Origin of the sequence: Planomicrobium soli, from assembly GCF_003014655.1 — a bacterium.
Lineage (GTDB): Bacteria > Bacillota > Bacilli > Bacillales_A > Planococcaceae > Planococcus > Planococcus soli_B.
The window spans coordinates 1-112,699 of the sequence record NZ_PYAT01000005.1; the positions used below are offsets into that span (position 1 = coordinate 1).

Genomic DNA, 112,699 nt, shown 5'->3' on the forward strand with positions numbered 1-112,699 from the left:
AGGCCACACCCGTTCCCATCCCGAACACGGAAGTTAAGCTCTTTTGCGCCGATGGTAGTTGGGGGTCTCCCCCTGTGAGAGTAGGACGTCGCTGGGCTATTTTATATTTTTATCTACACCTTTTACCTTGCTTCCATAGCTCAGCAGGTAGAGTGCTTCCATGGTAAGGAAGAGGTCACCGGTTCGAGCCCGGTTGGAAGCTTTTGATTTCCTATAAGATTTCTTTTGAAACAGGCAGTGCATCACATTTTATAATGGCCCCTTGGTCAAGCGGTTAAGACACCGCCCTTTCACGGCGGTAACACGGGTTCGAATCCCGTAGGGGTCACCATTATTTTTTTCATTTATGTGGAGGATTAGCTCAGCTGGGAGAGCATCTGCCTTACAAGCAGAGGGTCGGCGGTTCGATCCCGTCATCCTCCACCATAAATTCTCGGTGGGGTAGCGAAGTGGCTAAACGCGGCGGACTGTAAATCCGCTCCTTCGGGTTCGGCAGTTCGAATCTGCCCCCCACCACCAGTTTTATATATATGGCATTGGGGTATAGCCAAGCGGTAAGGCAACGGGTTTTGATCCCGTCATGCCCTGGTTCGAATCCAGGTACCCCAGCCATTTTTATTGTGAGCCATTAGCTCAGTTGGTAGAGCATCTGACTTTTAATCAGAGGGTCGAAGGTTCGAATCCTTCATGGCTCATTTTTATCATCCTTGCGCCTGTTGAGCGCGGGGCCTTAGCTCAGCTGGGAGAGCGCGACGCTGGCAGCGTCGAGGTCAGGGGTTCGAGCCCCCTAGGCTCCATTGTTCCATGTGTATTTGTACTATCCATGTGTGAAAAGCCCGTATCCATTCATTTGGATGCGGGCTTTTTTTAGTTTCCAATGTACTCGGATTGCGGTCGGAAGATGACATTGTCTTGCTGCTGTTCAAGTGCATGAGCTGTCCAACCGACGATGCGGGCAATGCTGAAGGTCGGTGTAAAAAGTTCAGGCGGCATGTCGATAGAGCGCATGATGGCGGCTGCATAAAATTCGACGTTGGTGTAAAGCGCACGTCCGGGTTTATGAGCATTCAGCAAACGAATAATTTCCGCTTCGGCTGTGACTGCCAGGTCGAGCCATGAGTCTTTTCCTTGAAGTGCTAAGCATTTCTCGCGCAATAGTATCGATCGAGGATCTTCGGTTCGGTAAACGCGATGGCCAAACCCCATAATTTTTTCTCCTTTTTCCAATTTGCTTAGTATTACTGGTGTGACGTTTTCAGGTTCTCCGATTTCATTCAATAATTCAATTACACCAGAAGGGGCACCTCCGTGAAGCGGACCTTTCATTGTACCGAGAGCCGACGTAATAGCAGATGTTAAATCGGATTCGGTGGAAATGGTAACACGTGCCGCAAAAGTAGAGGCATTCATGCCATGTTCCATCGTCAGTTTCATGTATGTTTCCAATGCTTCCACTTGAGCCGGGGCTGGATCAAAGCCTTCAAGCATCCATAAATAGTTTGCGGTGTGCCCGAAGCTGCTTTGCGGACGGATAATTTCTGCGCTGATTTGAAGTCGGTATGCCATTGCGGTCAAAACGGGAAGTGCACCAGTAAGAGCTATAGCTTGTTCATTCGTTGGCAGCGCTGCAAAAGCGTAATGCGTATAAGCAGATACTAACGTGCGTATGCTATCCATAATTGGTGTACCTGGCGGCAAAAGCTTAGCCATATCAATGATGTGAGAAGGAAGTAGGCGGTATTGAATCAACTGCGCCGTCAATTTTTCAAGTTCCTCAGAAGAAGGAAATCTGCCATGCCATAGATAATAAGCAGTTTCTTCAAATGACTTTCCTTCGATCACTTCACCGACCAGTTTACCACGATAGCGCAACTCCCCTTTCTCTCCATCTACAGAAGAAATGCCTGTCTGAACAGCAACTACGTCTTTCAAACCTTTCTGAAACATATTAATTCCTCCTTTTTTATAAGAATACCTCTAGTCTTTAATAATAAAAATTAAAGATATATAATTAGAACAATTCAATTTATTAATTGAAAAGAGGGAGAGAATGGAGATTGCTTGGCTGAAGACATTTGTTGATGCAGCAGAGACATTGAATTTCCGCAAAACAGCTGAACGGCTATTGATGTCACAACCGAATGTTACTGTCCATATTAGGCTGTTAGAAGACAGTTTGAGCGTTTCTTTGTTCAAACGTGATAAGAACCGGGTTACGTTGACAGAGGCGGGGAAGCACTTTAAGGGAGATGCAGAAAGGATTCTGATTCAACTAGATGAAAGTGTTGAAAACCTCCTGGCATTTGCCCAAGGCTATCGAAAAAAATGGACGCTGGCAATTTCCCCATTGATGGCGGAAACCATTTTGCCGTATATCTTGAAGTCTTTTACTCGGGATCATCCTGACGTGGAACTCGTGATTCGCATAGAAGAATCGGAACAGATAGAAGAACTGGTAGAAGCAGGAGAAGTGTCTGCTGGGATTTCCGCATTGCCTTCAATGCGCCGAAACATTTTACATGAAAAGGCTTATGACGATCCAATCCTGTTTGTTTTGCCGAGGGACGCATACGACGATGAAACAGGGCCAGCGGTTTCTGTGGAAGCAGCATTGGAGGCATCTTACTTGTTCACGCATCACCATCCAGTTTTCTGGGAAGAACTTCTCGTGAAATTGCGTATCCGGGTTCCAGGGATACGGACGATGAAGGTAACGCAAGCATATATTGCAAAACGTTTTATCCAAGAGGGGCTTGGTGTTTCCTTTCTGCCGCGGTCAATGGTGCGGCGAGAATTAATCGAGGGGCGGCTGATGGAAGCACATTTCGACTTGTTTCCATTGCCGGTGGTTTCAACATATTTGTTGACAAAAGAGATGGGGGAATTGGAGCAAGAGTTTCTAAGGCGGATTCAAGCTGTATATTTTAGCTAAAAGGGGAGAAGGAATATGATATTGGAACAATCGAATGTGAGACTGAGATTAATGGAAAAAGAGGATTTTCAGTCGCTTTGGGATCTCTATACACCAGAAATATTTGAACATATGCTAACAAAAGTAGAAACGTTCGAGCAACTGGTGAATTGGCTTGAATCAGGTCTTGGCAAACCAGATGTTTTTTCTTTTGTAGTGGAGAGTATGGAAACATCGCAAGTGATCGGTACTACACGCATTTATGCAATTGACAAGAAAAATAAAAGTTGTGAAATTGGTTCTACTTTCTATGCAGAATCGGCACAGCGGACACATGTGAATACTGCGGTAAAACTGGCGTTATTAACGTATTGTTTTGAAGAGTTGAGTATGATTCGTGTCCAATTCAAAACGGATGCTGAGAATCTTCGTTCGCAACTGGCGTTAGAGCGAATCGGCGCCGTAAAAGAAGGGATTCTGCGCAATGAACGAATCTGTTCAACGGGTAAGCCAAGAGATGCAATGGTGTATTCGATTATTAATACGGAATGGAAGGGGGTTAAAAAGAAATTGATAGAAAAATTGCATAAATATGCGTAATTATATCGAGTTGAGCCAAAGACGATTTTGCTAGTACAATGAATTCATACTTGTAAGGGGGTACATAATAGTGAACAAATTAAATATATCAATCATCGGTGTCCCAATGGACCACGGACAAAATCGTCGCGGCGTCGACATGGGACCGAGCGCTATCCGTTATGCAGGAGTGGTAGAGCGAATTGAAAGCCTTGGCCATACAGTGACAGATGAAGGGGATATCTTAATCGGACCAGCAGATGGAACGGTTGAATATGCTACTAACATGCGTAATCTGAAAGCGATTACAGATGCTAGCACGGCACTTGGCGATAAAGTGCATGAAGTGGCAGAAGCAGGGAACTTCCCACTTGTTCTTGGAGGCGACCATAGTATTGCTATCGGAACGCTTTCCGGCATTTCCGAGCGCCATGAGAATTTAGGCGTGATCTGGTATGATGCGCATGCTGATATGAATACGAGCGATACGTCGCCATCTGGCAATATTCACGGTATGCCGCTTGCTGCAAGTTTTGGTCTTGGCCATGAGCAATTGACGCATATCCGCGGATATTCGCCTAAGGTAAAGCCAGAGAATATTGTCATCATCGGTGCGAGATCGGTTGACCCTGGCGAACGGCAATTGATTAAAGAACTTGGCATCCGAGTTTACAGCATGCATGAAATTGATAAAATGGGTATGAGTGCGGTGATTGAAGATACGCTCCGCTATTTGAAAGAAGAGCGGAAAACCGATGCAGTCCATCTGTCTTTAGACCTTGATGGCATCGACCCTATCTACACACCAGGTGTCGGGACACCGGTTCCAGGCGGCATTAGCTATCGCGAAAGCCATTTAGCAATGGAAATGCTGCATGATGCAGGCATAATTACTTCTGCGGAATTTGTCGAAGTAAATCCGATTTTAGATGAAAAAAACCGTACGGCAGATGTAGCTGTTGCACTTATGGGTTCATTATTCGGAGAAAAACTACTTTAAAACAGGCGAAAGCCTGTTTTTTTGTTTTATAGAATACATAGGTAACAGGAAAATGGATCTTCTATCTAGAAGTATTAACGCAATCAAGGAGGAGGATCCATGAAAATTAGAATCGATGATTTATCTGGTGAAGAAATAGCGGATTTGCTGGAAGAGCATTTGCAGGATATGGCCCAACACTCTCCGCCCGAAAGCATTCATGCGCTCGACTTGAGTAACTTACGAAAACCAGAAATTACATTTTGGAGCGCCTGGGAAGGGGATGGATTGGCCGGTTGCGGAGCACTTAAAGAATTGGATAGTGATCATGGAGAAATAAAGTCGATGCGTACAAGTCCATCCTACCGCCGGAAAGGCGTCGCAAAGTTTTTGCTTGAGCACATCATTGAGGAATCTGAACGTCGGGGATATAAGCGCCTAAGTCTGGAAACAGGATCCATGGAAGCATTTGAGCCGGCGCGAAAGCTTTATGCCAGTTTTGGTTTCCGCTATTGTGAACCTTTCTCGGATTATAGGGAAGACTCGAATAGCGTTTTTATGGATAAAAAGTTGTGATCATTGTTTTGTGTGTTTTATTCTACTGAATCGAGGATCGAGAGAGCTGGGCGATTTTATTTGTCCAGCTTTTAATTTGAGAAAAATTGTAAGATTTTAGATGGATTTAGCTATCTGATATTTGTTACGATAGAAGGAGAAATTTTTTTGAAACTTTTTATCGAGTAATCCGTATATAAATGACAGCCGCATACGGCGGAGGGAAATGAAATCATGGATGCGTTAGTAAATAAGAGAATAGCGAAAGTAATAAAAGGCGACCAAAACGCTTTTGCCGAAATTGTGGAGCTCTACCAGCACCAGCTTTATCAAATCTGTTATCGGATGCTTGGCAACAAGCACGAGGCAGAAGATATTGCACAGGAAGCATTTATGCGTGCTTATGTAAACATTCATACGTTCGACCAAAAGCGAAAGTTTTCGACGTGGCTTTACCGAATAGCCACAAATTTGTGCATCGACAGAATTCGTAAGAAAAAACCGGATTACTATCTGGATGCGGAAGTGCGCGGAGCGGAAGGTTTGGATATGTATTCGAAGATCGCAAATGACGATCAGCTTCCAGAAGAAGAATTAATGCAGATGGAAGTGCAAGAACGGGTGCAATACGAAATTAGCCGCTTGCCAGATAAGTACCGTGCCGCTATTGTATTAAAGTACATCGAAGAATTGCCGCTCGCGGAAATCAGCGAAATCTTGGATTTGCCATTGGGTACGGTGAAGACACGGATACACCGCGGAAGAGAAGCTCTTCGAAAGCAATTGAGCAATTTGTAGGAGGCGAACACGATGAAAGCGTGTCCGGAGAATATCGTCCATTTTATGAACGATTACTTAGATGGAGATATCAGTTCAACAGATGAGGCAACGCTGAAAGAGCATTTGAAAAGCTGCAGCGATTGCCAGAAACTTTACCACGAATTAAGCAAAACGATTGCATTTGTCCAAAGTGCATCACATATACATGCGCCTTCTGATTTTGTTCAAAAGACGATGGCGCGGCTTCCGAAAGAGAAAAAGCAAGCCAACATCCAAAGATGGTTCAGGCAACACCCGCTTTTAACGGCAGCGGCCTTGTTTTGCATCATGACCAGTGCCATGCTATTCTCGAATTTCAACAATGACCAGCAGTTTTCTTTTACAAAGCAGCCAAACTTAGTGGTTGAAGGGGAAACGGTCGTAGTGCCTGAAGGCAAGACGGTGACCGGCGATCTGACAATCCGGAATGGCGATTTGCGAGTAGAAGGTGAATTGCATGGTGATGTGACCATCGTCAATGGGCAGTATATGGCTTCAAGCGGTGTGATTACCGGTGAAATTGAAGAAATTGATAAAGCGTTTGAATGGCTCTGGTATACGATAAAAAGCGGCATAAAAGAAGCTGCTTCCATTTTCGACAATAATAGCGCCCAAGCTGAATAAAAAAACTCGCCCTTTTGAAAAGGGCGAGTTTTTTCAATAAAGGCAAGCTGATTTTATTATGCTATACTATTCTATATGCAGATGTAGAAAAGCGAGGGTTGCAGATGCCGTTTTTGGATAATATAACACAACAAACACCACTCGAACTGCTAGTGAATATAGTTGATATTTTATTAGTTTGGTTCGTTGTTTATAAATTGATCACTGTCATAAAAGGCACAAAAGCCGTTCAATTACTAAAAGGAATATTTGTTATCATCATAGTGCGTCTTGTGACCGTAGCGCTGAATTTGGAAACGCTCGGCTGGATTATGCAACAAGTGTTGGAGTGGGGGTTCCTGGCAATTATCATTATTTTCCAACCGGAACTTCGGAGGGCGCTTGAGCAGTTGGGGCGCGGCAAATTGTTTTCAACGAGTACACTGAACGAAGAATCCGAACGCAACCGACTGATTGATGCGATGTCCAAATCAGTTAGTTACATGGCGAAACGCCGAATTGGCGCACTCGTTTCAATTGAGCGCGAGACTGGGTTGAGTGAATATATTGAAACAGGCATTCCGATGAATTCAGACATTACGTCAGAGTTATTGATTAACTTATTCATCCCCAATACACCACTTCACGATGGAGCCGTCATCGTTCAAAAAAACCGCATTGCAGCCGCAGCATGTTATTTGCCGCTCTCAGAAAGCCCTTTTATTTCAAAAGATCTTGGGACGCGCCACCGAGCCGCTCTTGGCATTAGTGAGGTAACTGACGCTATCACCATTATCGTGTCGGAAGAAACTGGAGCCATCAGTTTGACGGCGAATGGAGACCTGCACCGGAACTTGTCGCTTGAAGACTTTGAAGTAAAATTGCGTAGAATTTGGTTTGGCGAGAACCAACAACTACCGGCAGCTTCTTCCTTATGGAAATGGAGGGGGAAAAACAATGGATAAATGGATGGACAACCCGTGGTTTTTACGAATTACTGCTCTGTTGTTAGCGTTTCTTTTGTTCTTTTCTGTAAAAGCGGATGACAACGCGGCTAATCCGGTTGAAACGACGACAATGACTGAAGAATTAGAAGGGGTTAAATTAGAGGTTTACTACGATAATACAAGCTTGATAGTCAGCGGAGTGCCAGAAACAGTCGATCTGACGATTACTGGGCCAGCAAGCATTGTACAAACCGCCCGCCAGATAAAGGATTTCACGCTCTTTGTTGATTTACGGCAATTGCCGATTGGGGAACATCAAGTGCCGATTCAAACAGAAAATCTTTCTGAACAGCTTCGGGTAAGAGTTGATCCAAGTGTGGTGAATGTCACGATTGAAGAGCGGGTTACCCAAGAATTTCAAATCGAACCAGAATTAAACGAGCGCTTGCTAAAAGAAGGATTTGTGTTAGATAGTATGGAAGTGAATCCGAAAACCGTAACAGTAACAGGGCCTAAAAGTGTCATTGACTCCATTAGTTTCGTAAAAGCTACCGTAACTGGTGAACAAGATTTAGACAAATCTTTTACAACAGAAGCTAATGTTCGTGTTTTAGCGAATGATTTAACAAAATTGGAAAATGTTACAATAGACCCTGGCATTGTGGGTGTAAATGTTAGTATAAAAGAGTACAGTAAAGAAGTGCCGGTAACTATTAAACAAAATGGGGAAACGCAAAAAGGGATGACGATTGATTCCTTGACTAGTTCTATCGAAACGGTGGAAATTTACGGACCGAAAACAGCAGTAGATCAAGTCGAAGAATATGTAATAGAAATTGAAGCGGGCGCAATCACCCCGACAAACACAGACCTGGAAGTTGAACTTAAGGCACCAGCCGGCACTACTGCCGTCAAGCCGGGCAATACAATCTTGAAAGCGGACGTCACAGTAGACGAGAACGCTGAATTGCCTGAGGGCATTGGAGATCTTAAAGTGGCGGACGAATCGAACCCTTAAAAGTGGATTTAGAAGAAGTACTATTCTATAGAATGAGATTGAAGGAGAGAAAAAAATGGGAAAATATTTTGGAACTGATGGTGTACGAGGCGTAGCAAACAGCGAATTGACACCAGAGCTAGCATTTAAATTAGGCCGCATTGGCGGTTACATTTTAACAAAACATTCAAAAGACAAACCAAAAGTGCTTATTGGGCGTGATACAAGGATTTCCGGTGAAATGCTTGAAGGTGCACTGCTTGCAGGCTTATTGAGTGTAGGAGCTGAAGTGATGCGTTTGGGCGTTATCAGTACCCCAGGTGTTGCTTATCTAACACGAGTTATGAGCGCAGAAGCCGGTGTAATGATTTCAGCTTCCCACAACCCAGTAGAAGATAATGGCATCAAATTTTTTGGTTCAGACGGCTTCAAGCTGTCCGATGACCAAGAAGCAGAAATTGAAGCATTGCTTGATAGCAATGAAGATGCTCTGCCTCGTCCTACTGGTGGAGACCTTGGCAGCGTTACCGATTACTTCGAAGGCGGACAAAAGTATATTCAATACCTGAAGCAAACCGTAGACGAGGAATTTGCAGGAATCCATGTAGCGCTTGATTGTGCCCACGGTGCAACTTCTTCACTTGCGACTCATGTGTTTGCCGATCTTGACGCCGACATTTCTTCAATGGGTGCATCACCGAATGGCTTGAACATCAACGACAAAGTCGGATCCACACATCCTGAAAAATTGGCGGAGATGGTCCTTGCGAAAAATGCGGATATCGGCCTTGCGTTTGACGGTGATGGAGACCGGTTGATTGCGGTAGATGAAAAGGGGCAGATTGTAGATGGCGATCAGATCATGTACATAATTGCGAAGCATTTGCACTCAGAAGGCCGTCTTCAAAAAGATACAGTCGTTTCGACAGTCATGAGCAATATGGGCTTTTATAAAGCATTAGAAGCGCATGGCATCGCCAGCAACAAGACGGCAGTTGGAGACCGGTATGTTGTTGAGGAAATGAAGAAAAATGAATTTAATTTAGGCGGAGAACAATCCGGCCATATCATTTTCTTGGATTATAATACGACAGGTGATGGGCTATTAACAGGATTGCAGCTGGTCAACATTATGAAAGTTACTGGCAAAAAATTATCAGAATTGGCAGCTGAAATGACTATTTTTCCACAAAAGTTAGTCAATATTCGCGTGACTGATAAGCATGCAGTGACAGACAATGAAAAAGTTGCAGGTGTGATTGAAAACGTAGAACGGGAAATGAATGGCAACGGCCGTGTGCTTGTCCGCCCTTCAGGAACTGAGCCATTGGTACGTGTCATGGTAGAAGCGGCTTCTTCGGAAGACTGTGAAAACTATGTCGAGCAAATTGCTAATGTTGTTCGCATGGAAATGGGAACTAATTAATATAAACAATCAGGTTGGAAGCTTTTGCTTCCAACCTTTTTCTATTGAAAGGTATATTGAACTAATGATTCATTGTTTTTTAAGATAATGTACCTAAATAATTATTTGATTCTATTGACGAAATTGTATTAAAAAGGTATGATGGCTTTACCTGTTTAAGGTCGCTAAAAAAGGGGGATAGGAATGCGTACGAGGAAGACAGTTGAAGCGCCAGTACTGGGGAAATCGGATGGACAAATCAGTCCCTAGTAGACGAGGAGGAGGAGTATCGAGATTTCGGCGGATACCTCCCGGCCGTGAAGCCCGGTCGTTATATTCACCTTTAAAACAGTTGAGCGATCAGCTGGACAACGAGATGGATGGGCTCGCTAAAAGTGTTTGCGCTTTGCAAACGCTCATTTGGATTGGACTTATAGAAAACGGAGGAATTGGAATATGTGTGGAATTGTCGGGTACATTGGAGAAAATGATTCAAAAGAGATCTTATTGAAAGGTCTTGAAAAATTAGAATACCGCGGGTATGACTCAGCGGGTATTGCTGTCCGCAATGGCAGCGGCATTACAGTTTTCAAAGAAAAAGGGCGCATTGCAGATTTGCGCGCAATCGTTGAAGAGGACGTGGTTGGAACAACTGGGATTGGCCATACACGTTGGGCAACGCACGGTAAACCAAACCGCGTAAACGCTCACCCTCACCAAAACGGAAACGAACGTTTTACATTGGTTCATAACGGCGTTATCGAAAACTACCACCACATTCAGCGCGATTATTTGGCAGATGTGCAAATGGAATCGGATACGGATACAGAAATCATCGTACAGTTGATTGGCAAATTTGTTGAAGAAGGTTTGACTACAGAAGAAGCATTCAGCAAAACTCTTGCTTTGCTGAAAGGTTCTTATGCAATTGCATTGCTTGATGCAGAAGAGGAAGAAACGATCTTTGTAGCAAAAAACAAAAGCCCGTTGCTGGTTGGACTAGGCGAAGGCTTTAACGTTGTAGCATCTGATGCTATGGCAATGTTGCAAGTAACAGACAAATTCCTTGAATTAATGGATAAGGAAATCGTCATTGTCCGCAAAGAAGGCGTTGAGATTTTGACGCTTGACGGCGAAAAAATCAGCCGTCAGCCATTCACAGCTGAAATCGATATGAGCGATATTGAAAAAGGCACTTACCCTCACTATATGTTAAAAGAAATTGACGAGCAGCCAGCAGTTGTCCGTAAAATCGTCCAAGCTTACCAAGATGAAAACGATAAATTGTTCATCCAGTCGGAAATTTTGGATGCTATGCAAGAAGCAGACCGCATCCATATTATCGCAGCCGGCACTAGCTACCATGCTGGTTTGATTGGCAAAGAGTACTTGGAAAAAATGGCTGGCATCCCAGTAGAAGTGCACGTTTCAAGCGAGTTTGGCTACAACATGCCGCTTCTATCCGAAAAACCGTTGTTCATCTTTATCTCGCAATCAGGCGAAACAGCGGACAGCCGCCAAGTATTGGTGAAAATCAAAGAACTAGGCCACACGTCTTTAACAATTACAAACGTAGCAGGTTCTACGCTTTCCCGTGAGGCGGACCATACGTTATTGCTTTATGCAGGACCTGAAATCGCAGTGGCTTCTACGAAAGCTTACACAGCACAATTGGCTGTATTGTCAATCTTGGCTGCTGTAACTGCAGAAGCGCGCGGCATCGACCTTGGCTTTAACCTTGTGCAAGAATTGGGTATTGTAGCAAACGCAATCCAGGCGCAAATTGATGCTAAAGAAGAGATGGAACAAATCGCTAGCGAGTTCCTTTCAACTACACGCAACTGCTTCTTTATCGGCCGCGTAATGGATTACTTCGTTGGTCTAGAAGGCGCATTGAAACTGAAAGAAATTTCGTATATTCAAGCAGAAGGATTTGCCGGAGGCGAGTTGAAGCACGGAACGATCGCTTTGATCGAAGAAGGTACACCTGTTATCGCACTTGCAACTCAAGAAGCGGTAAACTTGAACATTCGCGGTAACGTCAAAGAAGTGGCAGCACGTGGCGCAAATCCATGCATCATTTCCATGGAAGGCTTGCAAGAAGCTGGCGACAGCTTAGTGCTTCCAAAAGTCCATGAATTGCTTTCGCCGTTAGTAGCAGTTATCCCGTTGCAGTTGATCAGCTACTTTGCAGCGCTTCACCGCGATTGCGACGTTGACAAACCACGCAACTTGGCTAAATCGGTTACAGTTGAATAATCTTTAGTTAAATAAAAAAGAGTTAACGTGCATTTACGTTAACTCTTTTTTATTTCTTAATCGGAAAAAGATATACTTAAATAGGGAATAGTTAAGCTTTTATAAAAACAAGGCAATTAATCAGTTGATATGGTCTTTGGTGCATTGTCCAACAGTAAAAACGACAAGGGAGGAATTAGTATGGCAAATGTTGAAGAAAAAACGCTGACGCAAGAACAGCACGAAGAATTGATCAATACGTTGAAGGCCCGTTTTGAAAAAAACATACATCGTCATGAAGGGTTTGTATGGGACAAAATCCAAGCAAAGCTGGAAGATGCTGCCGACAAGCTATGGTCGCTGGGTGAAATGGAAAGAACAGGCGGAGAGCCGGATGTCGTGGATTATGATGCTAAGAAAGATGAATATGTTTTTTGTGATTGCTCCCCAGAAACCCCTAAAGGACGAAGAAGTGTTTGTTTCGACCGTGAAGCGCTAGAGTCCCGAAAAAAACACAAACCTGAAAATAGTGTTGTTGACATGGCTGCTGCTATGGGAATCGATCTATTGAGTGAAGAACAATATAGAGAACTGCAGAAACTTGAAGTTTTTGATAAGAAAACATCGAGCTGGATACAGACACCTGCTGATATAAGAGAACGCGGCGGGGCCCTTTTTTGCGATTATCGCTATGGGCATGTTTTCGTATATCATAACGGGGCAGATTCCTATTACGCTTCCAGAGGATTTCGTGGCTTACTAAGAGTCTAAAGTTTTGGATAGCTATTTCGTTGAATAGACTATTGAAGTAAAAGTTTATTCTTTTATCAAGAAAAACTGGCGTATGCATAAAATAAGATTGAGAAAAGTGGGTCCATTATGGACTCGCTTTTTTACTTATATAAAAGAGGTCTTTTCTCCAATAAATTATATATAAGTTTTAGATTTAAAAGAACTAATAACGGTAAAACGTTAGGTATAAAGACTATTGTTATGTATAATAGGTGGATAGGGATAATTTCGTGGTAAAAGCAACTTAGATTAAAAAAATCTGTTTGCTATAAGACGTGGAGGGATAAAATGACGGATAAGGAAGTTATGAACTATCTATCTTCTTTTACACCTGAGACATTGCTGATAGAAAAAAATAAAGGGTTTGCGATAAGAGATATAGATTTGAAACTTATTGAAGAATTAAGGATAAAAGGCCTGACAGAAGAAATTATTAAAATCATTCTTTATTACGTGCTGAAGCGGGCTTATGGCCTTCGGTTTGATGTAGTAAGAAACATGGCGGAAAAGTGCGTTCTGCGAAATATAAAAACTAGGCAAGAAGCTTTTTACTTAACGGTCGAGGAAGACTTTCTCTGGAGGAACAGAAAAGTAAAATTAAGCAGGTGCGGATGTTAAAAAATTTAATATAAAATAATTGAATGGAAAAAGGCTAGATGTAAAAGTCCAGCCTTTTTTCTGTTGTGCCTGACTTCTGTTTTATTCCAGTTCTTTCGGTATGTTTCAAGAAGAAAATGGGTAAGGGTATAGTAAAGCAGCTAAGCGGTTTGTTGGTTTCAAGAACGGCTAAGGAGATCTTTGTGCTATAGTTTGCATCTGCCCAATCGATGAATGTTTTTAAAAGGTTTTTGCCGATCTTGTTTTTCGAAAAGAAATTATACGTTATGGAATGCGCAGGTTTCTATGTTACTAAAAAATTCTTTTATAAACTAGCTGAAAGAGGGATGAGGCTGATGAATGTTACTTCTACGGTTATGATTTCAATGGCAAGGCGTTTTGAGGCGAGGCCAGAGCGGGTTTTTGAAGCATGGGTAAGGCCAGAGGGGATGAAGAAATGGCTGTTTACATCAGAAGCTACAAATAAACTGGTGAAAAACGATTTGCAAGTAGGCGGCATGTGGGAAATCGTCGACCATCGCGACGGAACGGACTACCGGGCAATTGGCGAGTACCAAGAAATCCGACAGCCGAACAAGTTGGTTTTTACATTTGAGCTGCCGCAGTTCAACAATGCAGTAGATATTGTCAGAGTCACAATTTCCGAGGTAAGGGAAGCGACCGAAATGCTGTTCACCCAAGAAATCGTTGTGCCTCATGAAGAGGGCTGGTCGGATGAAGATGCAAAAAAGAATTTAGCTGAATTCGGAACTCAAACTGAGGAAGGCTGGAGCCAGATGTTTGATAGGTTGAAGCAGTTGGTTGAAGGAACCGTTAATTAGATTAGATGGGGCTAACTCTTGTATAGGGTTAGCTTTTTTATTTTAGCTTTCATAAACAAATTTAAAAGAAGCTAAAATCTTTATGTAAATATTGGTAAACTAATAGTAAAGGTTTTGAAGATGAAAAGTTGATAATTCTACGGAACTCATATTAGGGAATTTGAAAGAAGATATCGAGCTTTTTGACGAAGCGGGTCTTAAGGTTTTTGATTATGTTTAAGTAACGAGGAGGAAATGCAGGTGGATACTGAACTTATATTTCGATTAGCAACAGAACATGATTTGGACCGAATTGTTGAAATGCTTGCGGATGATGAGTTAGGGAGTACGAGAGAGCGTTATGAGAAGCCATTGCCAGAAAGTTATTTGAAAGCTTTTAAGGCTATTGCTGCTGATGCCAATAATGAGCTTGTAGTAGCGTCTCTTGAAAAAGAAGTTGTCGGCGTTCAGCAAATTACGTTTACTCCTTATATTACACACCAGGGCGGATGGCGGGCGACAATTGAAGGCGTCAGAACTTCTTCATCAGAACGCGGAAAAGGAATCGGCACGGCGCTTATACAGTTTGCAATTCAGCGCGCCAAAGAACGGGGTTGTCACTTAGTGCAACTCACAACCGACAAAAAGCGAGAAGATGCGCTGCGTTTTTATGAACAGCTCGGATTTATTGCAACGCACGAAGGAATGAAAATGAAGCTTTGAATTAATGGGAAAAATAAAAGCGAGAGAGGAAGACCGATGGCTAATGAAGTAGAGTTGTATTGTGAATTCTTAACGATTTCAAGTTTTTTAAACGAAGAATTGGGAATCGTTCCTGTTCTATACGGATCTTTAGGGCTTACAAAGGTGGCACAAGTCGATTTTTCTCCGCAAGACATTGATATTCTGGTGCCTTTGGTTTTTCTGCAAGGAAAATGGGGGGGGTTGAAGCAAGCGATGAAGAAGCAGGGATATCTGCTGATCGATTTGGAAGAGCATGAGTTTCAGAAAGAAGACATTAAAATCGGTTTTGCATTTACTGAGGATTTGAAAAGGTTTGCGGAAGTCGATTATAAGAAACTGGAGGTATTTGAAGAGGCGGGGGCTAAGTACTGTCAGCTTTCTCTTGCAGATTATTTAAAGGTTTATAACCAGTCAGCGCAAGATGGCTATAGGAGAACAAAAAATGACCATAAAGACTTGAAGAAGCTCAAGATTTTGAACAAGCTGGTTGATTCCCTTTCACAAGAAAATCACTTTTGAATACAGCAAATCCGGTTTGCAGTGTGCTGATTCGAAAAGTTCAAGAAGAGGCAAACTATCATGTATTGTTTATTGCCTCTACTGCCAAAATCATTAACGGTAAGTGCAACGAACAGCTTCGGAAAAGAAAAAAACAAGCAGCTGCTCCTTCAGGGATAAATTGTTTATTTTTATAGCGTGAGTAAGGAGATGTAACCCATCTTTGGATCAAGGATCATATAGCCAATCAATGAATAACATTTTTAAGCTCCCCTCCAAACCGGTTATTTCTGCAAAGCTATTAATAGCCAATTAAAATTTACTGGGGAAACTACAAGATTTCACATTCGAGGTGAATAGAAATGGTAATCCAAGTTTGTTTGAATGGCGGCCGGACCAAACAAGAACATGCACGAGTACCAATCACACTTGATGAAATTATAAAAGATATCCACATATTAAAAAACTTAGGGGTAGAACACTTTCATATTCACTTAAGAGATGGGGATGGGAAAGAAACCTTCGAGAACAGATTGCTTGCTCCGCAGATGCAAGTGCTGCGGCAACAATTTCCCGACATCAAAATTGGATTGAGCACCAATTTATTCGATGGCATGACTCCCGAAATTCGGCTTCGCCAAATTAACGGATGGAGATTCAACCCGGATTATGTATCAGTAAATCTATCGGAACCTGGAAGCTTAACGCTATGGGAAGTATTGAAGAACAAAGCAATCAAGACTGAAGCTGGCATATGGACAATGGATGACGCAGAATTATTCACGAAGAATAAATTGGATGAATATTGCGAACGCGTATTGATAGAGGTGTTCTTTTGGAAGATAGAAGAAGCTGTTTATCAAGCTAGTCGAATTAGTGCTTTTTTAGCCAAGCATGCTCATGCTTTAGAACAAGTGCATCACGGGGAAGAAATCAATACATGGAGTATAGCCGATCATGCATTAAAGCAAAAGCATGGAACACGTATCGGGCTAGAAGATACGCTAGTTTCAAGGGACGCGAAACCGGCTGTTAGCAATGAACAGCTTTACAAAGAACTGATGAGGCTTTAGCAGAGGGAACGGTTTGGTGAGAGATACAAGCCTCGCTCAAAAAAGAAATGCTGATATGTTGAAGAAGAGGCCAGCTCTATTAAGCGTCAGGATACTTAGATTAGAGATGCGAAAAGCCTGCTAATTCAAAATTGAAGAAGCAGGCTTTTAGATGTATAGCAAGGGCCTCATTGGTAAAGGCTGTTCTTTTGGCTTAGAAGATAAGAGGAATTCGCTGCTGCAAACTCGAAAAGATAACAAGATACTTATAAAGAAGGTGAAGGCATGAAAGCACCCGAAGAAATTTTAGCAATCTGGAAGCGCTTTGATGATTTTCCAATGGAAACATTTACAAAAGCCTGGTTTTATTCGAAGGCGGAAGGAAAAAGGCAGCGCAGTATAGCATTGATGAAAGCTCATCGTGAACAATACGGAATTTCAGGGAATTGTTTTGATTTAGCGATTTGGTTGTTGGAGGAGTTTACCCAGGCTGGTATCAAAGCCTATCCAGTCGGCAGCCATTTGAATACCGAAGATGGCCATGTGGGGCTCGTAGCTGAAGATGCTTCTGGCAGACGTTATTTATGCGATTTAGGCGATCTGTGGCTGCAGCCAATCTTGATTGATGCCGATAATCCGGCGTTTACAAAAGAACGACAAACTGGGTTTTTTCCGGCGGCGGAAGTGGAAGTATTGCCGAAACCAGGGGGAGTGGAGATTGTGTATCACCGGCCAAATGGCAAGCAATCGAGGCAAAGCTATGAAACAGATCCAGTGCCATTGGATTTCTTCATGGAGGCGGCCGAATTTTCTCAAAACCATGTATATCCGAAGCCGCTGTTTGAAAAACGCATCCCATATAAGAATGAAATTGCCCATTGGGAATTTGATGATTGGAAAAGTTTCTTAAGCACCAGTGAAGGGCTGTTTCCGGAAGAACCGCTGTCGACAACTGAGGAATGGGCAGAGCGGATTTGCCAACGGACAGGGGCGGATAAAGAATTTTTGATTGAGACGTTGGAGATTTATAGGAAGATGGGTAAATCTAAAGAAAAGAGTGAAGAAGAATGACGACTAATTTGTATTTTGTCCGGCATGCCCATTCGGTTTACACGCCGGATGAACTGGCTCGTCCACTATCTGAAAAGGGTCTGCAAGACGCCTGTACGGTTGCGGAGTTGTTGAAGAAGGAATCGATCGACCTTGTTGTTTCAAGCCCTTACAAACGTGCAATTCAGACGGTAAAAGGCATTTCGGAAAATGGCATTGAACTGGCGGCTGATTTCCGTGAAAGGACGCTAAGCGAAAGGCCTGTCCCGGATTTTGCATCCGCCGTTGAAAAGGTCTGGCAGGACGAAAGGTTTGCCTGGGCAGGCGGAGAGTCGAATATCGACGCAAGAGCTCGGGGCGTAAAAAAAACGATGGAGCTTCTGCATACCCATGCCGGAAAAAACATAGTTATCGGAACGCATGGCAATATAATGGTCTTGATCATGAATCATTTTAATGCTGTCTACGATTTTCAATTTTGGCAGAGTCTCACCATGCCGGATATTTATAAACTAACTTTTACAGGAACAGAATTGATCGAAGTGGAGCGAATAGGCAGGTTCACCTAAGGGGAGTGAAGAGCATTGATCAAAGCAGTATTTTTTGATTTGGATGGAACGCTGCTCGACCGGGACACTTCTCTGTTAAGTTTTTTGAATACACAATACGAGCGGCTCGGGCAATGGCTCGGGCATATTCCGAAAGATCGGTATATCGCCAGGTTTATTGAGTTGGATAAGCGAGGCTATGTGTGGAAGGATAAAGTGTATGATCAGCTTATCGTGGAATTTGAGATTTGTGGCATTGGCCAGGAGGCGCTGCTGCAGGACTACCTTATGGAATTTAAGCACCATTGCGTACCGTTTTCAGGATTGCTTGCGACGCTTAACGAATTGAAAAAGCGCTCTATCCGTATGGGAATCGTTACGAACGGCAAAGGGCAGTTTCAAATGGATAACATCAAGGCATTGGATATCGAACCTTACTTTGATGCTATTTTAGTTTCTGAATGGGAAGGTATGAGGAAGCCTGACGCTAGGTTATTCCTTCGAGCCTTGGAATGCCTTCAAGCTGCCCCGGAAGAAAGTGTTTTTATCGGTGACCATCCAGAAAATGACGTAAGAGCAGCCAGGCATGTCGGAATGAAGGGAATTTGGAAAAGGGATAGGCAGTGGGATGAGGCAGAAGCTGATGGGGTGATTGACAATTTAATGGAGATTCTGGAGTGGATTGCAGCTAAAGAAAAACCTCTCCCATTCACTAGAAATTAAAGAAGCGCAAGTACATTGACAAATAAACAAATTTATCCAATAATTACATATCAGCATGCCGTCCCAATCGAGGGCTTAGGCAAGCAGTTAGACGTCTCAAAGGGGATTATTGATAAAATGGAGGATAAATTACTTTTTTTCTTTCTGGAAAACATGGCGCTGATTATCGCCTTGATGTATATGGCATTGCGGATTAAAGAGATGCTTTCACTAGAGACGAAAAATTCAATATTATCATTTACAGGCTATGCAGCTTTTATAAATTTTTTAACGGTTTCCGTCATGTACCATCCTTTTTTGCATGAAGGAATGCGGATTGATTTGCGGGAGGTCCCGCTATTTTTTATTTCCTATATAGGTGGATGGAAAGTAGGGGTTTTATCAAGTATCCTTCCAGCTGCTTACCGGATTTATTTGGGCGGGCCGACAGTAATGGAAGGGACAATCCAGTCCATTTTGCTTCCTGTTGTCATCGGTGCTTTGTTCCATGTTAAGAAGCCTTCTGATCCATTGCATGTTCTTGTAAACATAAAACGCTTGATGACAGGATTTGTTTTGTTTGAATTGATCAAAACGACAGCCTTTCTATTAAGTACGCCAATTACTCCGGTAATTGCCATCGTAATGTTCCTCTTTGCAATGATTGCGGTATTGTCGATGGCTTTGATGCTCAACGAAGAAAATAGCAAGTTGTTGTTAAGGAAAGAGCTGGAATTTCTCTCGAATCAAGACCCGATGACCCATTTGCCCAATATCCGGTTCTTTAAAAACAGAGTGAAAGATCTTTTGGAACAGAAAGTACCGGTATCGATCGTAATGTTCGATGTGGATTATTTCAAAACATACAATGATACACATGGACACCAAAAAGGGGATATGGTATTACGAACGTTGGGCCAGTTGTTGAAAGACGTCGCAGGAAAAAATGACGTTATTGCCAGATACGGCGGCGAAGAATTCATCATCTGTTATTCAGGGGTGTCCAGTATAGACAATGCCAAAGCTGCTGCTGATCATTTTCGGAAGAAAGTCCAAGATTACCAATTTGAGGGCGAAGAAAAGCAGCCGGAAGGAGATTTGACTATTTCGCTCGGCGTCAGTTTTTCTGATAACAACAAAACGTTGGAACAGATTATCGAAGAAGCAGACCAAGCGTTATACCAATCCAAAAAAGCAGGCAGAAACCGGGTAACGGTTTGGATCGGGGAAAAATAAAATGTTCATGGAAAACCGGCATTTTTTGCCGGTTTTTTATACTGAGGAGGCATAAGGGTGGAAGCGGAAAAAATTACAGTATGCGATGAGGATGGCGTTTCTTTAGGCGTCGCCACTCGGCAGGAAATCCATGAAAAAGGCCATTGGCACGAGACATTCCATTGTTGGTTTGTCAGCCGGAAGCAGGGAAAAGACACCATCCACCTTCAACTGCGAAGCCGAGACAAAAAAGACTTTCCCAATATGTTTGATATTACGGCTGCGGGTCATATTCTATCGGACGAAACGATGGAAGATGGTGTGCGGGAAATCGAAGAAGAATTGGGGATTGCCGTATCTTTTGAAGCGCTTATCCCACTTGGGGTCATTAAAGATCAGATTTTTAGAGATGATTTCATAGACAACGAACGGTGCCATGTGTTTTTGTATTTAACGGAAGGCAACATTGACGCAATGTATAGGTTGCAAAGGGAAGAAGTGGCTGGAATTGTGACAGCAGATTTTCAAGAATTCTACAAACTGTGTTCGGGATTAAAAAAGAGCATCACTGTGGAAGGATTTGTAGCGGATGAAAAGGGACGGAAAGCAGCAATCAGAAAAAGCATCGGCAATAAAGACCTTGTTCCACATAACCTTTCCTATTGGAAGCAAATCACCCAATTCATCCAGAAGGAATTAGCCCAGTAAAGACGCAGTAGAAAACTTAAGTGAAACAAAAAATCCCTTCGTCCTAAGACGAAGGGATTTTTTCTGCTTTGGTTATTTAGCGAAGAATGCGCCGTATTGGCGGCTGAAAGCGACTGCAAAGTCACCGCGTGTTACTTGTTCAGTTGGAGAAAATGCTGCTTCTACAGTAGGTTTCAAATCGTACTTTCCTTGGGTAACCGAGAATTTAGCATTTAAGATATTCAAATCCAGCGCAACTTGAACGTATCCTTTCAAATGCGAAGGGATATTCGCTTGGTCTTTAACAGCGACTCGTTGGTTGTTGTATTGAACCGTTACGTCGCCGTTGAAAGCTTCTGCTTGTTTTTGAAGTCCTAAGCTTTGAACAAGAGAGTAAGCAAGTTCAGCTTTGGTAACAGTTCCCTTAGGATCAAAAGATCCGTTTGCTTTAGGCAACATAACGCCTTTCGCAGCTTGAGCGTTGTCTCTGAAAGCAGCTCCTTTTGCAACAACTGCTTCTGCAAATGGGCGAACCGCTTCTGGAACATCCGTAAAGCTGGCAGTCTTAGGCAAAGATTGGCGAACTTCAGCCCCCATGACCAAATAATTCGCTAATTCTGCTCTTGTCAGTTTGGCGTCAGGCTTGAATGTGCCATTCGTATAAGAATCAAACAGTCTGTTTTCGATGCCCATTACAATGGCAGCTTCAGCAGGATGTCCTGCAATATCCGATAAGCCGGTAATTTGTCCGGTTTGCGTGAAGGCAATTGTCCCTTTTACGGTTTCCGGAAGCGCAAGTCCGATAGGATTTAAGGCATTGCCTTTAAGGCCGCGCACTTCTAATTTCCAATTTCCCGGAACTGGGCTGTTGACGATAACAGTCCGGTCATAAGTGGTAGGAAACAACAAGCTGACTCCCGAATTGAATTCGGTGCCATCTGGAGCAATAAGTACTAAGTTTACAGGGTTTCCTGTTTGTTCAAGCAGGCCAGCAGCGTTTGCTTTTGCAGCAACAATCGATGTTCCCGGGTTTACGGTAAAGTTGTGCTGATTGCTGGCAGACACCGTATAGTCTACTGCGAAATTTTCACGAGTTGTATCTGTAGTGACGTTCGCATTGAAGTTTTTTGTGCTATTTAACGTAGCACCGTATACGTTTCCATTGAATACAGCGTCCAGTGCCGCGTAGGCATTCACATAACCTGATCCAACTTCCCATGCTTCATAGCCTGGCATGTTTGTTGCTGTTTGTTGCAAAGTATTTTTCACTTCATCAGGAGAAAGTGTTGGATCTGCTTCTAAAAGTAAAGCTGTAATACCGGCCACATGCGGAGTAGCCATGGAAGTTCCACTCATAATTGTGTAATACGGAAGGTGCGCTAGTTCAAGCGTCGCCAAGTCCTGCTCAGCAGCTAGAGAAGTAACAGGTGAAATTGTGCGGGTAGAGACAATATCAACCCCAGGCGCTACTATTGTCGGGGCGTCTTCCCATGTCCATGTTTTCCCATCCATTTCAAAAGTTCCACCGACACCTTTTGTTCCTCTTGAAGAGAACCCTGCCAGTGTGCCGTCTTTTTCACCAGCACCTACAGAAATGACCCATGGAGCTTTTGAATATGGATTATGAGTATCTTCGCCAGGACCGGAATTTCCTGCTGCAAATAGGACAACAATTCCTCGGTCGTATGCTTTCTTACTTGCAATATTGATCGGGTGGTTTGGATCGAAATCGCCAGAAGAGCCCCACGAATTTGTAATGACACGGATATTGTATTCTCTTTGGTGGGTAACGGCATAGTCAAATCCGCCGATGCCATCCAAGATGAAAAGCGCACCTCCTGAACCATAGCCGATCAAATCAGCTCCTGGAGCAGCTCCAGCATACTTGCCACCGGAAAGAGCTCCTGTGCCGCCGACAGTGCCTGCAACATGTGTTCCATGGCCAGAGTTCGTATCTGTGTTGATGATATTCTCAGTATAGGAGATCGGAACAAGTCCCGTACCTTGCAGATTTGTCGTTCCTAAAACATTTTGGACCAGATTCTTGCCCAGTTCATGGTCTTTATGAGTGCCGTCTACACCACTATCATTGACTACAACACCGATTCCTTTGCCGGAGACAGGGAAGCCGCCATTTTGTTTTTGGAAGTCAGCGTCGGCTTGTGCTTTGTCGACTCCAGTAATGGCTGTAGCATCAGCATTGAAATAGCTTAGCTTTTCATTCAAATAAACGGATTGCACATCTTCGTGCTGAGCCAGCTGCTCTACTTGTTGCTTTGTAGCAACCGCCCCTACAATTGGAAGGCTTTGCATGGAGATTGCTGATTGAATTCCTAATTTTTTGATGAGGTCCAACTGCGAAGTTGTTGGTTTTTGATCGCCGCGAAAAGTCACAATAACTTGTGCTACAGCTTTATCCTCAAAAGCCGACCAAACTTTTTCCTCTACTACTGTCTTGCCGGTAGAGATCAGACTGTTGGCATGGGCAGTAGAAAATGCTGGTAAAATTAAAAAAATCATCATAATGCTCAATAATAGCTTTTTCATTCCTCATCCTCTTTTCATAATAGTTTGAAAACTTATGTTATTATTATTGCTTTTGTTGATAATTTTTCCTATTCTTCTTAGGGAGTATATTGAAAACAAAAAGAACTATAGTGATTACTACCAATGCAGTATTTTTAAGAAAAAAGTTTACCCCCTGGCAAGATGGGGGTAAACAGCAGGATTTATTCTAACAGTTTCACAGCTTGATAAGCGTTCACATAACCGGAACCGACTTCCCAAGTTGCATAGCCGTCCATTGGAGTGGCGCTTTGCTGCAACAATTTTTTGATCTCCGAAGATGAAAGAGTCGGTTTAGCTTCAAGCAACAAAGCAATGATGCCGGCAACATGAGGCGCAGCCATTGATGTTCCACTGAAAGTCGTGTAATACGGCAAATGGGCTGGTGATATGCTGGCAGCGTCTTTTTGCAAACTTAAAGGTGAAAGCGGTGAAAGAACACGTGTAGAAATGATATCCACTCCAGGCGCTGTTACAGTTGGCTGGTCCGCCCATTGGAATGTTTCGCCGTCTACAATGACAGAGCCGCCTTTATCTTTGACGCCTCTTGACGAAAAATTAGCTAGCTTTTTGTTTTGATCTCCAGCTGCAACTGTAATAACCCAAGGTGCTTTTTTGTAATTGCCGGAAATGGTCGATTCTCCAGGTCCGGAGTTGCCAGCGGAAAAGACTGTCGTAATTCCGCGGTCATACAATTTTTTTGTCGCGATGTTGATCGGGTGGTTTGGATCGAAATCCGTGTTCGAGTCGCTTGTATCGCCCCATGAATTGGTAATAACGCGAATATTGTATTCTTGCTGATGAGTAAGAGCGTAATCAAATCCGCCGATTGTATCGAGTATTGCAACAGCAGCGCCAGAACCATATCCGATCAAGTTGGCGCCTGGTGCAGCTCCTTCATATTTCCCGCCGGACATGGCGCCAGTACCACCGACAATTCCAGCTACATGCGTGCCATGGCCAGAAGTTGAATCGGTATTTGGCACATTTTCCAAGTAAGTGATAGGGGCAAAACCAAGTGTGCTGTTTAAGTTTAAGCTGGCCAAAACATTCTGTTTTAAATTGCGGCCAAGCTCATGATCTTTATGGGTCCCGTCTACGCCGCTGTCATTGATAACAACACCGATGTTTTTTCCAGTCAATGGGAATCCGCCATTGGCAGTTTGGAATGAACGATCTTGCCGGACTTGGTCAACTCCTGTTAATGCAGTTGAAGTTTCATTTTCGTATTGTAAAGGAGCATTATGGTAAATGGATTGAATGTTGTTTAACGTTGACAGCTTTGCAATCTGTTCTTTTGTCAGCAGGGCTCCGACAAAAGGAAGGTTCTTAAACACGACGCCATTCTTGATTCCTAGATTTTGTAGTGAGAGAAGATGTGTGTTTTCTACTTTGGCGGTATTTTTGAAAGTGATGATCACTTCGGTTGGCCCCGAAACTTTTTGCAGCAATTGTGTCAGCTTTGAATCAATGATAGGTCCTTCAGATGCGGATGCCTGTTGGGTACCAGTTGAAAATGGGGTGAAAACAAGGCAAAATACTAAACAGAAAATCCCGATAATACTCAATTTCTTTTTCATGAAAGAACCGCTCCTTTTTCAAAATAGTGAATCTATTTTATCTTGGCATGAAATAGTGGTTTAAACTATTAGCCAAGGGGCGTATTTGGACTACACAAAAAGGCGTCACCGGCTACTACTAAGGTAGTAGCCGGTGACGCCTGAACCTGTAGACAAAAGAATACTGGTTCATTTTATAGAATAAAAATGTGCCTAGTAAAGAAGCCATGCCGGCTCCTTCACTCCAGGCGGACGCTGTCCGCGGGCCTGTGCCGCTGGAAAACCGCTGCTCCTGTTTCTGCATCGCTACGCTAGCTTCGAAACATGAAAGGGCTCTACAGCCGGTGACGCCTTCACTTTACAGCAAGGGAACCAATTGATTCTGGACTGCATAGATGATAGCTTGCGAACGGCTCTTCACATTCAGTTTCTTGAAGATGTTGCTGACGTGAATTTTTACTGTTTTATCGCTGATGTAAAGCCGATCCGCTATTTCCTTATTTGATAATCCTTCTACTAGCCCTAATAAGACTTCCATTTCTCTCGGGGAAAGTGCGTTGTCCTCTGACTTATTTTCCGTTTGATGCAGAGACAGCAGTTTTTTTGTCATCACTGCAGGAATGACGGATTCTCCGTTGTTTACCATGCGGATAGCGGAAATAACATCTGCTGAAGGCGAGTCTTTCAGCAAATAGCCATCGGCTCCTTCCCGAATAGCGGCCATAAAGTATTCGTCATTTTTGTACATCGTCAATACGATGATTTTAATGGAGGGATAATTGCTTTTTACCCATTTCGTCAATTCAATGCCATTCATTTCCGACATATTGATATCCATCATGATAACGTTCGGATTTACTTGTGGCAGCATTTCCATCAACTGGCTGTGTCCTGTCGCTTCTCCAATAACTTTCATGTCGCTTTCTTGTCCGATAAGCGTTTTCAAGCCATCCCTTAAAATGGCGTGGTCATCTACTAAAATGATTTGGATCAAACCTGTATGCCTCCCTTAGATCCCACTAAAGGAATCTTTACCAAAATTTCCGTTCCTTCTCGTTCCTTGCTTTCGATTTGCAGAGTGGCGTTCACTTTTTCCGCATCTTCGTTCATTTGAAGAATGCCGTAATGAGGTTCCTTCATGGCGGCTGTCATCGCCTGGTATAGCGAAAAGCCGATTCCATCATCTTTGACCTTCAAAAAAATATGGTCTTCAGCGTAACTTAATGAAACAGTAAGATTTGAAGCTTTTGCATGCTTGATGCAATTTTGCATGCTTTCTTGAATGATGGAAAAGATCACTTTTTCCACCGGCAAGCTTAATTTGCTTTGATAGCCCTGGCTTTCAAAAGAGATATTGATTCCAACGTCGCTATTTTGCTTTACTTCAGCAATTTTCCTTTTTATGGCCAGATGAAGCCCCAGTTGTTCGGTCGGATAGGGGCGCAGTGCATAGATGGAATCCCGGATTTCTTTCAATCCGGCTCTAAGAATTTTGTTATTGTCGTTGATGAGCCATTGTGCATCTTTTGGGTGTGAAAAGATTTTTTTCGCGGCTGTATCATATTTCATAATTACCCCCGCTAAGATCTGGGCGATTCCGTCATGGATATCATGTGCAATCCGATTGCGCTCTTCCAGCAACAGCCGTTGTTCTTTTTCTGAAAACAGCATTTGTGTCTTCAAGAAAATAGCCAGTTGGTTGGCGATGGTGGCGATGGAATGGACATCTTCGACAATAAAACTGTTGGTACGCATTTTTGCCATGATCAGGCATCCGACCTGGTCGTTGTCCAAAACCAAGGGAGCATAAACCAGTGCCTGGATGGTTTTATTGAAATAAGGAGCAAGCGGCGCTTGTTGCAAGTCTTCTTTATTGAAAACCTTTAACGTTGCTACTTGGTTTAGTACTTCTAACTCCTGGAATTGATGCGGACTTAAATCAAGGGTCCCTTCTGAAATAGCGAGCTGCCATTTTCCTTTTTCATCTCGTGTGAATAAAAAGCTTTCTTCATAAGAGACTACTTCGCTTATTAATCGCTTAATGTCTTCTTCCCAGTCTTTCACGGGTATAACTTTGTTCAACTCCGATGAGAAATGGAAAAGTGCCTTAAGCCGCTGCTTGTCGGCACGCAAACGGATGATAATCGAACTGATAATGGCAAGGAAAATTAAAGGAGACAAAAAGAAAAAATAAGAAAAAATATCCACGTTGCCGCGATTTTGATTGCCTAAAAAATGAAGAAGAAAGCCATAAACTAACGATATGGAAAAACTTAAAAGTTCACCGCGCCCTTTTTCAAGCCAAATTGATAATGTATACTTTTCGGGACGCATCAGCAGAACCAGGTCAACGAGTAGATTATTGAAAAGATAAAATGATCCTAAAAACAGCAGGAATGACAAAACGATCGTTGCAGTTTCAGGGAAATCGAGCAGCGGCGTGATCCAGGTTCTTAATAAATGGGCCAGCGTTAAGCTAAGCGTCAACTGAGCCGGATTGAAAAAAACGATGCGGATTGGCCGTTTATTAAATAACGTTGTCAACAACACACCGATAAAATAAAGCAAGGTAACAATTTCTATCCCGTAGATTAAGTAAGTCAGGTAAATGACTGGAAACGTAAGGGAAGAATTGCCTTTTCGAAAAGGCATCGGAAAATACTCGCAAATGAAGATGAAAGCCAATAAAAAGAGCAATTCAAAAGGTTCATCAATTGCAGGCAGATGGAATAGCGCATAAGCTGCAGTCGACCAGCCGAGAAAGGAAATTGTCATCATAAAAAGTGGGGCTGAATAATGCCGATAAGGTATTTGTTTCAAGTAAAGCCCATCCTATTCTGTAAAGCATTCTATTAAATATTTCCGGGAACACAATAAATCGCGTTCCCGGGAGTTTCTTTCCCTTATTTGAATAGCTGGGGAATCCCGTTCGACAACGTATAAATCCCCATCCAAGCCATGGCAATAACGATTATTATGCCGACAATGGTCATCCATAATGGATGCTTATAGTCGCCGACAATTTTTTCCTTGTGGGCAGCCACCAGCATAACCCCTAAAGCGATAGGCAAGATTAGGCCGTTCAAGGATCCGACAAGGATAAGAATCAGCACCGGCTGGCCGATTGTTACGAAAACGGCAGTTGAAATGATGATAAAACCGATAGTTAGCAGCCGGTGGTATTTGTCTAATGCGGGACTGAATGTACGAATAAAAGATACGGATGTATAGGCTGCTCCGACAACGGATGTAACGGCCGCCGCCCACATGACAACCCCGAAAATTTTATATCCGATATTCCCGGCAGCCAATTGGAAAACAGAGGCCGGTGGATTGTCCGGATTGAGCGTTAAGCCCTGGGAGACGACACCAAGAACCGCTAGGAATAAGATAATGCGCATAAGGGAAGCGATACCAATTGCATAAACGGAACTGCGCGTTACTTCCGGAAGCGCCGCTCTGCCGGTCAGCCCCGCGTCAATCAACCGATGGCCTCCTGCAAAGGTAATATAGCCGCCCACTGTACCGCCGACTAAGGTGACGATGGCAAAAATATCGATGGTATCCGGCACAAATGTTTTGACCACTGCTTCTCCAATAGGAGGTTGTGAGACGATCATGACGTAGACTGTCAAGCCAATCATGACAAAACCAAGTATTTGAGCAAAACGGTCCATTGCTTTTCCGGCTTCTTTGACGACAAAAATACCGATTGCCAAAACTCCACTTAAAAGGGCGCCGGTTCGTGGGGAAATACCAAAAAGCACATTTGTTCCAAGGCCCGCACCGCCAATATTCCCGATGTTGAAAGCAAGGCCACCCATGACTACCAGCAAAGCCAAAAAATAACCCAGGCCGGGCAGCACGTCATTGGCTATGTCTTGGGCGCGTTTTCCTGACACGGCAATAATGCGCCAAATATTGGTTTGAGCACCGATATCAATAAGTACAGAAATTAAAATAACAAAACCAAATGAAGCGAGAAGAGTATCGGTGAAAACAGTTGTCTGTGTCAAGAACCCTGGTCCGATTGCTGAAGTTGCCATAAGAAAAGCCGCGCCGAGCAAAATGCTGCGGTTGGTGTTTTTCATGCCATTCACTCCTTTCGCAAATCGATTATATGAACTCCTGTACTTTCAGCACATCGATGCCTGTATCGCGAAATGTCCTGGAAATTTCGACAGCAAAATCGAGCGCCGTCGCGCCGTCGCCGTGGATGCAAATAGTATCCGCTTGAATTTCAATATCTTGATTTTCGACCGTTCGAACTTTGTTTTCTTTCACCATCCTTACCACTTGGCTAATGGCTGTTTGAGGATCAGTGATCAGCGCATTGGATTGAGTCCGGGGTGTCAATGTGGCATCAGGTTGATAAGTGCGATCGGAAAATACTTCATTTGCCGTCCGCAATCCGATTTTTTGTCCGGCTTTAACAATTTCACTGCCGGATAATCCGAACAAGACCAGCTCCGGATCAATCTTGTAGACCGCTTCAGCGATCGCCTGGGATAAGGCGGCATCTTTGGCTGCCATATTGTAAAGTGCGCCATGTGCCTTTACATGCTGCAAACGCCCGCCTTCTGCTTGGACAAAGCCGGCTAAGGCGCCGATTTGGTAAACCGTCAGATCATAGGCTTCCTGTGGGGAAATGGCCATATTGCGCCGGCCAAAGCCAACAAGGTCCTGGAGGCCAGGGTGGGCACCGATGCCGACGTTTTTTTCAAGCGCTAGTTGCACTGTCTTCCGCATGGTTGCCGGGTCTCCGGCATGGAAGCCGCAAGCGATGTTCGCAGACGTCACATACTCCAGTATGTCGGCATCGTGGCCTAATGTGTAGGCTCCGAAACTTTCACCCATGTCGCAGTTCAAATCCACTTTATAATTCATTCCCATTCCTCCCATTTTAGCTGAATGCTGATTTTCAATTGCTGTATTCTATGTTCCTGCTCGATCCACAGCCGCTGAGCTTCTTGGAGGGTGACTTCCTGGAAGCGAAGGCGGTCTCCAGGCTTGAGCTGTGAGACGAGCGGCAAGTCGACTGAAGCAATCTGGCCGATTTTCGGATAGCCGCCGGTCGTTTGGCGGTCCGCAAGCAACACAATCGGATTTCCATCGGCAGGTACTTGAATCGAACCAAATGCCACCGCCTCGGAAATCAACTCAGCAGGTTCTTCGAGCGCCAATGCGCCTCCTTCCAACCGGTAACCCATGCGGTCAGAGTTTGAAGACACCGTGAAAAAATCCGTAAAGGCACTTTTTCGGCTTTCTTCGTCAAATAATTCATAATGCCGTCCCTTCATCATTCGGATGACAGGGGCCGTTGAGTAACGCGGAGCAGGCACTTGCCAATCCGTGTCTTTGGATAAAGCTTTATCAAAGGAAGCAAGCTGCTTGGCAGGAGTAGGGTTCACTTCTACTCGGTCGCCGGCCTTTAATGACCGCCCCTGAAAGCCGCCGATTTCCGCCCTTAAATAAGTGGAACGGCTGTTCATCAATTCAGGAACGGAAATGCCTCCGGATACAGCTAAATAACAGCGGCAGCCTGCCTTTGGTGCACCGAATGACAACGTGCTGCCGCCTTTGACAGCAAGTGGACGCCAGAAGTCAACTGCATGGCCGTCAATCTTAGGAGACAAATTACCGCCGCATAAGGCGATGAACATGTCTCTCTCGAATTGGATCGTAGGTCCGACCAGAGTGACTTCAAAGGTTGCGGCATTCTCATCGTTGCCTACCAGCAAGTTGGCTAACCGGTGGGCATACGGGTCCATGGCACCGCTTGTGATAACGCCGAACTTTTGATAGCCATAGCGCCCTAAGTCTTGCACAGTAGTTTGAAGTCCGCCCTTAATGATTTGCAGCATGATCTTCCTCCTTCCATGCATAGTATTCGCTTTCTGTGATCTTCTTGAAGATGATTTTGTCGCCAGCCCGCAATAAACTTGGCACTTCCTGGTCCGGGCGGAAAAGCCGGATAGGCGTCCGGCCGATCAATTGCCAGCCGCCTGGGGTTTCAATAGGATAGACACCCGTTTGTTTGCCGGCAATGCCTACTGTCCGTTCAGGTATGCGGAGGCGAGGTGAATCGCGCCGGGGCGCTGCGATTTTCTCGGACATGCCGCCAATGAAGGGGAACCCTGGGGCAAACCCGATCATATGGACAGAATAACTGCCGCTTGTGTGGATGTCGATAACTTCTTCCGGAGTCAAGCCATTATGTTCTGCTACAAATTCCAAGTCTGGCCCGAATTCTCCGCCATAGCAAACGGGAATTTCTACCGTTCGAGTTTCAGAAGCTGCCACTTCTTCTGGTTGCTGCAACAGTTCTTTCAGCTCGGCTTCCACCGTAGCATAAGAAGCTACCGTGGGCGTGTAAAATACCGCGATGGTCGTGAAAGCTGGAATAATTTCCAACAGCCAGCGGGGCTGTTTTTTTTCAAGAAGCTGAGAAATTGTCCGAACTTGGTTTTGCACTTCTTCGCTTATTTCCTGGCCGATTTCGATAATAATCGAATGATCGCCAAGCGGGGAAAAGGAGTAGTCCAATCGCTCACCTCATTCTTTGAGTATTCTGATTATAATGTTAGTATAAGGCTTTGCTCTGAGCGGGGAAAGTAGCAAGACGGTCAATTCCTAAGAAAGAAAAGAATGGTAGAAAAAGAAGTTGTTTGCAACAGAATAGCGCCTGCCATGAATGGTTATTTTTTTAACGTTCATACTAGGCAACAACATAATGAAATTCTGACGGCTATCCCGTACTATGAAGGTATAGAAGGAACTTTCTGACAACTTAAAGTAGGAAATAGGGCAAAGCATGAATAAGGGGGAGAGTGGTGTATGCGTTCTTACTGGATGTGGCTTTCACTAACAGGTGTAACGTGGGCTTTGTCCCTCGTTCATTTTTCTGCTGAGTCAACCGAGATGGTGTGGCGCTTTTTAGGAAGTGCAGTATTTTTTAGTTTGTTTTTTTTGGCGCCTTTAGCCCATAATCGGCCGCTTCTTGCTGGTGTTAATATGACCACGGCTGCCTTGATGGCAATTGTGGTTCTGTGGCCAGAAGCAAATGAAGCGGAAAACCCTTATCCTTTGTTGGCTTTTTCGATAGTTGCAGGAAAAGCGGTATATCGGCTTCCACCGATTTGGGCTTCTGGAGTAGGCGCTGTTTTGCTGATTGGAAATTTGCTTCCTGCGATATTCGGATACCCTTCATTTTCTCCAATCTTCATCGTCCTTTACAGCGGGTTGCTGCTAGCAGCATTTAGCTATTTTAAGAAAAGTCTTGTTAAAGAAGCTGAGCTGGAAGAGCGTAATGAGGCTCTATTAAGCGAGTATCGGAAAATGAAACGGCGTTTGCTGGCGGGTGAACAATTGGCGCGGCAAGAAGAACGGTCACAGATTGCCAGAGATATTCATGATTCGGTCGGACACAAACTGACGGCGCTTCTTATGCAATTGGAGGTTTTCCGTATGCAGACAGACAAGGAAACAGTAGAGCATGTCCAAGACTTAAAGGTATTAGCTAAAGAAAGTTTGGAGGAAACGCGAAAGGCAGTGAAAACACTGAAGCATGACGAAGAAGGAGGAGTATCTGCAATAATCGGTTTAATCAGGAAACTGGAAGCTGAAAGTTTTCTTCGTATTCAGTTTGCTGTTAAAGCAGGTGCTTTATCGGTGCAGTTAGGAAATAAGGAAATGGCGATTGTTTATCGGGCTGTTCAGGAAGCTTTGACGAATATCATGCGGCACGGCCAAACAAGAGAGGCGGATATTATTTTTGAAGCTCCAGGCGGCAGCATTTTTCGTTTTATTGTCAAAAATGGCATTGCTGAGGATCATCCGTTTCAAGAAGGCTTTGGCTTGTCCTCTATGAGAGAGCGTGTTGAACAGGCCGGAGGACGATTAGAAGCAGGACCTCAAGGAAAAGAGTTTATTGTAAAAGGAACACTGCCTTTACTGAGGAAAGAGGGGGAGCCATGATGATTCGTATTTTACTAGCAGAAGATCAAGCCATGGTGCGTCAAGGATTGAAAATGATGATTGAAACAGATCCGGAAATTCAGGTGACTGGCGAAGCTGCGAACGGAAAAGAAGCGGTCGAACTTTGCGGGCTCCAATCTTTTGATGTAATCATTATGGATGTCCGAATGCCCGTAATGGACGGGCTGGAAGCGAGCCGCACTATCTTATCACGCTGGCCGAAGTGCAAAATTCTAATATTAACCACCTTCAATGATAATGAGTATGCGCTTCAAGCACTTAAAATTGGAGCGCGAGGCTATTTACTAAAAGATGCCGATGCTTTGGAGCTGATCCGGTCTATCCGCAGCTGCATGGCAGGAGGCCTCGTATTGGAGGATCATGTAGCCGCGAATATTTTGCCTGGATTGATCAGCCGGCCAAGTAAAGAACAGGTGAATAGATCATTGACACCCCGTGAACTAGACATTATTCGCTGTATTGGGGAAGGGCGCAGCAACCGGGAAATTTCAGAAGAACTGGCATTGTCGATCGGAACAGTAAAGAATCATATAAGCCTGATCCTGGAAAAATTGGAATTGCGTGACCGTACGCAAGTGGCGATTTATGCAATACGCCATGAGCTGGTTTAAAAAATGACTGAAGTCATAGATAATAACAAAAATAATGACGTGAGACAGTGGGAGCACTGTCTTTTTTTATATACCCTGATTAGAACGAAGGCGGAATGAAGGGAGAAGGACGTTATGCTCGAAACCGAAGAACTGAAAAAAGTATTTAAAGGAAAGATTGCAGTTGAAGGAGCGAATCTGTATTTGGACAAAGGCGAATCAGTCGGTTTGCTTGGGCCGAACGGGGCCGGGAAATCCACCACCATCTCTATGATTTCAACTTTGCTGAAGCCGTCGTCTGGAGATGTGAGGCTGTATGGCAAGAGCGTTATTAAAAACCCCGGTAAGATGAGACAGGTACTTGGAGTGGTGCCGCAGGAAATTGCTTTGTATGGTGAATTGACAGCATACGAAAACTTAAAGTTCTTTGGTCGGATCTATGGACTTTCAGGAAAGGATTTGGAAATTTCTATTCAGCGGGTATTGGAGTTGGTCGGATTGGTCGATCGGCAGAAGGAAATTGTCAAAACGTATTCAGGGGGCATGAAGCGGCGCGTTAATATTGCGGCTGCCATGATGCACGAGCCGGAAGTTATCATCATGGATGAACCGACTGTTGGAATTGATCCGCAATCCCGCAGCCATATTTTAGAGATGGTCCGCCAGCTCAATCAAGAAAAAGGACTGACAGTGCTTTATACGAGTCATTACATGGAGGAAGTCGAAAGGCTTTGTGACCGGGTTTACGTTATGGACCATGGAAGAATCATCGCAAGCGGAACGAAAGAAGAGTTGAAAAGCATCTTATCAAGTGAAGAAACGGTATGGATGGAACTGGACCGGCCTTATCCGGAATTTTTCAAGGAATTGCAATCGTTCGACGGGATTAGACAAGCAGCTGAAATTGGCAAAGGCATTAACTTTATTGTCCCGAAAGGCAGCCGTGTATTGGGCAACCTCTTCCAAGCAGCAGAGCGCCATCGTGCACAAATCGTCAATGTAACGGTTCAAACGCCGACTTTGGAAGATGTTTTTTTGCATCTGACCGGCCGGAAACTGAGAGATTGAGGAGGAAAACCGATGGGTGCTTTTTTGAAAAAAGATGTGCTGGTTCTATTGCGAGACCGGACAGAAGTAGCAGTGCTCTTGGGGATGCCGTTCATTTTGATTGCTATTTTAGGCTTTGCTTTGGGTGGTTTAATCGGAGGGGACACAGAGGTGCTGAAGATGCAAGTGGCCATTGTCCAAGAAGATGACGAAAAGCAAGGCATCGAACAGTTTGCTGCTGCTTTAAACAATTCAGGAATGTCCGCAGAACAGGAAACTGCACTTTTGGCAGTGGCTAAAGAAACAAGCCCTTCAACTTTGCTGCGTGGAATATTGGCCGATGGCAATTTAGGAGAACTGGTAACGACGGAAGAAATGGAAGCAACAGCGGCAGAAGAGGCCTTGAAAGACGAAAAAGTAGTAGCGATTTTAACGCTTCCTGAGAATTTTACGTTAGATGCTTTGCGGAATATGTTGCTTGGAATCGGTACTGGCAGCGAACTACAATTGACAATTTCCGATTACGCTGCCACCCAATCCGATGTATTTCGCAACATTTTGGATGAGTTTGCTTGGTCATTAAGTTTTGAAAGCACAGTTTCTAGAATGGCTGCAGAAGAAGGGAAGGTTTACGGAGCGCCAAACTTTGAAGTCGGCGGCATTGAGGCGGTCTCGGCTGCAAATCCGATCAACTCAATGCAGTATTACACCATTGGCATGGCAGTTATGTTCTCGCTATTTGTGGCAGGAACGATTGGCAGCAAAGCTTTTGTTGAGCGGCAACAGTTTGTCTTCGATAGGATCTTGCTCTCTGATCGAAACCCGCTGGTTTACTTGGGATCTAAAGCAATAACTGCAGCTGCCATTACATTTTGCCAACTGGCCATTTTGTTTGTTTTTTCATCCTTGATCTTCCAAACTTTTGATTTAACGAATTTAAAACTTTGGCCAGGCATCGCTTTGATTGCTGCAGTATTCGCAATATGTGTTGGAACTTTGGCCTCTTTGTTGACGGCATTAACAATCCGTTTGAATAATGAAACCGTCAATTCAGTTTTTTCGGGCAGCCTCGTGATACTTTTTGCGTTTCTCGGTGGCAGTTTTATGCCGACAGAAGGAATGCCTGTATTTATACGGGAAGTTGGAGACTGGACACCGAACGGAGCTGCTTTGACAGCATTCTTGATATGGCTTCAAGAAATGGAAATCAAGCCATTATGGGGAATGCTTAACCGTGTTCTTGCTACTTCAGCGCTTTTGCTTTTGCTGAGCCTCCTCCTATTTCCGAGAAAAGGGGCTGCTTGAACATGAAATCTGTATTTTCACTTCAATGGCAAAGATTCCGACGCACTCCGGCCATGGTCTTGTCTTTCTTTGCAATGACAATTCTATTTGTCGCTATGATGGCAGGAAATAATCCAGCGGAACGGGCACCGGTCTTGACCTATGCAGACGGTTCAATGACTGAACAACAAGCAGCGGAATGGGTGGAGTTGCTGAATGCAAAAGAAGAGTTCTCTTTCCAATTGGTAAAGGAAGCTGAGGCGAGAAAAGCGGTGTCAAGCGGCGATGCAACACTGGCGCTTTACATGATGGAAGCAGACTACCGCCTTGTTCTTGCAGCAGATGATATGAGCCGTTTCGTTTTAGAGGCATTTTTGGATCGAACTTATCGTGAGGAGTTGCGTTTGAGGCAGATGGAAAGCCAAACGGCTGATGCCGGTTTCCGGGAAAGAGTCGCTACTGTGATGAAAGAACCCGCGCTTCGGGTAGAGACTTCGACGCTTGAAGGAACCGATCTATTTCAATATGATAATCAATTGCAGTTATTGTTTGGCATGAGTTTGTTTTTTTCCGTGTATACCATCATGTTCAGTTTAACGAAAATCGTTGAAGAGAAAAAATACGGCACTTGGAATCGCCTTATATTGTCGCCACTTGGTAAATGGGAAATTTACCTTGGCCATTTGACGTATAGTTTTGTAATCGGTTTTGCTCAAATCGTTTTGGTATTCCTCTTATTCCGGTATGTCTTCGGATTTAACTTAGGCGACCGTTTCGCTGCAATGCTGCTGATAACAGCATGTTATACGTTTGCGATTGTGGCGCTGAGTATGATAATTATGGGGCTGGTGAGCCGTCCGCAGCAGCTGCAGGCAATCGTACCGATCCTCGCAACCGGCATGGCGATGATTGGAGGGGCTTTTTGGCCAATTGAAATAGTCAGAAACCCATTTCTTTTAGCTGTCTCGAAAATTTTGCCGATTACCTATGGACTGGATGCTTTGAAAGGAGTCGCTATTTACAACCGCAGTTGGCAAGAATTAGCTGAACCGATTTCAATTATGCTGCTGTTTGGTGTGGTTTGTATGGGGATCGGCATCAACTTGATGGAACGACGATCATATCAATAGGAAAATAAAAAGAAGCTGTCCGCAAATGGGACAGCTTCTTTCAAAATTTTACTCCTCAATATCCACTTTCTTTGTTACATCTGCACCATTGAAAAATTCACCAGAAATTTCAGCGATGGTGCCGTCTTCGATCATTTCCTCGACTACACGGTTGACGTTTTCCGCCAATTCCGTGTTTTCTTTCTTCATCACTACGCCTACTTCAGATGGGCTGTACTTGATATCTGGGTGGATCGTGATGTTCAATTCCGGAAAAGCGGCGAGTGCGAGTGTCTGCAGGTAATAATCGTTCAAAATGACATCGGTCCGACCGATAGCGACATCGCGCAAATAGGTTTCATTTGTTGCATTGTCGTACACAACTTCTTCAGCGCCATAAGAGCGTGCCGTTTCCATGTAAACGGATGTGGAGGCGCCTGCTGCTTTTTTGCCTTTCAAGTCTTCCAGTGTTTGGATGCCCGATAAATCATCTTTTCGGACAATTGCTGTGCCGTAAGAATACTTGAATGGCGTCGAGAATAAGAATTTCTCTTTGCGGTCTTCAGTTACTTCAATATCATTTGCAGCCATGTCGACTTGGCCTGTTTGAACAGACGTCAGCATTTCATCAAAACCAAGTTCAGTAAATTCAATCTCCAGTTCCAAGCGTTTCCCGATTTCCTTTACCACTTCCACTTCAAAGCCTGTCAATTCATCTGTTCCTTCAGCTCGGTAGGAAGTTGGATAAAGCGTGCCGGAAGTTGCAACAGTCAACGTGCCTTCTTCCTGAATCCGATCCCATTCGGTTGTTGTTTCTTGAGCTGTATTGTCGCTTCCATTTCCGCAAGCGGTCAAAAGAGCAAGTGATGCAATCCCGGCAATCAATGCGCGGCTCTGTTTATTAAATAAATTTTTCAAAATTACTCGTACCCCCTATTTATATTCTCTTCAAAACATAGCATCTAAAAAGGGGAAGAGCAAAGTTTTATTGCTTTAAACTAATATATTTAATTATTCTTTCAATTTACCGTTGACCCCTGTGGTCGACGGGTATAAACTGGAGTCGACCATAGGGGTCGAAAGAAAAGGAGAGATTCGTGCGATGGATAAATTTATCGCTTTAGATAAAGCTAAACAACAAAAAATCTTGGATGCTGCGTTAAAGGAATTTGCAGAAAATGGTTATGAACAAGCTTCGACCAACCGAATTGTTAAAGGCGCTGGCATTGGAAAAGGAATGCTGTTCTATTACTTTAAGAGCAAAAAAGAATTATACGATTACTTAACAGGCTATAGCTTGGATTTTATGATGGAGAATTATTTCAATCTAGTAGATGTGAGTGAGACGGATTTTATCGAACGGCTTCAGCGAATAGCAGAGGTAAAAATCAAAGCCCAGTCGGAAAATAGAAACGTCTTTAATTTTATCGGTACTTTATTATTGGCAAAAGACAGCGGATTGCCTTCGAATATACAGAAAAAATATGAAGATATGCAGAAGATTGGAAACGAAATGCTTTACAAAGGCATCGATACCACAATGTTCCGGGATGATGTGGATGTAGAGAAGGCCTTCAAATTGATCCGTTGGTCAATGGATGGCTATCAGAATGAATTGCTGCATAAGCTTGAAGGGCAGAGATTGGCGACCGTCGACTTTGAACCATACTGGCAGGAATTTTACGGCTACCTTGATATTTTGAAGAAAAGTTTCTATAAAGAAAGGAAGCAGGAAACATGACAATTTTGCAGACAAAAGGGTTAATAAAGAAGTTCGGGGATTTTGCGGCGCTAGACGGTGTGGATATCGAAGTGGAAAAAGGGGAAATATACGGCTTTATCGGTCCGAATGGCGCCGGGAAATCCACAACAATCCGGGTCCTTCTTGGCATCTTGAAGGCGACAGAAGGGCAGGCGACCATATTCGGCAAAGATGCCTGGAAAGATGCTGTTGATATTCACAAGCGTGTTGCATATGTACCAGGTGATGTCAGTTTATGGCCAAACCTTACCGGAGGTGAAGTCATCGATCTATTTGTTAAATTGCGCGGAGGCAACAACAAAAGCCGGAGAGATGAATTGATCCGCAAGTTCGATTTGGATCCAGGAAAAAAATGCCGTACCTATTCAAAGGGGAATCGGCAAAAAGTGGCGCTAGTAGCGGCTTTTTCTTCGGATGCAGACCTTTATATACTGGATGAGCCGACATCAGGATTGGATCCTCTGATGGAACGCGTTTTCCAGGAATGTGTCTTGGAAGCGAAGGCGCAAGGGAAAAGCATCTTGCTGTCGAGCCATATCTTGTCGGAAGTTGAAAAACTATGTGATAAAGTCGCCATCATCCGGCAAGGCAAAATCATTGAAAAAGGCACATTGCGCGAGCTGCGTCATTTGACCGGCACAGTGTTGCTGGTTGAAACAAAACAGCCGATGCCCCAGTTATCTAAAATGAAAGGTGTGGCGGGCATTGAAGAAAAAGATGGGGCGCTTTCTTTTCAAGTGGATGCTGATGAATTAGACAATGTCATCCGTTATATCAGCGGGTTTGGAATTGTGCGTATGGAAAGCGCGCCACCGACTCTGGAGGAACTGTTCATGCGCCATTACGAAGGAGCGGGTGTAGGAGGCGAGTCTTAATGGATAAGCACCTTTTTGCTGAAACCGGAAGCCTGACCCGGTTTGTTTTGCGCCGTGACCGGCTGCGTATCCCGATCTGGATTTTGGCCTTCGCAGCTTCTACTTTACTGATTGCTGTTGCATTTACCGACCTCTATCAAAATGCCCAAGAGCGGCAAGCGATAGCAGAAACGATGAAAAATCCAGCAATGACAGCAATGGTCGGGCCGGGATACGGACTTGCAAATTATACGGCAGGCGCAATGATGGCGCATCAAATGCTGTTGATGACTGCAGTAGTCGTGGGCTTGATGAATATTTTGCTCGTCACCCGCCATACCCGGACAGACGAAGAAGATGGGCGCATTGAAATGGTCCGCTCTTTGCCAGTCGGCCGCCTATCGAACTTAATATCTGCGTTATTGGTCATGGTTTTTGTCAATATCGTGTTGGCGCTTGTTATAGGGGCCGGCTTGTACGCATTGGAAATAGAAAGTATGGATCTGGAAGGATCTTTATTATACGGCGCTGCGCTTGGGGCAGCTGGTTTGCTATTTGCAGGCATTACCGCTGTCTTTGTCCAGCTTTCTCAGAATGCCAGAAGTGTCATTGGCCTATCCATCGGTTTTTTATTGTTGGCATATATTGTGCGGGCAATCGGTGATATTGGAAGTGAAGCGATTGCCTGGCTTTCTCCGCTTGGTTGGATTTTAAGAGCTGAAGTATACGTGAATAATTATTGGTGGCCAGTTTTATTGACTGTGGGTGTCGCATTATTGCTGGGAGCTTTCGCTTTGTATTTAAATTCCATCCGTGATCTAGGAGCCGGTTTCTTGCCTTCACGGCCTGGTAAAACCCGTGCTTCTGCCCTTTTGACAAGCCCATTTGGCCTTGCTTTCCGGCTGCAGCGTACAGGCATGTTGGCGTGGGCAGCCGGCCTGTTTTTAATCGGAGCATCCTATGGTTCCGTACTGGGCGATCTGGAATCGTTTTTCGCCGATGTTGATATTATGCAAGAGATGCTTGTGCAAACGGAAGGCTTCTCGTTGACAGAGCAGTTTATTCCGATGCTGATGTCGGTTATGGCTATTATAGCCGCCATTCCTGCTATTATGGTGGTTTTAAAGTTGAAGGGTGAGGAAAGGAGTGAGCGAGTGGAACATGTGCTTGGCAGAGCCGTTTCACGAAACCGGTTACTTGGCAGCTATTGTCTGCTGTCTTTCATCGTCGGGTTTGTCATGTTGTCGCTCGCGGGTCTTGGGCTAGGCGGAGTCGGGCTTTCGGTAATGGAAGAAGAACTGGCGTTGAGCATGTTCTTTAGTGCCGCTCTTGCTTATTTACCTGCTATTTTAATTATGGCAGGAATTGCGGTTTTATTGGTTGGATGGGCACCGAAACTGACAGGGTTTATCTGGTTGTACTTAGCTTTCTCGTTCATTGTCGTTTACCTGGGGGGATTGTTCCAATTTCCGGAATGGGTTGTCGAATTGTCGCCATTTGGCCATGTTCCGCGGATTCCAATTGAATCCGCAAACTATATGAATCTTGCTGTATTGACTGGAGCAGCTGCCGTTTTAGCGGCGCTCGGGTTTGTCGGATACAATAAAAGAGATATTGGAAGATAAAAAAATGCCCGCGTTCCTATTGGAGGAACGCGGGCATTTTAAAACTAGAAAAATAGCCAAACAAGTGCCGGCCCAAGAAAGGAACCGACCACAGCGCAGAGGGTCATAGCGACTGAACTCATCGAGCCGTCTTTAGGGCCATATTCGAATGCCATGGCAGTCCCAAGTCCGTGAGCCGATGATCCAAGTCCGATACCACGGCCAATCGGAGAATCGATGTGGAGCAATTTCATCAGCCAAGAGCCGAAAATGACCCCGCTGAATCCAGCGACCATGACAAATACGGCAGCTAATGAAGGGATGCCGCCGAAACCATCCACAAGCTGCATCGCTACAGGGGAAGTGAGCGATTTTGGCAAAACTGTCAAGATGAGTTCCTCAGAAAACCGGAACATTTTTGCCAACAGCAAACCGCTCACCATGCCGACAAATGCACCTGAAGTAACACCCAGCGCTACAGGCCACAAGTTTTGAATCAGCAGATCCCGTTGCTTATAAAGCGGCACAGCTAAGGCTACAACAGCCGGCCCGAGAAAAGAGCCGATCCACTGGCCGCCAAGCATATATTGTTCGTATGGCACATCAAACAGCAGCAAGAGAATGATGATCGTTGTGGTAGTCGTTAAAACAGGAGTCAAAAGTGTCCAGCGATATTTGAAATACAAGCTATTAAGCAACAAATAAGCGATGATGGTCATTCCGGCGAACAATAAAGACAACAGAACAACATCCATATCAACTGTCCCTCCTTTGCTGAGCCGAGCGGCTTGCCCATTGGCTTAAGAGTCCTGAAATAGCCATCGTTATCAAGGTGCTGACTAAGACGATGGCGATCAACCAAACCCCTTTGCCGGTAAAAACTTCTCCATATTCCATTGCCCCGACTGTTGCCGGAATGAAATATAACGATAGAAACGCCAATAAAAAATGAGCGCCGGATTCAATCCAGCGAAGTGGATAAATTTTTAGCATTAAAGCGGCAAACAAAAGAAGAAAGCCAATAATGCTTCCAGGGAGCGGCAAATTAAAAAACGTCCGTATTTCTTCTCCTATTAAATAGATGCCGTATAATACAACAATTTGAATAAAGATGATGGCAAATTTCATTAACAATCGCAGCCTTCCGTTAATTTTCATTAAACTATAAAAAGGAATAGCCGTCTCCTGTAAGGAGGGACGGCTATTCCCATCATTTAAAACAGTCGTTCTTTCACTTTCCATTTTATCGCAAATGGTGCAAGAAGCGTTAATGGTTGGTTCTCGCAAAGAGAAAAGTCCGCTCTTTTTGTTTCTGGGACAAACAGCAAAGGTATAGTAATGATAGCAAAGAGTTGAAAGCAAATTTGTCCAAAACTATTCCAAGAAGCGGTGGTCTGCGTACTGCTGGTTGAAACCTTTTAAATTTCTGGCCGTATGATAGAAAACACGAATGGAGGAAGAGGATATGGGCGAATATACACTCAACGAATTTATCCAGAAGACGAAACAAGATGAACAGGAAAATGACTATTTTGAACTGGAGACCCCAAGAATTTTGGAAGTGAATTTGACTGATCTTGTATGGGCGAAGGCAGGCTCAATGATTTCTTACACGGGACAAATCAAATTTGAACGGGAGCGGATGTTTGAACATGGCGTTGGGCAGATGTTCAAAAAAGCGTTAACAGGAGAAGGTGCGCCTTTAATGAAAGCGACAGGCCGGGGCCGTTTGTATTTAGCGGATCAAGGTAAGAAAATTACAATCTTCCACTTGAATAACGAAACAATTACGGTGAATGGCAATGATTTGCTGGCTTTTGAGCCGAGCATTGAATGGGACATTAAATTGATGAGAAAAGTAGCAGGGATGATGGCAGGCGGCCTGTTTAATATAGCTTTGTCTGGAAAAGGAAGAGTCGCCATCACTTCTCATTATGAACCATTGACATTACTTGTACGCCCTGGTGAATCAGTCATAACCGACCCAAATGCTACAGTCGCTTGGTCTGGCAATTTAACACCGGAATTTCGCACTGATGTGAGTTTCCGGACATTGGTTGGACGCGGCAGCGGAGAATCGATTCAAATGGAATTTAAAGGAGAAGGATTTGTTATAGTTCAACCGATGGAAGAAAAGCAACCGACTAATCTACAGTGATTTTCCCTTTGCAGATTGAATAGACGGCAAGCGGGAATGATAAGAAAAACTGCTTTCTTATTTTTTGCGGAAAGGGGCTACGGCATGGTGGAGGGTGCAGAATTAGCAGAAGTGCTCGAACAACAGTTCCGGGATAATGTCGAGAAGCAAGTAAGGAAAGTGCATGAAACCGAACAGTCCCTTTATCATTACACAGGTCTTCCAAGTTTAATGGGAATGATCGAAACCAATCAGTTATGGATGAGCAAAGGGACCTTTTTGAACGATTCAAGTGAATTGATTTATTTTTCCAGAGTTCTGGAGCACATTGTGAGGAAGTTGGAAAACCGAAAACAGACCCCTTTATGGCGCCTTTATATCCGTGAGTTGGAACGGATCATGGGCCTCTTTATGGAAGAAGTAAAAGAAAACGGATTTGAAGTTTACATTTTTTCGTTGTCGCATGCGCAAGATTCGCTCGCTCTTTGGTACAACTATGCTAAAGGGGAAGGCTACAACATTGGCTTTTCCGCAGAACAGCTTTTTCGAAAAGTCAGCGGATTTTCCAGTGGGCCGATGCTTCATGGCTATGTGACCTATGGCAGACATGAGCAGGAAGAGGTTTTGGTTGAGTTGCTATTGAGAACATTTGAGCTGATAGAGCCTTACGAGATAGACGAAATAAAAAAAGTACTGCCGGATCATTTCTTTTCTTTAATCGCCTCCTGTGCGGTGTTTTTTAAAGATCCTGCATTTAAAAGCGAGGAAGAATACCGGATTGCTTTAATGAGCAGAAAAGGCGATGGACAGCCAGAAGTGCAATTCCGTGCACAAAATGGCGTTATCATTCCTTATATCGCAGTTGATTTTCAGACAAGGCTGCCGATCAGCCACATTACGATTGGTCCAAAGAACAATGTAGATATAGCTAAAAGCGGCATGGAACACTATCTAAAATGGAAAGGTTATAATATGGAGCATGTAACCATCAGCAAATCGGTGGCTGCTCTCCGTTATTGAATCCAAACTATTTAAGGGGTGGTTGAATGTATCCGGTAGATGCCGGCATGACGCTTTATCCGTCCAACCTAAAATAGAGAGCAGGTTTGCCTAAAAGGCAAACTTGCTTTTTTGTTTTTTATTAAACAATTCGATAACAAAAAACTATATCAAAAAAGTATTATAAATGCTTTTGTTTCCGGAATAAGCAGAGTTTTTTAAAAACTTAAGTTTTTTTCGTTGCATTTAGCTTAAAATGTTGTATGATTACATTTGTGATATATTGCATACCTATAGTTGATCGAAATTAGATTATATGAAAATCATAATGTTAAATTTTTATAGAACATTATGCAGATACAGGAAGGGGAAAAAGCACGATGGATACAAAACTATCTTTTAAATCTTATGCTGTAGTCGGAATGATGTTATTTGCCTTATTTTTTGGAGCAGGCAATTTAATTTTTCCAGCGCAGCTTGGCCAATATGCAGGAACGAATGTTTGGATAGCGGTAGCAGGGTTTTTAGTTACTGGAGCTGGTTTGCCTTTGCTTGGCATTCTAGCAATCGGCTATTCAAAGAGTAATGATTTGCAAGACCTTGCTGGACGGGTTCATCCTTTGTTTGGATTAATCTTCACAGCGGTGCTTTATTTGACGATTGGCCCGTTTTTTGCGCTTCCAAGAACAGGGGCTGTCGCATACGATATTGGAATTGCACCATTTGTTGGCGGAACTTCCATGGCATTAGGTCTTTTTATTTTCTCGCTTGTATTTTTCGGGATTTCACTTTGGCTTTCATTAAATCCGTCTAAAATGGTCGACAACATTGGGAAGTTTCTATCGCCTGCCATATTATTGGCACTATTGCTGTTGTTAGCAATGGTAATTATAAAGCCATTGGGCGGCATACAAGCTCCTCAGGATGCCTACTCAAGCGGAGCGTTTTTAAAAGGCTTCACTGAAGGGTATAACACAATGGATGCACTTGCTTCCTTGGTGTTTGGAATTATTGTTATTTCAACTGTACGCAAAATGGGCATCAAGTCACCACAAGGCATACTTTCAGCAACTATGAAGAGCGGAGTTGTGGCGGTAGGCTTGCTGGCTTTAGTATATGTAGGGATCGCTTATCTAGGCGCAACTAGTACCGGCGTATTTGGTTTGTTCGATACCGGCGGCCCAGTATTAAGCGAAGCTTCATCTCATTATTTCGGAACTTTCGGGGCAGTGCTGCTTGCGGTAATCATTACGTTGGCTTGTTTGACGACAGCTATCGGATTAACAGTGGCAACGTCTGAGTTTTTCAACAAGCTTACCCCGCGCATTAGCTATAAAGTTTATGTTGTGATTTTCACACTATTTTCTTTAACCGTTGCAAATGCTGGATTGTCCAATATCATCACGTATTCTATTCCAGTTTTGATGCTGTTGTATCCATTGGCAATCGCGTTGATCATACTGGCGTTTTTGTCGCCGTTATTCAAACATCACCGCCTCGTTTATGTATCGGTTATCACAGTTACTTTCTTGATCAGTCTCATTGATGGATTGAAAACATTGACTGCTTTATTGGGAGTTGAAAACCCTGCTTGGTTGCAAACAATCATCGACTTTTATGCGTCTGTGCTTCCGTTTTACAACAGTGGGCTTGGCTGGTTCCTTCCAGTCCTTATCGTAATTGCCGTTACAGGCGTTATTGTTAATCTTAGAAAAGGTACACGCGCACAGTCTGTACAAAACGAAATGTAATGCCGGTTTAATGGTCAGGCCGAAAAATCGGTTTGGCTTCAACATAAAAAGCTGTCCTAAAAGCATAAGAGCTTTTAGAACAGCTTTTTTCTATTATATGCAATTGATCAAGCGTTTGCTGGAGCCGTTAATTCATCGATAGTTCTAATCCAGTTTGCTTTCATCAGATTCGATACTTCCGCAGCATCTTTTTCTTCAAGAGCTCGGATGATTTTTTGATGCATATTATACGAACCGGCAGTGACAATCAATGAATTATGGAAAAACTGCCTTCTGACGTGGGATTGCAGACGGTCGAGCATGGTGTGCACGTAAGGATTTTTTGCAGCATTTACGATAAGTTGGTGAAACTCTTCATCAATTTTAAGTGCAGAGAAATTGTCGTTCGCTTTTATCGCTTGGGCGAACCGTTGATTTGTTTCTTTCAGCATGCTAATCGACTCGCTGTCTAAGTTCGGAATGGCCAGTTCCGCTGCCAGCGCTTGAAGCACGGCAACCGGAGGGAGAAGGTGAACAATATCTTCTTTATGGACTTTCGTCACGCGGGTCGTCTTGCCAGGGAACATTTCAACAAAACCTTGTGCTTCAAGAAGCTGTAAGGCTTCACGGATAGGGGTTCTGCTTAAGCTTAAAGCTTTTGCTAGGTCGGTATCTACCAATTTCTCATCAGGTTGCAGCGTGCCATCTATTATCCATTGCTGTAATTGGAGGTAAGCACTTTCTTTTGCGGTAACACGGACAGGCTTAGGGTGGTTTACTGGGACCGGCATTGCAGCTTCCCCTTTCTTCTAATATGACTACATCCAGTATACACCAATTTTAATTATTCAAAAAGGTTGTTTTATGCAATATACCGCATTTTAATAGAAGAATGATGAAATATACGCCTGTTTGAAGCCGCAAAGATAGGGAAGAAGAATGATAAGAGTTCAAGTTGAGAGGAGTATGTACATGCTGACTTTGGTACCAAGCAAGGATATTCGTACAATTGCAGTTGAAGTGAATGGCAAAGTAAGAAAAGAGGATATGGAGAAGCTTGATAAAGTAATCCAGGAAAAATTTGAGGAAGACGGTAAGTTTAACGTTTACGCGGTTGTTTATGATTTTGATGGCGCGGCATTTAAGGCTGTAGCTGAAGAAGTGAAAATCGATATTAAGCGCTGGAGCCAATACGGAAAACTGGCGGTCGTTAGCGACAACAAGGGGCTAAAGGGCCTTACAGAGGCGAGCGGTTATTTGCCAGGCGTCAAAACCAAGCATTTTTCGTTAGAGGAAATGGAAGAAGCATGGGGATGGATCCAAGCATAAAGGGTGCGTTTTGCAGAAATGCAAAACGCTTTTTATATGCAAAAAAGCTTTGAGCCATGAAGGCAATCGGTATAAAAGAAGAGCGCGTTGTATTACACTGTTTATAAGATTAATAGGATGTACAGATAGGATGAGAATAATGAAACCGGAAATTTCTTTAAAAGTGAACGAAAAATTCAAAGCGGATTACGTTAAAGGCTACCCGCTAATCTTAAAAGAATCAGTGGAGAATATAGAATCTATTAGAGCAGAAGGCGCTATTCTGCGGTTGACGGATAAGCAGGGCCGCTTTATCGGCAAAGGCTATTTTGGGAAACAAAACAAAGGATATGGCTGGGTGCTGACACGCAACGAAAGAGATGTAATTGACCAGAGCTTTATCAGAGGAAAACTGGAAAGCGCATTAGCGAAGCGGCAATCCTTTTTTGATAATCTGTCGACGACAGCTTTCCGGGTATTCAACGGGGAAGGCGACGGTTTTGGTGGATTCACGATTGACTACTTTGCAGGCTATTATCTGGTCAGCTGGTATAGCGAAGGCGTGTACACATTCAAAGCGGAAGTTGTTGCTGCTCTTAGCGAACTCGTGGAATTCAAAGGCATTTACCAGAAAAAACGCTTTGATACTAAAGGGCAGTATATTGAAGAAGATGATTTTGTGGCGGGGGAGCGCGGAGAATTCCCATTGATCGTTAAGGAAAATAACATGAATTATGCAGTGTATTTGAATGACGGAGCCATGACTGGAATATTTTTAGACCAGCGCGATGTGCGTTATACCATCAAAGAAAAATATGCTAGAGGGAAAACGGTGTTGAATACGTTCTCTTATACTGGTGCGTTTTCTGTGGCGGCAGCCCTAGGCGGTGCAGCAAAGACAACAAGCGTTGACTTGGCGAAGCGCAGCTCAAGCAAGACAATTGAACAGTTCAGCGTCAATAATATTGACTATGAAAGCCAAGATATCCTTGTGATGGATGTATTTAATTATTTCAATTACGCTAAACGCAAGGAAATGAAGTACGACTTGGTAATCTTGGATCCGCCAAGTTTTGCGCGTTCGAAAAAATATACATTCAGCGCAACAAAGGATTACACGAATTTAATGAAAGAAGCAATCGAGATTACAGAAGACGATGGCCTTATTGTCGCTTCGACGAATAGTGCTTCTTTTGGCATGAAGAAGTTTAAAGGGTTTATCGATAAAGCGTTCAAAGACCTTGGTAAAAAATACAGCATCGTGGAAGAATTTACACTGCCAAGCGATTTTCGGGTACAAAAAGAATTTAAAGAAGGCGACTACTTGAAGGTATTATTCGTAAAAATGCAGTAGGATCTTTGGGTGATCAATTAATCGCATTCTATTCTTTTTGTAGCGTATCGACATCCTAATCGGAGCATATTTCATCAAACTATGGCAAAACGTTGAAGACGCACGGAATTTCTTAGTTAACTTGCTATAGGAAAGCTGTACAGGCCGGTTTCCCCGCTTTTATAATGGATAGTAGATTGTGAGGGGAAGCAAATGTTGAAAAATGCACTAGAGCAGTTCCGGGTAATGGGTTTTTTGGAAGGAAGCTCGCTATTGATTTTGCTGTTCATCGCCATGCCGCTTAAGTATGGTTTTGATCTGCCGGAAGCAGTAAGTATTGTAGGCGCTATTCACGGTGGACTGTTTACACTTTATTGTGCAGCCATTGTTTACGTAACTTTCGTAGTGAAATGGCCGTTCCGTTTTGCAATTGGCGCAGTTATCGTTGCGTTTATTCCTTTTGGGAATTTTGTATTGGATAACCGGTTGAAAAATTGGAAAAAGGCGCAAGCCGCTTAAAAACACTCGTGGATTCAGTTCCGCAAGTGTTTTTTTGTATGGTTAAAAAAGCGTAAAGGATTTCTGAAGAGCGGGAACTGTTCTATAATGAAAGCATTCAATTAGAAATATGATTTATTGGAGGCGCGAAATGGCAAAAGCACTTTCTTCTCATGGAGCAGGAAGTCCGGTGTATCCGGTCATGTTCGCAATTGGTGCTTGCCATTTGCTGAATGATTCTCTACAGGCCGTTATTCCTGCAATGTTCCCTATTCTAGAAACCGACCTTGGTTTAACTTATACGCAGTTGGGGTTGATTGCATTTGTGTTGAATATGGTAGCATCTGTCCTGCAGCCGGTTGTCGGTTATATCAGTGATCGAAAACCGATGCCTTTTGCCTTGCCGCTTGGCATGACCAGTTCGTTTCTAGGAATCGCAGGGCTAGCATTCGCTCCTAATTACTGGCTGATTCTTGTATCGGTTATGTTCCTGGGCTTCGGATCAGCGATTTTTCATCCTGAGGGATCACGCGTGTCGTTTATGGCAGCCGAGTCGAAACGGGGATTGTCCCAATCCATCTATCAAGTGGGGGGAAATTCGGGTCAAGCCCTTGCTCCATTGATTAGTGCGTTTATCCTTGTGCCGCTTGGACAACGCGGAGCTGCTTTGTTTTTGTTCGTTGCGGCTATCGGTATTTTCATTTTGACGCGAATTTCGTTCTGGTATAAAGAACGGCTGGCACAAGAGAAATTGCAGAAACAAAAAAAATCCATCCTTTCTTCATTGCCCGAAATGACCAGAAAGCAAGTAGGCATAGCCCTTACATTGTTATTGGTCATTATTTTCGCCCGTTCATTTTATGTAACGAATATGACCAGTTTTTATATCTTTCATTTAATGGAGACTTATAAGCTGACGATTCAGCAAGGGCAATTATACATCTTCTTATTTTTAGCGGTCGGAGCAGCAGGGACCTTCTTCGGCGGGCCGCTTGCCGATAAAATTGGCCGAAAAAACGTTATTGTGCTATCGCTCCTTGTGCCGATACCGCTCGCCGCTGTTCTGCCGTACGTACCGCTGTTTGCAGTGGCAGTCTTACTCGCGTTGATCGGCTTTTTTATCATGCTGAGCTTCTCAGTAACGGTGGTATATGCGCAAGAACTTGTACCGAGCAAAATTGGAACAATGTCCGGACTGACTGTCGGTTTGGCTTTTGGCATGGGGGCAATCGGAGGTGTCGTAATTGGCATGCTGATGGACGCAATTGGCGTTTATGAAACAATGGTCGTTGTATCCATCCTACCGATAATTGGGCTTGTTGGATTATGGCTTCCGAAAGATCAGAAAATCAATGCAGCACATTAAATTAAAATACGCTTCATAAACTTTTTCCTAAAGAATAGGAGACCCTCTTATGGATAAAATGCAAGAAAAAGTAACGTTAAGGCCCTTCGTTTCTTTGTTGTTCTCGTTGAAGATTCCAACATGGGCGCTGATTACAGGGTTAGCCGCAAGCATCATTACAACACTTGTCGGGCTAGTCGTGCCATTGCTGACAAAAAATCTAGTGGATGGATTTTCAGTGGATGCGATTAGCCCTTTATTGATAACTGGGCTTGCCGCAGCGTTTATCTTACAGGCAGTTATAAGCGGAATATCCATTTACTTGCTCAGCATGGTCGGACAAAAAGTGGTGGCAGGCCTTCGAGAGCGAATGTGGGAGAAGCTGATCCGGCTGCGTGTGCCTTACTTCGACCAGCAATCCAGCGGAGAGACCGTTAGCCGCATTGTCAACGACACAGGAATTGTCCGGAATTTAATCACTGACCATTTTCCGCAATTTATCAACGGCATCGTTTCCATCATCGGAGCTGTTACTATATTGCTTGTTCTTGACTGGAAAATGACACTGATCATGCTTTTAGCAGTGCCGGTGACAGTAGCGGTCATGATTCCTCTCGGTCGCCGCATGGCTAAAATTTCACGTAATCTGCAAGACGAAACAGCTGTTTTCACGGGACATGTTCAGCAAACGTTGAGCGAAATCAGGTTAATGAAAGCTTCGACAGCAGAAAAAGTGGAGGAAGCTAAAGGGTTGAAGGGTATCGGGAAGCTTTTTGCACTCGGACTAAAAGAAGCAAAAATCTATGCTTTGATTGCTCCGCTTATGTATACAGTCGTCATGATAGTAATTGTCGTCATTATCGGCTATGGCGGTATCCGCGTAGCTGAAGGAACGATGTCGACAGGTTCGCTGGTCGCTTTTCTGTTGTACTTGTTTCAGATTATCATGCCAATAACAACGTTTGCCTTGTTTTTTACGGAACTCCAAAAAGCAAAAGGTGCAACCGAACGTATTATACACATTTTGGATTTGTCGCAAGAGGAGGAAGAGCAGGGGTTAGAATTCGATATAGCCCATAAAACGTTGCAAATAGCGCATGTCCATTTTGCTTATGAACTTGAAGAGCCTATTTTGCAGGATGTTTCTTTTAAAGCTGAGCCAGGCGAGATGATTGCTTTTGCAGGACCGAGCGGAAGCGGAAAAACGACGATTTTTAGCTTGATTGAACGCTTTTATGAACCGCAAATGGGAGAAATTACGATTGGTGGCATTCCGATCAAAAATTTGTCGCTAACGTCCTGGCGCAGCCAAATCGGCTATGTTTCACAAGAAAGTGCAATGATGGGCGGTACAATTCGAGAAAACTTAGTTTACGGCCTATCGGCTTCACTCGATATATCCGATGATAAATTGTGGGAAGTTGCCAGTATGGCGTATGCGGAAGGATTTATCCGCGATTTTCCGGATGGCTTGGATACCGCGGTAGGGGAGCGAGGCATCAAATTATCCGGAGGGCAGCGGCAGCGCATTGCTATTGCTCGCGCTTTCTTGCGGGATCCGAAAATCCTCATGATGGATGAAGCGACGGCAAGCCTTGACAGCCAGTCGGAAGGAATAGTCCAGCAGGCATTGAGTCGTCTGATGGAGGGCCGTACAACTCTTGTGATTGCCCATCGGCTTTCGACTATTGTCGAGGCGGATAAAATTGTCTTTATCGAAAAGGGAAGAGTTACTGGCATTGGGACCCATTCAAAATTGGTTGAAAGCCATTCCCTTTACCGGGAATTTGCAGAACAGCAACTAACCTGAATTTGAGGCTTGACCTTGCCGTTGCGTAAAGGTATAGAGTGGAACTATCAGGAGGTGAGGAGATGGAATACACCGTTCAAAAGCTGGGGGAACTAGCGGGGGTCAGTTCTAGGACATTAAGGTATTACGATGAAATCGGAATTCTGAAGCCGGCAAGAAAAAATTCATCCGGATATCGCATCTATGGAAAACCGGAAGTCGATAAGCTGCAGCAAATCCTCTTTTATCGCGAACTTGGACTTGAGTTGGAAGGCATCAAAAAAATTGTCAACGACCCGCAATTTGACGGTTCTGCTGCTTTAAAGCAGCATCGGGAGCAGCTTCTCGCAAAACGCCAACAGCTGGACCTCTTGATCAGTAATGTGGAAAACACCATTTCCGCAACAGAAGGGAAGAGCCAAATGGCTGACAAAGACAAATTCACCGGTTTTAAGGAAAAGCTGATCGAGGACAACGAAAACCAGTACGGAAGTGAAATCCGGGGGAAGTATGGCGACGAAACGATTGATGCTTCCAATGCCAAGATGATGAACATGACAGAGGGGCAGTATGCGGAATTTATTCGCTTAGGAGAAGAACTTCAGACAACACTGGCGGAAGCATTAAAAACCGGCGACCCCGAAAGTCCGGCTGCACAAAAAGCGGCTAAGCTCCATAAGCGGTGGTTGATGTTTACTTGGCCGAAGTACAGCAAAGAAGCGCATGCCGGTCTTGCGCAAATGTATGTTGATGATGAACGGTTTACTGCTTATTATGACAAAGGCCAGCCAGGAACTGCTAAATTTCTAAGAGATGCAATCCACATTTATACAAATTTTAAATAAAGTTATAAGATGTACAACAAAGTGGGCCTAATTAATTAGGCCCACTTTGTTTTCAGGATAGAATTAATAAAAAATTCATAAAATTTACATAAAGTAAACACATTTGCATGGTATCTTTGCTATAATTATATTTATAACACTTTAGCCTATAACTTGTTTTATTCGAAAGGGAGAGGATTATAGTGGCTGAGAAGAATAGGGCTCCAATCGTTTCTGTAAAGGTAATGTCATTCAATATCGCTCATGGATTAGGGATGAATGGTGTAGTCGATTTGGAGAAAACTGCTTCAGTAATTGAAGACTCCTGCGCAGGAATTGTCGCCTTGCAGGAAGTAGACCGTCATTTTTCAGCACGTAGTTCTTTTGTGGATCAAGTGGATTGGCTCAGTAAAAGATTAGGGATGCATGCCGCTTTTGGGCCGACATTGGATCTAGATCACGAAACATTGGATATGCCAAGACCTCAATACGGGAATGCGATTTTAAGCAAGTACCCCATTAAGTATTTTGAAAATCATCTTTTGCGCCAAGTGATCACTCCGATTGGCCATAATGAGCAAAGAGGCGTCCTTGAAGCGGTCATTGACGTAAAAGGGACATATGTTAGCGTTTTTAACACCCATTTGGCTTTTAAGGATGAAGAGCTTGAAGTGAGTGTGGGTGAACTTCTCAGCATAGCGGGAACAAGCCGTTTCCCTAGAATCATTACAGGGGATTTCAACGCGGCGCCGGATCACGAGCAAATGAAAAAGATGAAACAAGGCTATACAGACGTCTTTTTGAAAATGAAAAGAGGGGATGCTTACACGTATCCCGCGTCTTACAATAACGAAGCTACCGGCGAACAGTTGAAGCCGGTGACGCGCATTGACTATATTTTCATGGACGGAGAATTTGACGTCGCCCAGACCGCGGTCATGGATACAGGCGTTTCCGACCATCTGCCAATTCTTGCGGATCTGATCGTCATGAAAACCAGGAAAGTTACCGATCAGCCTCAAGTTTCCGAACTTCAAAAAGCATAGAGTTTGAATATATAAAGCCGGAAGCATAGATGCTTCCGGCTTTTCTTTGTAATTCGGTTTATTAGGCTTAACGGTTCGTGATGGTTTCCGGGTTCATGTCATGGTTCATCATACGATAGGAAGCCATTTCTTCGTATTTTGTTCCTGGCTTGCCATAGTTGGTGTAAGGATCAATCGACAACCCGCCGCGTGGCGTGAATTTCCCCCATACTTCGATATAGCGGGGATCCATCAGTTTGATCAAATCGTTCATGATAATATTGACAACGTCTTCGTGGAAATCACCGTGATTCCGGAAACTGAACAAGTACAGCTTTAAAGACTTGCTTTCCACTAGTTTTTTGTCCGGGATAAAGCTCAAGTAGATGGTCGCAAAATCCGGTTGTCCGGTTTGTGGGCACAGTGAAGTAAATTCAGGACAATTGAATTTCACGAAATAGTCGCGTGTGTGCAAATTATCGATCGGCTCAAGAATATCCGGATCGTATTCGAATTTATATTTTGTGTTTTGATTGCCGAGAAGTGATAGATGGTCTAATGTGTCTTCGTTTCTTCCTGCCATTGAAAAGGCCTCCTTGAAAATGCCGGTTTGAGAGCGGCCTATAAAAAATGGACAAAAGAAAAAGCCGAATCGCATCTGGATTTGGCTGAGTTTCAACAATCCATAGTTTTTTATAGAGGGTGAAATGCTATGAACCTCTCCCGGAACCGGGTTATTTGATTTTACTAACCCATACTATAAGACTTTGCATAACCTGTCAATTCCGGTTTTCGGCCTTTAGCGTCTGATAGCTTTTTCTCCTGCTTATGCAAATGGCAAAAGTTGAGAGTTTCTTCCTGGAAACATGTCCACTCAAATATATGGGGAAAGCCAGAAGTTCCACAGCCATCTGCCAGTTAGCCGGAAGAAAGAGTATCAATAGCGTGAGTGGGGTATGGGCTAAGAACGGAGCATTACAGGATCTTGTAATTTGATGTCTGATGGGTGTAAGAAACCCAATTTGCGAAGAAAAAAGCAGGAAGGAGCAGGGAGTGGATGAACATTACATTGCCGAAAAAAACTCTCGATTGGGTAGTGAAATCCATCGGAGAAGGAGCGAAAATCCAACGCGTTCAACCTATTGCCGGAGGAACCTCTTCGACATTGCGAGAGCTTTTGGTCTGTCGTGCTGATAAAACAGAGAGCTATGTCTTGCGCATGTTTTCAAACAAGGAATGGCTTGAGCAAGAACCGGACTTGGCCCAGCATGAAGCTGAAAGTTTACAATACATGAGATGCAGGGGCATCACTGTACCCCAATTGATTGCCTTCGACCAGACAGGCGAAGAGTGTGGGTTGCCGGCTACATTAATGACTAAAATTAATGGTGAAGTGGTATTGCAGCCCATGGAAGAACAGGTATGGATCGACGAATTAGCATTAACTCTTGCTAAAATCCATAAAACAGAGGGGGAAGAGTTTCCGTTTGAACACTTTTCCTATAACAATGCTTTAACAATGGAGCGGCCGTTATGGTCAAAGGTGCCAAATGAATGGATGCGAGCTTTTTATATTGCAGCCGGCATCCGTCCGCAAACGCAACTGTCGTTTATCCATCGGGATTATCATCCATCAAATGTCTTATGGGAAGGCGGTAAAATAACTGGGGTGGTGGACTGGGTCAATGCTTGTGTAGGACCAATCGGAGTTGATGTAGGCCATTGCCGCGTAAACTTGGCGCAGCTTTATGGAGTATCTACAGCTGACCGATTTTTAGCAGCTTATCAGAACTATTCGAAAGAATCGTTTAAGTATCATCCATATTGGGACTTGCTTTCTTTGATTGATATTCTGGATGGACCGCCATCTGTTTATACAGGCTGGCTCGAATTTGGAATGATAGGATTATCCGATGAGTTGATTCAACACCGCTTGGATGAATATTTATTGAGCCTGCTTGACCGTTTTGACGAGCACTGAGAGCAAGCTGGCCAGGTTTGATTTCTTCAAAATAGGCAATATACAAAACAAGCAAGTTTTTGAGGAGGAATCACAATGACGGACGAGCAACTAACCCAATTAAAAGACCAATTGACCGATCAATTAGAATCACTCGAAAGACGCGTTCAGCATACAGAGGAATTTGATACGACCGAGCTTTCTAATTACGATAACCATCCAGGAGACTCAGCAACCGATTTGTTCGATATGGAACGAGGTCTAGCGCTTACACAATTCAAAGAAAGCGAAATAGATGATACAAAAGCTGCCTTGGCAGCAATAGAGGCAGGAACATACGGGAAATGTACGGAATGTGGAAAAGAAATTCCGTTTGAGCGGCTTGAAGCGTTGCCGACGGCTCTGACGTGCATCGACCATGCGAATCAGGAGCCGGATTTGACGAGCCGCCCTCCTGAAGAAGATGTTTTAACTGGCTCTACTGACAATCCTGTAAAGCAGGAAGATGAGCGTCTGGAAGACTTCACGAACACTTTTCAAGATGTTGAAGATTATGGGTCATCAGACGGGCCGCAAGACCAGCCTGGAGAAGATGAGGACATGGAAGATTTTTACGAAGAGAAAAGCAACGATTAATATTACTCTAGACCTTGGCTTTCAGGAGCCAAGGTCTTTTGTTGAAAAAGCAAAGAGAGAATAAAAAACCTTCTGGTAAGGAGAGAGTATTTCCAGGGAAATAGAAGGCAGCGGCAGGAACCAGAATCTTTTATATAAGCCGTTCACTATTAGAATAAAAAGAGCATAGAAGGCTTAACAAGACATTCTGATCAAATTCCAGAAAAAATCTGGAAATTATGAAGAATGATAGGTGACACCAACCGGGCCTGCCCGGTTGGTGTCTTGCTTGAATCCAGGAAACGATTTCAATATGCTGCTCCTACTGCAGAAGTAGCTGATGCAAGGCGCTTCGTCTCCCAATCTTACTCCAGGCTCTGGAGCGAAGGAGCCTGCCATACGCGCATTTTTATTCCATAAAACACTAGTATTCTTTTGTCTGGAAAGTGTTTTTTATCGAGAGCCATCAGTACTTTCTAATGAGCAGTGTTTTAATGTTCTTGAAAGAGGTTATTTATAATTAATAACGAGTTTAACATGAAGGAGGAGAGAAAATGGATCATGCCATTGTGTTGTTTGACGGAGATTGCAACTTCTGCGACTCGAGTGTCCAGTTCATAATACAACACGACCCCGCAGGTTATTACCATTTCGCATCCCTGCAAAGTGATGTTGGTATGAAACTTAGAAAAGAATATCAAATTCCGGATGATGTTGACAGCTTAGTATTGATTGAAAATGGCCAGGCCTACATCAAGACTGATGGTGCTCTAAGAATTTCACATCACTTGACCGGGTTATGGAAATTGGCTTTCTATTTGAAATCAGTACCACGTTTCATAAGAGATAGCGCTTATGATACGTTTGCCAAAAATCGCTATAAAGTATTTGGAAAACTGAACAGTTGCATGTTGCCGCCTCCGCATATCCGAAAAAGATTTTTAGATAAGTAAAAAAACAATCCGAAACAGCTGGTGCGTTTCGGATTGTTTTCATGTGTTAACGGGGTTATTCAAATGTAGAGATCCGCCAATATTGGCTTGCAATGGCTTCTGACATCCAAGCCAGTCCTTTGCTTTCGGCTTCATGAATTTGTTCCCAATCATCATCTTGACTCTTTCGTATATATACTTCGTGGTTAGGCGCCTGGTCGTGGATACCGATAATGTCATAATAACCTGTCCGGTAAAAAGTCGCCGAAATTCCATAATCGATATTTGGTGAGGTAGTGAGCGGATTTCCGACACTGTGTTTCAACGAAATTGAAACTTTGTGCGGATCTTCTTTCACTTTCTCCAAAACAATGCCTTCTGACGAGGCAACATCCGCTTTTCGAAATTTTTTCCGCCAATCATAAGCGATACTTGTCCCTACGTCTTTTTCGTATTCCAGGACAGCACCGCCTTCTGTCATTTCAAGCGAAAAGTTCACTTGTGTCCGGTAGTGCTTGGATTCAGGATCGAAGCCGCGGCCATCTCCTGCAAAATAACGATTAGGAGACAGAGGATTAGGGCTCGGCAAATATTCCTGTGGAAGGAAAGTAGTATAGCGGAAGTGCCAAATCGGATATTGCAGCTCAGTTTTCGGTTGTTCTTCTTCGGTTAACATTTGGTCGCAGCTTCCTACTTTCTTTGTTATCCAGAATTCTTCTTCTGCCGCTTGTTCTGGAGAAGAGTTCACGTTCAACAAACCAAAGATCCTGGCAACGACAGACTTTTCAGCTTTAAAACTTTCTTCAGATCTTTCAAGTGGGCGTTTGCCGCGAATCCAGTAAGTGTAGGTCTGATCGGGTTCAGCATTACGGTCCGTAAATTGATTTTTAGCGACGGTTGCTATAAGCTCACCGTCCCGATAAATTTCGAATTCCTCAATTCCTTCAATAGCACCCCAAGCGAGTACAATTTTCGATCGGGATAAGATGGTTGTTATGGCAATTTGTTGCAAGCGGTTAACAAAATCATCGACATGGTTTTCGGTGCCAGTCTGCATTTTGATTTTTTCGATTGTTTTTTCTTCAGCATCTAACCGTTCGATAGTATAAGTGTATAATTCGCCGCGCTGCAAATTCTCGTCTTTTAGAGAGTTTTGGGTTCCGGTATAGATCACTTCTTCATCACGTGTCACGCGGCATGTATCGCCGGTATAGGTCCAAGTAAAATCAATGACGGTGTCTGATTGTTGAACTAATTCAATTTCAATAGAGTTCGGCAACAACTGCTATCACCTCCAGAGTGGGTTATAATGCTATACCCTTTCTCCAATCGGCCGAACCTTCTACTTATGAAAAGTTCCATGCTGGGCCCTAAGGCGTTATTTGCAAATAGTAAAAATCAATAGTATGTTTATAAGAATAATAGTCAATGTTTATAGGAGATATGTAGTAGGAGGAATGAAAGGATGGCTTCACAAGAAAACACAAGAAAACGCAGCTTTCGCAATTTTGACGAAGCAGCAGAAAATATTCTGGAAATGCTCAGCAAGCAACTGAAAATCAACACGTTATTCATCGCCAAAAACGACGGCCAAACAAATGAAATCGTGAAATCCCGAAATGCTAAGAAAGAGCTTGTGGTAGAAGGCACATTGCTGCCGCTGAAAAATACGTTTTGCAGCCTTAGCCTTAACTACGGGGAAAAGCCATTGGTTATCGAAGACATTTCCAAGAGCAAATTGACTGAGTCATTAGAGATTGCTGCCCATTTCGGCAATGGTTCATTCATCGGCATTCCTGTCTATTACGAGAGCGGTGAAATTTACGGGACCATTTGCGGGTTAGATAATGTGCCATTTGAGTTTTCAGAAGAAAATTTATATACATTTGAGACGATGTCGGCGTTATTGACTTACGTTTTGGAACTTGAGAAAGCAAACAATCAAATCAAAACCCTTTCATCGCCGTTGGTTCCTGTTACAACGGGTGTAGCTATTTTGCCGGTTATTGGAGAAATCACGACACAACGGGCGCAAACGATCATTGATGACATACTTATGAAAACAGGCGAAATAAATTTAGAGTATTTGATCATCGATGTTTCAGGAGTTTCCCAGATTAACACATCAGTCGGTGAATATTTGTTGAAGTTAGTGAATATCTTGCAGGTAATTGGAATTGTTCCAGTTATTACAGGCATCCAGCCATATATGGCCTTGAAGATTCCACATTTCGCTGCTAATTTGAAAGGAATCCTGATTGAATCCAATTTAGAAACAGCATTAAAAAAGCTTGGTTTTGTATTAATGCAAAACTGCGAAAAAAACTCGGTCCGCTTTTAAAGCAGACCGGGTTTTTAGCTTTCTTTATCAAAAAAGACGTGTTTCAATTCCCAAGCCTCTCCAATTTCAAGTAAGCCGAAAGAATACTGGGGCTGCATGCGTTTGTCGGTAGGAGAGCCAGGATTGAACAATACGACACCGTTCACTTCGCGCATTACCGGTATGTGGGAATGGCCAAACACAATTATGTCTACTTCTTCATCACGAAATGTTTCTAACGCTCGTTGTTCCGTTGTTTGGCGAATGCCATCGCCATGAACCACACCTATACGAAGGTCACCAAACGTGAAAATTTTGCTCTTGCCGAAGCGATCCAGGATTTCCCATGGGTCTACATTGCCGGTAACACCGTCTGTTTCTGCATAAGCCGCAAACTCATAATAGACATCCAATGTCTGCCAATCTCCTGCATGAATGATAAAATCCGCTTTCTGACATGCGTCAATTAAAATTTCAGGCAATTTTTTTGCACGCATCGGGATATGGGTATCTGACACAATGACAATTTTTTTCATCTACATACCTCCGTTCTAATCATTTCTTCAACCGTAAAACTAATCAGGGCTATTGTCAAAAACGAACCTTTGTTTTTTCTTTAGAGCCTTCAGGCTCATTGCTGTTAAATAAAATAACTTGTGTTAAAATTGACAAAATAATCATTTTATTATTCTGCCATTATGCATTCTAGCAAGGGGGGATACTATGCGTTATATCGAGAATCTCAGGGGGAAAGTCGGTCATGAGCCATTGTTGGCGGTTAAAACTTCACTAGTTGTACTGGATAAAGAAGGCTCCATCCTGCTGAAAAAAGGAGAAGATGGCAGTTGGTCTTTGCCTGTTAATTTTATGGAACTGGCTGAAACCACCGAAGAAGCAGGACGGCGTGGAGTCAAAGAAGAAACGGGAATCGAAATTGGTGAATTGAGTTTATTGGGTATTTTCTCAGGTGAAAAATATTTCCAAGAAATGCCGAATGGCGACCAGTTATATTCCTTAACAATCAATTACTGCTCCAGAGATATCCGAACACCACTTCCTCTAGAGGGTAGAGACAGGTCTTCAGAAATCGACTTTTTTGCCCTTGATCAATTGCCTTCTTCCACCAGCTTACATACAAAAAAAGTGATTCATCATTACGGCGCTTCTTTTTATTGAATGCAAATCTTTTTCAAAGATTTACGCTGCTATTTGAATAGCTTAAAAAGGAGAGGGAAAGATGCCAAATCAGCGCAAGATCGTATGTTATATCGCCATTAGTTTGGATGGGTATATCGCAACGAAAGAAGATTCGCTCGAATGGCTGTTCAAAGTAGAAGGAGAAGGCGATGCAGGTTATGGGGAATTCATAGAAACCATTGATACGGTGGTAATGGGCCGCCGTACGTATGACTGGGTGATGGAGGCAGAAGGCGGAAAAAACCCTTATCCAGACAAACAGTGCTATGTTTTTTCTGCTACAGAAAAAAAGCAAACAGAACAGGTCAAGTATACAAATGAAGAAATTGCGCTCTTTGCAGAAAGGCTGAAACAAGAGCCGGGAAAAGATATTTGGGTAGTTGGCGGAGGAAACCTCATTCACGGTTTCTTAAAAGAAAAGCTGATTGATGAATTCATTATCTCTATTGCGCCGACGCTTATCGGCAAAGGCATTCCATTGTTTCAAGAACTCGATTTTGAAATCGAATACCGCCTGAATAAGGTTCAGCAATGGGGACAGTTTGCACAGCTGCATTACGAACTGAAAAAGTAAGCAAAAAGAAGGATTCAAAAGCATTATACTTTTGAATCCTTCTTAATGATTAAAGAGGACAGCTTTTGCTTTGGCAATGAGGTTGTCCTTATCATCATGGATCATGCAATCAGCATGGGTTAAGTTGCGCCCTTTCTTGACAGCAAATGCGCGGGCTGTCAGAAACTCGGACTTAGCAGCTTTTATAAATGTTACCGTCAAATCGACCGTTACAACTGTCTGTTTGCCATTTGCATCAGGAGCAACAGTGTTGCAGAGCGCAACATCCGCAAGTGTGGAAATGATGCCTCCATGGATAACGCCGATGCTGTTAACAAATAGGGGTTTGACCGGCAACGTGACTTTAACGCTATTTTCGGTTGTCCGCTCATACTTCATCTCTAAAAATTCATCAAATGGCTGGCGGATAAACAAAGCGTTCCCTCCTTTAACAAATCGACTCTCTTTGTTTTATTCGTCTCAGGCTTGGAAAAATCCTTTTTTACTATAAGAAATGCCACGTCTCTGTGATTGTTCGTTATAATGGTCAAAGGATAATGAAAGGGTTGGGTAAAGCAATGAAAGAAATCTTGAATAATGAAATGCCACCAAAAACGTGCAGCATTGAGCGGTTGGTTACTAATAAAAAAGACGTGAAAAAAGTATTGGGGGGCGAAAAAACAGCGACCCGCCGCAACGGCCGATACGTGGACATCGGGGAAATCATGGTTCTCGAAGGCCGTAAATTCAAAGTGGAGCAAGTTTACAGGCAAACTCTCGGCGAATTGACGGATGAAATGGCAAAACAAGAGGGCTATGACAGCGTTGAAGCTTATAAGCAAACAATTTTGTCGTTTCATCCAGGCATGCCATGGACACCGGATATGAAGGTGTGGGTCCATGAATTTAGCCAGGTATCTGAGGGCTAAAAGATGTACTCTATTCTGCTGTATGCCCATATTATGAGCGCGATTTTATCAATTGGCCCGTTTTTTGTGCTAGTTCCGCTGGTAAAGCGGATGGAGGCGGCAGAGGGGGCAGTTTTGCAATCGCAAATCGCCACATTTAAGTCGGCCACTCGCCTTGTTAAACATGCCGGACACGTTTTAGTGGCCAGCGGAGCTTTGCTCATTTGGCAAAGTGCCTGGCAATGGTCAACGTCTTGGGTGGCATTGACGCTTGGAGTCATGGTGGGGTCGATTTTTTTCTTGGCCCGTGCCTTTACGCCCGTGTTGCGGAAGTTTGATGAACCAGAAGCCAATCAAGCAGCGCTCATCAAAAAACTGAATCAGTCCTTATGGATCTATATTTTTCTCCTGTTGCTGATGCTTTGGTTCATGGTGGATAAACCGATGTTATGGTAACCAAAAAAGCTGATGTTCCGCGTTGTTGAGTGCGGAACATCAGCTTTTTATTTAGCCTTTTACTGCACCAGCGGTTATGCCGGCAACAAAGAATCGTTGAAGGAAGACGTACGCCACGACCATCGGAGCCGAAGCGATGATAACTCCTGTAAAAAGCATCGGATAATTGGTGGCGTATTGCCCTTGGAATTCAAGCAAAGCAAGAGGCAATGTTTTATACGCGTTGTCTGTGATGAACAAAAGCGGATACAGCAAATCATTCCAGTGCATTACGAACAGGAAGATAGCGGTAGCCGACAATGAGGGCAAAGACAGCGGAATAACGATAGTGGTGAACACTTTCCAATTTCCCGCCCCATCCATTGTGGAAGCTTCGAATAGTTCTTTTGGCAAGGTCTTCATGAAGCCGGTCAAAATAAAAACTGCAATTGGCAATGTTGATGAGATATTAACAAGAATCAGTCCGACCAAACTGTTCGTCAAATTCAAGTCAAGCATCAAGGAGTAAAGCGGAACCATGCTCACTTGTGCCGGCACCATCATTCCAATTGTGAACAGGAGGAATAATAGGTTGCCAATCCAATTATTGAGTCGAGTAATACCGTATGCAACCATCGATGCGAAAAGTAAAGTGAGCGAAACGGAAAACAGTGTGACGACAGCACTGTTCATAAAATAACCGGCCATCGTCTGTTCTTGGAAAATATTCACGTAATTACTGAATTGCAGCCCGCCTTCTGGAATGCCTAGTGGGTTGGCGAACGTTTGCTGAAGCGTTTTAACAGAAGTCAGCACAACGACCAGCAATGGAATTAAGATCAACAATGCATAGACAGCAAGAGCGGATTTTCGAAAAATCACATTGTTGTCCTCCTTTCATTAATAAGATATACGGTCCGATCGCAGTGCCTTGAATTGCAAGTACGTAATGATGGCGATAATGACCATGAATATAACAGAAATAGCGCTTGCATAACCGAATTGGAAACTTCTAAAGGCCACTTTGTAAATGTACGTAGCGATAATTTCCGTTGAGTTGTTGGGACCTCCGCGAGTCATGGCAAAGACTAGATCAAAGGCTTTGAACGATTGAATGGTCGTATAGGCCACAACTATCGTAGCGGAAGGGGCAAGCAACGGCCATGTAACTTTAGTAAATGTCTGCCATTTGCTTGCTCCTTCGATTTTCGCTACTTCGTACAAGTCTTGCGGTATGGCTTGCAGCCCGGCTACAAAGATGATGAGCATTTGTCCAGCATGGAACCACACCTGGGTGATCGCCAGCGAATAAATGGCTAAGTTGGCATCTCCAAGCCAGTTTTGCGTCAAGAAACCAAGACCAATCAACTCCAGAAGTTGATTTAAGATTCCTAGCGATGGGTCATAGATAAACGACCAGATAAATGCGACCGAAACAGACGATAAGATTGTCGGGAAAAAGTACAGTGCCCGCAGAAAAATAGTCGTCTTCGTATTCTTCAGCACAATCAGCGCAAAGGCTAAAGCGACAAGCGTCTGGAAGATCACTACAACCAACATGAATTTCAAGTTATTGCCGATGGTCTTCAAGAAAATCGAATCTCCGGTAAACGCACGACTGTAGTTATCCAACCCAACAAACTGGAAGGACGGGCTGAACCCGTCCCAGTCAGTAAGTGAATAAAACAGCGCGCTTACGGTTGGATAAAGAAAGAAAATGCTATATAAGATGAACCCTGGTATAAAAAACATATAAATGGATTTTGAAATTTTCATGCAATCATTCCCTGTTTTCGTCTACGATTTTCTGGGCAGCCTCTGCTGCATCCATTGGCTCTGCTCCACCCAATACGTCTTCAATCGAGCTAAGTACAGCATCTTCGACTTGAGCATTTGTAATTAAAAAGCGTGGTTGGAATCTTGTTGTTTTATCCGTGATCCAGTACGCCGTATTTTTAAGTACTTCAGATTCGTATTTAACATCTTTGACTGTTAAATGCTGGCCGGTTTCATTTGCGTATTTTGCAGCGTTCTCTGGCTGGCTAACAAAATCAATGAATTTTTTCGCTTGTTCTTTTTTCTCGGAATTGCTGTTCACAGCAAGCATGAATGTTGCTGTGTTGATGCCCTCATATTGGGCTTCACTTTCTTCAACGGTGATAGGAGCTAACAGATCCAACTGAAGGTCAGGATTTAATCCGATAAGAGAAGCCATGTGGTAAGACCCAGTAGCAAGCATCGCTGCTTCTTCGCTGGCGACCATCTGCATCGCTGAGTCTTGGTTTGTCCCAAGCGCATTTTTTTGAATATAACCTTTTTGTTCAAGCAACTGGAAATCTTCTAGCGTTTTGACCCACCACTCATTGGTCAGTTTTTCTTCGCCGCTTTGCAACTTGGCGAAAATATCTTCATCAGGTGCATTATTCATCATCATACTGTTCATAAACTGGTTTGGTCCAATGTCTGCTCCTGGGAAAGCGATCGGCGTAATGCCGTTTTCGAGCAAAGTGTCGCAAAGTGCTTGGAATTCTTCCCAGCTTTTCGGAACTTCTAAGCCGAGTTCATCGAACATTCCTTTATTGTAAATTGGCATATTAAATACAAGCTGATATGGAAGGGCCAGCTGTTTGCCGTCTTTTTGTCCGACAGTAATTAAGTTTTCGTCAAAATTAGAAACAAACTCTTCTCCGCTCAAATCTTCAAATACGCCTGCTTTTTGAAGTGATTCAAATTGCGCGCCAGGAAATGATGTGAACACATCTCCGGTCGAACCTTCCTGCAGCATCCGCTGAGCAGTTGCCATATATTGATCAGAAGGATAAATAGTCATTTCGACAGTGATGTCTGGATTCGCTTTTTCAAACTCTGCAATGATTCCATCCAATACGGCTTTGTCTTCCCCGCGCCAGTGCATAAAGTTAATTTGCGTTGTTGACCCACCCTCACTGTTGTTGTTACTGGTGCTTTCACCGGCACATCCGGAAAGAATCAACAGCACGGATAAGAGTACAAGCACTACAGAAGAATACTTTCTTTTCATCTTTGTTCCTCCTCGTCTTTTTATGAAACTTCCCCTCCCAACTAGAATACCTTAAAGGTACACATAAAGACAAAATTATCGAATAACTGAATTAATTCTGTTGACAACCAGCAGGATATCAAATAAGATGGATTCAACCTTTTTGGACGGATGGTAGAAGGTGCCGGGAGCGGCATCGCCAAAGTCTAGTTGAGTTGAGCATAGCTGAGCAAATCGCTGAATAAGAAGAGTAGCGCATCATCAACCTCTAGAGAGAGCCAGTGGCAGGTGGAAACTGGCGAGGAATATGCGTGAATGGACTTATGAGAGATTCCGTGAACTTTTATTAGCGGAATCCGTTGCCCCGCGTTACTGGGGATTAAGGGAAAGCTATTTTAGCTTTAACGTGAGGTGGTACCGCGGTCATATCCGTCCTCTGCAAGGAATGTTTCTGTTCCTGGCAGGGGACTTTTTTATTGTCCAGGTGCGTTTCGCAATTTGGCTGCAGCGGCAATATGGGCTAGCGCATATTGACTAAACGGCTGCTTCGGTTTTTAACTTAGAGGAGATGAGCAGAGATGAAGATGAGGAAGATTAATGGAGATTCGCTAACACCGATTGCGGTGTTTAACCGGCTGACAGGGCCACGAAAATGTTTGTTGGAAAGTTCCTTAAAGACGACAGCTTCCGGACGGTATTCATTTATAGGAGCGGATCCTTCAAAAAGTTTCATCGGCAATGGGAATTCTTTAATTGAGATAGACTACAGAACTGGCAGCGAAACAGAATTTGATGGAAAACCATTGGAACTGTTGAAAAGCAAAATGCCGGTATATGAAGCGGAGGTCGAAGGATTGCCGTTTACCGGCGGCGCTCTCGGCTATATTGGATACGACGCCATCCAAGCGTATGAACCTATCGACTCACCGAGGAAAAATAGCCTCCAAATGCCGGACTTGCATTTGCATTTATACGAAACGCTTGTTGTATTCGATCATATGAAACATGATGTCACCATCATTTCCTTTGAAGACAAATTGGATCAAATCGAACAAGAACTGAGTTTGCCGGAACAAATGGAAGGAATTGATGACCAGCAGCCGCTGCAATTCCATTCAAAAACTGACGCAGCTATGTTTCGGTCCCAGGTAGAACAGGCGAAAGATCATATCCGCAAAGGCGATGTGTTTCAATTGGTGTTGTCACAGCGCTTGTCCGCCACTTATAAAGGGGACGCATTCACGTTGTACAGGAAACTGCGCAAACAAAACCCATCGCCTTATCAATTTTTTGTAGAATTTGATGATTACGCCATTGTTGGTGCATCTCCTGAAAGTTTATTGACCATACGAAACGGAGAGATGGTAACCAATCCGATTGCCGGTACGCGCAAGCGCGGTAAAACGGAAGCGGAAGACAATATGTTGGCTGACGAACTGTCGAATGATGAAAAAGAACGGGCAGAACATCAAATGCTTGTCGACTTAAGCCGTAACGATGTCGGCCGGGTCGCTGAAATTGGCAGTGTCGCCATTCCAAAATACATGGTCATTGAAAAATACCAGCACGTTATGCACTTAGTATCTGAAGTAACTGGCCAGTTGAATAAGACCATGCATCCGCTCGATGCATTGGTGTCTTGTTTGCCTGCAGGCACCGTCTCCGGGGCTCCAAAGGTCCGGGCGATGCAACTGATCCAGAAATTTGAAGAAGACCGGCGCGGGGTTTACGGAGGCGCTATCGGTTATCTTGGGTTCAATGGCAACTTGGATGTCGCATTGGCCATTAGAACGTTTGTAATGAAAGACGGCCAAGTGCACGTGCAGGCGGGAGCGGGCATTGTCTATGATTCTAATCCGCAGGCAGAATATGAAGAAACGCTTCATAAAGCGCGTTCATTAACGGAGGTGTTCGGATGATTTTGCTAATCGATCATTACGATTCGTTTACGTATAACATTTATCAAGCTGTTGCGGAGATGGGGCTGGAAGTAGAAGTGGTCCGCTATGACGCTTTGCCGGTGGAGGAACTTCTTGCGAAAAAGCCCGAAGCAATTATTTTATCTCCTGGGCCCGGGCATCCTGACGCTTTGCCTGAATCAATCCGCCTTATCCAAGCAGCATACAAATCCATTCCGCTTCTCGGCATTTGTTTAGGGCATCAATTGCTGGGTGCGGCGTTTGGAGGGAATGTGGTGCAGGCTCCTGTTATCCGGCATGGCAAAGTGTCGCCTGTTACCCATCAAAACAAAGGCTTGTTTGCCGATTTGCCGGTTCCGTTGCCAGTAATGCGCTATCATTCACTTGTGCTTGAACCGGAAACCTTGCCAGACTGCTTTGAAGTTCAGGCTGTAGCATCAGATGACAATTCCCTTATGGCTATTCAGCATTGCGATTATCCGGTGTTCGGTTTGCAATTTCACCCTGAATCGATCGGTACGCCGGATGGAGTGAAATTGTTAAAAAGCTTTGTTTCAGCACTGAAGCGGGAAGCCGGCGTAAAGTAAGAAAATATGGGCCATGGAAGCATTTTGACCGTCTTAAAAGCAAATGGAATTCCTTGGTGAAACCTGACTCGCAAATACGAGTCAGGTTTTTTTATCAGTCTCGGACAAGCGGCATTGTGCAGCAGCGGAAGGCACCGCCGGATTTAATGATTTCCGAAAAGTCGACTTCGATTATCTGGTAGCCACGTGACGCAAGCTGCCGGTTCACTCCGGCATTTTGCGGTTGGCTAAAAACACGCTTGTTTCCGATAGACAAGACATTCACACCAAGAGAAAATTGTTCTTCGCGGCTTACACGGATCAAATCGTAATGATCAGCAAGTTGATTGATGGTTTTAGAGCTTAAAGCTTCAGGGAAGATGAGGGCTTCTGTAGGAGACAGGATATTAAAGACACAATCCAAATGCAAGTACTCCTCGTTAAAAGGAATCGGCGTTATGTTATGGGTCGGCAAGTTCTGCTGCAATTCCTGAATGACCTGTTCGGAGGTCCTTGAACTGATGCCGACAAATAGTTTATTGTGATCAAGCAGCACATCGCCACCTTCCATTGGAGAACCGGAAAGCCGTTCAAAAGGAATGCGGTTGTCTTCAAGCCAACCCTTCAATTTTTCTTCTTCGCCTTGCCGAATTTCTGAAGCCATTGCGCCAAGAAAGATTTTTTGGCTGACTGTGAAGCTGATATCGCGAGTGAAAACTTGTTCAGGGAATTGAGGAGCCGGCTCCAATAATACGACATCAACCCCGTTTGCTTGCAGCGCTTCTACGAATGCAGAATGTTGAGACAGTGCTTTTTTTATGTCGATATTTTCATCTTTATAACTTTCTTGGACAGTATTAATCACTTCTTTGATTGCCATAAAACGGGGGGGACATAAAACAGCGCGACGTAAAGGGGCGTATTCGCTTTTGCATCTTGCCGGAAAAGATTCCTTTGTGTGAGCTGACATTCGGTTTCCTCCAGTAGACAGAATTTGATAAAGTATTATTCCCGAATGCACAGTTAGATAAAACATGATTGTTAAAGCTTCGTTCACAAGTAGGAAAACACATGAGAGAATAGAGGAGGAAACAACAAGAAAGGTGGGGAAGAGATGGAAATCAGAAAGCAGGAAGTTCAGGAAGACCGTGAATTTATCCGTTCAAAAGTGATTGAACACAATATGGCCAGCTTGTCGGATGCGGTAAAATCACCAAAGGAACAAGTCAGTTTTATAGCGCGAAACGACAACGGTGAGATTATCGGAGGCGTTACCGGCACAAGTTATTGGCAGCATATGCATATCGACTTTTTATGGGTTGATAAAGCCGAAAGGGGAAAAGGGATTGCCAACCAATTGATGCAGCAAATGGAGGATTATGCGCGTTCGCTCAACTGCCGTTTATTGGTTGTAGAAACTCTCAGCTTTCAAGCTCCAGGTTTTTATAAGAAACGGGGGTTCCGGGAATTCGGTGTAATTGAAGACCATCCAGAAGGGCATAGTTTTCATTACTTCAAGAAATGGCTTAACAAGTAAAAATACAAAAAAAACGGACACCCTGAGGGTATCCGTTTTTTCAATCTTTGTAAAACACTTTATCTACGTTGTATTTCGCTTTTTCCGTATTGATTAAATACGTTTCATAAATGTCGCGTTCCATCGGATCTTCAACGATTGTCACTGAAATGCGGTGGATTTCTTCGCGATGGTTTTTCAATGGTGAAACGGTATCTTCCAAGTGCTTTTTCACACGTTGGCGAAGTTTGCGGGCTTTCCCGACAAACAAAAGCTCTCCGCTATGATTGAAAAACTGGATGATGCCGCCTTTATCGCGTGGAATTTCGTGCAAATCGATAAAGCCGTAAATCGGTTTGATAACCAGCTCATCGCCATTGACTTCTTGTTTGCGCTGGGTAATTGTAATGTCCGGTTTTGGAAATTGAATATTAATCATATTTATCACGTCCTCTAAGTATCGTATTGCCTATCGTAACACAAAAAAGAGCGAAAATCTATTCGCTCTTTTTTTCTTCATCGGTAAAGACCTTGCTGCTACAACGATTTCAAGGCATCTTCAATGGCTTGGTCGCCTTGAAGCACCTCGAAGATTTTATGGTGGGTGTTGCTTTTATCAAGAATTTCGACAAGAAGCGCCGCTACGTCGGCGCGAGTAATGGAACGCCCTTCCATTGAAGAAAATCCGTCTTCAGCTATTTCAATTTTGCCGACAGCCTCTTCATTAGCCAAAGCTCCGGGACGGACAATGGTGTAGTCAAGTCCGGTATTCAGCAACAGTTCATCCGCTGCCCGCTTGGCAACAAGATAAGGCTTCATTTCTTCTCCACCAGCATCCGGATTGTCAGAACCCATTGAACTCAACTGTACGAAGCGCTTTACGCCCTTTTCTTCTGCGTATTTTGCCGCTTTGACAGCTCCCCATAAATCGATAGTCAACGTTTTATCAGCACCAGTCGAACCGCCGGAACCGGCTGCGAAAATAACAGCGTCCACGCCTTCATAAGCATCGCTGAAGTCTTCTTCAAGGTTGCCGAGCACAACACGGGAAGCACCGAGTTCTTTCAAGTGCTCAACCTGTTCTTCTTTACGGACCATGGCTGTCGCTTCATGTTTCGACTCAGTCAATGCTTTTACGATTTTCTGGCCAACTTGTCCGTTTGCACCAATTACAAGTACGTTCATGTATGTCCACTCCTTTAGCTTTTTGACTTTTTTATAATTCCCTTTCACGTATCTATCAAACATTTGCTGGTTTCATTCTTTCACTATCAAAAAAAACGGAGACAAGCTAAAATAAAGGGACGGAGGTGTAACAATGGAAATTACAAATCATGTTTTTGAGGAAATAAAAGACCCGACAGGAATTATGGTCGGCAAACGCTACGAATTTTTATTGGACGTCGAAGTGGATGAGGAAGACGAGTTATATACACCGGGCGGCCTTGAGCTGCGGGTTATTCTGGCGGCAGACGACAACGGCACTCGCATTGTTCATTATAACGTTATCGATAAATTGTCTCGCAATGTGCTCGAGTTCGCTTTAGAAGATGATGAAGAAGCGGAAGTGCTGGCATACTGCACGAGTAGCTTATAAAAAAATCCCCAGCCATTCAATTCGGCTGGGGATTTTCTGTGAAATGTGATTCTAAAGATAACTACAGGGTGTAAAACAGTAAAGGCTCCTGCTGAAAACAAGCGGGCGGAATCCTAAAGGAATAAAGCGAATCAACGCCCGCAGAAAGTTCAGATTCTTGGTGGAATATACAGAAAAACTTGATGCAGTTGACCTTTAAATTTTTATTTCGATTTTCGCATCTTTTTTCAATTCTTCAATACGGGCGAATACAGCATCTTGTGTTTTTTGCTGTTCCAGGGATTGGCGGATGGCCGGCTCCATTTCTTTAAGAGCAGGAGCTTTTTGTTCCGATGATTCAACGAAGCTATCATAAGCTTTTTGCACTTCCTCGTCTGTGACTTCGCCGCTTCTAATTTCTTCAGAGACATAACTTTCGTAGACGAGCTGTTCACGGAGCTGATTTTCCAAGTCTTCCATTGTATAGCCGGTAGCTTTCAATGTCTTGTTCATGGCTTCTTCATTTTCAAATTGTCCCTTCATTTCTTCGAGGCGCTCTTTCAATACGGTTTCATCTGCTTTATGGCCTTTCTTTTCTGCATCTTGGATGATGAGTTTATTGCTGACAATTACCGTAATAGCCTGAGATTTTACTTGCTCTGCAGTGTCCGCATTGCTTGTATTTTGGCCTTGGGCAGCAAGAGAGGATTCCAATTGGCGGGCAACGCTGCTGTAGATATTGCCTTTCACTTCTTCCTCATTGACAACTACTGCAACTTCATCATTCTCCGGCAATTCTAGTTCTGAAGCCGGCTGTTCAGTTAAGGTTTCGGGTTGTTCTGCCGTTTCAGGAGCCGTTTCTTCCTTTGATTCCGCTTTTTCTTTATCCGAACACGCCCCAAGCGTCAATACTAAAAGAAAAGGAGCTAAGGTAAATTTCATTTTTTTGATCATGCAAGATCTCCTCTTCGTTTGTCTCGTTACAGTAAAACATATTTAAGAAGGTGAAACAAATAATTGGGCGGTCCTTGCAGATGTTTGATGACGGTTTAAGAAGCAACTTATTTATCTGCAAAGAATTTACAGCCGCCATTCTAGACCATGGTTTCCGTTTGTGAATGGTCTCTATTTTCATTTGATCCAGAATGGAAAGCGGACAAAAGGGAGAATTCACTTTTAATAATTCATAGAAGACTATGACATAACGATATGGTTTGATAAGTAAATAACAAAGAAGCAAATTTGCTGCATTGATTTGGCGGTTATGACTGTTATAATTACCTATGAAGTGAATATTCGTACTTTTTTATAAACTAATAAATCAAGTTTTTGGAGGAATCATCATGGAGCAGACCAATAACATCAAACCGCGGAAAACCTTAGAGTCAATCGAGCCCTATTCACCGGGCAAGCCGATATGGGAAGTGCAAAAAGAGTTAGGGTTGGAGCGCGTTATCAAGCTTGCTTCAAACGAAAATCCGCTGGGACCATCGCCAAAGGCGCTTGAAGCTATCCAGAATGGCTTGTCGGAATTGAACCGTTATCCGGATGCAGACGCATCTATGTTGAAACAGGCTATTGCCGATCAATATGGGGTTCTCCCTCAGCAAGTAATTCCGACAAATGGTGCCGACGAACTTATTACGTTGATTTCTGAAGCTTTTTTAGAGGCTGGAGACGAAGTAATTGTTCCTTCGCCATCTTTTAGTGAATATGATTTTGGAGCGCACATCATGGGTGCGACAGTTGTTCCTGTCCCGTTCGCAGAAGATTTCCGTTATGATGTTGATGCATTGATTGCAGCTGTAACAGAAAAAACGAAACTGATTTATATATGCACACCCAATAATCCGACAGGGACCTATATTTCTAAGCCGGATATCGAAAAATTATTGAATTCGGTAAAGGGAGCGCTTGTAGTATTTGACGCTGCCTATAGCCACTTTGCCGATGAAGCAGAATACACCAGCGGCATTGAGTTTGTCCAGGCAGGTTATCCTGTGTTGACGCTCCAGACTTTTTCTAAAATTTACGGCATTGCCGGAATTCGGGTCGGTTATGGCATTGCGCCAGAATTTATCATCCAAGCGATTTTAAAAGTAAAAGAGCCGTTCAACGTCAACAGCCTTGCTCAAATTGCAGCAACCGCGGCAATCGGCGATACAGAACATGTCCGATCGTCTCAATCGGTCAATAAGGCAGGAAGAGAACAATTATATAAAATCTTCGATAGCCTTGGATTGGCCTACACAAAGAGTATGGGCAATTTCGTTCTTGCACATATAGGTCCGGAAGGTGAAAGAATTTACAAAGAACTGATGGCAAAAGGCGTTATTGTCCGCTACGGCAAAACTTGGGGATTGCCGGAACATATCCGTGTATCAGTAGGAACACCGGAAGAAAATGCGTTTTTCGGCGAAATATTGACTGGATTATTGGCTAAACAAGTATAAGTGGAAGCTGCTCCTGAATAGGAGCAGCTTTTTTTGCGGTTTAGCAAAAAATAAAGAGGGACTGCGGTTGTTCTTGTTTAATAAACAGGTAGAGCGGGAAGATTTGAGGTAACCGATTTATGCGAAGGATGGATGTTATGATATATGATTGCGCAATTATTGGCGGTGGGCCAGCTGGTCTAAATGCAGCTTTGGTTTTAGGAAGGTCTAGACGGAAAACCGTTCTCTTCGACGACGACAATGGACGCAATTTGGTCACTCGGGAATCTCATGGCTTTATTACAAGAGATGGCATTCAGCCGGAAGAACTTAAAAAACTAGCACGGCAAGATATAGCTAAATACGATAGTGTGGAATTGAAGAAAAAAAAGATTGTTCGCGTTGAGCGTTTAAGCGAAACGCATTATGAATTGACGACAGACGAAGGCGAGACGTTCCACAGCATCAAAATTATTCTCGCGGCCGGAGTGAAGGAGAAGCTTCCGAATATCCCGGATATCGAGAAATTTTACGGCACCAGTTTGTACAGCTGCCCATATTGTGATGGATGGGAATTGAAGGATCAGCCGCTTGCCATAATCGCAGATAAAAACGTTTATGCGCTTGCGAAGAAAGTGTATACATGGAGCGAGGATTTAGCGGTATTCACTAACGGAATGGGAAGGCTCGAAGAAGAAGAGAAAGCGAGTCTCGCCAAGCACGGCATTAAAGTATATGAAGATATAATAAGTGGTCTGGAAGGCGGAAACGGACAATTACGCAGTGTTAGACTTGAAGACGGCACATTGATTGATCGGGTAGGCGGATTTACGACTCCGCTATGGAACCATTCCACTTCCTTTGCTGATGAACTTGGCTGTGAGCAGAACAGTTATGGAGGCATCAAAACAGACGAATATGGCCGGACAAATGTTTGGAATGTTTATGCGGCAGGAGACGCTTCGCTCATTGTTCCTTCTCAGCTTGTAATTGCAGCAGGTGAAGGAAGCGCTGCAGCGATCGGTGTCAACGGTGATTTGTCGAACGAATACTTCGACAGTGAAGAATGATATGGCGAAGGTTTAGGTTTCACTTGTTCTAGAACTGCTGCATAAGGTAAACTGCAGGAAACAGAACGTTAGGAGGCGGTGGAATGGACAATTCGAATTTATTGGCATCGATTACGTATATCGATACAGAACGTTCAATTGAAGCCGGTGAAATGAAAATCGTCCATACAGAACATGCTCTCCATTTATACGAAGACACTGTAAGTGCTTCTGCGACACATTTCCACCTGGCGAATGTTTGGGACATGTCCTACCGTTCCTTTTCGGACGAAGCGAATTTACTGTATTTGCATACCCATCGAGGGGTTGTTGCTTATAAAGTGTATACAGACCCCGGACATTTCGTCACCACTTTTAAAAAGTTGAAAAACACCAATTACTGATATGGTCGAAAGGGGAGCTTTCCATGAACAACGTGATCGAAACGGCAGATACTTGGGTTGATAAAGTGAATGCGCAGGATGTGGAAGGCGTTCTTGAAGTATCGGATCCGAACATCGAACTGATAGGTCCAAGGGGTGCAGGGTTCGGCCATGACTTGCTTGTCCAATGGATGGAGAATACAGGTGTGAATTTGCATACGATCACCCGGTACGCCGACGACCACCGCGTTGTTTATGAACAGGAAGCAGTATGGGAAAATCAGGACGGGCATGTTATCGTTTATACGTTCATGGAAATCAAAGATGGCAAAGTAATCCGAATTGAACGGTTCGATAATAGTGACGATGCATTCAGCACAAGTGGTTTAAACGAAGAAAACAAAGTGGCATGAAAGAAAGTAGTTCCAGCTAATGGAGCTGCTTTTTTTAAATATCTATTTTGTAGAGGCGATGAGGCAACAGCAAAGTTTTCATGCATCACTTTTAGAACAAATAAAAAAAGGCAGCCTGTAAGGCTGTCTTTTTCAGTTCTTGTTTATTTTTCTGCCGTTTGTTCATCACCAATTAGTGGTGTTGGATAGTAGGCGGCAGGATCGTTTTTGCGGTTCTTCAAAAATTCCTGTAAATCAAGAAGATCGGACGTGGCATTTTTCCACTGATTGATTTGAGAAATATTTCTCTTGTCACGGTTTGCGCTTGAAGCAATACCTACAGTAACCGTTCGCACGGACGAGTTCAAGTCGAGGAACGAATTCTTTGTACCCCTTGCTGCATCGATCAGAAGCGTGACTTTTTCAGATTTTGCTTGCATGTCTTCTTTCAGTTCGTTTGCATGATGTTGCAGGCTTGTGGCTTCCAAGTTGAGCTTATCTATTCGATCTTTCAGGTTATCTACTGAACCTTTTATTTTTTTCATTGGTCCCTTCATACCTGATACGAAAATGCCAACCCCGATTCCTGCTATGATTAGCGCTATTACAAATATTGCGAGCGCTATGTACAGCCAGACTGTTGAGCTCATTCTGTTTCCTCCTTCATTTTGTCAGTGTGTTAGATGTCCTATACCCGTTATGTACTTTTGTTTAACATCGACTGAATGAAGTTAAGAAGAAAACCGGTTTGGCAAACTAAAGATTTCAGGAATAGCGATAGATGGGAGAAGAGTCGAAAGGCTGTAGACTTTCTCGGTATTGCCGAGCTTGTCTACAGCCTTATCAGGTTATTTTCAAATCTTTTTATTTCGGATTAAATTTTTCAAATCCGCCCATTCTCTAACACGCGGCATGTCCAAGTGGCGGTTATACGATTGGTCTTTCACAAGCACTTTGACTGAGCCCCCGGCTAGCGTATCAAGGACTGCAGGTTTGTCATCGAAATAATAATCCAATTGAAGCTTTTTAATGATTTTTACTTTTTCAGCATCTTTCATGCCACAGAAAAAACGGTCATCCTGTACCGGAAAGCCTTGCCGCTTCATCCACTCTTTTGTATTTTCGCCGTGTTCAGAACTTCGGGCCGTTATATAGTAAAGTTCATGCCCTTCTGCTTCAAGCTGCTGCAAAGCTTCAATTGCCCCAGGATAGGGAGGGCAGTCGGTATAATAAATTTCTTCTACTAAATCGCTCCACATTTTTGAACCTTCTTGATCCGTCATACCAAATGCTCCGTGTATTTCTACGCGGTCGAGAGCATGGAAAACATCAATCGGCACAGTCTGGCCAAGGTTTTTTTGGTATAAGTTGAACGCATATTCACGTAATCCAATCAACGTATCATCTATGTCAAAACCAAATTTCATTTAGCTTCTCCTCGTTTTTCCGGATAGCCCGTGAACCGGAAATCTTTCCCGATTTTTGTGAATTCACCATCTGTCAGTTCTATTGCGTCTTTCATCAGGTCAAAGCCGGCCCCTTCTAAGAATGTCGGTGCGTCTTTTCCGCCAATCAATTTCGGCGCGAAATACAAGACGACTTTGTCGATCAAATCTTTTTCAAGAAATGCCGAATTTATGGTGCCGCCGCCTTCGATAAAGAGGGAAGAGACGGACTTTTCTCCGAGTATGCGGACTACATCTTGCACGTTCACCCGGATTTCTCCACTCGTTTCAAAGACGGAAATTCCTAGGCTTTCGAGCTTATGACGCTTTTTCTGATCGTAATTCCGGCTAGTGAAAATCCAGGTATTTGCTAAACCATCATTTAGAACTTTTGCGTCTAGGGGAATGCGCAGCGTCGAATCCAAGACGATGCGCAACGGGTTGCGGCCATTCGGGATGCGCGCTGTCAATTCCGGATCGTCTTCGATGACCGTGCCTACTCCTACTAGAATGGCCATGTGTTCGCTTCTTAATTGGTGGACGTCTTGCCGTGCGTCGCTTGAAGTAATCCATTTGCTGTCCAAGGAATGAGTGGCGATTTTGCCATCCAATGTAGAAGCGGCTTTCAATGTCACAAAAGGCACCTTCTCAACAATGAACTTATTGAACACTTCGTTCATTTTGCGCGACTCTTCTTTGCGGACACCAATGGTTACTTCGATGCCGGCATCCTCAAGCATCCTTACACCGTTTCCGGAAACAATCGGATTGGGATCTAACGTGGCAATTACTACTTCGCTGATGCCGGCGTCAATAATGGCCTGAGCGCACGGTCCTGTACGCCCATGGTGAGAACAAGGTTCAAGCGTAACGTAAATTGTTCCGCCCTGAGCCAGTTCTCCTGCCATTCGGATGGCATGAATTTCTGCGTGCGGTTCGCCTGCTTTCAAATGAGCGCCGATTCCGACAATACGTTGATGGTTGACAATGACAGACCCAACGAGCGGATTTGGGTCAGTTTGGCCTTTCATTTTCCGGGCATTAGTTAAGGCCAGGTCCATATAGAATTCATGGTGCGACATGCTCATTGGCCTCCTCGTTTTTTAAATGGCCGGAGCGATTGATTTTGGTCTGCAGATAAATTGAATTGAATTCAGACTCATCTCCCCATAGAGATGCTCTTCCGCTAAGCGGCAATCCGGCCTCTTGAAGCGCAGCCATTTTTTTCGGGTTGTTGGTGATTAACGTTACCGGTTTTGAACGCAATGTTTTCAAAACGGCGATGGCGTCTCCATAATTGCGGGAATCATCGACAAAGCCCAGACTCTCATTCGCTTCAACCGTATCATAGCCATTTTCTTGCAGAACATAAGCCATCGCTTTGCTGAAAAGACCGATTCCCCGTCCTTCATGATTTGCCAGATAAAACAAAGCACCTGTGCCAGAATCTACGATTTGCTTCATTGATTGTTTCAATTGGAACCCACAGTCGCAGCGTTTGCTGCCGAAGATATCACCCGTATGGCAAATAGAATGCATGCGGATCAACGCATTATCCGCTTGCTCAAAATCACCGTAAACCAATACGCTTGATTGCTGGTATTCGGCTAAATTGGAAGAAGAGAGCTTTTCGATAATACGTCCGTAATCGTCAGTCACTTCATCGTAATTAAGCCAGCAATACCAATTGAATACGACCGTTTCGTCGTATAAGTTGACCGGCAATCGAATCGGCCCCACCAAGTAGATTGCTCCTTCATCAGAAGGAATCATTTTTATTTTATCTTTTAAAACTTCAAAAACTTTTGGTTCTAATTTCATACTCACCATAAACTTACCCCCTTAAACTATACATTTCTAATTTGTATAGTTATCATACTACAACTACTTACTAAAAGTAATCTATAAAATCTTCTACTTTCTATATTTATTTGAATTAAAGAGAATTAATAAATACTAATAGAAGAAAAGCCATACAAGCCACACTGTTTAAATATTTATACTGTTTTGCAAAGGGAAGATGAATATGATATATTGTCTACATTAGAATGATTCTAAATAAGGAAGAGGAGGAAGACACATGTTACCAGCAAAATTGACATTAGCTTTAAATAATCAGTTTAATAACGAATTACAAGCGGCCCATTCGTACACCGCAATGGCAGCCTATTTTTCAAAAAAAGGGTATCATGGTTTCGCCAATTTCTATTTAGTGCAATCGCAAGAAGAGCATTTCCATGCAATGAAATTTTATCATTTTTTGGTCACTATGGATGAGAAGCCGGTATTGCAAGCCTTGGCAGAACCGAAAAACCATTATGCAGATGCGATGGACGTGCTTGAAAGCTCTTTGGCCCAAGAAAAAGATGTAACAAGCCACATCTATGCGCTCGTCACATTAGCCGCTGACTTGCAGGAACATGCCACTGCATCTTTCTTAGATTGGTTTATTGAAGAACAAATGGAAGAAGAAAAACTCTTCCGCGACATCATTACCCGGATGAAGAACATCGAAGAAGGCGGCGAATACTTCTTGAGAATGAATGATGAATTTGCGGCCCGCAGAATGGAAGAAGGATAAATAGCGAAAAGATGGCACACGCTTTCTTGTGTGCCTTTTTACTGTTTTAAAAGGAAGTGGCAACATGTCGATTGATTACAAACCAGCCGTCCATTTTAATCATGTCAGTTACACCATTGGCGAAAATCAAATATTAAGAAGCATCACCGGTTCGTTTCCAGAAGGTAGAATAACAACTTTGGTCGGTCCATCGGGGGCTGGAAAGACCACCTTATTGAAATTGTGCAACGGGTTGTTATCGCCTACTATGGGTGAGCTGTATGTTCAAGGACAGCTGATCGAGAGCTACGAACCAACTGAATTGCGGCGCTTGGTCGGAATTGCACTCCAAAGTGCCCCGATGATCAGTGGCACTGTTTATGACAATTTAGCTTTGCCGATGGTGCTTCAAAGCAAAAAGTTTTCCAAAGAAGCTGGGAGGCGATTATTGCGGGATGTCGGGCTGGAGGAAGAATTCCTGCAACGGAAGATCAACGATTTATCAGGCGGACAGCGCCAAAAAGTTTCTATTGCACGGACACTGGTAAATCAGCCCAACATTCTATTGCTTGACGAAATTACTTCGTCCCTAGATCGGACTTCGCAAAAGGAAATCGAAGAACTTATCGTTGCAATCAATCGAAAATACGGGACGACCATTATCTGGATTACGCACAATTTGCAGCAGGCACTGGAAATCGGCTATTTTACGTGGGTTATGATGGATGGTGAAGTGGTTGAAACCGGCAGAAGCGAACTGTTGAAGTCGCCGGCTACTGACAAAGCTAGAAATTTTATAAAAGGAGGGGCGGTATGAGTTACTGGACTCTGTCGATTACGTTGATCTTTGTTGCTTTGCCGCTCTTGCTTTCGAAAACGCTGAACCTGGGATTAGAAAGGGATACCATGGTCGCAACGATACGCTCTATTATTCAGTTGCTGGCCGTTGGCTATATTTTAAAATTCGTTTTTGATTCCGAAAGCTTAATGTATATTTTCTTGATGGTCACCTTAATGATTGTCGCTGCCACACACAACGCCCAAAAAAAGGGGGCGGCAATTAGAGGTATTGTCTGGAAAGTAGCCGCAACGTTAGTATTTGTGGAAGTGTTGACGCAAAGTGTCTTGCTTGGTTTTGGGATTACACCTCCTACTGCGCAGTACATCATCTCAATCAGCGGCATGGTTATTGGAAATTCAATGGTCTTATCAATATTATTTCTAAACCGCTTTACTGCTGAAGTTGAAGCGCATCAGGATGAAACGGAGCTTGTCTTGTCTCTCGGAGGAACACCCAAACAAGCAATACATACTCAGTTGATGCATTCCATCAAAGCGAGCATGATTCCGACAATCGAAAGCCAAAAAACAGTAGGTCTTGTCCAGCTTCCAGGAATGATGAGCGGCCAAATTATTGCAGGAGCAGATCCGATTCAAGCGGTGCAATTTCAACTGCTTATTATGTTCCTGCTTTTAACGACTGCTGCAGTGACCAGCATCATGCTTGGGTTTTTATCTTATCCCACTTTGTTCAATCAACGGATGCAACTATTAAAAAACTGACCTGCTATGGGTCAGCTTTTTTTAATCGATTTGAAATTTTCCGGATCCGGGCAACTCTTCAATAAAGTGAGATCCAAAAAGTCCGGCGGGTGTAAAGCTTCCGCCTTTGTGATTGTTTGGTAGAAGCTTTTCTACTACAGCGAGTGATCCATAAACGGTCAAGTCATATACATTAGCGGTTTGGATGCGTACTGTCTTTACTTGGCCCGCTGGGTTTTGCGCTTCTCCCCATACAAAAGCCGGAGCGTTGGACCGCAATGTTTCATCAGGTCCGCTAACATTACGGTCCACCCAATCCGTCAACTTTTTTTGCATAAATGAAGTTGCAAGAACAGGACCAAAGCCGGCGAGTAAGCGTGCTCCTAAAATGCGATGTTTCGGCATTGGAATGTAAGTGGAAATGTTGGGAATGCCGGTTGTGTGGAAAGCCGTCGATACATCTCCCCATGGAATACCCATTGCTGGGCGTGCTCCTCTGCCAAAGTCGATAATCCGGCGCTGGCTTCCAAGGGGTACGGGAGTCAATGCCCCATTTTGGCGTACCGCGCTTCCTGACCCCAATCCTTGAATCATTGTTTTCATTGTTCCTGGAGATATTCCGGAATCTGAATCGAATCCAAGTGAAAGGCGGTTAGCATCCGGCATTAGTTCTTTTAGCTTTAACGCAATACAATCGGTTGGGATAACATCGAAACCGACGCCTGAACAAAGAACGACGCCGTGTTCTTCGGCCAGCCGATTCTTTGCTTGCGTATGTTCGAAAACAGCAATTTCGCCAGTTATATCCAAGTAATGGGTTTTAGCTGCGATACAAGCCTCGATCATAGGGGCGCTTGTGTTGCTGAAAGGCCCCGCACAGTGAAGAACCAAGTCAATGTCTTCGAGAAACTTGGAAGCATCGGCATTGATGGGGAATTCACGAACTTCTAGTTTTAATTTGATGGCTAGAGGCAAAAGATTTTCTTCGCTGCGGCCCCCAAGAACAGGAGACATGCCTCGTTTTACCGCTTCATGAGCAATGAGGTCCCCTGTATAGCCGCTTGCTCCGTAAATCATCCATTTTTTTTTCATTTGCTGTATCCTCTTTTCCGGTTGCTTTTGTACGTGTCGGCATGGAAGTGTAAAGTAATTCCCCTGCAATTTACTTGAAAGCTTGGATTTACACACAGTTGGTTAGCCGCAGCAGAAGCTAAGCTTATTGTTCTTTGCTATCTAAGAAAAGACTGTCCCCATTAGTATAATTTAAAGGCGCCAACTGCGTATAGGAGGCATTACAGGTATTTTTGCATGCCAGGTGCATCGGCAGGACGTGCTTCAAAGCCGTATTTTTTATAAAACCCTATTTTTCCTTTTGCACTTGCCAGCTGAATTTGTTTCATGCCGTCCCTTTGGCATTTTGCTATAAGCATAGTCAATATTTCGCTTCCGATGCCTTGTTGCTGATAATCCGGATGAACGATCATATCGGCAATCAAAGTTTGATAAATTCCATCTGAAATAATGCGGCCTGTTCCAATTAATTGTGCACCGCTATAGGCACAAACCATAAAATAGCTATTGCGGACCGCTTTTGCCAAATTATCCGGTGTAAAGTTGTATTTGGCGTTCCACCCGGTTGTTTCGAACAAAGCAAAAAAAGCTTCTTTTTCAGGAATTGAGTGTTCATAACGTATGCCCATGTTAAGTCCTCCATCCTAGTTGTTTAGTCATTATCATGGCATCTAGTGCTGATAATTGCCAGAAAACTACTAAGAGTTTTCAGAAAAAGTAAAAACGGGAAGAGAGGGGTAGAAAACGAAGCAGCTGATTCGCTTCATACAAAGGAGAGGGTAGAATGAACAAAATCCATCTTATTCCTTATCGCATTGAAGAAATAACCACTGTAGCTCCGCAGGTTCCGGAAGGAGTCCGGATGATCAAAGCCCCGGAAGTATGGGAAAGAGCCGGCAGTGGGAAAAACAATGTTATAGCCATTCTTGATACGGGGTGCCAATCCGATCATCCCGATTTGGAAGACCGCATTATTGCCGGCCGAAATTTTACGCCGGATTACAACCATGACGAAGCAAATTTCGAAGACAATAATGGCCACGGCACGCATGTTGCCGGAACAGCTGCCGCTGCTTTAAGAGAGGATAGCATTGCAGGCGTGGCACCAGAAGCGCAGTTGCTCATTTTAAAAGTGCTGGACGCCGAAGGCAGCGGCGATTACGCACGAATTATTGAAGGGATTCATCATGCAATTGATTGGATGGGTCCAAATGGTGAGAAGACAACTGTTATTTCAATGTCGCTTGGCGGACCGGATGACGTGCCGGAACTTCATGAAGCGATTAAGCGCGCTGTAAACGAGGGAATCCCGGTCGTTTGCGCCGCTGGAAACGAAGGTGATAACAGCCCGCAAACCGATGAACTAGGTTATCCGGGCGCGTATAAGGAAGTTATTCAAGTTGGTGCTGTGGATTTTAACCGGAAAATTGCGTCGTTCAGCAATACAAATGACGAGATTGACCTTGTGGCTCCTGGTGTTAATATACATTCAGCTTATTTGGAAGGCAAATATGCCAGCTTGTCCGGAACATCGATGGCGACGCCTCATGTTTCAGGTGCTTTAGCTCTCATTAAAAACATTGCTGAAAAGGAGTTTGCCCGCAAACTGACAGAAGCGGAATTGTATGCCCAGCTTGTCCGAAGAACTGTACCGCTCGGTTATCCGAAAACAGCTGAAGGAAATGGGCTGCTGGAACTGGATGCTTTAGAGAGACTTGAATATTTATTGGCGGAACCAAACGCTTCTTTGGACTTAGACAATGAAGGAGGCGTATAATCTATAAGGGTTTATTGAAACTTATAAATCTTTGCTTCTTTATTAAGAAGTTGACAAGTTATTGAGGGGGAAAACAGCAGTGTCTACAGAGATAAAAACGGGAGAAGTAAATTGGCGCTCCCTTTTAATATGCGTAGCGATCGGCCTCGCATTGTGGTTTGTTCCAGCACCTGGCGGGCTAGATGCCGAAGCTTGGCATTTGTTCAGTATTTTTGTGGCGACTATAGTGGCGCTGGTGATTAAGCCGGTGCCGATGGGCAGTACAGCGATTATTGCCTTGACGCTTATCGTATTGACGAAAACATTAACGTTAGAACAATCTTTAAGCGGGTTTCAAAATACTACCATTTGGTTGATTGTTATTGCTTTCTTTATTTCCCGCGGCTTTATCAAAACAGGTCTCGGGACAAGGATCGCTTATATTTTTGTCCGGCTTTTCGGGAAAAAAACATTGGGATTGTCTTATTCGATGCTTTTCAGCGATCTTATATTGGCACCTGCAATGCCTTCTAATACCGCACGTGCCGGCGGAATTATCTTTCCGATCATCCGCTCGCTTTCCGAAACGTATGAATCGAGAGCCGGAGACGGCACAGAGCGGAGAGTCGGAGCCTTTTTAACAAAAGTATCTTTTCAAGGCGATATGATCACTTCAGCTATGTTTGTTACTGCAATGGCCGCCAATCCATTAGCGGTTCAAATTACGCAAGATATCACGGGTGAAACGATCACTTGGGGAGGATGGGCGTTGGCGGCGATTGTGCCGGGCCTTATCAGCCTCATTATAATTCCATTAGTCATCTACAAACTATACCCGCCGGAATTAAAAGAGACTCCAGAAGCTGCTGATATTGCCGGCCGGAAGTTGAAAGAGATGGGACCGCTAAAACGCGAAGAAAAGTTCATGATCGGCGTGTTCCTCTTATTGCTTACTCTTTGGATTTTCGGCACCAATTTTGGCATCAATGCTACTACAAGTGCATTTGTCGGTCTTTGTGTGCTCTTGCTGACACAAGTTCTTACTTGGTCAGACATTAAAAAAGAAGAAGGAGCTTGGGATACGCTCGTTTGGTTTGCTGTACTGGTCATGATGGCGAGTTATTTGAATGAGCTGGGAATGATTCCATGGTTCAGCGGTCTCATGCAAGAATCAGCAACTCAATTGTCCTGGATGGCGGCGCTGATTGTGCTGGCAATTGTCTATTTTTACTCCCATTACTTTTTTGCAAGCAACACTGCGCACGTCAGTGCGATGTACGCTGCGTTCTTGTCAGTTATTGTAGCGGCTGGGGCACCGCCTCTTCTTTCTGCTTTAATACTGGCATTTTTCAGTAATTTGTTTGGATGCTTAACTCATTATGGAGCTGGCCCTGCACCGGTCTTTTTCGGAAGCGGCTATGTAAGCCAACAAAAATGGTGGATGCTAGGATTTATCATTTCCATTATCCATATCATTGTGTGGATAGGCGCTGGAGGGCTATGGTGGAAACTTCTGGGCCTTTGGTAAAGATGGGAAGTATAAAAACTGAAGGATAAAACATAAATCAAGAGTTCCTCTTCTAATTAATAGGAGAGGAACCTTTTTTTGTTAGAAGACCTTTTTTAAGAGCCGAACAAAATTAGCATACCAACCGGTATTTTATTTTATTGACTTGTAAAATTATACATGTTTTAATTGTGTTTAGATTCAGAAAATTAAATTATAAAGGGGTGTTACTAATGGCGAAAACTGTTGCGGGAGGCAAAACGCGTGTTGTTCAAGGCGAGAGTAAAAAGCGCAATCAAGAAAGCGGAACAGTAAAAGGAAATAATGTTAAAGAAGCAAAGCCGGATTTCGATGCAATTGAGGCATCTGCAAGCTTCAGAGAACTGATGAAAAAGAAAAAGGCGTTTTTAGTTCCGACGACAATCTTATTTTTAGGTTTGTATCTTCTTTTTAACTTTATTATTTCGTATACCAATTGGCTGGAAAAGTCTTTTATCGGGGATATTTCCTGGGTATGGGTATTTGCTTTTGGACTATTCGCTATGACTTGGATACTTGTAACCGTTTACATGAAACGGGCGGAAAAGTTTGATGAAATGGCTGTAAAAACACTAAAAGAATTCAATTACGATAAGGAGGAAAATCTATGAATGCTACGGTAATTGTTATTTTTTTAGTGATTGTAGCGATGACTCTGGTCATCACTTACTTTGCGGCAAAACGGACAAAATCGACCAGTGACTTTTACACAGCTGGCGGCGGTTTATCAGGGTGGCAAAATGGATTGGCTATTGCGGGGGACTACCTGTCTGCCGCTTCGTTTCTCGGGATTGCAGGATCGATTGCACTTTTTGGTTTTGATGGGTTTTTGTTTTCCATCGGTTATTTAGTCGCTTACTTAGTCGTTTTGTTTATCGTAGCAGAACCGCTTCGCAATCTTGGGAAATTTACGCTGGCGGATATGATTAATGCCCGTTTTGACGCCAAAAAAGTTCGCGGTGCGGCAGCATTAAGTTCAATAACCATCGTTATTTTCTATATGATTGCCCAATTAGTAGGAGCTGGTGCACTTATACAATTATTATTTGGGATCGATTACTTATGGGCCGTTTTGCTTGTAGGGATTATGATGACAATTTATGTATTGTTCGGCGGGATGACTGCAACAAGCTGGGTCCAAATCATCAAAGCGGTTTTGTTGATGGTTGGTACTGTAATATTGTCATTCTTGGTTTTACAGCGTTTTGATTTCAACATCTTGGAAATGTTCACTCAAATGAAAACTGCAACGCCTCATGGTGAAGCATTCTTGAATCCAGGAGTAAGATATAAGATCCCTCTGGATACCATTTCTTTAATGCTGGCATTGGTACTTGGTACAGCAGGATTGCCCCATATCCTAATGCGTTTCTTTACTGTCCGTGACGCCAAGACAGCGAGAAGTTCAGTTATGTGGGCCACTTGGATTGTCGGTATTTTCTATGTTATGACGATTTTCCTTGGATTTGGGGCAGCAGCCTTTGTGGGTTCTGATCTGATCATTGCGACAAACCCGGCAGGCAACATGGCGGCACCACTTCTTGCTCAGGCCCTCGGCGGCGACATTCTCATGTCCTTCATTTCAGCCGTTGCCTTTGCAACTATCCTGGCGGTTGTGGCTGGTTTAGTTTTATCGGGAGCATCCGCTTTTGCTCATGATATCTATGGCCAAATCATTAAAAAAGGAAAAGCGACAGAAAGGCAACAAATGCTGGCCGCCCGATATGCATCTGTTGGGGTAGCGGTATTCTCGATTCTCCTAGCGATTTTTGCGCAAAGCTTGAATGTGGCGTTTTTGGTATCGCTTGCCTTCTGCATCGCGGCAAGTGCGAATTTGCCGGTCATCATCTACACGATTTTCTGGAAGAAGTTCAACACAACGGGTGCGATTTCAGCTATCTTTACAGGATTAATTTCTGCATTAATTCTCGTGTCGATCAGCCCAAGTGTCATGAATCCAGAAGCAGGTGCGGCCATTATCACAGGCACGCCACTCTTCCCGTTAACAAATCCGGCAATCGTTTCGATTCCGCTAGGTTTTATTGGTGGGGTGGTCGGTACGCTGCTTTCAAAAGAAAGCGACGTCAGAAAATATTCCGAAGTCAAAGTCCGGGCCAATACTGGAGGCTTCAGACAGCTTTAAACTAATCTCGTCCTTTGTAAAAGCCGCCCTCTTCATGAAGAGGGCGGCTTTTTGCTGGGATTGATTTCGAAGCCTCAAGATATGGCTGCTTACATAATGATGCTTGGATAAAAAAACAAGCCACTGCCCTTATGGAAAGACAGCTGCTTGATTTATTTCTGCAAAAACCTATGAATAACCTCGTTAAACTGAGGGAAATGGCGCGGCGGCACTCTATGGGATGCCCATTTTATATACTTTATCTCGGTTTGGGGAGCGGCTTTTTGAAAATCTTTCCGATAATGATGCATGGCCACTTCCAGTGAACCATAAACTAAAAGAATGGGCATCTGCAGCCGGTAAAGTGAGGAGCTGGCATTATAATGAAGCCCGGCCTTGCAATAGTCATAAACTCTTTCTGCATCCGCACGTTTACCATAATCAAAAAAATCTAATTCATCTTCTTTAAAATATTTATGGGACTTGGCCTGTAACTTAGCGAGCACAGGGACTTTCTGGAGTTTTGCCATTGCCATGGCAAAACGGATCAAACTCATTAAGTTGGGGCTATTTACTTGAGCATAACCTCCACTTAATATCAGTGCGTAGGTTCTTTCCGGATAGAGCAGAGCGAACTCCTGAGCAATAGTTCCGCCGTTGGAAAAACCGCAGATAACGGCTTTTTCTATGCCCATTCTATCAAGCAGTATTTTTAAATCATTTGCAAGCAGCAAGATTGATAAAGGTTTCTGGCCTTTTGAACTGCGGCCGTGGCCCCGAAGGTCATATAGAATAATTTGATAATGATCGGAAAGCCTTTTTTGATGTTTAAATACACGGTGGCCAATGACAGGTGGATGGATGAATACAATGGGCAATCCGGCGCCAGAAGTTTCATAATATAATGATACGGCATCTTCTGTAGTTACATACGGCATAAGCAGGCTCCATTCTAGAGTAAATTCACCGACGAAAAACAACTGCATGATGGTTTCCTATACCCTTATTAATAGCAGATAGACAAATTAAAAGCATATGGAAAATAGAATTTTGATTATATTGTAGATAATTGCTGACAAATTTCGTATAATTAAAAATATTTCGAAAACCGAAAAGGGGGAAGAAAAGATGAATAAAAAATTAGTTGGCTTGTTTCATTTAATACTGGTTTTTGTCTTACTGTTATCCGCATGTTCCGGAGGGAACGAATCAGCGCCTTCTGAAAGTGGAGGTACAGTTTCGGAAGAAGACAAGCAGGGTGGGACGCTTGTTTATGGACGTGGAGCTGATGCTGTCAGCTTGGACCCTATCAATGTAACGGATGGGGAATCCATACGCGTGACACACAATATTTTTGAAACATTGCTTGAATATGATGAAAACTTGGAACTACAGCCGAAGCTGGCAACTGAATATAACTCAAGCGAAGACGGATTAACATGGACATTTCAATTGCGTGAGGGAGTCAAGTTCCATGATGGAACAGATTTTAACGCAGATGCTGTCGTATTTAACTTCGAAAGATGGATGGATCCGGAAAATCCTTACCACAAAGGAGATTTTCCTTACTACCCTTTTCTGTATGGAGGATTTAAAGGGGACGAAAACCATTTGATCGAACACGTAAAAGCAACTGGTGAGCATGAGCTTGAAATTAAGTTGAAGCGGAAAACCGCTCCTTTTTTAAGCTATTTAGCTATCTCTATGTTTGGCATCGCAAGCCCGGCCGCAATTGAACAATACGAGGGCGAGGTAAATGAACAGCCTGTCGGTACAGGGCCTTTCGTATTTGAAGAATGGAGCCGAAACAATACCATTACATTGGCCAAAAATCCGGATTACTGGATGGAAGGGAAACCGTATTTGGATAAAGTGATCTTCCAGGTAATACCGGAAAATTCAGCTCGGCTAAATGCGTTGCAGACTGGGGAAATTGATGTATTGGATGGCATGAACGCGACTGATACGAATGTCGTTGAAGAAACACAAGGGTTGGAGCTGCTGAAACGCCCGAGTTTTAATATCGGCTATATGGCTTTCAATACAGAGAAGGAGCCATTTGACGATCCCAAAGTGCGCCAAGCAATCAACATGGCCATCAATAAGGAAGAAATCGTCAATGCCTTTTATAACGGCCTTGCAGATACCGCTACAAGCCCGCTGCCTCCGTCGCTATGGGGTTATGATGACACGTTAGAACCTTATGAATACAATGTAGAAGAAGCGAAAAAACTATTGGCGGAAGCAGGGTACGAGAACGGTTTTGAAACCGAATTGTATACAATGAGCAATCCGCGCCCTTATATGCCGGAACCGGTAAAAATTGCAGAAGCCATTCAATCGGATTTAGCTGAAGTCGGCATTACGGCTGAAATCAGGTCCTCGGAATGGGCGACTTATTTGGATGACACGAAACAAGGCAAACACAGTATGGCGATGTATGGCTGGACTGGTGTTATGGCCGATCCGGACAACTTCCTATATCCGAACCTCAGCAAAACCAATACAGAAAAGCCAGCACAAAATATTGCTTTCTATAAAAGCGATGAATTTACGTCGTTAATTACAGAAGCGCGTGAAACGATTGATCAAGATAAACGCATTGAACTGTACAAACAGGCACAGCAGCTTTTCCAAAAAGACGCTCCGTGGGTCATGTTAGCTTATACTACACCGCCATTAGCACAGGTGGATTATGTGGAGGGTTATGAACCGCACCCGATGACCAATGACTTACTCACTGATGTTTATTTGACGAACCAACAGTAGTATAGAGTTATGCACAAAACAAGCCACTTCTTTTTATTCATAGAGAGGTGGCTTGTTTTATGCGTTTATGCTGCCTGTGGTATGTGTGCCGATTAAGACCCCTGAAAGGGCAATGGAGGATGTTCGCGAAGCATATCTGCAATTTTTTAGCAGAAGCCGCATAGTTTTCTTCGTAAGCTTTTACTTCAATATCGTACAGTTTGTTTTACATGTTATTCATCCAGCACGATAATGAAGCTTTCGTTCTAATATTACATGAAAGTAAACAATGAAAATATGGAGAAAAGCAGAAGCAGGTTAGCAGCGAAATATTTCCACATATTCAACTTCCGGTCTTCATCAAAAATGAATACTTCAATGATTAAGGCTGTTACCATTAGGTATAAAAATTCATACCTTGCGGATAACGAGGCACAAGAAAACCCAAGGACCAAAGTAACGCAAATAATAAGCGGCAACCGTTTATTGTCCATAATCATCTCCATAAATCAGTCTCCTTTTAGGTAATATAGTTTATAATCCACTTCATATTTCTCAATTTAAAGAATATACTGAATATATTGTAAAATAAAACCTAGGTCATTTCTAGTATAATTTTTAAAAAATTGGAAGTGCATCGAAAAATATGCCATAGGACAAATTAGTATGATAAAATTCCTTTTGTGTGCATAAAAGAAACTTCCTGAAGATAAAATATTTATTCTCCTTATAAGAAAACAAGCTGGTATTTTCTGGATGGAAAATGCGAGAAAGAGCAGGTGCAAAAATGATTTTTGGAATAGATGCAGGCGGTACGCTGATTAAAGTGGCTTATGCCAAAAATGGTACGCTTCAATTCACCAAGTTTCCGATTGCTGAAATTGAGAAAGTAGCTTCTTGGGTGAACGAACAAAGTGAAAGCCGAGTTTGTATAACCGGAGGGAAAGCAGGAGTTCTTCTTTCTTTGTTAAATAAAAAGGCCAAGGAGATAATGGAGTTTGAGGCAACTCATCTTGGTGTGAAATTCTTGCTAGAGCGTATGGGACGGGTGGAAGACTCCTATTTGGTCACGAATGTCGGGACAGGAACGTCTATCCACTGCATCGAAAATAATCGTCAAGAACGTATTGGGGGAACTGGTGTCGGAGGTGGAACTCTGCTCGGTTTGTCACATCTGTTAACGGGTGTAACCAATTATGAGGAAATTGTAAGAATGGCTGGCACTGGATCCAGAGATCGAATCGATTTAAAAGTAAAACATATATATGAAGGAAAAGAACCTCCAATTTCCGGTGAGTTAACGGCAAGCAATTTTGGAAATAACCTTTTTAGTGTAGCGGCGGAATTATCAAGAGAAGAATTGTTGGCTGCTGTTCTTGGTCTAGTCGGTGAAACCGTCAGTACAGTCAGTGTTCACGCTGCTAAACAATGCGGGGTTTCGACCATTATCTACATTGGGTCGTCATTCTTCGAAAATCCGCTGTTAAAAGAAGTTGTAACCAGCTACACCGTGTTGCGTGGTGCCCAACCGTTATTTCTTGAAAATGGAGAATTCTCAGGAGCAGTTGGAGCCCTTTCCTTAGTGAAATAAAAAAGATGGCGCAAAATGCGCCATCTTTTTATATTTATTCATTGATAATAATCAGTTTTTCGCGGATATCGGTCCGTGGCCGTTTTTCAGGAACGTGTTTTGGATAGCCGATCATTAATGTTGCCACAATTTTCTCGCCGGGCGTGACACCAATTGCATCTCTGAACTTTGGATCGTAAATCCAATCGTTTGAACGCCAAATCATGCCGATTCCGCGCTCCCATGCAGCTAGCTGGAAGTTCTGGATCAGAGAAGAAATGGCGCCATAGTCTTCATCCCATCTTCTTTGGCGCGGATCTTCCGGCATGATTACAACTAAATGAAGCGGAATGTCACGGAAATATTGCGCTTTGTTCAATACTTTCTGCGATACATATCCCTCGATTGTTGGCATAGCATTCACATAAGCTTGAACAAACTTTTCTTTCCCAGCACCCGTATACAATTGAAAGCGCCACGGCTCATTGACTTTATGATTTGGAGCCCACTTTGCGATATTCAATAACTCGATAATTTCTTCAACGTCCACAGGATCTTGCTTGAAAGCTTTGATTGTCCGTCTGCTGATGATATTTTGATCTACTGCATTCAACATCTTTGTCTCTCCTTTAATAAAAAAATTCGTTTCTTTAATAAAACCAGTCTTAAAGGGGAATAGCAATAAAAGCGTGTCAAAAATGACAAAATCTATTCGCTTCTCGTTTTATATTTGCTGGTAAAATGAAGACAACAATAAGGAGTGAATGTGGATGAAAACAGCTGTTGTGATCGGTGGAGGCATTACAGGTCTCTCCGCAATGCATTATTTGCAGAAAATGAAAAAAGAACAGAACCTTAACATTGAGTTGGTGCTCATTGAACAACAAAAGGTGCTGGGCGGGAAAATCCGGACCGTAAAAGACGGGGAGTTTATCATGGAAACCGGCGCTGATTCTATTGTGGCCCGGAATAAAAGCGTAATGCCGCTTATTCAAGATTTAGGGCTAGAAGACCGACTTGTTTATAATAGCACCGGCATTTCGTATTTATACGCTAACAATGAACTCCATGCCATTCCTGCGGATACCGTATTCGGCATTCCGATGAACGAAGAAGCCTTGTTCAGTTCAACGCTTGTCTCTGAAGAAGGAAAAAAAGCAGCGTTGCGGGATTTCGAGACTTCAAACGAAACCTATACGCGCGATAGTTCTATCGGTGAGTTTTTGGAGGCGTTTTTAGGGGAGGAATTGGTCAAGAACCAAATAGCCCCGGTACTGTCCGGAGTTTATTCAGGCAATCTTTATGAACTGACGCTTGCTTCGACGCTGCCTTACCTTGTGGATTACAAAAACAAATATGGCAGCATCATTAAAGGGTTAGGAGAGAATAAGCAGCGTTTCCAAGGTGCAGCCAACAAAAAATTCATTTCGTTTGATGAAGGCATGGGCGTGCTAATCGACCGGTTGGAGGAAAGCTTAGATAGCGCGGTTCTTATGAAAGGCACTGGCATAAAACAGGTGTCAAAGCAAGGCAGCCGTTATCTGATGGAGCTTGACAATGGGGAAGCGCTAACAGCTGACTATGTTATCTTAGCGACTCCTCATTCTGTTGCACAAAAATTGCTTGGAATGGAAGAATTGAATGGAGACTTTGATCAATTAGTAGATTCCACATTAATCAGCGTTTATCTGGGGTTTGAAATTCCAGATGCTGATCTTCCTGCAGACGGCACTGGCTTTATTGTTTCTCAGAACAGTGATTTGCATTGCAATGCCTGCACATGGACGAGCAGAAAGTGGATGCATACATCGCAAAGTAGCAATCTGCTGGTGCGCTTGTTTTATAAAAGTTCGCATCCATCCTATGCAAAACTGAAAGATTTATCAGAGGCTGAGTTGGTAGAAGTCGCTTTGAGCGACATCGAAAAAAGCTTGAAAATCAAAGCGGATCCTTCAGTTGTGCAAGTAACCAACTGGAATAATTTGATGCCGAATTACCATATGCACCATAAATCTGCTGTAGATGCTTTGGAAGAAAAAATGTTGGCACTTGTCCCGGATATCAGGCTTGGAGGTGCGTCTTATTATGGTGTAGGCATTGGGGCTTGTATTCAAAACGGCAAGGAATTGGCGGAAGCGATCGGTAAAGAAATGCAAGGGAAAAAGTAAAAGAAGAGGACGCCTAAACGGCGTCCTTTTTGTTATAGAAAAGCAGCCATCCTAAAAAAGGACGACTGCTAATTGAGAATTGTGTGGCCGAATTAAGAATTAGATAGTTTCAGCTAAATGTGGAACCGGCAGGCCAAGCCCTTCTGCAACACGAGTTCCGAACTCCGGATCTGCTTTATACAGATGGCCGATTTGGCGAAGTTTGATTTCCTCGACCGTTACTGCGCTTAAGCCGCCAACGAATGTAGCAACAAGACGTGCTTGTTCTTCCGGGCTTTGCAAGCGATAAAGATCTCCAGGCTGAGTGTAGTAATCTTCTTTGAAGTACGGAACTGAATCTGTAACGCCTGAAATTTCAAGCGGAGCTGTTTTTGCTGATGCAGTTTCAGTCGGGCCGCTAAAGCTATTCGGCTCATAGTAAACAGAACCGCCGCCGTTTTTGCCAAAGTTCATTTGGCCGTCGCGCTGGTAGTTGTTCACTTGGTTTTTCGCTGCGTTGATCGGGAGCATTTGGTGGTTGGCCCCTACACGGTAGCGGTGAGCATCGTGGTATGCGAACAGACGGCCTTGAAGCATTTTATCCGGTGATACGTCGATGCCAGGAACTAGTGTGCCAGGTGAGAACGTTGCTTGTTCAACTTCAGCAAAATAATTTTCCGGGTTGCGGTTAAGCACCATGCGGCCAACTTCAATCAACGGATAGTCTTTGTGGGACCACGTTTTTGTTACATCGAATGGATCAAAGCGATATGTGTTTGCATCTTCCAACGGCATGATCTGGACATACATTTTCCAAGCAGGAAAGTCGCCTTCTTCAATAGCGTTAAACAAATCCTCTGTGTGGAAGTCAGGATTTTCACCGGCAATTTTATCAGCCACATCTTGCGTGATGTTTTTGATGCCTTGCTCAGTCAACATATGGTATTTAACCCAATGGGACTCGCCCGCTGCGTTTGTCCATTTGAATGTATGGCTTCCAAATCCGTGCATATGGCGAAGAGTCGCAGGGATTCCGCGATCGCCCATCAAATATGTAACTTGGTGCAATGATTCAGGTGATAATGACCAGAAGTCCCACACTGCGTTAGGGTTTTTCAAGTGAGATTTTGGATCGCGTTTTTGTGTATGGATAAAATCAGGGAATTTGATTGCATCTTGGATAAAGAAAATCGGCGTATTATTGCCAACTAAATCATAATTTCCTTCTTCAGTATAAAACTTCAATGCAAATCCGCGTGGATCGCGAACTGTATCTGCAGATCCGTTTTCACCGGCTACTGTTGAAAAGCGCGCGAACATATCCGTCTTTTTGCCGACTTCTGATAAGAAAGCTGCCTTTGTATATTTAGTTACATCGTTTGTTACTTCAAAATAACCGTGTGCGCCTGCGCCTTTTGCATGTACTACACGCTCAGGAACCCGTTCTCTGTTAAAGTGAGCTAATTTCTCAAGCAGGTGGACATCTTGCAGTAAGACGGGGCCACGCTGTCCGGCTGTCTGTGAGTTTTGGTTGTCTCCGACTGGGGCACCCCAGCTAGTTGTTAGAGCTTTTTTATCTGTACTCATTAATCGAACACCTCATTCTCATTTTAATTTAAAACTATAATAACAATGATAACATTTTTCATTTAAAAATCAATACTTGTTAATAATGATTATAAATAACGGAGGAATTCAACAGCGTTCTTTATATATAATACGGATCTAATGACCGTAGATTAAAATACAACCAAAGAACTTTCAGTTATCAATGCTGTTTAAGGTTACCAATTATATTTTTTCTAAGGCGGATGAGCAAAATCTCTCCGTCCCAGTGGATTGTAGTAATTGAAACTTTGAGAACACTAAGTGGTTTTATTATAAATTTTTCCTTTTTAAAAGTTTAATAAGGTAAAAAAAGGGTATATTTTATTTGAAATACATAAAAAAACCCACTGCATTCGGCAAAATGCAGTGAGCGCTATTTTTTTGTGTATCCAACTTAATCCATGGCGTACAAACGTTTAAAGCTATCAAAATGCTTGCCCCAGTAACTATCGTTCAAATTAGTGATTTGAACACGGTCACCGCCTGCATGGATGAACTTATTGTTCCCCATGTAGATGCCGACATGTGAAATGCCTTGGCGGTAGGTATTTTTAAAGAAAACCAAATCCCCGACTTGAGGTGTATTCACATAATACGAGCGTGCGTCTAGGCCGCTTGTATTTGTACGAGGTACACTTACACCCGCTTTATTGTATACATAGTAGATATACCCGCTGCAGTCGAACCCCTTGGTCGTCGATCCACCCCATACATAAGGAATGCCTTGCAATGAAGTAGCAGTAGAAATGATCGCGTTAACAGTGCTAGAATTTGTCGGAGCAGTTACAGGAGCAGAGACAGGAGTCGTGCTTGGCTGTGTTGCCACTAGGGAATTATTGACTTTTAATGTTTGGCCAACCCGAATCAGGCTAGAAGTCAAGTTATTCCAGTTCATAATTTGTGTGACCGAGACACCGTGTCGGTGAGCGATGCCGGATAATGTATCCCCGCTTACTACTTTATATGTTCCAGTTGCTGAAGCCGTTGGAGCAGGAACCGATGGAGCGGGAGTTGTTGCCGCCGGACTTGGACTACTGGAAGAAGCAGAATTCTCGATTTTAAGCACTTGCCCCACACGGATAAGGCTGGAAGATAAATTATTCCAATTCATAAGCTGAGTTACAGAAACGTTTTTCTTTTTAGCGATGCCTGCTAAAGTGTCCCCGCTTACTACTTTATAAGTAGAAGTCGCTGACGGTGAAGCAGTCGTTGCTGGTTTTGTTACAGTTGGTGAAGCAGGTGCTGCAGCTGTGCCATTTACTTTTAGCTTTTGTCCAACATAGATCAGGGAACCGGAAAGGCCATTTAACTGTTGAAGAGTGCTGACACTTGTTTTATGTAGCGAAGCAATCTTTGATAATGTGTCTCCAGATTTTACTATGTATAAACTGGAAGAAGCAGTTGAACTTTTAGAAACGCTAATTTGGCTGGTTGCTGTCGAAACAGTTGCTGCTTTTGGTGCTGATAAGGTTAACACTTGGTTTGGGTAAATGGAATCAGATTTTAAGTTGTTCCATTGCTTAAGGTCAGAAACAGAAACTTTATTTTCTGTAGCAACTTTCCAAAGGCTATCCCCGGACTTAATTGTGTAAGAACTTGCCTCGGTATCTGACACTCCGAAAAACAAGGCCAAAGAACTTGTCGCGAGGACTGAAAAAGCAAATTTTTTCATTTTTTCTCTCCTTTTTAAAAAATAGTGAAACGTAAGGGCTCAGAAAATAAAACAAGAGCATGTCTTATTCTATCTAACCACGTTAAAATAGGCAATATGATTTACTGAGATGATATCTGTTTGATATATTTCTCATAATATAAATCTAAATTTAGGAAATAATAGGAAAAGTTTATGTAGTATACTTCTGCTTAAGCTTTTTTGGCGTTCTGGACTGTTTTGCATTATTAACAAAAGCGATTCTTGTGATTTTCTATACATTTATAATGAGCGAAAAATACAATGGAAATTATAAAAATGTGACTATATAATCAATTAATCACTTTTTTAAATATTTTATTTAATCTGACATTAAAAATAAAAAATAATTTGAATAAGCATTTTTTGATAAGGAAGTTGATAAAATAATAACTAGAATTGAATAGAAGGGTTGAATAGAGCGCCAACGAGTATCCAAACAGAAGCCCTTAAAGAATGTGAAGAGAATCAGCGAGAGACTTACTGCCAATGGTAAGTCTTGCAGCATTGTTTAGTCTGAAAACAGCCTATTGTGAAGCAGTCCTCGAACTAAAGCCTAAGCCGAACAGGAAGGGGAGTAATTAAGAGATGAAAATGAAACCGATTGAAGAAACGATTGCAGGTGTATTGGGCATTGAATTTGTGGAAATGCAAACGGATCGGGTTATGGCGACGATGCCGGTCCATGCGGCAACCCACCAGCCATTCGGCCAGCTGCACGGAGGCGCTTCTGTTGTTTTGGCAGAGTCCGTAGCAAGCATAGGAACATGGAATTTGATAGATCAAGAAAATGAAATAGCGGTCGGTCTTGAAATTAACGCAAATCATATCCGTGGCAAAAGCGATGGTCTGGTAACAGCTATTGGCACTCCGCTCCATAGAGGACGTACAACAATGGTTTGGGACATTAAAATTGTCGACGAAGAAGAGAACTTGATTTGTGTTTCGAGATGTACTGTAGCGATTGTCAAAAAGAAAAAATAAACCTTAAACCAGCAGCACCCCTTTTCTATTTTTACCAATAGAAAAGAGGTGCTTTTTTATACTTGGCTTTTAGGGGAACACATGGCTCTTAAATCATTTTGTCATTAAAGCAAAAAAGTATAAAAATGAGCTAATGAATAGGTTATATTATTCTACAGGGGTGATGTGATGTTCGACTTTCAAATGCTTGGAACACAAATCGTAGGAGAACTTTCTTCCTTAATTGACAAAAATGTTTTGGTTACAGATAAAAACGGATTTGTGATAGCGAGTACAGATCCTGCGCGGTTAAATACTTTTCATGAAGGGGCTTCCCTCTCAATGAAGAACCAAGTCGAAATTAACATGACAAAAGAGATGTGCGAGAAATTAAGAGGTGTTAGACCAGGAATCGTAATGCCAATCATTATTGCTAATACGCCAATTGGGGTTATCGGCATTACAGGAAAGCCGGCTGAAGTCGAAAAATATGCCAAGTTAGTAAGGAAGGTTGCTGAACTTTTTATTACTGACTTTATGTCACGCCAAGAAAAAGAACGGGATATACGGGAAATTGAGTTTTTCTTCTTTGATTTGATCACAACTGAATCGACTGAGGAAGCGATTGAAGATCGGGCGAAAGTGCTGAATATTGACAGTTCCCTTTATGAACGGATAGCGCTAATACAGACAGACTGGCAACTGGAAATTGCAGATATTGAAAACTTATTGCGTGTTCAGACACTTCATCCCAATTTGAAAATTGTTCGATGGGGAATGGAAAAACTTGTTTTAATCTTGCCAAACATGCCAAAGAAGCGTTTATGCGAAGGGTTAATGGGAATTTCGGCAAAAATACAAAAAAAGACTAAAAAAAGACATCCTATAGGTGTTGGAAAAGCAACGGGTTTCTACAACATGAAAGAATCTTTCAAGCAAGCTGAAATGGCAGTCGCTATTTCAATGCGGCAAGATCGAATGGTCTTTGAAGAAGATTTGAAATTGGAGTTGTTGTATTACTCTATTCCCCATAACGTTCAGGAAGAGTATCTAAGAAGGACAATTGGACCGCTCCTTGAAGAAGAGGAGTTGCTGCATAATTTGGAATTATGGATTCAAAAAAAGAGCTCGCTTCAAGAAGTAGCCGACGAATTGCATATCCATAAAAATACTTTGAATTACAGGTTAGGCAAAATCGAATCAATTCTAGGTTTAAAATTAACCAATAGCGAAGACATAGCCATTATTTATACGGCCCTGCGTTTATATAGAAAGAAATGACACTCTGATTCCAGGGTGTCTTTTTGTGTTAATGAACAAAAAATATGAGGAAATTTAGTGAAACTTTGTGTTTCGCACACATAGTTTCAGAAGAGTTTGAATATTAATATAAATGAAAGCGTTAACATGAAAGCGAGGTTGAAGCCGTGGATGCAAACTTAGCAAAACCGTTTACCTCAATAGTAGGTGAATCCAATATAAAAAACTCCCAAGCTCAATTGCTGGCCTATTCCTATGATGCCACTGCAAATTTTCAAGCAAAGCCTGACATGGTTCTTTCTCCTAAAAGTACGGAAGAGATAAGGGATATCGTAAAAATCTGTTCCAAAGAGAGAATTCCGATAATTTCCAGGGGATCCGGCACTAACTTGGCGGCTGGTACCGTGCCGACACAAGGAGGCATCGTACTTTTATTCAACAATATGAACAAGATTTTAGAGCTGGATGAAGAAAATCTGACAATCACTGTTCAGCCTGGAGTAATAACTCAGGATTTAAGCAATTTCGTTGAAAAGCATAATTTATTTTATCCCCCAGATCCAAGCTCAATGAAAATTTCCACGATCGGAGGAAATGTAAGTGAGAATTCCGGGGGGCTAAGAGGATTAAAATACGGTGTTACAAAAGATTATGTGAAGGCCCTCACCGTTGTGCTTCCGAATGGGGAAGTGTTGAAACTGGGAGGCAAATTGGCCAAGGATGTCGCTGGCTATGATTTATTGTCTCTGCTGGTCGGATCAGAAGGAACACTCGGCATTATTACAGAAATCACGCTAAAACTGATTCCATTGCCCATTTCAAAAAAAACGGGTATTGCCTATTTTAATTCGTTAGAAGACGCAGCAAGAACCGTCTCCTCGATTATTGCCCATAAAATAATTCCGGTGACCCTGGAATTCATGGATAAAGGAACAATTGGCGCTGTTGAGGACTTTATGAAAATAGGATTGCCTCGGGATGCAGAAGCCATGCTCCTCATGGAACAAGACGGCAATGCAGAACAGGTTGAACGGGATATCCAGACAATGATAGCCATTGCTGAAAAAGAAGGTGCCACGTCAACGGTCATGGCGTCATCAGATGAAGAAGCTGAAGTATTGAAAACAGGTAGGCGGGCAGCTCTTTCTGCTCTTGCCCGAAAGCGGCCCACTACAATATTGGAAGATGCAACGGTTCCGCGTTCCGAGATTTCAAAAATGGTCAGAGCTATCCAAGAAATTGCTGAGAAATACAATGTGCAAATTACGACTTTTGGCCATGCGGGGGATGGTAATTTACACCCCACCTGTCTAACGGATGTACGGGACAAAGAAGAAATGGAACGCGTGGAACAGGCATTAGCTGAAATTTTTCATGTCGCAATCGAACTTGGCGGCACCATTACCGGAGAGCACGGCGTAGGAGAGATGAAAGCCCCTTACTTGGAGTGGAAACTTGGAGAAAGCGGCATTGACCTCATGAAGGCAATAAAAAATTCAATTGATCCGTTGAATATCATGAATCCTGGAAAGTTGTTCGCGAAAGAAACAAAAATGAGGCTGGTGATTCACAATGGTTAGTGAATTGCAGCAGCGCATGCACGAATCTTTTGTAGAGAATGTCAACGAAGAATATTTGATGGACTGCATGAGGTGTGGGTTTTGTTTGCCAGCTTGTCCAACTTATTTAGCGACAAATAACGACGAAACCCATTCTCCTCGAGGGCGTATCGCCCTTATGAAAGCGATGCGCGATGGCGACGTGGTATGGGATGGTTCGGTTGAAGATGCTTTTGATATGTGTCTTGGCTGCCGGGCATGCGAGCCGGCTTGTCCGGCAGGGGTCCAATACGGAGTGCTGATCGAGGAAACACGAGTCGCCATTCAGCAGGCAAAACCAAAAGATTTAATGGAAAAAATTGTTCGGAAAGCTAGCTTTGATGGCGTCTTTGCAGATCAAAAGAAAATGGCGGCAACGGTAAAGTTAGTGCAGTTTTATCAAAAGTCGGGTTTACAGTCGGCAACGCGTAAAATAGGTTTCCTTAGCCTTTTCCCACCGTTCATGAAAGAGATGGAAGGTGTGCTGCCTAAAGTCGAGACGAAGAAAAAGAAACCTTCTTCATTAAAACCGAAAACGACGAGAGTTGCTTTCTTCGCCGGCTGCCTAATGGATACGCTGTTTCAGGAAACCAACCGCAAGACTATCGAGTTGCTTGAATGGCTAGGCGTGGAAGTGGTCGTGCCAAAAGAGCAGCAATGTTGTGGCGCTTTGCATGGCCATAGTGGAGAAATGGAAAAGGGTTTAAGAAATGCCAGGGCGAATATAGATGCCTTTGACTCAGATCACGTTGATTACATCGTCAATAATGCTGGCGGCTGCGGCGCTTTTTTAACTGAATATGAAAAGCATCTGAAAAATGACCCGCATTACGCCGAAAAAGCAGCCAGGTTCTCCCAAAAGATGCTCGACATCTCATCATTATTCGTCAAGCTCGGAATGAACGTGCGGCTAAAATCCTTGGAATCTGATGAAACCGCGATTGTTACTTATCAGGATTCCTGTCATTTACGGAACGTCAACAAAGTGTTTTTAGAGCCTCGGTCGTTATTGCAAGATGCTCCGGGCTTTGAATATAAAGAATTAATCGATGCAGGCAGTTGCTGTGGGTCCGCAGGAATCTATAATCTGTTGCAGCCGGAAATGGCCAGAAAAATTTTGGAACTGAAAATGGAAGGAGTACGGAAGTTGCAACCGTCAAAAGTTGTAACATCCAATCCAGGATGCCTCATGCAAATGCAGGTAGGCATTCAGAGGGAAGGCTTGGAAAAGGAAATACAGGCTGTCCATATTGTCGACTTCTTGTATGACGCGATTCAAAAAAATCAAAATTAGGGGTGGATGGAATGTTGAAGAGAAAATTCAATTTAGCAGCAATGGGATTGTCAGTGGCACTGATCTTGGGGGCTTGTGGTTCGGAAGCGGAAAGTGGGGCAAATGCTGAAGCGCAAGAATACGACTTGAAAATGTCTGTGACAGTATCAGATTCATCAACTTGGTATGAGGCTGCAGAGAAGTTGAAAAAAGATATTGCTGAAGAATCAGACGGCCGCATTAATATCGAACTTTTTGCCAACGAACAATTGTCTGGAGGAGATTCTGCAAAAGCGGTTGAAAGTTTAGCAAAAGGTTCCATCGATTTAACATTCAACTCAACCATCATTTACTCGGTTTTAGATGATCGCTTTGGAGTTGCAAGTGCGCCTTTCTTATTCGAGAACATCGATGAAGTAGATCCGGTATTCAATGGCGAAGGCGGAGAGCAATTAAAAGGCATTCTGGATGAAAAAGGCATTCACGCATTAGGCTTTGGCCAAAACGGTTTCCGCCAACTGACGAACAACAAGCGAGAAGTGAAAAATCCTGAAGATTTGGCTGGATTGAAAATCCGAATTCCTGGCATCACAATGTATACCGATCTTTACCGAGAGCTTGGTACAGATCCGCAAACTATGACGTTCTCGGAAGTATTTACGTCATTGCAGCAAGGGACGATCGATGGACAAGAAAACCCGGTTGACGTTATCTCTTCTTCCAAGCTGCAAGAAGTTCAAAAATATATGACTATGTGGAACTACTCATACGATCCACTCGTACTTGGAATGAACAAGAAGTTGTATGAATCGATGAGCGACGAAGACAAAGAGTTGTTTGACCGTTTAGGAAAAGAAGCGGCAGATTATCAAGTGAAAATTGCACGTGAAAAAGAAGAAAAGCAAATTGCGGATTTAGAAGCGGCGGGCATGCAGCTTTATACACCAACAGAAGCTGAAATCGCTCAATTTAAAGAAGCTTCACAACCGATCTATGATAAATACACGGATATTTGGGGTGCCGATTTGCTAAAAGCGTTCCAGGGTGAATAAGGGGGCTGTTCTAGATGAAAGTGTTAAATTATATCGAAGAAGTCATACTATTTGTTGCCCTCTTGATCATGACCATCATCACGTTTGCGAATATCGTGGCTCGGAATATAGCAAGCCTGTCTCTTTCTTTTACTGAAGAAATCACCATTAATTTGTTCGTTTTGCTAACGTTTGTCGGAACGGCTGCAGGTGTGCGACGCTACGCACACCTTGGCTTTACCCTGGTATTTGATCATGTGAAAGATGGACTGAAAAAAGCTTTGATCTTATTTTCGGCATTGATGGGGCTGCTCTTATTTGGTGTTCTGTTATGGTATGGAATCCAGATGGTTCTGTTCCAGATGGACATGGGGCAAAAAACGCCTGCATTGGGCTGGCCTCAATGGGTGCTATCTTCGGCATTGCCTTTAGGGGCTTTGTTATGTGTCATTCGCATCGTCCAGGTTTGTATAGAAGAAATAAAGCTAGTCAACCAAACTGCCCGTGAAGAAAAGCGGAAAGTTGTGAAGCGTTCTGCTTTGGAAGGAGATGGGCTAGCATGACAGCTATATCCTTATTCGGAACATTTTTTGCGTTGGTATTCTTGCGGGTGCCAATCGCTATTGCATTAGGAGTTGCATCACTTGTGATTCTTGTGGTTTCGAGTGGCGTTTTCGGACTGGAAATGGTCACTGATATTATGTATACGAGTGTTGCGAAATTTACGTTATTGGCCATTCCTTTTTTTATTCTTGCGGGTGTAATTATGGAACAAGTGGGTATTTCCAAACGCCTTATTGATTTTGCTCAAGCGTTGGTTGGACACCGCAAAAGTGGAATTGTTCTTGTAACGGTTATCGTAGCGATTTTCTTTGCAGCGATTTCAGGGTCAGGCCCAGCAACAGTGGCTGCAATCGGAGGAATCCTTATTCCATCGATGGTCAAGAACGGCTACAAGAAAGAAACAGCTGGCGCTTTGGTCGCAAGCTCCGGAGCAATCGGAATTGTTATCCCGCCAAGTATCGCGTTTATTGTCTTTGCGGTTGTGGCTGGTGATCAAATTCCCGTTACGATCAATCGCCTATTTGCAGCAGGTGTGGTTCCAGGTATTCTCATGGGTATTGCATTTATTATTGCTGCAATGATTGTCCGTTCAAGACAAGAAAAGCGGGGAGAGTTTATTCTCCCGGAAGGTTTGGAAATCCGTAAAGCAACTAAAAAAGAATTGTGGGCCGCTTTGGTGGGAGCCGCTCCTGGGCTGATGATTCCAGTCATTATTCTAGGGGGGATTTATGGAGGGTTTTTCACACCGACAGAAGCCGCTGTTGTAGCCGTAGTTTATGGACTGGTTGTTGGAATTATAATGAACCGCAGAGATACGTTCGGGAAATTGTATAGAATTTTTGTTGAAGCGGCAATTCAGACGGCAGTGGTAATGATCATTGTCAGTGCAGCATCGGTATTTGCCTATATTATTACAACCGAGCAAATTGCACGGGATATTTCAACTAGCATAATGGGATTGACGAGCAACCCGATCTTGATTTTGTTATTGATTAATATCTTGCTATTAATTGCGGGAGCGTTCATCGACGCAATTTCAGCTTATTACATTTTTGTTCCTATTCTCTTGCCGCTTATTATTTTCTTAGAAGTGGATCCGACAGTCTTTGGTGTTATTATGACGGTAAACTTGGCAATCGGACTGTTTACTCCTCCGGTAGGCCTGAATTTATATGTAGCAGCTGGGATTTCGAAAACAAATATAGTAGAGATTTCAAGAGGTGTTGTGCCTTTTGTAATCGCGGCAGTGATCGTATTGATGCTAGTCACCTATATCCCAGCCATCTCAACCTTTTTACCAGATTTACTAAATGTGAAATAGGGAGCTGAAGATAATTGAGAATGCAAAACGAAGTAGCGATTGTGACAGGGGCAGCAAGCGGTATCGGACAGGAAGTATCGGTGCAATTTGCGAAAGAAGGCGCAAAAGTGGTCTTAGTGGATTTGAATTCATGTGAAAAGACAATCGAACTGCTAGGTGAAGCGGATTATCTGGAATGTCTTGGGGATATTCGTGACCCTGATTTTGTAAAGGCGGTCGTAAACCGGACCATTGAAAAATTTGATGAAGTTCATGTTTTAGTGAATAACGCCGGTACTTGCAGTCGTTTGGATCTAGAGGACATGACACTGGAAATGTGGGAGCGGGATTTGGATACCAATTTGAAAGCGACATTCTTGTTCACGCAAGCCGTCATTTTCCCGCATATGAAAGAGGCAAGGTATGGCCGAATTGTCAATATTAGTTCTGTTTCAGGCCTCAATGGAGGTGTGGTATCCGGAGGAGACGAGAAAAACGGACGCTCTGGCCCGGCGTATGCGGCATCAAAAGGCGGCGTTATTGCGCTAACCAAATGGGTCGCCAAAGAAGTCGGCAAATACGGAATTACGTGCAATTCTGTAGCTCCAGGAGCAACAGCAACAGCGATTACTGCAGGGGTTCCCTATGATACGAGCAACCAAGTCATTGACCGGATGGGAGAGCCAAGTGATATAGCAAATGCTGTTCTTTATTTTGCATCCAAAGAAGCCAGTTACACAACTTCCCAGATTCTGAAGGTCGACGGAGGGGTTAGTATTGGATAATAGTCGAACTCAGACAGCATTTGATGACTCCACTCCCCAATTTGCTGGAGAGGAAGGAGGAGTCTTAGATCCTGCTCGCATCCAAGCGGTATACGATGGGCGATCTCACCGGATTGTAGGACGTTTGATGAAGGATGTTGACTTGTTCGGAGGAATCAAAGAAGTCTGCAAACATTTTAACGTAGAAGCGGCTCATTTTCAGTGTTTCGGTTCTTTGAAGTATGCGACGTTTGTCCAGATGGAGCGGGGAGATGTGGAAGGGACTGTACGGTACTCGGAGAAAATAAAGTCCAGCTCCGCGGTGGAATTGTTATCCGGGACGGGATTTGTGGGCTATGGCGAAGATGCAGAACTGGATGTCCATTTTCATGGCATGATGATTGATTGCGATCGCCAAATTAATGGAGGGCATTTTTTGGCGGATGAAAATCCGGTAGCTGTTACCATTGAGTACATCCTTTTTCCGTTAGATGGCGTCGAAATGCAGCGTGGAAAAGATCCTCATTGGGGATTGCCTGTTTTCCAGTTTACAAAAAGGAGTGAAGAGTAAATGGAAACTTTGGGACAATTAGCGTTAAAATCTGCGGATGCTTATCCCGGAAAAATAGCTGTAAAAGATGCAAGCCGTTCTTTTACGTACAGGGAGTTTATCGGGCGCGCTAAAGCATTGGCTGCCTACTTCAATGATTTAGGATTCAAGAAAGGTGATCGCATCGGCATTTTGATGTCAAACCGTTTGGAGCATATCGAGTTGGATATCGCTGTTGCATTAGCTGGAATGGTCAAAGTCCCCCTTAATTACCGCCTTCATCCCAAAGAACACCAGTACATGATTGACGATGCCGGTCTGAGCATTTTGATCGGCGAACAGTTGTTGATTGATGCCGTTGAAATGGAAGTGCCTGTGCTTTATATCGACCAACCTTACGAAACTGTGCTTGAACAATTTGAAGGGAAATCATTTTTTGAGAAGGTTGCAGAAGATGATTTATTTGCAATCATGTACACTTCGGGAACTACAGGAAATCCAAAAGGTGTGATGCTTTCCCATCGGAATATGATTGCCGGAGCCTTGTCTTTGGCGCAAGTGTGCGAAGTGGATTATGAAGATATTGTCGGACATGTTGCTCCGTTAACGCATGGTTCGAACTTTTTGAGCCATGTCTCCTGGCTGTATGGATTGACACAAATCGTCTACAGCAAATTCGAACCGGAAGAATTTTTAGATCATCTGGCAGCAGATAAAGTATCTATTTTGTTTTTAGTTCCAACGATGGTCAATCTGATGATTCAGCATCCAAGTTTTGATGCTTCTAAACTAGCTACTGTCAAATCGATCAATATGGCAGGATCGCCGATTGCCGCAAGTAAGTTGCAGGAGGCATTGGAGAAAGCCGGCAATATTTTCGTGGAGACCTATGGCCAAGTGGAAGCGCCAATGTGCATTACGATGATGCCGCGGAATGAAATACGCCATCGCTTAGATTCGTGCGGCCGGATTGGTGTATTTGTAGATGTGAAAATAGTGGATGACGAAAACAAGGAAGTCCCCCATGGCGAAGTCGGTGAAATCATTGCGAAAGGTTCGCTTGTCATGAAAGGTTACTGGAACAATAAAAAAGCGACCAATGAAACATTGCGAGACGGTTGGCTACATACAGGAGATTTAGGCTGGCGGGATGAACAAGGATTCGTCCATATTGTAGACCGCAAAAAAGATGTCATCATTTCCGGCGGCGTCAATATTTATCCACGGGAAGTGGAAGAGGTGCTAAACCTGCATAAAGGCGTTAAAGAAACATGCGTCATTGGCGTGCCAGACGATAAATGGGGAGAATGCGTAGTTGCATTTGTCGTGCCGAATGGAAAAGAAGATGTGACGGTAGAGCAGCTTATTGGGTTGTGCAAAGACAACTTGGCCAGCTTCAAAAAGCCTAAAGAAATTTTTCTTGTGGAAGAGCTGCCTAAAAGTTCTTACGGCAAAATCCTGAAAAGGGAAATGAAACAGCAACATGTGGAGGTGAGCAAATGACAAACGTATATATCCACGGGATCGGCATGACGAAATTCGGGAAGTTGGAATCTTCTTTGAAGGAGCTATTGCTGGAAGCCAGTACAGAAGCATTAAATGACGCGGGGCGTCCCAAAATTGATGCGGTATTCGTCGGTAATTTCATGGGAGGAAGCATTTCGAACCAAGAAATTTTAGGAGCCTTGATTGCCAATGATTTGGGCCTTGGCTATATCCCCTCCACAAAAGTAGAAGGGGCCTGTGCGTCGGGCGGAATTGCTTTCCGCCAAGGGATACTGGGAATCTTGAGCGGGGAATATGAAACGGTCCTGGTTGCCGGAGTGGAAAAAATGAAGCATGCCTCTACGCCGGACGTAACTCAGGCAATCAATTCCGCAATGGACACTAGTTCTACAGAAAAGCACGCAGGGCTGACATTTCCGGGATTTTTCGGTGTGTTAGCAAATCGCTACTTTTACGAAACAGGAGCTACGAAAGAGCATTTGGCTCGCGTGGCATTGAAAAATCGCGAGAATGGGGTGCGAAATCCGTTAGCTCAATTCCCGAAACCGACAAGCTTGGAAGAAATTTTAGCGGCTCGTATGATTACAGATCCACTCGGCTTGTTTGACTGTTCGCCAATGACTGATGGAGCTGCAGCAATTGTCATTTCCCGTAAAAAATCTCCCATCCATGTCCGCTCTTCCTCTCAAGTTTCAGGGCCTACGCAAATGCAGGACGCAGTGGACTTATTGTCCATACCGGCAATTGGAGAATCAGGGCGCCTTGCTTATGAGAAGGCAGGTTTAGGGCCGGAAGATATTGATGTCATAGAAATTCATGACTGCTTTTCCATGACGGAGATCATTGCTACAGAAGAACTTGGTTTCTTCAATCGTTTGGAAGGATGGAAGGCCGTTGAGGAAGGACGCACCAAAGTAACAGGTGATAAGCCGGTCAATACAAGCGGTGGGCTGTTATCGCGAGGCCATCCAATCGGAGCCACGGGCATTGCGCAACTCTACCAATTGGTGCGTCAACTGCGTGGCAATGCAGCCAATCAAGTGGCGAATAATCCTCGTTTAGCACTGGCACAGAATCTTGGTGGAACAGGATCTTATTCCACTGTCCACATTTTAGAGAGGGTGTAAGGAATATGAAAATCTACTCTTGTTGCGGCACGGACTCCATTACCAAAAAGTATGCCTGTTCGAAATGCAGCGAAAGCAAGCATGAGGAAAAAGAAGTATCAGATAAAGGGACTGTATACAGCTATACGAAAATTCATATTGCTCCAGCAGAATTTGCCGACATTGCCCCTTATAATGTGGTGTTGATCGATTTGGATGAAGCAAATGCAAAAGTTACGGCACGCATTCAAGAGGACGTCGAAATCGGGGATGCAGTCAAACTGAGCCGCATTGAAAACGGGGCCTATGTCTATGAAAAAATACAGAATACTTCAGCAGTAGTGTAAAGCAGAGAAGGCGTCTATTATAGACTGCCTTCTTTTTCTATAAAGTAAAGAGACTGTTGAATGCCGGTGAAAAAGTGAGGTATACTGAATTTTAAGAAAAATATAAAGCGCTTACATTTAGTCTGTCTTTAATCGTATTAAAGAAATTTTTTACGGTTAACATACCGGCCGTTCAATATTGGAGCTTAAAATTAAAAACTTATATTCAACGCCTCAAATAGCAGGGAGGACAAGAATGGGACGAAATTTTGCAGGAAGAACAGCGTTTGTAACAGGAGGAAGCCGAGGCATTGGCAGGAAGATTACAGAGCGTTTGGCGAGTAAAGGAGCCAATGTTGCCGTTAATCGATTCGACAAAAGCGTCTTGAAAGTCGACCTTACTTTTTCACTGTAGAAACAGCTGAAGCGTGCCTGCTTAAGGCGGTTCAATAGGTTGTTTTGATTTTCCAGCCAAAAAAGTTGGAGGGGATAAATGCTATAATAATGGAAACATCTTCAGTAAAACAAGAAAGGCAGTGGCTATCCATGAAAGCGGAATTGATGAAGAAAAGCACTGATCTTTTTGTGGAAAGGGGGTTTAGTGCGACATCCATCCAAGATATTGTTGATGCATTAGGCGTAACAAAAGGCTCTTTCTATTATCATTTCAAAAGCAAAGAAGCCTTATTAATGGATATACATCTTCGCTATATAGATGATTTACTTAAAAGACAACAGGATTTGCTGGCAACTGAACCAACAAACCGAGGGAAGCTGGTGAAAGTTGTAGAGCTGCTTATTCATGATATTGAAAATCAAGGGGCGATTGGCCAGGTGTATTACCGGGAAATCCGTCATTTGTCAGCAGAAAACGCAGCGACTATCCGAGCAAAACGCGGAGAGTTCCGAGAAAACATTGAACAGGTGATCGGGGACGGCATTAATTCCGGCGAATTTCGGAACAACTTGCAGCCAAAGATGATTACCTTTGCGATTCTTGGTGTCACTAACTGGAGCTACCAATGGTTCAATCCGGAAGGCACATTGTCTGTGGCCGAATTGGCAGATATGTATACAGATTTTATCCTGAACGGCATTCTAGCACATGAACATTAACTGAGGCAAAACCCGCCAAAGCATAAGAACTAGGGCTTTAACGGGTTTTTTTTATATTTTTTGAAGTTCTAAATCCAGCAGAAACCGCTTAAGCTCCATGCCTCCCCGATAACCGCTGATTGCTCCGCTTTTTCCGATTACGCGGTGGCAGGGCACTAAGATAAGAAGCGGATTGGCTCCGATGGCGCTGCCGACTGCCCGAGCTGCTGAAGGCCGGTTGATAAGTTCCGCAATTTCCGAATAAGATATTGTTTTTCCGTAAGGAATCTTCTGCAAAACTTGCCAAATTTCTTCTTGGAAAGGAGTTCCTTTAATATCGATAGGCAAAGAGAAAGTCTGTGTAGAACCGTTTAAATAATTAGCCAACTCCTGAATATAAGGTGCTAACGCCTCAGTGTTTTCCACTAAGCCGGCATCAGGGTAGCGTTTCGCAAAATAGGCTTCAAACTCTTCGAAGGAACTGCCGGGAGAGCCGATATAGCAAAGCCCTTTTTCTGTTTTAGCCACATAAAGAGTCCATTGTCCGTTCTCCAAAACCGTCCACTCAATTATTTTTTTGTTTTGATCCACTCTAATTCACTCCTTTTCGGAATTGGGCCGGCGTTTGGCCGGTCTTCTTTTTAAATAACGTAATAAAATAAGGGGTGTTCGAAAATCCGGCAGCTCTGCCGATTTCAGTGACTGAACGACTAGTTGATGTAAGCTCTTGTGCGGCTTTTTCTAAACGTTTTTGTTGAAGATAAACCAAAGGTGATATTCCTGTAACTTTTTTGAATGATCGCTGCAGATGATAAGGGCTGCTATGAGTCGTTTCTGCAAGTGAGCTAAGCGTTACTTCTTCGGTAAAATGGACATCTATCCATTCAGAGATTTGTTGAACCCATTCTTCCATCGGAAGTTTTAATCCGTCCGGTTTGCAGCGTTTACAAGGTCGGTATCCCTGTTCAAGCGCGATAAAAGCGTTCTTGAAAATCTGAACATTTTCTTTGTTGGGCAGACGGGACTTGCATGAAGGACGGCAAAAAACGCCGGTTGTTTGGACACCGTAAAAAAAGCGGTCATCAAATTCTGGATCGTTTTCCTTAATAGCTTGCCAATAAACTGCAGGAATTGAAGAAGTGTTTTTTGCCTGCATTTCCTCACCGCCTTTATTTACAGTATACACCCAAAGCCTGGTCTATTAATGTTTCAGGAATGAAAAAGCAAGATAACAAAACTCTGTTCCATTAACCTGGCACCTTTTCGTTTTATCGATTTTTAAAAGGGAATAAAATAATAACGAAATCAATTTTGAAAAGAGAGTGGATACTATGATTAATTCGTTAGGTGAACTGATTGAGGAAAAAGGTTATAGAGATAAGCGCTCTATACCGTGGAATACTATATGCAAGGAAGAGAAATTAACGGAAACATTTTTAAGAGAGAACAGCGATCAGGTAAACTGGAAACTAGTTTCTGAATTTCAAGAACTGTCCGAAGAATTTATCCGAGAATTTAGTGGGCGCCTGTTTTGGGAAAGTGTTATAAAACATCAAAAAGTATCAGAGAGATTTATTGAAGAATTTGCGGCGGAAGAAAAATGGCTAATCAATTGGGACAAGCTGAGCAAGCGCCAGCAAAGTTTCTATGAAAAAGAGGGCAAACCGTTTGATGAACAAGAATACTG

At 43.4% G+C, this 112,699-nt stretch carries 117 protein-coding genes, 7 tRNA genes, 1 rRNA gene, 1 riboswitch and 1 other annotated feature (1 of these 127 cut by a window edge); of the genes, 88 read left to right on the plus strand and 37 right to left on the minus strand.

The annotated features are described in order from the left end of the window. The 8 genes from rrf to B0H99_RS07450 form a co-directional block, all read left to right on the plus strand. Positions 1-97 (plus strand): 5S ribosomal RNA (gene rrf / locus B0H99_RS07415); the annotation flags it as partial. 32 nt (positions 98-129) lie between these two features. Continuing rightward, a tRNA-Thr gene (locus B0H99_RS07420) sits at positions 130-202 on the plus strand. Positions 203-256: 54 nt separating this feature from the next. Then, positions 257-331 (plus strand) — tRNA-Glu (locus B0H99_RS07425). A 19-nt stretch (positions 332-350) separates the two neighbouring features. Next, a tRNA-Val gene (locus B0H99_RS07430) sits at positions 351-426 on the plus strand. A 9-nt stretch (positions 427-435) separates the two neighbouring features. Further along, positions 436-519, plus strand: a tRNA-Tyr gene (locus tag B0H99_RS07435). Positions 520-537: 18 nt separating this feature from the next. Then, positions 538-612, plus strand: a tRNA-Gln gene (locus B0H99_RS07440). A gap of 10 nt (positions 613-622) precedes the next feature. Then, positions 623-695 (plus strand) — tRNA-Lys (locus tag B0H99_RS07445). A gap of 29 nt (positions 696-724) precedes the next feature. After that, a tRNA-Ala gene (locus B0H99_RS07450) sits at positions 725-797 on the plus strand. A gap of 70 nt (positions 798-867) precedes the next feature. Here B0H99_RS07450 and B0H99_RS07455 read toward each other — a convergent pair. Further along, positions 868-1,947: a citrate synthase/methylcitrate synthase gene (locus tag B0H99_RS07455; protein ID WP_106533027.1), complete on the minus strand. Its 1,080-nt coding sequence runs from the start codon at positions 1,945-1,947 to the stop codon at positions 868-870. A gap of 103 nt (positions 1,948-2,050) precedes the next feature. Here B0H99_RS07455 and B0H99_RS07460 point away from each other — a divergent pair, with 103 nt between their 5' ends. From B0H99_RS07460 to B0H99_RS07570, 21 genes are all read left to right on the plus strand, one after another. Further along, positions 2,051-2,932, plus strand: a complete 882-nt coding sequence (locus B0H99_RS07460; protein WP_106533028.1) for a LysR family transcriptional regulator — start codon at positions 2,051-2,053, stop codon at positions 2,930-2,932. 15 nt (positions 2,933-2,947) lie between these two features. Further along, entirely contained in the window at positions 2,948-3,511 is a 564-nt protein-coding gene (locus B0H99_RS07465) for a GNAT family N-acetyltransferase (protein WP_106533029.1), read from the plus strand. Between the two features lie 70 nt (positions 3,512-3,581). Beyond that, the gene (gene rocF, locus B0H99_RS07470) at positions 3,582-4,490 is read left to right on the plus strand and encodes an arginase (RefSeq protein ID WP_106533030.1); all 909 of its coding nucleotides are present in this window, start codon (positions 3,582-3,584) and stop codon (positions 4,488-4,490) included. A 99-nt stretch (positions 4,491-4,589) separates the two neighbouring features. Continuing rightward, positions 4,590-5,045, plus strand: a complete 456-nt coding sequence (locus tag B0H99_RS07475; RefSeq protein WP_106533031.1) for a GNAT family N-acetyltransferase — start codon at positions 4,590-4,592, stop codon at positions 5,043-5,045. Positions 5,046-5,258: 213 nt separating this feature from the next. Further along, positions 5,259-5,822 (plus strand): RNA polymerase sigma factor SigW, encoded by a 564-nt coding sequence (gene sigW, locus B0H99_RS07480; protein WP_106533032.1) that lies wholly within the window; start codon positions 5,259-5,261, stop codon positions 5,820-5,822. Between the two features lie 12 nt (positions 5,823-5,834). After that, positions 5,835-6,467 carry a zf-HC2 domain-containing protein gene (locus B0H99_RS07485; protein ID WP_106533033.1) on the plus strand — a complete coding sequence of 211 codons (633 nt, stop codon included), beginning with the start codon at positions 5,835-5,837 and terminating at the stop codon, positions 6,465-6,467. A gap of 104 nt (positions 6,468-6,571) precedes the next feature. Further along, positions 6,572-7,411: a diadenylate cyclase CdaA gene (gene cdaA, locus B0H99_RS07490; protein WP_106533034.1), complete on the plus strand. Its 840-nt coding sequence runs from the start codon at positions 6,572-6,574 to the stop codon at positions 7,409-7,411. Then, a complete protein-coding gene (locus B0H99_RS07495) occupies positions 7,404-8,411 on the plus strand; it encodes a CdaR family protein (protein WP_106533035.1) in 1,008 nt (335 codons plus the stop codon). The genes cdaA and B0H99_RS07495 overlap by 8 nt, the downstream gene beginning before the upstream one ends. A 55-nt stretch (positions 8,412-8,466) precedes the next feature. Further along, positions 8,467-9,816: a phosphoglucosamine mutase gene (gene glmM, locus B0H99_RS07500; protein WP_106533036.1), complete on the plus strand. Its 1,350-nt coding sequence runs from the start codon at positions 8,467-8,469 to the stop codon at positions 9,814-9,816. Positions 9,817-10,251: 435 nt separating this feature from the next. Further along, the gene (gene glmS / locus B0H99_RS07505) at positions 10,252-12,054 is read left to right on the plus strand and encodes a glutamine--fructose-6-phosphate transaminase (isomerizing) (protein ID WP_106533037.1); all 1,803 of its coding nucleotides are present in this window, start codon (positions 10,252-10,254) and stop codon (positions 12,052-12,054) included. 180 nt (positions 12,055-12,234) lie between these two features. Then, entirely contained in the window at positions 12,235-12,804 is a 570-nt protein-coding gene (locus B0H99_RS07510; protein WP_106533038.1) for a DUF4256 domain-containing protein, read from the plus strand. A gap of 309 nt (positions 12,805-13,113) precedes the next feature. Continuing rightward, positions 13,114-13,443, plus strand: coding sequence for a hypothetical protein (locus tag B0H99_RS07515; RefSeq protein ID WP_106533039.1), 330 nt, complete (start codon positions 13,114-13,116; stop codon positions 13,441-13,443). Between the two features lie 335 nt (positions 13,444-13,778). Continuing rightward, a complete protein-coding gene (locus B0H99_RS07525) occupies positions 13,779-14,264 on the plus strand; it encodes an SRPBCC family protein (protein ID WP_106533299.1) in 486 nt (161 codons plus the stop codon). A 234-nt stretch (positions 14,265-14,498) separates the two neighbouring features. After that, positions 14,499-14,966, plus strand: a complete 468-nt coding sequence (locus B0H99_RS07530; protein WP_181313614.1) for a GNAT family N-acetyltransferase — start codon at positions 14,499-14,501, stop codon at positions 14,964-14,966. 36 nt (positions 14,967-15,002) lie between these two features. After that, positions 15,003-15,506 carry a hypothetical protein gene (locus tag B0H99_RS07535; RefSeq protein ID WP_106533041.1) on the plus strand — a complete coding sequence of 168 codons (504 nt, stop codon included), beginning with the start codon at positions 15,003-15,005 and terminating at the stop codon, positions 15,504-15,506. 341 nt (positions 15,507-15,847) lie between these two features. After that, complete coding sequence (locus B0H99_RS07545) at positions 15,848-16,558, plus strand: 3-keto-5-aminohexanoate cleavage protein (RefSeq protein ID WP_106533043.1); 711 nt, start codon at positions 15,848-15,850, stop codon at positions 16,556-16,558. 264 nt (positions 16,559-16,822) lie between these two features. Then, positions 16,823-17,608 carry a hypothetical protein gene (locus B0H99_RS07550; protein ID WP_106533044.1) on the plus strand — a complete coding sequence of 262 codons (786 nt, stop codon included), beginning with the start codon at positions 16,823-16,825 and terminating at the stop codon, positions 17,606-17,608. After that, a complete protein-coding gene (locus B0H99_RS07555; RefSeq protein ID WP_106533045.1) occupies positions 17,605-18,156 on the plus strand; it encodes a histidine phosphatase family protein in 552 nt (183 codons plus the stop codon). The genes B0H99_RS07550 and B0H99_RS07555 overlap by 4 nt, the downstream gene beginning before the upstream one ends. Before the next feature lie 15 nt (positions 18,157-18,171). Next, the gene (locus tag B0H99_RS07560) at positions 18,172-18,858 is read left to right on the plus strand and encodes an HAD family hydrolase (RefSeq protein WP_106533046.1); all 687 of its coding nucleotides are present in this window, start codon (positions 18,172-18,174) and stop codon (positions 18,856-18,858) included. A 15-nt stretch (positions 18,859-18,873) separates the two neighbouring features. Beyond that, entirely contained in the window at positions 18,874-20,073 is a 1,200-nt protein-coding gene (locus B0H99_RS07565) for a GGDEF domain-containing protein (RefSeq protein ID WP_245894446.1), read from the plus strand. A gap of 57 nt (positions 20,074-20,130) precedes the next feature. Continuing rightward, positions 20,131-20,760: an NUDIX hydrolase gene (locus B0H99_RS07570; protein WP_106533048.1), complete on the plus strand. Its 630-nt coding sequence runs from the start codon at positions 20,131-20,133 to the stop codon at positions 20,758-20,760. A gap of 72 nt (positions 20,761-20,832) precedes the next feature. Here B0H99_RS07570 and B0H99_RS07575 read toward each other — a convergent pair whose 3' ends face one another. The 8 genes from B0H99_RS07575 to pxpB all read right to left on the minus strand — a co-directional run bounded on the left by B0H99_RS07575 (position 20,833) and on the right by pxpB (position 31,409). Next, positions 20,833-23,286 carry a S8 family serine peptidase gene (locus B0H99_RS07575; RefSeq protein WP_106533049.1) on the minus strand — a complete coding sequence of 818 codons (2,454 nt, stop codon included), beginning with the start codon at positions 23,284-23,286 and terminating at the stop codon, positions 20,833-20,835. 182 nt (positions 23,287-23,468) lie between these two features. Beyond that, positions 23,469-24,884, minus strand: a complete 1,416-nt coding sequence (locus B0H99_RS07580) for a S8 family serine peptidase (RefSeq protein WP_106533050.1) — start codon at positions 24,882-24,884, stop codon at positions 23,469-23,471. Positions 24,885-25,221: 337 nt separating this feature from the next. Next, on the minus strand, positions 25,222-25,857 hold the full coding sequence (locus B0H99_RS07585; protein WP_106533051.1) for a response regulator: 636 nt from the start codon (positions 25,855-25,857) through the stop codon (positions 25,222-25,224). Continuing rightward, positions 25,854-27,683 (minus strand): sensor histidine kinase, encoded by a 1,830-nt coding sequence (locus B0H99_RS07590; RefSeq protein ID WP_245894448.1) that lies wholly within the window; start codon positions 27,681-27,683, stop codon positions 25,854-25,856. Before B0H99_RS07590 ends, B0H99_RS07585 begins: the two co-directional genes overlap by 4 nt. 83 nt (positions 27,684-27,766) lie before the next feature. Further along, on the minus strand, positions 27,767-28,954 hold the full coding sequence (locus tag B0H99_RS07595; RefSeq protein WP_106533052.1) for an NRAMP family divalent metal transporter: 1,188 nt from the start codon (positions 28,952-28,954) through the stop codon (positions 27,767-27,769). Positions 28,955-28,979: 25 nt separating this feature from the next. Next, positions 28,980-29,750, minus strand: a complete 771-nt coding sequence (locus tag B0H99_RS07600; protein ID WP_106533053.1) for a LamB/YcsF family protein — start codon at positions 29,748-29,750, stop codon at positions 28,980-28,982. Continuing rightward, complete coding sequence (locus tag B0H99_RS07605) at positions 29,747-30,727, minus strand: 5-oxoprolinase subunit C family protein (protein WP_106533054.1); 981 nt, start codon at positions 30,725-30,727, stop codon at positions 29,747-29,749. The genes B0H99_RS07600 and B0H99_RS07605 overlap by 4 nt, the downstream gene beginning before the upstream one ends. Further along, positions 30,711-31,409: a 5-oxoprolinase subunit PxpB gene (gene pxpB / locus B0H99_RS07610; protein WP_106533055.1), complete on the minus strand. Its 699-nt coding sequence runs from the start codon at positions 31,407-31,409 to the stop codon at positions 30,711-30,713. The genes B0H99_RS07605 and pxpB overlap by 17 nt, the downstream gene beginning before the upstream one ends. 291 nt (positions 31,410-31,700) lie before the next feature. Here pxpB and B0H99_RS07615 point away from each other — a divergent pair, with 291 nt between their 5' ends. From B0H99_RS07615 to B0H99_RS07635, 5 genes are all read left to right on the plus strand, one after another. Continuing rightward, positions 31,701-32,840 carry a sensor histidine kinase gene (locus tag B0H99_RS07615; RefSeq protein WP_106533056.1) on the plus strand — a complete coding sequence of 380 codons (1,140 nt, stop codon included), beginning with the start codon at positions 31,701-31,703 and terminating at the stop codon, positions 32,838-32,840. Beyond that, on the plus strand, positions 32,840-33,472 hold the full coding sequence (locus tag B0H99_RS07620) for a response regulator transcription factor (protein WP_106533057.1): 633 nt from the start codon (positions 32,840-32,842) through the stop codon (positions 33,470-33,472). The genes B0H99_RS07615 and B0H99_RS07620 overlap by 1 nt, the downstream gene beginning before the upstream one ends. Before the next feature lie 114 nt (positions 33,473-33,586). Next, entirely contained in the window at positions 33,587-34,519 is a 933-nt protein-coding gene (locus tag B0H99_RS07625; RefSeq protein ID WP_106533058.1) for an ABC transporter ATP-binding protein, read from the plus strand. Between the two features lie 12 nt (positions 34,520-34,531). Further along, positions 34,532-35,803: an ABC transporter permease gene (locus B0H99_RS07630; RefSeq protein WP_106533059.1), complete on the plus strand. Its 1,272-nt coding sequence runs from the start codon at positions 34,532-34,534 to the stop codon at positions 35,801-35,803. A 2-nt stretch (positions 35,804-35,805) separates the two neighbouring features. After that, positions 35,806-36,912, plus strand: coding sequence for an ABC transporter permease (locus B0H99_RS07635; protein WP_106533060.1), 1,107 nt, complete (start codon positions 35,806-35,808; stop codon positions 36,910-36,912). 48 nt (positions 36,913-36,960) lie between these two features. On the opposite strand, the gene B0H99_RS07640 is transcribed toward B0H99_RS07635, so the two are convergent. Continuing rightward, on the minus strand, positions 36,961-37,809 hold the full coding sequence (locus tag B0H99_RS07640) for a transporter substrate-binding domain-containing protein (RefSeq protein ID WP_106533061.1): 849 nt from the start codon (positions 37,807-37,809) through the stop codon (positions 36,961-36,963). A gap of 184 nt (positions 37,810-37,993) precedes the next feature. Here B0H99_RS07640 and B0H99_RS07645 point away from each other — a divergent pair, with 184 nt between their 5' ends. From B0H99_RS07645 to B0H99_RS07655, 3 genes are read left to right on the plus strand one after another with little or no spacing between them, the layout of a single operon-like run. Next, a complete protein-coding gene (locus B0H99_RS07645) occupies positions 37,994-38,632 on the plus strand; it encodes a TetR/AcrR family transcriptional regulator (protein WP_106533062.1) in 639 nt (212 codons plus the stop codon). Next, a complete protein-coding gene (locus tag B0H99_RS07650) occupies positions 38,629-39,528 on the plus strand; it encodes an ABC transporter ATP-binding protein (RefSeq protein WP_106533063.1) in 900 nt (299 codons plus the stop codon). Before B0H99_RS07645 ends, B0H99_RS07650 begins: the two co-directional genes overlap by 4 nt. Then, positions 39,528-41,132 carry an ABC transporter permease gene (locus B0H99_RS07655; RefSeq protein ID WP_106533064.1) on the plus strand — a complete coding sequence of 535 codons (1,605 nt, stop codon included), beginning with the start codon at positions 39,528-39,530 and terminating at the stop codon, positions 41,130-41,132. Before B0H99_RS07650 ends, B0H99_RS07655 begins: the two co-directional genes overlap by 1 nt. A gap of 44 nt (positions 41,133-41,176) precedes the next feature. On the opposite strand, the gene B0H99_RS07660 is transcribed toward B0H99_RS07655, so the two are convergent. Both B0H99_RS07660 and B0H99_RS07665 read right to left on the minus strand, forming a co-directional pair. Then, the gene (locus B0H99_RS07660) at positions 41,177-41,866 is read right to left on the minus strand and encodes an LrgB family protein (RefSeq protein ID WP_106533065.1); all 690 of its coding nucleotides are present in this window, start codon (positions 41,864-41,866) and stop codon (positions 41,177-41,179) included. A gap of 1 nt (position 41,867) precedes the next feature. Further along, positions 41,868-42,239 (minus strand): CidA/LrgA family protein, encoded by a 372-nt coding sequence (locus tag B0H99_RS07665; protein WP_106533301.1) that lies wholly within the window; start codon positions 42,237-42,239, stop codon positions 41,868-41,870. Between the two features lie 337 nt (positions 42,240-42,576). On the opposite strand from B0H99_RS07665, the gene B0H99_RS07670 reads away from it, so the two are divergent. The 3 genes from B0H99_RS07670 (at position 42,577) to brnQ (ending at position 45,998) form a co-directional block, all read left to right on the plus strand. Further along, entirely contained in the window at positions 42,577-43,269 is a 693-nt protein-coding gene (locus B0H99_RS07670; protein ID WP_106533066.1) for an AIM24 family protein, read from the plus strand. Between the two features lie 84 nt (positions 43,270-43,353). Further along, positions 43,354-44,268 carry a DUF2971 domain-containing protein gene (locus B0H99_RS07675; RefSeq protein WP_181313615.1) on the plus strand — a complete coding sequence of 305 codons (915 nt, stop codon included), beginning with the start codon at positions 43,354-43,356 and terminating at the stop codon, positions 44,266-44,268. A gap of 359 nt (positions 44,269-44,627) precedes the next feature. Beyond that, the gene (gene brnQ / locus B0H99_RS07680; RefSeq protein ID WP_106533068.1) at positions 44,628-45,998 is read left to right on the plus strand and encodes a branched-chain amino acid transport system II carrier protein; all 1,371 of its coding nucleotides are present in this window, start codon (positions 44,628-44,630) and stop codon (positions 45,996-45,998) included. A gap of 107 nt (positions 45,999-46,105) precedes the next feature. Here brnQ and B0H99_RS07685 read toward each other — a convergent pair whose 3' ends face one another. After that, entirely contained in the window at positions 46,106-46,768 is a 663-nt protein-coding gene (locus tag B0H99_RS07685; RefSeq protein ID WP_106533069.1) for a GntR family transcriptional regulator, read from the minus strand. A gap of 181 nt (positions 46,769-46,949) precedes the next feature. Here B0H99_RS07685 and B0H99_RS07690 point away from each other — a divergent pair, with 181 nt between their 5' ends. The 7 genes from B0H99_RS07690 (at position 46,950) to B0H99_RS07720 (ending at position 54,120) form a co-directional block, all read left to right on the plus strand. Beyond that, positions 46,950-47,306, plus strand: coding sequence for a SpoIIAA family protein (locus B0H99_RS07690; RefSeq protein WP_181313616.1), 357 nt, complete (start codon positions 46,950-46,952; stop codon positions 47,304-47,306). A 139-nt stretch (positions 47,307-47,445) separates the two neighbouring features. After that, positions 47,446-48,639, plus strand: a complete 1,194-nt coding sequence (locus tag B0H99_RS07695) for a class I SAM-dependent rRNA methyltransferase (protein WP_106533071.1) — start codon at positions 47,446-47,448, stop codon at positions 48,637-48,639. A 192-nt stretch (positions 48,640-48,831) separates the two neighbouring features. Continuing rightward, positions 48,832-49,137, plus strand: coding sequence for a DUF3817 domain-containing protein (locus B0H99_RS07700; protein WP_106533072.1), 306 nt, complete (start codon positions 48,832-48,834; stop codon positions 49,135-49,137). 130 nt (positions 49,138-49,267) lie between these two features. Then, positions 49,268-50,482 (plus strand): MFS transporter, encoded by a 1,215-nt coding sequence (locus tag B0H99_RS07705; RefSeq protein WP_106533073.1) that lies wholly within the window; start codon positions 49,268-49,270, stop codon positions 50,480-50,482. A gap of 49 nt (positions 50,483-50,531) precedes the next feature. Next, a complete protein-coding gene (locus B0H99_RS07710; RefSeq protein ID WP_106533074.1) occupies positions 50,532-52,271 on the plus strand; it encodes an ABC transporter ATP-binding protein in 1,740 nt (579 codons plus the stop codon). A gap of 62 nt (positions 52,272-52,333) precedes the next feature. Then, entirely contained in the window at positions 52,334-53,095 is a 762-nt protein-coding gene (locus B0H99_RS07715) for a MerR family transcriptional regulator (protein WP_106533075.1), read from the plus strand. Positions 53,096-53,277: 182 nt separating this feature from the next. Beyond that, positions 53,278-54,120 carry an endonuclease/exonuclease/phosphatase family protein gene (locus B0H99_RS07720; RefSeq protein WP_245894450.1) on the plus strand — a complete coding sequence of 281 codons (843 nt, stop codon included), beginning with the start codon at positions 53,278-53,280 and terminating at the stop codon, positions 54,118-54,120. A 67-nt stretch (positions 54,121-54,187) separates the two neighbouring features. On the opposite strand, the gene queF is transcribed toward B0H99_RS07720, so the two are convergent. After that, positions 54,188-54,682 carry a preQ(1) synthase gene (queF, locus tag B0H99_RS07725; protein WP_106533077.1) on the minus strand — a complete coding sequence of 165 codons (495 nt, stop codon included), beginning with the start codon at positions 54,680-54,682 and terminating at the stop codon, positions 54,188-54,190. A 96-nt stretch (positions 54,683-54,778) separates the two neighbouring features. Continuing rightward, positions 54,779-54,826: riboswitch (PreQ1 riboswitch) on the minus strand. Between the two features lie 330 nt (positions 54,827-55,156). Here queF and B0H99_RS07730 point away from each other — a divergent pair. From B0H99_RS07730 to B0H99_RS07740, 3 genes are all read left to right on the plus strand, one after another. Then, entirely contained in the window at positions 55,157-56,080 is a 924-nt protein-coding gene (locus B0H99_RS07730) for an aminoglycoside phosphotransferase family protein (protein ID WP_106533078.1), read from the plus strand. A gap of 75 nt (positions 56,081-56,155) precedes the next feature. Next, positions 56,156-56,695 (plus strand): TraR/DksA C4-type zinc finger protein, encoded by a 540-nt coding sequence (locus tag B0H99_RS07735; RefSeq protein WP_106533079.1) that lies wholly within the window; start codon positions 56,156-56,158, stop codon positions 56,693-56,695. A gap of 533 nt (positions 56,696-57,228) precedes the next feature. Then, positions 57,229-57,627 (plus strand): thiol-disulfide oxidoreductase DCC family protein, encoded by a 399-nt coding sequence (locus B0H99_RS07740; protein WP_106533080.1) that lies wholly within the window; start codon positions 57,229-57,231, stop codon positions 57,625-57,627. A gap of 55 nt (positions 57,628-57,682) precedes the next feature. Here B0H99_RS07740 and B0H99_RS07745 read toward each other — a convergent pair whose 3' ends face one another. Beyond that, a complete protein-coding gene (locus tag B0H99_RS07745) occupies positions 57,683-58,888 on the minus strand; it encodes a DUF3238 domain-containing protein (RefSeq protein ID WP_245894452.1) in 1,206 nt (401 codons plus the stop codon). Between the two features lie 183 nt (positions 58,889-59,071). On the opposite strand from B0H99_RS07745, the gene B0H99_RS07750 reads away from it, so the two are divergent. After that, on the plus strand, positions 59,072-59,947 hold the full coding sequence (locus B0H99_RS07750) for an STAS domain-containing protein (protein WP_106533081.1): 876 nt from the start codon (positions 59,072-59,074) through the stop codon (positions 59,945-59,947). A 14-nt stretch (positions 59,948-59,961) separates the two neighbouring features. On the opposite strand, the gene B0H99_RS07755 is transcribed toward B0H99_RS07750, so the two are convergent. Continuing rightward, complete coding sequence (locus tag B0H99_RS07755) at positions 59,962-60,462, minus strand: metallophosphoesterase family protein (RefSeq protein ID WP_106533082.1); 501 nt, start codon at positions 60,460-60,462, stop codon at positions 59,962-59,964. 187 nt (positions 60,463-60,649) lie between these two features. On the opposite strand from B0H99_RS07755, the gene B0H99_RS07760 reads away from it, so the two are divergent. Further along, complete coding sequence (locus B0H99_RS07760) at positions 60,650-61,102, plus strand: NUDIX domain-containing protein (RefSeq protein WP_106533083.1); 453 nt, start codon at positions 60,650-60,652, stop codon at positions 61,100-61,102. Positions 61,103-61,163: 61 nt separating this feature from the next. Beyond that, positions 61,164-61,697 (plus strand): dihydrofolate reductase family protein, encoded by a 534-nt coding sequence (locus tag B0H99_RS07765; protein ID WP_106533084.1) that lies wholly within the window; start codon positions 61,164-61,166, stop codon positions 61,695-61,697. 42 nt (positions 61,698-61,739) lie between these two features. On the opposite strand, the gene B0H99_RS07770 is transcribed toward B0H99_RS07765, so the two are convergent. After that, positions 61,740-62,111, minus strand: coding sequence for a PaaI family thioesterase (locus tag B0H99_RS07770; protein ID WP_245894453.1), 372 nt, complete (start codon positions 62,109-62,111; stop codon positions 61,740-61,742). 143 nt (positions 62,112-62,254) lie between these two features. Between B0H99_RS07770 and B0H99_RS07775 the strand changes: the two genes are divergently transcribed. Together B0H99_RS07775 and B0H99_RS07780 are read left to right on the plus strand one after the other, a co-directional pair. Then, the gene (locus tag B0H99_RS07775; RefSeq protein WP_106533304.1) at positions 62,255-62,605 is read left to right on the plus strand and encodes an ASCH domain-containing protein; all 351 of its coding nucleotides are present in this window, start codon (positions 62,255-62,257) and stop codon (positions 62,603-62,605) included. Positions 62,606-62,608: 3 nt separating this feature from the next. Next, on the plus strand, positions 62,609-63,040 hold the full coding sequence (locus B0H99_RS07780) for a hypothetical protein (protein ID WP_106533085.1): 432 nt from the start codon (positions 62,609-62,611) through the stop codon (positions 63,038-63,040). A 51-nt stretch (positions 63,041-63,091) separates the two neighbouring features. Here the strand turns inward: B0H99_RS07780 and B0H99_RS07785 are convergent, their stop codons facing one another. The 3 genes from B0H99_RS07785 to B0H99_RS07795 are packed head-to-tail and all read right to left on the minus strand — an operon-like array spanning position 63,092 to position 66,059. Further along, positions 63,092-63,901 (minus strand): carbohydrate ABC transporter permease, encoded by an 810-nt coding sequence (locus B0H99_RS07785; protein WP_106533086.1) that lies wholly within the window; start codon positions 63,899-63,901, stop codon positions 63,092-63,094. An 18-nt stretch (positions 63,902-63,919) separates the two neighbouring features. Beyond that, complete coding sequence (locus B0H99_RS07790; RefSeq protein WP_181313617.1) at positions 63,920-64,795, minus strand: carbohydrate ABC transporter permease; 876 nt, start codon at positions 64,793-64,795, stop codon at positions 63,920-63,922. 4 nt (positions 64,796-64,799) lie between these two features. Beyond that, positions 64,800-66,059, minus strand: coding sequence for an ABC transporter substrate-binding protein (locus B0H99_RS07795; RefSeq protein WP_106533087.1), 1,260 nt, complete (start codon positions 66,057-66,059; stop codon positions 64,800-64,802). A 207-nt stretch (positions 66,060-66,266) separates the two neighbouring features. Continuing rightward, positions 66,267-66,478 (plus strand) — a binding site (T-box leader). A gap of 138 nt (positions 66,479-66,616) precedes the next feature. Here B0H99_RS07795 and trpE point away from each other — a divergent pair. Next, positions 66,617-67,957, plus strand: a complete 1,341-nt coding sequence (trpE, locus tag B0H99_RS07805; protein ID WP_106533089.1) for an anthranilate synthase component I — start codon at positions 66,617-66,619, stop codon at positions 67,955-67,957. Beyond that, positions 67,954-68,544: an anthranilate synthase component II gene (locus B0H99_RS07810; protein WP_106533090.1), complete on the plus strand. Its 591-nt coding sequence runs from the start codon at positions 67,954-67,956 to the stop codon at positions 68,542-68,544. Before trpE ends, B0H99_RS07810 begins: the two co-directional genes overlap by 4 nt. A 94-nt stretch (positions 68,545-68,638) precedes the next feature. Here the strand turns inward: B0H99_RS07810 and B0H99_RS07815 are convergent, their stop codons facing one another. Continuing rightward, positions 68,639-69,493, minus strand: a complete 855-nt coding sequence (locus tag B0H99_RS07815) for a dimethylarginine dimethylaminohydrolase family protein (RefSeq protein ID WP_106533091.1) — start codon at positions 69,491-69,493, stop codon at positions 68,639-68,641. Between the two features lie 144 nt (positions 69,494-69,637). Between B0H99_RS07815 and B0H99_RS07820 the strand changes: the two genes are divergently transcribed. Continuing rightward, complete coding sequence (locus B0H99_RS07820; RefSeq protein ID WP_106533092.1) at positions 69,638-70,060, plus strand: GNAT family N-acetyltransferase; 423 nt, start codon at positions 69,638-69,640, stop codon at positions 70,058-70,060. A gap of 40 nt (positions 70,061-70,100) precedes the next feature. Here B0H99_RS07820 and B0H99_RS07825 read toward each other — a convergent pair whose 3' ends face one another. Then, complete coding sequence (locus B0H99_RS07825) at positions 70,101-70,484, minus strand: nucleotide excision repair endonuclease (RefSeq protein ID WP_245894471.1); 384 nt, start codon at positions 70,482-70,484, stop codon at positions 70,101-70,103. 92 nt (positions 70,485-70,576) lie between these two features. Beyond that, positions 70,577-71,224: an SDR family oxidoreductase gene (locus B0H99_RS07830; RefSeq protein WP_106533094.1), complete on the minus strand. Its 648-nt coding sequence runs from the start codon at positions 71,222-71,224 to the stop codon at positions 70,577-70,579. 133 nt (positions 71,225-71,357) lie between these two features. On the opposite strand from B0H99_RS07830, the gene B0H99_RS07835 reads away from it, so the two are divergent. Then, on the plus strand, positions 71,358-71,636 hold the full coding sequence (locus B0H99_RS07835; protein WP_106533095.1) for a DUF6509 family protein: 279 nt from the start codon (positions 71,358-71,360) through the stop codon (positions 71,634-71,636). A 195-nt stretch (positions 71,637-71,831) separates the two neighbouring features. Here the strand turns inward: B0H99_RS07835 and B0H99_RS07840 are convergent, their stop codons facing one another. Next, on the minus strand, positions 71,832-72,569 hold the full coding sequence (locus B0H99_RS07840; RefSeq protein ID WP_106533096.1) for a SurA N-terminal domain-containing protein: 738 nt from the start codon (positions 72,567-72,569) through the stop codon (positions 71,832-71,834). A gap of 389 nt (positions 72,570-72,958) precedes the next feature. Between B0H99_RS07840 and hisC the strand changes: the two genes are divergently transcribed. The 4 genes from hisC to B0H99_RS07860 all read left to right on the plus strand — a co-directional run bounded on the left by hisC (position 72,959) and on the right by B0H99_RS07860 (position 75,892). Further along, positions 72,959-74,068, plus strand: a complete 1,110-nt coding sequence (gene hisC / locus B0H99_RS07845) for a histidinol-phosphate transaminase (RefSeq protein WP_106533097.1) — start codon at positions 72,959-72,961, stop codon at positions 74,066-74,068. A 137-nt stretch (positions 74,069-74,205) separates the two neighbouring features. Continuing rightward, positions 74,206-75,117 (plus strand): NAD(P)/FAD-dependent oxidoreductase, encoded by a 912-nt coding sequence (locus tag B0H99_RS07850; protein ID WP_106533098.1) that lies wholly within the window; start codon positions 74,206-74,208, stop codon positions 75,115-75,117. Positions 75,118-75,200: 83 nt separating this feature from the next. Next, the gene (locus B0H99_RS07855) at positions 75,201-75,500 is read left to right on the plus strand and encodes a hypothetical protein (protein WP_106533099.1); all 300 of its coding nucleotides are present in this window, start codon (positions 75,201-75,203) and stop codon (positions 75,498-75,500) included. 23 nt (positions 75,501-75,523) lie between these two features. Next, positions 75,524-75,892 carry a nuclear transport factor 2-like protein gene (locus B0H99_RS07860; protein WP_106533100.1) on the plus strand — a complete coding sequence of 123 codons (369 nt, stop codon included), beginning with the start codon at positions 75,524-75,526 and terminating at the stop codon, positions 75,890-75,892. A gap of 143 nt (positions 75,893-76,035) precedes the next feature. Here B0H99_RS07860 and B0H99_RS07865 read toward each other — a convergent pair whose 3' ends face one another. From B0H99_RS07865 to B0H99_RS07880, 4 genes are all read right to left on the minus strand, one after another. Further along, positions 76,036-76,521, minus strand: coding sequence for a DUF948 domain-containing protein (locus B0H99_RS07865; protein ID WP_106533101.1), 486 nt, complete (start codon positions 76,519-76,521; stop codon positions 76,036-76,038). Positions 76,522-76,725: 204 nt separating this feature from the next. Then, on the minus strand, positions 76,726-77,298 hold the full coding sequence (locus B0H99_RS07870) for a 5' nucleotidase, NT5C type (RefSeq protein WP_106533102.1): 573 nt from the start codon (positions 77,296-77,298) through the stop codon (positions 76,726-76,728). After that, positions 77,295-78,398: a bifunctional diaminohydroxyphosphoribosylaminopyrimidine deaminase/5-amino-6-(5-phosphoribosylamino)uracil reductase RibD gene (ribD, locus tag B0H99_RS07875; protein WP_106533103.1), complete on the minus strand. Its 1,104-nt coding sequence runs from the start codon at positions 78,396-78,398 to the stop codon at positions 77,295-77,297. Before ribD ends, B0H99_RS07870 begins: the two co-directional genes overlap by 4 nt. After that, positions 78,385-79,146, minus strand: coding sequence for a GTP cyclohydrolase II (locus tag B0H99_RS07880; protein WP_106533104.1), 762 nt, complete (start codon positions 79,144-79,146; stop codon positions 78,385-78,387). The genes ribD and B0H99_RS07880 overlap by 14 nt, the downstream gene beginning before the upstream one ends. A gap of 250 nt (positions 79,147-79,396) precedes the next feature. On the opposite strand from B0H99_RS07880, the gene B0H99_RS07885 reads away from it, so the two are divergent. The 3 genes from B0H99_RS07885 to B0H99_RS07895 all read left to right on the plus strand — a co-directional run bounded on the left by B0H99_RS07885 (position 79,397) and on the right by B0H99_RS07895 (position 81,439). Beyond that, a complete protein-coding gene (locus B0H99_RS07885; protein ID WP_106533105.1) occupies positions 79,397-79,897 on the plus strand; it encodes a ferritin in 501 nt (166 codons plus the stop codon). A 64-nt stretch (positions 79,898-79,961) separates the two neighbouring features. After that, complete coding sequence (locus tag B0H99_RS07890) at positions 79,962-80,693, plus strand: ABC transporter ATP-binding protein (protein ID WP_106533106.1); 732 nt, start codon at positions 79,962-79,964, stop codon at positions 80,691-80,693. Continuing rightward, positions 80,690-81,439 (plus strand): ABC transporter permease, encoded by a 750-nt coding sequence (locus tag B0H99_RS07895; protein WP_106533107.1) that lies wholly within the window; start codon positions 80,690-80,692, stop codon positions 81,437-81,439. Before B0H99_RS07890 ends, B0H99_RS07895 begins: the two co-directional genes overlap by 4 nt. Before the next feature lie 21 nt (positions 81,440-81,460). On the opposite strand, the gene B0H99_RS07900 is transcribed toward B0H99_RS07895, so the two are convergent. Continuing rightward, on the minus strand, positions 81,461-82,510 hold the full coding sequence (locus B0H99_RS07900; protein ID WP_106533108.1) for a saccharopine dehydrogenase family protein: 1,050 nt from the start codon (positions 82,508-82,510) through the stop codon (positions 81,461-81,463). A gap of 200 nt (positions 82,511-82,710) precedes the next feature. Next, on the minus strand, positions 82,711-83,118 hold the full coding sequence (locus tag B0H99_RS07905) for a GNAT family N-acetyltransferase (RefSeq protein ID WP_106533109.1): 408 nt from the start codon (positions 83,116-83,118) through the stop codon (positions 82,711-82,713). 155 nt (positions 83,119-83,273) lie between these two features. Here B0H99_RS07905 and B0H99_RS07910 point away from each other — a divergent pair, with 155 nt between their 5' ends. From B0H99_RS07910 to B0H99_RS07925, 4 genes are all read left to right on the plus strand, one after another. Continuing rightward, positions 83,274-84,266 carry a S8 family peptidase gene (locus B0H99_RS07910; RefSeq protein ID WP_106533110.1) on the plus strand — a complete coding sequence of 331 codons (993 nt, stop codon included), beginning with the start codon at positions 83,274-83,276 and terminating at the stop codon, positions 84,264-84,266. 79 nt (positions 84,267-84,345) lie between these two features. Continuing rightward, positions 84,346-85,773, plus strand: a complete 1,428-nt coding sequence (locus B0H99_RS07915) for an anion permease (protein WP_245894455.1) — start codon at positions 84,346-84,348, stop codon at positions 85,771-85,773. Positions 85,774-85,985: 212 nt separating this feature from the next. Beyond that, the gene (locus B0H99_RS07920; RefSeq protein WP_106533112.1) at positions 85,986-86,402 is read left to right on the plus strand and encodes a DUF485 domain-containing protein; all 417 of its coding nucleotides are present in this window, start codon (positions 85,986-85,988) and stop codon (positions 86,400-86,402) included. Then, entirely contained in the window at positions 86,399-87,934 is a 1,536-nt protein-coding gene (locus tag B0H99_RS07925; protein WP_106533113.1) for a solute symporter family protein, read from the plus strand. Before B0H99_RS07920 ends, B0H99_RS07925 begins: the two co-directional genes overlap by 4 nt. A gap of 152 nt (positions 87,935-88,086) precedes the next feature. Here B0H99_RS07925 and B0H99_RS07930 read toward each other — a convergent pair whose 3' ends face one another. Further along, positions 88,087-88,899, minus strand: coding sequence for an alpha/beta fold hydrolase (locus B0H99_RS07930; protein ID WP_106533114.1), 813 nt, complete (start codon positions 88,897-88,899; stop codon positions 88,087-88,089). Positions 88,900-89,041: 142 nt separating this feature from the next. On the opposite strand from B0H99_RS07930, the gene B0H99_RS07935 reads away from it, so the two are divergent. Further along, positions 89,042-90,682 (plus strand): ABC transporter substrate-binding protein, encoded by a 1,641-nt coding sequence (locus tag B0H99_RS07935; protein WP_106533115.1) that lies wholly within the window; start codon positions 89,042-89,044, stop codon positions 90,680-90,682. A 251-nt stretch (positions 90,683-90,933) separates the two neighbouring features. On the opposite strand, the gene B0H99_RS07940 is transcribed toward B0H99_RS07935, so the two are convergent. Further along, positions 90,934-91,167, minus strand: coding sequence for a hypothetical protein (locus B0H99_RS07940; protein WP_106533116.1), 234 nt, complete (start codon positions 91,165-91,167; stop codon positions 90,934-90,936). A 281-nt stretch (positions 91,168-91,448) separates the two neighbouring features. Here B0H99_RS07940 and coaW point away from each other — a divergent pair, with 281 nt between their 5' ends. Next, positions 91,449-92,252, plus strand: coding sequence for a type II pantothenate kinase (gene coaW / locus B0H99_RS07945; protein WP_106533117.1), 804 nt, complete (start codon positions 91,449-91,451; stop codon positions 92,250-92,252). Between the two features lie 34 nt (positions 92,253-92,286). Here coaW and B0H99_RS07950 read toward each other — a convergent pair whose 3' ends face one another. After that, entirely contained in the window at positions 92,287-92,847 is a 561-nt protein-coding gene (locus B0H99_RS07950) for a nitroreductase family protein (protein ID WP_106533118.1), read from the minus strand. A gap of 154 nt (positions 92,848-93,001) precedes the next feature. Here B0H99_RS07950 and B0H99_RS07955 point away from each other — a divergent pair, with 154 nt between their 5' ends. After that, complete coding sequence (locus tag B0H99_RS07955) at positions 93,002-94,399, plus strand: protoporphyrinogen oxidase (RefSeq protein ID WP_106533119.1); 1,398 nt, start codon at positions 93,002-93,004, stop codon at positions 94,397-94,399. A 99-nt stretch (positions 94,400-94,498) separates the two neighbouring features. Here B0H99_RS07955 and katA read toward each other — a convergent pair whose 3' ends face one another. Both katA and B0H99_RS07965 read right to left on the minus strand, forming a co-directional pair. Continuing rightward, positions 94,499-95,965: a catalase KatA gene (katA, locus tag B0H99_RS07960; RefSeq protein WP_106533120.1), complete on the minus strand. Its 1,467-nt coding sequence runs from the start codon at positions 95,963-95,965 to the stop codon at positions 94,499-94,501. 415 nt (positions 95,966-96,380) lie between these two features. Further along, complete coding sequence (locus tag B0H99_RS07965; RefSeq protein WP_106533121.1) at positions 96,381-97,658, minus strand: C40 family peptidase; 1,278 nt, start codon at positions 97,656-97,658, stop codon at positions 96,381-96,383. A gap of 606 nt (positions 97,659-98,264) precedes the next feature. On the opposite strand from B0H99_RS07965, the gene B0H99_RS07970 reads away from it, so the two are divergent. The 14 genes from B0H99_RS07970 (at position 98,265) to B0H99_RS08035 (ending at position 111,033) form a co-directional block, all read left to right on the plus strand. Then, positions 98,265-98,660: a hotdog fold thioesterase gene (locus tag B0H99_RS07970; RefSeq protein ID WP_106533122.1), complete on the plus strand. Its 396-nt coding sequence runs from the start codon at positions 98,265-98,267 to the stop codon at positions 98,658-98,660. Positions 98,661-98,828: 168 nt separating this feature from the next. Next, complete coding sequence (locus B0H99_RS07975; RefSeq protein WP_106533123.1) at positions 98,829-99,920, plus strand: CdaR family transcriptional regulator; 1,092 nt, start codon at positions 98,829-98,831, stop codon at positions 99,918-99,920. Positions 99,921-100,066: 146 nt separating this feature from the next. Then, positions 100,067-101,479 carry an FAD-binding oxidoreductase gene (locus B0H99_RS07980; protein ID WP_106533124.1) on the plus strand — a complete coding sequence of 471 codons (1,413 nt, stop codon included), beginning with the start codon at positions 100,067-100,069 and terminating at the stop codon, positions 101,477-101,479. Further along, the gene (locus B0H99_RS07985; RefSeq protein WP_106533125.1) at positions 101,472-102,791 is read left to right on the plus strand and encodes a (Fe-S)-binding protein; all 1,320 of its coding nucleotides are present in this window, start codon (positions 101,472-101,474) and stop codon (positions 102,789-102,791) included. Before B0H99_RS07980 ends, B0H99_RS07985 begins: the two co-directional genes overlap by 8 nt. A gap of 11 nt (positions 102,792-102,802) precedes the next feature. Continuing rightward, positions 102,803-103,822 carry a DctP family TRAP transporter solute-binding subunit gene (locus B0H99_RS07990; protein WP_106533126.1) on the plus strand — a complete coding sequence of 340 codons (1,020 nt, stop codon included), beginning with the start codon at positions 102,803-102,805 and terminating at the stop codon, positions 103,820-103,822. A 14-nt stretch (positions 103,823-103,836) separates the two neighbouring features. After that, the gene (locus tag B0H99_RS07995; RefSeq protein ID WP_106533127.1) at positions 103,837-104,364 is read left to right on the plus strand and encodes a TRAP transporter small permease; all 528 of its coding nucleotides are present in this window, start codon (positions 103,837-103,839) and stop codon (positions 104,362-104,364) included. Next, positions 104,361-105,686 carry a TRAP transporter large permease gene (locus B0H99_RS08000; RefSeq protein ID WP_106533128.1) on the plus strand — a complete coding sequence of 442 codons (1,326 nt, stop codon included), beginning with the start codon at positions 104,361-104,363 and terminating at the stop codon, positions 105,684-105,686. Before B0H99_RS07995 ends, B0H99_RS08000 begins: the two co-directional genes overlap by 4 nt. 20 nt (positions 105,687-105,706) lie before the next feature. Beyond that, a complete protein-coding gene (locus B0H99_RS08005) occupies positions 105,707-106,450 on the plus strand; it encodes an SDR family NAD(P)-dependent oxidoreductase (RefSeq protein ID WP_181313628.1) in 744 nt (247 codons plus the stop codon). Next, the gene (locus tag B0H99_RS08010) at positions 106,443-107,000 is read left to right on the plus strand and encodes a PPC domain-containing DNA-binding protein (protein WP_245894457.1); all 558 of its coding nucleotides are present in this window, start codon (positions 106,443-106,445) and stop codon (positions 106,998-107,000) included. The genes B0H99_RS08005 and B0H99_RS08010 overlap by 8 nt, the downstream gene beginning before the upstream one ends. Beyond that, positions 107,001-108,482 (plus strand): class I adenylate-forming enzyme family protein, encoded by a 1,482-nt coding sequence (locus tag B0H99_RS08015; protein ID WP_106533130.1) that lies wholly within the window; start codon positions 107,001-107,003, stop codon positions 108,480-108,482. Then, on the plus strand, positions 108,479-109,612 hold the full coding sequence (locus tag B0H99_RS08020) for a thiolase C-terminal domain-containing protein (protein WP_106533131.1): 1,134 nt from the start codon (positions 108,479-108,481) through the stop codon (positions 109,610-109,612). The genes B0H99_RS08015 and B0H99_RS08020 overlap by 4 nt, the downstream gene beginning before the upstream one ends. A gap of 5 nt (positions 109,613-109,617) precedes the next feature. After that, on the plus strand, positions 109,618-109,938 hold the full coding sequence (locus B0H99_RS08025; protein WP_106533132.1) for a Zn-ribbon domain-containing OB-fold protein: 321 nt from the start codon (positions 109,618-109,620) through the stop codon (positions 109,936-109,938). A 235-nt stretch (positions 109,939-110,173) separates the two neighbouring features. After that, positions 110,174-110,332 carry an SDR family NAD(P)-dependent oxidoreductase gene (locus B0H99_RS08030; RefSeq protein WP_106533133.1) on the plus strand — a complete coding sequence of 53 codons (159 nt, stop codon included), beginning with the start codon at positions 110,174-110,176 and terminating at the stop codon, positions 110,330-110,332. An 89-nt stretch (positions 110,333-110,421) separates the two neighbouring features. Further along, the gene (locus tag B0H99_RS08035) at positions 110,422-111,033 is read left to right on the plus strand and encodes a TetR/AcrR family transcriptional regulator (RefSeq protein WP_245894458.1); all 612 of its coding nucleotides are present in this window, start codon (positions 110,422-110,424) and stop codon (positions 111,031-111,033) included. Positions 111,034-111,084: 51 nt separating this feature from the next. Here B0H99_RS08035 and B0H99_RS08040 read toward each other — a convergent pair whose 3' ends face one another. Both B0H99_RS08040 and B0H99_RS08045 read right to left on the minus strand, forming a co-directional pair. Continuing rightward, the gene (locus B0H99_RS08040) at positions 111,085-111,603 is read right to left on the minus strand and encodes a methylated-DNA--[protein]-cysteine S-methyltransferase (RefSeq protein WP_181313618.1); all 519 of its coding nucleotides are present in this window, start codon (positions 111,601-111,603) and stop codon (positions 111,085-111,087) included. Position 111,604: 1 nt separating this feature from the next. Continuing rightward, entirely contained in the window at positions 111,605-112,168 is a 564-nt protein-coding gene (locus B0H99_RS08045) for a bifunctional transcriptional activator/DNA repair enzyme AdaA (protein ID WP_106533134.1), read from the minus strand. A 175-nt stretch (positions 112,169-112,343) separates the two neighbouring features. Between B0H99_RS08045 and B0H99_RS08050 the strand changes: the two genes are divergently transcribed. After that, on the plus strand, positions 112,344-112,699 hold the 5' end (the start) of the coding sequence (locus tag B0H99_RS08050; protein WP_106533135.1) for a hypothetical protein. Its footprint extends 598 nt past the window's final position; 356 of the gene's 954 nt are visible here — the first part of the coding sequence; its start codon is at positions 112,344-112,346; its stop codon lies off the right edge, out of view.

Excerpts from the sequence above, each read along its gene's own strand:
- B0H99_RS07455 (WP_106533027.1), bottom strand. The coding sequence starts at position 1,947 with ATGTTTCAGAAAGGTTTGAAAGACGTAGTTGCTGTTCAGACAGGCATT.
- B0H99_RS07460 (WP_106533028.1), top strand. The coding sequence starts at position 2,051 with ATGGAGATTGCTTGGCTGAAGACATTTGTTGATGCAGCAGAGACATTG.
- B0H99_RS07465 (WP_106533029.1), top strand. The coding sequence starts at position 2,948 with ATGATATTGGAACAATCGAATGTGAGACTGAGATTAATGGAAAAAGAG.
- B0H99_RS07475 (WP_106533031.1), top strand. The coding sequence starts at position 4,590 with ATGAAAATTAGAATCGATGATTTATCTGGTGAAGAAATAGCGGATTTG.
- sigW (WP_106533032.1), top strand. The coding sequence starts at position 5,259 with ATGGATGCGTTAGTAAATAAGAGAATAGCGAAAGTAATAAAAGGCGAC.
- B0H99_RS07485 (WP_106533033.1), top strand. The coding sequence starts at position 5,835 with ATGAAAGCGTGTCCGGAGAATATCGTCCATTTTATGAACGATTACTTA.
- cdaA (WP_106533034.1), top strand. The coding sequence starts at position 6,572 with ATGCCGTTTTTGGATAATATAACACAACAAACACCACTCGAACTGCTA.
- B0H99_RS07495 (WP_106533035.1), top strand. The coding sequence starts at position 7,404 with ATGGATAAATGGATGGACAACCCGTGGTTTTTACGAATTACTGCTCTG.
- glmM (WP_106533036.1), top strand. The coding sequence starts at position 8,467 with ATGGGAAAATATTTTGGAACTGATGGTGTACGAGGCGTAGCAAACAGC.
- glmS (WP_106533037.1), top strand. The coding sequence starts at position 10,252 with ATGTGTGGAATTGTCGGGTACATTGGAGAAAATGATTCAAAAGAGATC.
- B0H99_RS07510 (WP_106533038.1), top strand. The coding sequence starts at position 12,235 with ATGGCAAATGTTGAAGAAAAAACGCTGACGCAAGAACAGCACGAAGAA.
- B0H99_RS07515 (WP_106533039.1), top strand. The coding sequence starts at position 13,114 with ATGACGGATAAGGAAGTTATGAACTATCTATCTTCTTTTACACCTGAG.
- B0H99_RS07525 (WP_106533299.1), top strand. The coding sequence starts at position 13,779 with ATGAATGTTACTTCTACGGTTATGATTTCAATGGCAAGGCGTTTTGAG.
- B0H99_RS07530 (WP_181313614.1), top strand. The coding sequence starts at position 14,499 with ATGCAGGTGGATACTGAACTTATATTTCGATTAGCAACAGAACATGAT.
- B0H99_RS07535 (WP_106533041.1), top strand. The coding sequence starts at position 15,003 with ATGGCTAATGAAGTAGAGTTGTATTGTGAATTCTTAACGATTTCAAGT.
- B0H99_RS07545 (WP_106533043.1), top strand. The coding sequence starts at position 15,848 with ATGGTAATCCAAGTTTGTTTGAATGGCGGCCGGACCAAACAAGAACAT.
- B0H99_RS07550 (WP_106533044.1), top strand. The coding sequence starts at position 16,823 with ATGAAAGCACCCGAAGAAATTTTAGCAATCTGGAAGCGCTTTGATGAT.
- B0H99_RS07555 (WP_106533045.1), top strand. The coding sequence starts at position 17,605 with ATGACGACTAATTTGTATTTTGTCCGGCATGCCCATTCGGTTTACACG.
- B0H99_RS07575 (WP_106533049.1), bottom strand. The coding sequence starts at position 23,286 with ATGAAAAAGCTATTATTGAGCATTATGATGATTTTTTTAATTTTACCA.
- B0H99_RS07580 (WP_106533050.1), bottom strand. The coding sequence starts at position 24,884 with ATGAAAAAGAAATTGAGTATTATCGGGATTTTCTGTTTAGTATTTTGC.
- B0H99_RS07595 (WP_106533052.1), bottom strand. The coding sequence starts at position 28,954 with ATGAAAAACACCAACCGCAGCATTTTGCTCGGCGCGGCTTTTCTTATG.
- B0H99_RS07600 (WP_106533053.1), bottom strand. The coding sequence starts at position 29,750 with ATGAATTATAAAGTGGATTTGAACTGCGACATGGGTGAAAGTTTCGGA.
- B0H99_RS07605 (WP_106533054.1), bottom strand. The coding sequence starts at position 30,727 with ATGCTGCAAATCATTAAGGGCGGACTTCAAACTACTGTGCAAGACTTA.
- B0H99_RS07615 (WP_106533056.1), top strand. The coding sequence starts at position 31,701 with ATGCGTTCTTACTGGATGTGGCTTTCACTAACAGGTGTAACGTGGGCT.
- B0H99_RS07620 (WP_106533057.1), top strand. The coding sequence starts at position 32,840 with ATGATTCGTATTTTACTAGCAGAAGATCAAGCCATGGTGCGTCAAGGA.
- B0H99_RS07625 (WP_106533058.1), top strand. The coding sequence starts at position 33,587 with ATGCTCGAAACCGAAGAACTGAAAAAAGTATTTAAAGGAAAGATTGCA.
- B0H99_RS07630 (WP_106533059.1), top strand. The coding sequence starts at position 34,532 with ATGGGTGCTTTTTTGAAAAAAGATGTGCTGGTTCTATTGCGAGACCGG.
- B0H99_RS07635 (WP_106533060.1), top strand. The coding sequence starts at position 35,806 with ATGAAATCTGTATTTTCACTTCAATGGCAAAGATTCCGACGCACTCCG.
- B0H99_RS07645 (WP_106533062.1), top strand. The coding sequence starts at position 37,994 with ATGGATAAATTTATCGCTTTAGATAAAGCTAAACAACAAAAAATCTTG.
- B0H99_RS07650 (WP_106533063.1), top strand. The coding sequence starts at position 38,629 with ATGACAATTTTGCAGACAAAAGGGTTAATAAAGAAGTTCGGGGATTTT.
- B0H99_RS07655 (WP_106533064.1), top strand. The coding sequence starts at position 39,528 with ATGGATAAGCACCTTTTTGCTGAAACCGGAAGCCTGACCCGGTTTGTT.
- B0H99_RS07660 (WP_106533065.1), bottom strand. The coding sequence starts at position 41,866 with ATGGATGTTGTTCTGTTGTCTTTATTGTTCGCCGGAATGACCATCATC.
- B0H99_RS07665 (WP_106533301.1), bottom strand. The coding sequence starts at position 42,239 with ATGAAATTTGCCATCATCTTTATTCAAATTGTTGTATTATACGGCATC.
- B0H99_RS07670 (WP_106533066.1), top strand. The coding sequence starts at position 42,577 with ATGGGCGAATATACACTCAACGAATTTATCCAGAAGACGAAACAAGAT.
- B0H99_RS07675 (WP_181313615.1), top strand. The coding sequence starts at position 43,354 with ATGGTGGAGGGTGCAGAATTAGCAGAAGTGCTCGAACAACAGTTCCGG.
- brnQ (WP_106533068.1), top strand. The coding sequence starts at position 44,628 with ATGGATACAAAACTATCTTTTAAATCTTATGCTGTAGTCGGAATGATG.
- B0H99_RS07685 (WP_106533069.1), bottom strand. The coding sequence starts at position 46,768 with ATGCCGGTCCCAGTAAACCACCCTAAGCCTGTCCGTGTTACCGCAAAA.
- B0H99_RS07690 (WP_181313616.1), top strand. The coding sequence starts at position 46,950 with ATGCTGACTTTGGTACCAAGCAAGGATATTCGTACAATTGCAGTTGAA.
- B0H99_RS07695 (WP_106533071.1), top strand. The coding sequence starts at position 47,446 with ATGAAACCGGAAATTTCTTTAAAAGTGAACGAAAAATTCAAAGCGGAT.
- B0H99_RS07700 (WP_106533072.1), top strand. The coding sequence starts at position 48,832 with ATGTTGAAAAATGCACTAGAGCAGTTCCGGGTAATGGGTTTTTTGGAA.
- B0H99_RS07705 (WP_106533073.1), top strand. The coding sequence starts at position 49,268 with ATGGCAAAAGCACTTTCTTCTCATGGAGCAGGAAGTCCGGTGTATCCG.
- B0H99_RS07710 (WP_106533074.1), top strand. The coding sequence starts at position 50,532 with ATGGATAAAATGCAAGAAAAAGTAACGTTAAGGCCCTTCGTTTCTTTG.
- B0H99_RS07715 (WP_106533075.1), top strand. The coding sequence starts at position 52,334 with ATGGAATACACCGTTCAAAAGCTGGGGGAACTAGCGGGGGTCAGTTCT.
- queF (WP_106533077.1), bottom strand. The coding sequence starts at position 54,682 with ATGGCAGGAAGAAACGAAGACACATTAGACCATCTATCACTTCTCGGC.
- B0H99_RS07730 (WP_106533078.1), top strand. The coding sequence starts at position 55,157 with ATGAACATTACATTGCCGAAAAAAACTCTCGATTGGGTAGTGAAATCC.
- B0H99_RS07735 (WP_106533079.1), top strand. The coding sequence starts at position 56,156 with ATGACGGACGAGCAACTAACCCAATTAAAAGACCAATTGACCGATCAA.
- B0H99_RS07740 (WP_106533080.1), top strand. The coding sequence starts at position 57,229 with ATGGATCATGCCATTGTGTTGTTTGACGGAGATTGCAACTTCTGCGAC.
- B0H99_RS07750 (WP_106533081.1), top strand. The coding sequence starts at position 59,072 with ATGGCTTCACAAGAAAACACAAGAAAACGCAGCTTTCGCAATTTTGAC.
- B0H99_RS07755 (WP_106533082.1), bottom strand. The coding sequence starts at position 60,462 with ATGAAAAAAATTGTCATTGTGTCAGATACCCATATCCCGATGCGTGCA.
- B0H99_RS07760 (WP_106533083.1), top strand. The coding sequence starts at position 60,650 with ATGCGTTATATCGAGAATCTCAGGGGGAAAGTCGGTCATGAGCCATTG.
- B0H99_RS07765 (WP_106533084.1), top strand. The coding sequence starts at position 61,164 with ATGCCAAATCAGCGCAAGATCGTATGTTATATCGCCATTAGTTTGGAT.
- B0H99_RS07775 (WP_106533304.1), top strand. The coding sequence starts at position 62,255 with ATGAAAGAAATCTTGAATAATGAAATGCCACCAAAAACGTGCAGCATT.
- B0H99_RS07780 (WP_106533085.1), top strand. The coding sequence starts at position 62,609 with ATGTACTCTATTCTGCTGTATGCCCATATTATGAGCGCGATTTTATCA.
- B0H99_RS07790 (WP_181313617.1), bottom strand. The coding sequence starts at position 64,795 with ATGAAAATTTCAAAATCCATTTATATGTTTTTTATACCAGGGTTCATC.
- B0H99_RS07795 (WP_106533087.1), bottom strand. The coding sequence starts at position 66,059 with ATGAAAAGAAAGTATTCTTCTGTAGTGCTTGTACTCTTATCCGTGCTG.
- trpE (WP_106533089.1), top strand. The coding sequence starts at position 66,617 with ATGAAGATGAGGAAGATTAATGGAGATTCGCTAACACCGATTGCGGTG.
- B0H99_RS07810 (WP_106533090.1), top strand. The coding sequence starts at position 67,954 with ATGATTTTGCTAATCGATCATTACGATTCGTTTACGTATAACATTTAT.
- B0H99_RS07815 (WP_106533091.1), bottom strand. The coding sequence starts at position 69,493 with ATGTCAGCTCACACAAAGGAATCTTTTCCGGCAAGATGCAAAAGCGAA.
- B0H99_RS07820 (WP_106533092.1), top strand. The coding sequence starts at position 69,638 with ATGGAAATCAGAAAGCAGGAAGTTCAGGAAGACCGTGAATTTATCCGT.
- B0H99_RS07830 (WP_106533094.1), bottom strand. The coding sequence starts at position 71,224 with ATGAACGTACTTGTAATTGGTGCAAACGGACAAGTTGGCCAGAAAATC.
- B0H99_RS07835 (WP_106533095.1), top strand. The coding sequence starts at position 71,358 with ATGGAAATTACAAATCATGTTTTTGAGGAAATAAAAGACCCGACAGGA.
- B0H99_RS07840 (WP_106533096.1), bottom strand. The coding sequence starts at position 72,569 with ATGATCAAAAAAATGAAATTTACCTTAGCTCCTTTTCTTTTAGTATTG.
- hisC (WP_106533097.1), top strand. The coding sequence starts at position 72,959 with ATGGAGCAGACCAATAACATCAAACCGCGGAAAACCTTAGAGTCAATC.
- B0H99_RS07850 (WP_106533098.1), top strand. The coding sequence starts at position 74,206 with ATGATATATGATTGCGCAATTATTGGCGGTGGGCCAGCTGGTCTAAAT.
- B0H99_RS07855 (WP_106533099.1), top strand. The coding sequence starts at position 75,201 with ATGGACAATTCGAATTTATTGGCATCGATTACGTATATCGATACAGAA.
- B0H99_RS07860 (WP_106533100.1), top strand. The coding sequence starts at position 75,524 with ATGAACAACGTGATCGAAACGGCAGATACTTGGGTTGATAAAGTGAAT.
- B0H99_RS07865 (WP_106533101.1), bottom strand. The coding sequence starts at position 76,521 with ATGAGCTCAACAGTCTGGCTGTACATAGCGCTCGCAATATTTGTAATA.
- B0H99_RS07870 (WP_106533102.1), bottom strand. The coding sequence starts at position 77,298 with ATGAAATTTGGTTTTGACATAGATGATACGTTGATTGGATTACGTGAA.
- ribD (WP_106533103.1), bottom strand. The coding sequence starts at position 78,398 with ATGTCGCACCATGAATTCTATATGGACCTGGCCTTAACTAATGCCCGG.
- B0H99_RS07880 (WP_106533104.1), bottom strand. The coding sequence starts at position 79,146 with ATGGTGAGTATGAAATTAGAACCAAAAGTTTTTGAAGTTTTAAAAGAT.
- B0H99_RS07885 (WP_106533105.1), top strand. The coding sequence starts at position 79,397 with ATGTTACCAGCAAAATTGACATTAGCTTTAAATAATCAGTTTAATAAC.
- B0H99_RS07890 (WP_106533106.1), top strand. The coding sequence starts at position 79,962 with ATGTCGATTGATTACAAACCAGCCGTCCATTTTAATCATGTCAGTTAC.
- B0H99_RS07895 (WP_106533107.1), top strand. The coding sequence starts at position 80,690 with ATGAGTTACTGGACTCTGTCGATTACGTTGATCTTTGTTGCTTTGCCG.
- B0H99_RS07900 (WP_106533108.1), bottom strand. The coding sequence starts at position 82,510 with ATGAAAAAAAAATGGATGATTTACGGAGCAAGCGGCTATACAGGGGAC.
- B0H99_RS07905 (WP_106533109.1), bottom strand. The coding sequence starts at position 83,118 with ATGGGCATACGTTATGAACACTCAATTCCTGAAAAAGAAGCTTTTTTT.
- B0H99_RS07910 (WP_106533110.1), top strand. The coding sequence starts at position 83,274 with ATGAACAAAATCCATCTTATTCCTTATCGCATTGAAGAAATAACCACT.
- B0H99_RS07920 (WP_106533112.1), top strand. The coding sequence starts at position 85,986 with ATGGCGAAAACTGTTGCGGGAGGCAAAACGCGTGTTGTTCAAGGCGAG.
- B0H99_RS07925 (WP_106533113.1), top strand. The coding sequence starts at position 86,399 with ATGAATGCTACGGTAATTGTTATTTTTTTAGTGATTGTAGCGATGACT.
- B0H99_RS07930 (WP_106533114.1), bottom strand. The coding sequence starts at position 88,899 with ATGCAGTTGTTTTTCGTCGGTGAATTTACTCTAGAATGGAGCCTGCTT.
- B0H99_RS07935 (WP_106533115.1), top strand. The coding sequence starts at position 89,042 with ATGAATAAAAAATTAGTTGGCTTGTTTCATTTAATACTGGTTTTTGTC.
- B0H99_RS07940 (WP_106533116.1), bottom strand. The coding sequence starts at position 91,167 with ATGGAGATGATTATGGACAATAAACGGTTGCCGCTTATTATTTGCGTT.
- coaW (WP_106533117.1), top strand. The coding sequence starts at position 91,449 with ATGATTTTTGGAATAGATGCAGGCGGTACGCTGATTAAAGTGGCTTAT.
- B0H99_RS07950 (WP_106533118.1), bottom strand. The coding sequence starts at position 92,847 with ATGTTGAATGCAGTAGATCAAAATATCATCAGCAGACGGACAATCAAA.
- B0H99_RS07955 (WP_106533119.1), top strand. The coding sequence starts at position 93,002 with ATGAAAACAGCTGTTGTGATCGGTGGAGGCATTACAGGTCTCTCCGCA.
- katA (WP_106533120.1), bottom strand. The coding sequence starts at position 95,965 with ATGAGTACAGATAAAAAAGCTCTAACAACTAGCTGGGGTGCCCCAGTC.
- B0H99_RS07965 (WP_106533121.1), bottom strand. The coding sequence starts at position 97,658 with ATGAAAAAATTTGCTTTTTCAGTCCTCGCGACAAGTTCTTTGGCCTTG.
- B0H99_RS07970 (WP_106533122.1), top strand. The coding sequence starts at position 98,265 with ATGAAAATGAAACCGATTGAAGAAACGATTGCAGGTGTATTGGGCATT.
- B0H99_RS07975 (WP_106533123.1), top strand. The coding sequence starts at position 98,829 with ATGTTCGACTTTCAAATGCTTGGAACACAAATCGTAGGAGAACTTTCT.
- B0H99_RS07985 (WP_106533125.1), top strand. The coding sequence starts at position 101,472 with ATGGTTAGTGAATTGCAGCAGCGCATGCACGAATCTTTTGTAGAGAAT.
- B0H99_RS07990 (WP_106533126.1), top strand. The coding sequence starts at position 102,803 with ATGTTGAAGAGAAAATTCAATTTAGCAGCAATGGGATTGTCAGTGGCA.
- B0H99_RS07995 (WP_106533127.1), top strand. The coding sequence starts at position 103,837 with ATGAAAGTGTTAAATTATATCGAAGAAGTCATACTATTTGTTGCCCTC.
- B0H99_RS08000 (WP_106533128.1), top strand. The coding sequence starts at position 104,361 with ATGACAGCTATATCCTTATTCGGAACATTTTTTGCGTTGGTATTCTTG.
- B0H99_RS08005 (WP_181313628.1), top strand. The coding sequence starts at position 105,707 with ATGCAAAACGAAGTAGCGATTGTGACAGGGGCAGCAAGCGGTATCGGA.
- B0H99_RS08015 (WP_106533130.1), top strand. The coding sequence starts at position 107,001 with ATGGAAACTTTGGGACAATTAGCGTTAAAATCTGCGGATGCTTATCCC.
- B0H99_RS08020 (WP_106533131.1), top strand. The coding sequence starts at position 108,479 with ATGACAAACGTATATATCCACGGGATCGGCATGACGAAATTCGGGAAG.
- B0H99_RS08025 (WP_106533132.1), top strand. The coding sequence starts at position 109,618 with ATGAAAATCTACTCTTGTTGCGGCACGGACTCCATTACCAAAAAGTAT.
- B0H99_RS08030 (WP_106533133.1), top strand. The coding sequence starts at position 110,174 with ATGGGACGAAATTTTGCAGGAAGAACAGCGTTTGTAACAGGAGGAAGC.
- B0H99_RS08035 (WP_245894458.1), top strand. The coding sequence starts at position 110,422 with ATGGAAACATCTTCAGTAAAACAAGAAAGGCAGTGGCTATCCATGAAA.
- B0H99_RS08045 (WP_106533134.1), bottom strand. The coding sequence starts at position 112,168 with ATGCAGGCAAAAAACACTTCTTCAATTCCTGCAGTTTATTGGCAAGCT.